Source organism: Paenibacillus sp., assembly GCF_035645195.1.
Classification (GTDB): domain Bacteria; phylum Bacillota; class Bacilli; order Paenibacillales; family YIM-B00363; genus Paenibacillus_AE.
The window spans coordinates 57,672-171,370 of record NZ_DASQNA010000010.1; the positions used below are offsets into that span (position 1 = coordinate 57,672).

Below are 113,699 nucleotides of genomic sequence, written 5' to 3' on the forward strand. Positions count from 1 at the left end.
CATTACCATTCCTCATTTGGAAGATTTTTATTACATTTTCGACAAAAAAAGCGCCTCGTCCTCAAGGGACGAAGCGCGATTTCGGCTATTCTTACGCTGTTTTTTCCGCTATTCCTCGGACGGCTCCGCCGGCTCCCGCACCGCGTCGAGGCGGCGCGCCGGAGCGAATTTAGTGCGTCCGCTTGTAATACGTGATCGCGAGCGCGACCGCGAGCACGGACCCTTTCACGATGTCCATCGCGTAATACGGCACGGACAGCATGATGAGCCCGTTCGACAGGATGCCGATCAGCACCGCGCCGGCGAACGTGCCGAACGCGTTCGGCTTGCCCGCGCCGAGCACGGAGTAGCCGATGAACGCGGCGGCGACGGCGTCCATCAAATACGGCGCCCCCGCGTTGACCTCGGCGTTCATGACGCGCGCTCCGAGCACGATGCCGCCGACGCCGGCGAGCAGCGCGGAGATGACGTACGCGGCCAATCGGTACTTGCTGACGGCGATGCCGGACAGCTTCGCCGCCTCGGGATTGCCGCCGATCATGTACATGTACCGCCCGTGCTTCGTATAGTTGAGGAACAAGTGCACCGCCAGCACGACGATCAACATGACGACGATGATCCAGGGCACCTGCCCGATCGCGCCGAACCCGTCCGGAATGATGCCGGTCGCGAAATCGCCGTTCGGCAAAATCATGTTCTCCGAAATCGTCGCGCCCCGCGTGTACGTAAGCGCGATGCCCTGGAACACGAACATCGTCGCGAGCGTCATCAGCATGTCCTGAATTTTGAAATTGATGACGAGGAACGCGTTGACGAGGCCGACGAGCAGGCAGAACGCCAGCGTCAGCGCGAGGCTGACGCCCGTGCCCTGCCCGTGCCAAACGAAGAACGAAATGACGAGCGCGTTCGCGAGCGACGCCGTCGAGCCGACGGACAGATCGAAACCGCCGACCGCGAGCGAGACGGTGAGTCCGATGGCGATGATCGTCACGATCGAAATCGAGCGCAAAATCGTCACGATGTTGGATCCGCTTAGGAAATGGTCCGTAAGCGTTCCGAACGCCGCGATCAACAGCGCGATCGTGATCAGCGTTCCATACTTGTAGAGAAAGTCGAAAAATTTAGTTCCCGCACCCGCGCTAGTCATCCGTTACCGCCTCCCGTGCTGTACAGCAGCAATTCTTCTTCGTTCGTCGCCTTCGTGTCGAGCTCCTTCGCGACGCGTCCGTCGTACATGACGTACGTTCGGTCGGTCAGCCCGACGATTTCCGACATTTCGCTCGACGCGTACATGACGCATTTGCCCTGCGCCGCGAGCCCCGAAATGAGCGCGTAAATGTCCCGCTTCGCCCCGACGTCGACGCCTTTGGTCGGCTCGTCGAATAGATAAACGTCCGCGTCCGCCAGCAGCCATTTGCCGATCGCGACCTTCTGCTGGTTGCCGCCGGACAAGTTTTTCACTTTGGCGCGCTCATTCGGCGTCTTGATGCCGAGCGAAGCGATCAATCCCGCGGCGGCTTCCTTCACCTTGGCGTCGCTCACCCACGGCCCGAACGACGTGAAGCGCGACAGCGTCGCCGCCGTCACGTTCGCCGCGACGGACTCCTCGACGAGCACGCCTTCGCGGCGCCGTTCCTCGGGCACGAGCGCCAGACCCGCGCGAACCGCCTCATGCGGCGACCGCGGCAGCCGCAGCGCGCGCCCGCGCAGCGCGATCGTCCCGGACGCCGTCTCCGACGCGCCGAACAGCGCCCGGCACAGCTCCGTCTTCCCGGCGCCGACGAGCCCCGCGATGCCGACGATTTCGCCCGCGCGCACCTTCAGGTCGACCCCTTTCACCTTGTCGCCGTCCCGAATTCCTTTCGCCTCGAAGACGACGTCCCCGATTCGCTTCGGCACGTGCGGGAACTGGCCTTCCATTTTCGCGCCTAGCATGTGCTCGACGACCTGCTGCTGCGTCACGTTCGACAGCAGGTCGCGCGCGACGAGCCGGCCGTCCCGCATGATCGTGATATCCTCGCAAATCTCGTACAGCTCCGGCAGCCGGTGAGAGATGAAGATGACCCCCACCCCTTCCGATTTCAGCTGCCGCACGAGACGGAACAGCTCGTCCGTTTCGCTCCGGCTGAGCGGCGCCGTCGGCTCGTCCAAGACGAGAAAGCGGCACGAGCGCGACACCGACCGGGCGATCAGCACCATCTGCTTCTCCGCGAGCGTCAGCTCCTGCGCGAGCTTCCGCGTCGGGATGGCGACGTTCAGCCGCCGCAGCACCGATTCCGCCGCGCGGTGCAGCTCGCCCCAGTCGACGCGGTGCCGCCCGCGGGTATCGTGCACGAGCGCCTCCATCATAATGTTCTCGCCGACGGACAAATACGGCACGAGCGCCGTATCGACCTCTTGGTAGACGATCTGGATGCCGAGCTCCTTCGCGTCCTTCGGCGACCGGATGCGCACGCTCCGGCCGTCGATTTTGATATCCCCCGTATAATGATCATAGGCGCCGGACAACACCTTCATGAGCGTCGATTTGCCCGCCCCGTTCGCGCCGATCAGGGCGTGAGCCCTTCCCGCTTCCGTGCGGAAGTCGACGCTGGAGAGCGCTTGCACGCCCGGGAAGCCGATCGAAATTTGACACATCTCCAAAACGCTAGATTTCAAGTCTCCCAACATGCCCACCTTCCGCTCCGAACAGGATAGAGCGCCCTTATCCGAAGGGACAAGGGCGCCGCAAGTGACACTTCATTATACCACGTAACGATTACTTCGCGTTCGCTTCTTTCAACGCCTTCATCCAGTCTTCTTCGAAGGCGTCCGTCGTGCCCCAGCCCGGGATGATGTCGGCGAGCGTCACCATATTCACCGGCTCCGAGGACTGCTTCAGCGTCGCTTGGTCGATCAAAGCCGCTTCAAGGTTGTACGTCGGCGGCGTTTCTTCGCCGGCGAGCTTCTTCGCGAGCAGGCGGACGTTGACCGCGCCGATCATTTTCGGATCGACGGCCGCCGTAGCGACCCAAGGGCTGTTCTCTTCCTGCATGATCTGCAGGTCGGCGTTCGATACGTCGATGCCGTAAATTTTGATTTCCGTCCGGCCCGCTTCGATCAACGCGCGCGCCGCGCCGATCGCGAAAGCGTCCCACGTCGCGAAGATCGCGTCGATTTCGCCCTTCGGATGCTTCGTCAGCATCGCAGCGACTGCGTTTTGCGTTTCGACCGACGTGTTCGCGTTCGCGACGCCGAACCGTTCGACTTCCTTGATGTTCGGGTACTTCTCGAGCGTCGCTTGGTACACGTTGTTGCGGCGCACCATCGGCGGGAAGCCGTCGACCCACAGGTAGACGATCTTCGCCTCTTCGCCCTGCTCCTTCACGAGCTGGTCGAGCGCGTACTGCGCGAGCGCTTCGTCGTCCTGCGACGTCAGCGTTACGTTCTCGACCGCGGACAATTCGCCGACGGAGTCGAACGCGACGACTTCGATGCCTTTCTCCTTCAGCTTCTTCACCGCGTCGACCGTCGCCGGATCGTCGCCGTGCGAGATGACGACGCCGTCGTAGTCGCCGTTCGCCGCTTGGTCGAGCGCGTCGAGGAATTTCGCCGTGTCGCCGTTCGCCGAGAACGTATCGACCGTAAAGCCGAGCGATTCGCCCTCTTGCTTCGCGCCGGCGAGGAATTGCGCCGTATGATCGTCGCCGCCGATTTTGCGGATGACGTTGATTTTAATGTCGCCCTTCTCCGCGAGCGCCGCAGGCACGTCGACCGCTGCCGCAGGCTGCGCCGCCGGTTCGGCGGAACCGCCGGAAGTTTCGGTTGCCGCTTGTCCGCAGCCCGCCAATGCCAATGCGGCGGCGAGCGTCACGCCGAGCGTCGAGCGAAGCGTATGTTTCAATTTCATTGTCTATCTCTCTCCCCCAAATTTAATTACAAGTAATCCTATCGGATTTATCAAAAAGCGTCAATAGTTTTATAGATTTCCCGGGATGCATAACGCGCGCGCGTTTTTCCAACAATAGCTTTTGTTCCAAAACTCTTGATTCGCGGGGAGGATTCCACCTTGCTCGACCAATTGGAAAGCAATTACGATTGCTCGAACGCCGGCGACGATTTGCCTAAGCTGATGCGGGAGCTCGACATGTGGAAAGCGAAAGCCGGGGACGACGCGTCCAAGGAATGCATCGAAACGATCAACCGGCTGGAAAACCAAATCGCCTTCATTCGCAACAAGTGCGCCATCCCGCATTGACCCGCGAGGGCGTACGAAAAAAAGAGCGCCGAGGAGAACGGCGCTCTTTCCGATGGATCAATAAGCGAGCGCGAACAGTCCGTCGATGTGCGACAAATAGCGGGCGTTGCTCGCTTTCTTCATGAGGGACGCCGGCAGGCCGCGAAGCTCGATGCCGTTCTCGCCGATCATGCCGATGCCGTCTTTGCGGCCGAGGCTCGCGAGCGTGCCGGAGAATACCGGCTGGAACGTCTTCATCGAGCCGCCGCGCAGCGACGCCGCGATGTTCGCGCCGACGAGCTCGCCCATTTGCCAAGCGAGCTGCGCCGTCGGCGGGTACGGACGGCCTTCCGGTCCGAAGACGACCGCGCAGTCGCCCGCGAGGAACACGTCCGGATGGGATACGGATTGCAGGTGCTCGTTGACGGAAGCGCGGCCGCGGTTCACTTCGATGCCGCAGTTCGCCACCAAGCTGTGGCCCTGCACGCCGCCCGTCCATACGAGCGTGTTGGTTTCGATCGTCCGGCCGTCCTTCAGCGTAACGACGTTGCCGTTCACTTCCGTGATCGGCAGGTTCGTGAGGAACTGCACGCCGCGGCTTTCCAAGCTCGTGACCGCGCGCTCAATCAATTCTTTTGAGAACATCGGCAAAATCGTAGGCATCGCCTCGACGAGGTACAGCGACACGTCCGCGAAATCGACGCCCGCTTCGCGGCAGTAGCCCGGAAGCTCGTCCGCCAGCTCGCCTACCAGCTCCGTGCCGGTGAGGCCGCCGCCGCCGATGACGAACGTCGCGTCCGCTTTGTTTTTCGACGCGCGGTACGCCTTGAGGCGCTCCTTCACGTGCGCGAAAATGCGGTTCGCCTCGTCGGCGGATTTCAGGGTGAAGCTGTTTTCTTTGAGGCCCGGGATGCCGAAGAAGTTCGTTTCGCTGCCGAGCGCAAGGACCAGCACGTCGTAAGCGTACGAAGAACCGTCTTCCATAGAAACTTTCTTCGCGGACGGGTCGACCGATTGGACGGCTCCGATTTTCACGTTGATGTCTTTGCCCTTGAACAGCTTGCTCAGGGGCAGCGCAACCGCTTTCTCGGATACGTTGCCTGCGGCCAGCCGGTGGAGCTCGGTGATGATTTGATGCGAGTCGTATTTATTGATGACCGTGATCGACGCTTCCGCCGCGGTCAAATGCTCGCGGGCGGACAGCGCGCTGAGCAGCCCGCCGTAGCCGGCGCCGAGGATGACGATATGTTTGCTCATGGTTCGCTCTCCTTACCCTTGTCGTTTTCTTTCGCCGAGAATGTCGAGGTACGCTTGGCTTATGCGAAGCAGCTTTTGCACTTCCGGATCTTTCAGCATTTTGAGCATGCCGAACAGGCCGATCGTTTCTTGGCTCTTTTCCGCGCGGTCCTGCGCCTCGATAGCGGCGGACGCGTAATATTTCACCGATTCTTCGACCGGCTTCAGCACCTCTTGAATGCCGCCGAGCGTATCTTGAATGAGAACGCGGTCGGTGACGATCTTTTGCGCGAAATCATACGCTTTGGTCAGCTGCGCCGTCATTTCCGCCAGCTTCGGCAAATTGTCGATGAGCGCCGTCAGCGCCTCCTGCACTTCCGGCTTCAGGAGCTGCTCCAGCACCTCCGGCTGAACCGCGGACTTCGCCGCGACTTGCTCTTTGCTTGCTACACTCGCTTCCATCTTGCTTCGCTCCTTCGTTGTTCGGATCCGCGAACGTTCGGCGGGGGATTGTGAAAGGTATCACATAGTAGTGCGTGTATCCGTGGAATCCTTCATTGTGCTTATCATTTATTATATTACATAAAGCGTTAGATTTCATTAGTTATGTGAAATTTGTCACATAAATATTTTTAATCGGGGTGACAACCTCCGAAGAAAACAGCGTTCTCGCGATAACAGCGCCCCGTTCCGCGACGAAACGAGGCGCTGCGCAAAGTTCCGGGTTCAAGCCGGCTCTTCTTCGCCCGGCGGCTCGACGATGACTGCGCGGCCGTCGAACCGGAGTGCGACTTTGTCCGCGACCCGCATCTCCTCCAGCATCGCTCTCGGAATTTGCAGCCGCCCCGCCCGGTCCAGCGCCGCGTAGCGCGCATGCGGCCGCGCTGCCTCCTCCGCGCCGGTCTCCTTGCGCTTCAGCCATTCAGCGCTCGTCATGCCGTCGCGGATTTCCACGATGCGGTCGACGCTCTCCGCCGTCGCTCGGTCGTGCGTGACGATCAGGATCGTGCATCGCGTCTCCCGATGCAGCCGGCGGAACGTCTCGAGCACCCGCTGCGCGTTCGCCGAATCGAGCGCCCCCGTCGGCTCGTCGGCGAGCAGCAGCCGCGGGCGGTTGGCGAGCGCGATCGCGACGGCGACCCGCTGCTGCTCGCCGCCGCTCATCTCCGCGAGCCGATGGTGTCTGCGGTGCGCCATGCCGACGCGGTCCAGCAGCTCGAGCGCGTATGCGCGGTTCGGCCGGCCGACGAGCGCCATCGGCAGCTCGACGTTCTGCAGCGCCGTCAAATACGGCAGCAAGTTCCGCGCGGGCTGCTGCCACACGAAGCCGACCGCGCTGCGCTTATATTCGATGCGCCGCTTGTCGTCCAGCTTCGTCAAATCCCATTCGCCCACGACCGCTTTCCCCGCCGACGGCCGGTCAAGGCCCCCTAAGATGTTGAGCAGCGTCGATTTGCCGCTGCCGCTGCTGCCGACGATCGCCGTCAGCTCGCCCTCGTCGACCGACAGGTCGAGCCCTTGCAGCGCCGCGACCTCGACGTCCTCCGCCTTGTAGATTTTCACCAAGCCTTCGCAGCGGATCATGCGCGTCCTCCCCTCCCGCCGTTCATCGTTCTTCGCCCAGCTTGATCGCTTCGTGCGCCCGCAGCCTCGTCATATACCGAAGCACCAGGAGCAGCCCGGCCGCCAGCATGACGGCCGCGACGACGACGATGCGCAAGCCGTCGGCGCCGTCCGCGACGAATCGGAACGGCGGCGCACCGCCTTGCGCGTCCTCGAGCAGCGGCAGGAACAGCCGCGCGGCCGCGTTCCCGAGCAGCAGCCCGCAGCCGATCGATAAGCCCGCAGTCAGCGCCTGCTCGAGCAGCACCATGCCGATCAACTCTCTCCTGGTGACGCCCGCCGCGCGGAGAGTGCCGAACTGGACCGTCCGCCGCGACAGCAGGAAAAACCAAAACCCGAGGTACCCGGCGAACGTGATCGCGATCGCGAGCAGGAAGCCCATGGTCAAGATGCCCTGCAGGCCGCCGTGATTCGGGTGGTTTTTCCGGTCGACCAGCTCGCCCCTCGCGTCGTCGACGCGCGCGAGCGGGAGCCCGTCCCGGACGAGCTTCTCGACGGCGGGCCGAAGCGGCGCGCCCGGCTCCATCTTGAGCCAAATTTCGTACGGAAATTTCGGCGCTTCCGAAAATACGTATTCGAGGTTCGCGACAACGAACGGCCCCCGCTCCGGATCGAGCGTCGGGAAGTACGGGATGACACCCGCGACGACGAAGGCGACCGGCGTCTGTTCGTAGCCGATTCTCAGCTCGAATTCGTCCCCGGGCCGAAGGCTGAGGCTCGCCGCCATCCGTTCGGAGACGAGCGCCGCCTGCGGATGCGAACCGAGCGCATCCAAGAAGAGGAACGGATGGACCGGGAACAGCCGCTCCGCAAGCCAGGCGGCGTCCGCCGCCTCCGTGTTGACCAGCGCGAGCAGCTGCGCGGTTCCGGCGGGCTTGCCCGCCGCCGACGCCTTCGCCTCCGCGCGGAGCACTCTCGCTTCGGCCGCCACGCCCGGGAGGCCGCGGTACCGGTCGAAGGGCGGCTCGGTATAGTAAATTTTGTGGATGTCGCGCCGATCCCGCTCGCCGTCCCACACTGGGTGCAGCACAGCGTCGGCACCGTACCGGTACAGGATCCGTTCGATCGCGTTCGCCTCGAGCGTGCGCGCCGCGGCGGCATCGAAGACGCCCATGCCGATCGTCATCATGAGCAGCAGCATGACCGGACGGTATTGGCCGGAGTCCCGCGACAGCTGCGCCAGCGTTACGTAGATCGGCGCGGCGAGCCGCCCTTCGCGGATGCGGCGGAGCAGCGCGGCGAGCCGCGGGAACAGCCGCAGGACGAGGAGCGAGCCGCCGAACAGGAACAGCGCCGGCAGCAGCGCGAAGAACGGCGACGCCGCCCCGCCGCCCGCGGCGAGCGGCGCGGCGCCGGAGCGCGCGAGCGCGTACCCGCCCAGCGCGGCCGCCAGCGCGGCGGCGTCGGCGAGCGGCGCGAACCGGGAGGAGGCGTCCGCCGCCGCGTCCCGCTCCCGGGCGAAGTCGACGACGGACGTCTTCGCGTGACGGAGCGCCGGCAGCGTATTGGCGGCGACGGACAAGAGCGCCGTCGCCGCGCCGGCGAGGAAGGCGGCGGGCGGCAAGCCCGCTTCGAATGCGCGGCCGCGGACGAACGACAGGAAGCCCGACGCCGAACCGATGCCCTGCGCGAGCAGCCAGGCGGCCCCGACGGCGGCCGCGAACGCCGTCGCCGCGAGCAGCGCGCTCTCGAACGCGTACGCGGCGACCACTTGGCCGGGACTTGCGCCCCGGCCCGCCAGCACGGCGATGTCCGCGCGCTGCCGTTCGAGCGATTGCCTGGCGTTCGCGGCCGTGTAATACAGAATGAGCGCGAGCGACGGCGCCGCCAGCGCGAACAGCATCGCCAGCAGCGCGCCGTTCTCCCGCCGGATGGCGCGCATCGTGTCCAGGAAGGACAGCTGCACGGCCGTCCCCTCGAGGCGCTGCGCCAGCCGGACATCGGCGCGCTCCAGCTGTTCGATGACGCGCCGAAGCTGGCCCGAACGCAGCTCCGACGCGTCGAACGCGTAATACCAGCTTACCGCGTCGAGCCGCGCCTCGCGCCCTTCGACGAAGCGGCCCACGAACGCCTCCGGCGAGACGAGGAGCAGCGCGTCGGGAGCGTCGCCGAAGGCGTGCCAGCGCGCCTCGCCCGCGTCCTTCGGCCGGAACGCGCCGACGAGGCGCACCCGCACCCGGGCGCGCGCGCCGCCGTAGCCGTCCGTCTCGTAGACGAGCCGTTCGCCGACGCTCCAGCCGTTCCGCGCGAGCGCATCCTCGTGCACTGCCGCCTCGATTTCCCCGCCGCCGCCCTCTCCCGGGCCGCCGCCCGGGTCGCCGCCCGGCTCGGCGCTCGGCGCGGCGCTCATCCAGCGCCCCCGCGTCAGCTCGGCGGCCGCTTCCAAGTCTCCCTGCGCGGCCAGCCGCATCCGGACGAACCGGTTCGGCGCATCCTCCGCGCGGACGTTGGCGGTGCGCAGGCTCCACCGTTCCGCGAACTCGAGGAGCGGCAGCCCGAGCTCCGCCGGCCATTCGCCTCGCAGCCAGGCGGCCGCCGCCGTCACGTCGGCCGCCTCCGCCGGCTCGGTTCCCCGCGGCTGGTATTTGATCAACAGCGACGCGGGCGCAAGGCCCCCTTCCGCCTGCTTCAGGACGTGGGCGGCCACTTGGCGCAGCGCGCCGTCCCCGTACATCGGGATGCTCATCGCGAACGCGATGGCGACGAACAGCCCGAACCAAGCCGCCAGCGCGGACCCGGGCGTTCGGCGCAGCTTGTGCAGCACGAACGGCAGCAGCCGAATCATGGGCCGATCACCTGCTGTCCCTCCTCGAGGCCGGCCACGATCTCCGCCTCCGTCGTCGTGACGAGGCCGACCTCGACGGTCACCTCCCCGACGCTGCCGTCCTCGTGCCGCGCCAGCACGTACCGCCGCTCGTTCTGCTCGCGCAGCGCCGCGGTCGGGATCAAGAGCGCGTCGACGCGCTCCTCCTTGACGGCGCTGACCGTCAGCGGCATCCCTTCGACGAGCCCCTCCGGCGGATTCTCCAGCTCGAGGATGACCTTGCCCGAGGCGGGATCCGCCGGATCGACGGCTTCCCGCGGATCGGGAAGGCGGCGAATCGTCGCCTCGACGGCGCCGTATCGATTGATCCGCACCTCCGCTTTCATGCCCGGCGCCAGCAAATCCCTATCGGCGGCGCCTAACGCAGCCGCGGCGACGAGCCGGCTCGGGTCGGCGATTTCGCCGATCGGCGCGAACGCGGCCGGCGCGTCGCCGACCTCGGCGTCCAGCGACGCGATGACGCCGTCGAACGGGGCGTGCAGCTTCGCGCCCGAGAGCCGGCTCTCGAGCTGCGCGCGCTCCAGCCGCAGCAGCTCCAGCTGCAGCCGCGCCTTCTCGACGGCCTCCGAATCGGCCGACGCTTCCCGCAGCAGCAAGGTCAGCTTCTCCTCGGCCTCGAGCTGCTCGAGCTCTTTGCGCAGCCGCTGCGTCAGCAAATCGGCGACGTCCAGCTCCGCGATCGGCTGTCCGGCCCGCACCGCGTCGCCTTCCCGCACGTACAGCTTCGCGATGCGCCGGCCCTCCTCCGCGAAAAACAGCGGCTCCTTCTTCTCGGCGATCAACGTGCCGCTCGCGGTCGCTTTGACGGCGAGCGTCCCCCGTTTCACCGTATAGACCGGCTTCGGGTCCATCCGGAGCGGCCGCACGTCGGGCAGCGCCTCCCGCCGCGGCTCCTCCGGCAGCAGGGAGCAGCCCGCCAGCGATCCCGCCAGCGAGGCGGACAGCAAGCAGACGCCCAGCGCCGCCGCCAGCCGCCGGTTAGACCAGCCGCCCGTCCTCCAATTCGTAAACAACGTCGGCCACCTCCCATATCGCCGCGTCGTGCGACGTCAAACAAACCGCGATGCCGTCCTCCTTCGCGGCGCTGCGCATCCACTCCATCACGCGGCGGGACGCGGCGGAATCGAGCGCCGACGTCGGCTCGTCGGCGAGCAGCACCGCAGGGCGCACCGCGAGCGACCGCGCGAGCGCCGTCCGCTGCCGCTCCCCGCCGGACAGCTGAGCGGGGCGATGGCCGCGCCGCGCGTACAGTCCGGCGCGCCGCAGCGCGTCCTCCGCGCGCTCCGCCCGCGCCTTCGGCGGCACGCCGGCGAGGCGGAGCGCCAGCTCCACGTTCTCCTGCGCCGTCAGCTGCGGAAGCAGCGCGTACGTCTGGAACACGAGATGAATCTGGTCGCGCCGCAGCAGCGTACGCCGTTGCTCCGGCAGCCGGTACAGCTCCGCGGAGCCGAACCACACCCGTCCCTCCGTCGGCTCGTCGAGCCCGCCCAGCACGTTGAGCAGCGTCGTTTTCCCCGAACCGGAACGCCCTTTCAGCAGCGCGATCTCGCCTCTTCGCAGCGTCAGCGTGATCTGCTTCAGAATGTCCAGCCGCCTCCCCCGGGCGACGACCGTTTTGCCGATCCGCTCCCCCCGCAGGACGATATCCGCATCCACCGCTTATTCTCCGCCCAGCGCTTGTTCGAGCAGCGTCTGCCCTTCCGCCTCCAGCGCCGCGAGCGCTTCGTCCACGCCGATCTCCCCGCGGACGATCCGGCGAATTTCGCGGTCCGCCGCCAGGGCGAACGCCTTGTCGAACGAGGACGGCAGCCGCTGATGCAGCAGCGTCGGGTTCGGCGCCAGCGCGTAGAACGCGTCGAGACGTTTGCCCTCGACCTCCCGCTTGAAGGCCGGGCGCGAGCTGAGCATCGGGCTGTTCGGGGCGTTCATCGAGGCGGCCTCTTCGCCGTTGATATACTTGACCAGCTCCCATGCGGCCGCCGTGTGCTGCGAATTCGCGTTCACGGCAAACACGTTCGGCAGCGTCATGCCGCCGGTCGCGTCCGGCTGCGAAGCGTCGACCGGCACCGTGACGAGGTCCCAATCGAACGCGCCCGGTCTAGTGCCGTCGTTCGACGACACGGCGAATCCTCCGCCCGCGCCCAGCAGCCCCAGCCCCATCGCGCTGTCGAGCGCCATCGCGGAGAGGCCGCTCGCGAAGTTCATCGTCTCCGGCGAGACGACCATCATGTTCGGCGGCGCGGCCGCGCCGTCCGGCTTCGGCTCCGGCGGCATCGACACGGCGCCGGAGCGGTACCGGTCGGCGACGGAGGCGAACACGCTGCGCCACTCCTCGCCGGCGATCGTCATCCGAGCGTTGTCCGCGTCCGCGACGAGCAGCCCTTTCGCCTCCCCGATGGACCGGATCAGGTCGAACGCCGTTCGGCCGGCGCCGCTTTGGAACAAGCCGTAGCTTCGCTCGAACCCTTCCCCGGCGGACGGAAACTGCTCCGCGAGCGCCAGCAGCTCCTCCCACGTCATCCGGTCCGTCGGGTGCGGCACACCGTGCCGGTCGAACAAGTCTTTATTGTAATAAAGCACCATGCTGTTAGACTCCGGCGCAAGACCGTACAAACTTCCGTTGCCCCGGCCCTTCAGCAGCTCGATGACGCCGGGGTGCATGTTGTCCAGGTCGAACCGGTCGCGCTCGATCGCGGGCCCGAGGTCGTACAGCAGCCCCTCGGAAGCGAACGCGCCGTACTGCTCCTCCGACAACAGCAGGACGTCCGGCTGCTCCCTCTCGATCAGCTCCCGCATCGCCTCCACCGGGTCCGGCGCGCCGTACACGCTCGAGAGCGGCACGACCTCGAATTCGACGTTCGGGTATTTCGTTCGGAACAGGTTCCCGTACAGCGTCAGGAACGACTGTTGGTCGAAGTACGCCACTTTCAGCTCGACGTTCTCCTCTTTGTCCATCGGCCGCCACTCCGCATCGCCCCCGGCCTTCCCGCCGCCTGCGGGCATCGTGCACGCCGTCAGCAGCGCCGGCAGCAGCCCCGCCGCCAGCATCGTTCGCAAGTTCAACAATGGTTTCCTCATCGTTCTCCTCAACCTTCCCTTAACCGAAATGATATGTTTCGATTCTCATCATGCCGGGAGAGTCTTAAAGAAAGCTTAAACCGCCGCGAACTACACGATCGTATACCTGCGAATTCAACCTTCGGGTAATACCCGGCTATTAACGGTTCTTGTATTTTATGGATAGAGCTTTTCGAAGCATCAATCTTTCGGGAGGTTAGTTGATCACATGTACCAACGATTCGATCTGTTAGCTCCGGTGCACAAAGGGCTGCGGCACGCGCTCGGCGGACTTGTTTTCCAAGCGGGTTCCCTGAATGTAAACAACGACGGCGAGCTGAGACGGTTCGCGGAGGAATTCGCCGACATCGTCGACATCCTCGAATCCCATTCCCGCGACGAGGACGCGCACGTCCATCACCTGTACGAGCGATTCGCGCCGGAGACGGCCGCCAAGCTCGAAGCGGAGCACGAAACGCTGGAGGCGGAGCTGGGCGAGCTGCAAGGCTTGCTGGACAAAGCGCTGCGCGCCCCCGAAGAGCGGGGCCCGACGTGGTATATCCTGCAGCGCAAGCTGACCCGATTTACGACGGCCTATTTCTCCCACTTGGAACGCGAGGAGGGGGAAGCGGCGGAGGCGTTATGGGCTAATCTGGACGACGCCCAGCTGAAGGAGGTGTCCGTCCGCATCCGCTCGTCGATTCCGCCGGCGACGATGATGATTTTCCTGCGCTATATGCTGCCGGCGCTTACCTTCAACGAACGGTACGACATGCTGAGCGGCATGAAGCGGTTCGCGCCGCCGGAGGCGTACCAAGCGGTGCGCGAGCTGGCGGAGCGGCGGCTTCGTCCGGAGGATTGGGCGGAGCTCGCCGCCGCCTTGGACACGGTCGAGCAAGGGGCGTAACCCCCGCGCCGCCGATCCCGCAAAACGGTAATCGAATACGTCGACACGCGAAAAAAGATCGCTCTCGATTCGGCCTAATGGCCGGATCGGGGGCGATCTTTTTCGTTTGCTCCGCGCCTGCATGATTTCCATACCCGGGGGAACACTCCCTATGTAACTTTTGGATGGAAGGGGGACCCCTATGTTTATCTACGGCGCCGATATTCCGCTGGAGGACGCGAGATTAGAAGAGTCGACGGAACCGACGGCCGCAACGCCCGTCGAACCGATGGAATACCCGTTCGAATACGGGAAGGACATTTTCCCTGCCCCCGAGGCGTAACGACGACTACGAGCGAAAGGAAGATCAACATGGCTAGACTACTGTACATTACAGCGAACCCGAAAGCCGAAGAGCAATCGTACTGTCTGTCCGTCGGAAGAGCGTTCCTCGACGAATACCGGAGCGCGAACCCGGAGGACGACATCGTCGAATTGGACCTGTACCAAACGCACATCCCGCACATCGACACCGACGTGTTCAACGGATGGGGCAAGCTGCAGCAGGGCAAGGCGTTCGACGAGCTGTCGGCGGAGGAAAAAGCGAAGGTGGCGCGCATTAACGAATTGACCGACCAATTCATTGCGGCGGACAGATACGTCTTCGTGACGCCGCTGTGGAACTTCAGCTTCCCGCCGATCGTGAAGGCGTACATCGACACGATCTGCATCGCCGGCAAAACGTTCAAGTATACCGCCGAGGGGCCGGTCGGGCTGCTGCAGGGGAAACGGGCGATCCATATTCAAGCCCGCGGCGGCGTCTACTCCGAAGGCCCGGCGAAGGAAATGGAATTCGGGGATCGTTATCTTCGGACGATTTTCGGCTTTATCGGCATCCAAGACGTCCAGTCCGTCATCGTCGAAGGCATGGCCCAAATGGCCGATCAAGCCCAAGCGATCAAAGAGCGGGCGATCGCGAACGCCAAAGAGGCGGCGCGCAGCTTCGCGGCCGCTCCGGTTCGCGCGTAACGTTCACTCCGGCGAGCAGCGGCGAAGGAACAGCTCGAACAGCTCCTTCGCCCATGCTTCGTCGCCCAGGTCGAAGGCGAGGTCGAGCAGGAACCGTACGCTCTCCGCATACGGCACCACCGAGAAATCGAATTCGCTCTGCAGCGCGACGCGCTCCCCCTCGCAGGAAAACACGAACAACGGGTAAGGCCCCACATATTCCAATCGTTCGAAAACGGCGACGCGCCCCTGATGCGGATGGCCGTCTTTCGCGATCAAACATCTCTCGCCCCCGCGCAGGTTTACATACAAGCGAACGTACATCCGCTGCCGCCTCCTCCTGGCGATGTTTCCGATCTATTCGATTGAAAGCGCCTTAATTCCTGCCGCCGCGCGCCGTCCAAATGTTGGCGGGGCGTTGGTTTCACATGCCTGCGGACGTCCCTCCGTTCGCGGCGGGCACGCCGGCCGCGCCGCGGCGAGGACGGCGCCGGCCTTGCGCGCCGACGAGCAGCCACCCGAACGGCAGCCGCCCGGCGAGCCGCGCGATCAGCAGCGCCCCGGCGGCGACGACCGCGGACGACGCGACGGCGACCGGCAAATGGTAGCCTCCCAGATCCAGCGGCCGCGTCAAGAACGCGACCCCCGTCAGCACGAGCGGATGCGCGAGGAACGCCCCGAAGCTGAGGCGGCCGACGGCGAGCAGCGCGCGCTTCAGCCATCCGCCCCGACGGACGACGAGCACCGTCACGCCGAACCCTGCCGCGAGCTGGGAGAGCGCCAGCAGGAAAATGACCGGGCGCAAATAGGTGGAGGCGCCGAGCTTCATCGTCTCCATCGACGCGTCGAGCAGCGCATAGCCGGCCCAAATGTAACATGCCGCGAACGCGAACAGACTGACCGGCAGCAGGCTCACGGCCGCTTCGCGGAACCGATGCAGCGCCATCGCGCACACCGCCCCGAGCAGAAAATAAAAGAAATAGAACACAAACCACATCGTTCGATGAGCCATCGCCCACTCCCACGCGCCGCCGACCGCGGCGGCGAAGGCGCCGGCATGCCAATACGAATAATACACGAGCGCCAAATAAAGCGCCCCGGCCGCCGTCAGCAGCCACGCCGTCCGAACGGCCTCGCGGCCCGGCCGGCGCGTCGCGAAGCGGCGGAGCGGCTCGGCCGCCTTCCGCAGCAGCGGGAACAGCAAATAAAATTGGAAAATCATCAATATAAACCACAAATGATACCCGTACGTCGGCTCGATCAGCTGCCGGGCGAGGTCGAGCCAGGCCGCGGGCTCCGCGAGCGAACGTCCGGCGTACATCATCGCCGTCGCCCAGTAAATCGCCGTCCAGGCGAGGAACGGCACGAGAATGTCGCCGGCCCGCTTGCTCAAGAACGATCCGTAGGACCGCCCTTCCGAAGCGCGGTAAAACAACAGCGCGCCCGCCATAAAGACGAATGCCGGCGTGCCGAACCGCGTCATGTGGAACAGCATCGCCAGCATCACCGCGTCCGGCTGGTGAATATCCGGCCGGTAAATAAATTCCCCGATGGTGTGCTGCGTCGCGATGGCGAGAAACGCCAAGGCGCGCAGCAATGTAATTTCTTCGATGTTCTCTTTATTCATCCGTTTCTCCCATCAACCTGATCCGATTCGTTGTTGTCGATTCTCTTCTATTACGAACCCCGCCGCTGCAGCGGCAGCAGCACGGTCACGCTCGTGCCCTTCCCCGGCTCGCTGACCACGCGAATATGCCCGTTATGGCTTTCGACGATCCATTGAGCGATCGACAGGCCCAGCCCCGCGCCCGCGTCCTTCCGGCTGCGGCTCGCGTCCGCCCGGTAAAACCGGTCGAAAATGAACGGCAGCTGCTCCTTCGCGATGCCGACGCCGTTGTCGGAGACGACGATGCGCGCCCAGTGCTCCTGCTTCCCGATCGACAGCTCCACGCAGCCTCCCGGCGGGGTGTATTGGATGGCGTTGTCCAGCAGAATCGTCATCAGCTGCACGACGCGGTCCTCGTCCGCCTCGATGACGACCGGCTCCCGGGCTTCGAACCGGAGGGAGACCGGCTTCGCTTCCGCCAGCGCCCTCATGTGCTCCGCGAGCTCAGCCGCCGCCCCGTGCAGCGGCATGCGCCGCCATTCCAGCTGCAGCTGGTTCGAGTCGGCGCGGGCGATCGTCAGCAAATGCTCGAGCAGCCGCTTCATGCGGCGCGCTTCTTTCATCACGTTCGACACGTATTTCGCGTCCTGCTCGATCGTGTGATGCGGGTGCCGCAGCAGCAGCTCCGCGCTCGTCTGGATAATCGTGATCGGCGTGCGCAGCTCGTGGGACGCGTCGGAGACGAACCGCTGCTGCCGCTCCCACGACCGGCTGATCGGCACGAGCGCCCGCCCGGCCAAAAACCAAGCCCCCGCCAAGGACGCGACCGCTCCGGCCAGCGTGCAGCCGATCAGCACGAAGCGGAGCCGGCGAAGCATGTCGACCTCCGCGGACACGCTCGTCACGAGCTGCATATATTCCATCGGCTGGCCGTTCACGCTGATCGCCGCCGGGAAATCGTCGACGACGATCGCGCGGAACGACGCGCCGTCGACGCGAATCGTTTGGTACGTCCGTCCCGGCTCCGGGTAAAACTTCATCGTCTCGCCGGGGAACATCGCCGTAAGCGCCGGCGGGCTCACCCGCCCTCCCCCGAACCAAATGACTTGGAATACCGGCCGGTCCAGCTGCCCCAAATCGTATAAGAACGAGTCGAAATCGGGGTTCGGCTGCGCCGAGAGCTCGTCGGCTTTCAGCCGCAGCGCGCGATCGACCTGCGAGAAGATGGCGTGATGCGCGAAGGCGTACACCGTGGCGTTCACGGCGAGCAAAATGAGCAGCAGCACGGCGGTGTTGACGAGCGTCAGCCGATAGCGGGTCCGGTCAACCATCCGACGGGTCCCACAGCTTGTAGCCTACGCCGCGCACGGTATGGATCACCGCATCGTAATCGTAAGCCGCGAGCTTTTTCCGCAAATGAGAGACATATACTTCCACCACGTTGGGAGCCGACTCCGAATCGTAGCCCCACACGCGGTCGAACATTTGCTCCCGGGTCAAAATGCGCTCCCGATGCAGCAGCAAATATTCGAACAGCACGTACTCTTTCCCCTTGAGCGACAGCGGATGCCCGTCGACGTAGCCTTCCTTCCGCATCGGGCTCGCGGTCAGACGTTTGTACTTCAGCTCCCCCCGATCGGCCGGGTATTTCCGTTTCAGGAGCGCCCGCACGCGGGCGAGCAGCTCTTCGAGCGCGAACGGCTTCGTGACGTAATCGTCGGCTCCCAGGTTGAATCCTTCGATTTTGTCCCGCAGCGCGTCCTTCGCCGTCAAATACAGAACGGGCGTATCCAGCCGCTTCGCGCGAAGCCGTTGCAGCAGCTGCCGGCCGTCCAGCTCCGGAAGCATCACGTCCAAAATGATGACGTCGTAAATATCCTGGCCGGCCATAAACAATCCGTCCGCCCCGTTGTCCGCCGTATCTACCTCGAAATGCTCTTCCCGCATGAAAGCGGCGAGCGTGTCCGCGAGACCCCGGTCGTCCTCGACGATCAACAGCCGCATAGCGCACCTCCCGAACGGAGTCGTTTGCTACAAATTATATCGGAGAAAGCTTAAAGTTGTCTTAAACCGCAGCCGGCCGGCTCGCCGCTATCGCTCGAACCGGTACAGCTTCCCGTGCCGCGGATACCCGATTGCGGGCCCACGGAAGCCTCTCCGGACGAGCTCGGCCCGCATCAGCATCATCAGGGCGCCGTGGCTGACGATGAGGATGCGGCGTTCCGGCCCGGCGAGCAGCTCGTCGAACAGCGCCCGGATGCGCTCCTCCGCGAGCCGTATATCCGCCCGCGCGCCGGCGTCGAGCCGCTGCGACAGCCTCGCGTAGACGGCCCACCACGCGTGCGGCAGTTTGATCCGGCTCCGGGGAATCGGCAGCGGAACTTCGCGCAGCTCCTCCCGCCGCTCGACGGCGCCGGAGAAGATCGCCTCCGCCGTCCCGTACGCCCTCGGCAAGTCGCTGGCGACGCAGCGCTCCCACGCGGCGCCGCCGAGGTCCGCCTCGCCGAGTTCGATCGGCGCCTCGTCGTAATCGGCGTACCATCGCATCGCCTCGTCGGCCGGCACGAAGCGCTTCGACGGCGGCGCGAGCTTCACCCGATAATGCCGCATCAATCCGATCTCCATTAACATCCCCTCGCCTCGTATTGCCCCCGAGTATAATCAAGCTCGCCGTTTCCGTCAAAACGCGCTGCAATCCCCGGCGCCGGCTGGACGGCCAATATGAGGCATACAGAATCAAAGAAAATAGCCCCGGGGGATCGGGGCCTTGTAAAACTATCGAACTTCGTTTACGATGCGCTGCCGTTTAATCAATAGGATTGGTCTTTCGGAGGATTACGTCTCTTTGCCCATCTCGGTTTATAGATGGACAACATGATCGCGATAACCAAAAGTAAGCAAATAAACAGTGATGGATAAGCTGCTAGGAGCGAATCTGTCGATTCCACACCTCTTCTTAACCAAACACTCATCAAAATCATAATTACCATGGAAAGCACGAGCTTTACTGCAATCCACATTTGGAATGCTTTCCTGTAGAACATAATAAACAACACCATGCCCGTCATCATGCTTCCTATGCCGCTTGGAATCATTACGCCATAATACAATGTCCCTGATATTGAAGGCTCTCTTGCCAGAAAATTCATTACGAACAAAACAAAAGCAACTATGGTCCAAATGCTTATGAAAACAATATGTGTGGGAAGCATAATTTTCCTTGCAACAGTTTTTTTCATCCCTTCCGGTACCTCCTCTCCTTCCTGTTCTCTCGTTACATGGTATGAATCACAATTTTGTACTCGTAATATACACTCGTAAGCAGCCCTGAAAACCGCAAATTTTTGCGCTTTGCACGCAAAAATAATTTGGGTGCTCCTAAGTTCGGACGAACGTGCATCTTCTCCGACTGCCTTATTAATTTTGCCTGCTCCTCTCGGCCCGCGCCTGCCGGTAAGCGAATCGGCGGATGACGTCTATTCTTCTTCGGTCGGAACGATCGGACGATAGGACACCGGGGAAGTCAAAATCACGGACGTGTTCACGTAATTACTGTAGTTCATCAGACGATCCACAAGCTCGCGGAGACCGTCCATTCCGTTCACGGCCGCCTTGATGACGTACCCGATGTGTCCCGTGACCCGGTGGCATTCCAGCACGTCCTTCTCCTCCACGATCATTTTCTCCCACTGCTGCGCGGGAATTTTCAAATCGCTGATTTGGATGATGAGCTGCGTATTCCGCCCGATCGCCGCGGGCGATACGCGCGCCGAGAACCCTTCGATAATTCCTTTTTCCTGAAGACGGTGCAGCCGTTCGGCGACGCTCGGCCTGCTCAGCGACAGCTGTTTGGACAGCTCGCTCACCGTCATGCGGGCGTCTTCCTGCAGCAGTTTCAGTAGCGAAATATCGATTTTGTCCATTTTCCCCGACCCCTGATTTTCAATATGCAACAAATACTAGCAAATTCCATTCGAAATCGAAAGGAATTTCGACGTTTTTTAGTCAGATCTGCATGTGATTTTCAAGTTTCCTATTATAACATGGAAACACAAGGCGTCGATTTCGGAGAGGGGATTACAACTATGCATGAACAACGGGGCGTCATGAATCGTCCGTTATGGATCGCTGCGGGTTGTTTGTTGATCAGTTTAGGACTTATCGTGCTCAAGCATTCGGAGGTCGTCACGGGCGGAACGGCGGGGTTGACGCTGTCGCTCTCTTATATGTTCGACGTTCCGTTCGCTTTGCTGTTTTTCGTCATTAACATTCCGTTTTATTTCATCTCGGTCATTCAGATGGGATGGAACTTCACGCTGTCCACGATCGTTTCCGTCGTGTTGGTGACGCTGATGACCGCGGTCGACCGCTGGCTGCCGGATTTCGTTCTGAATATGTATCTCGGTACGTTCGTCGGCAGCGTCCTTTGCGGCATCGGCTTGACGACGCTGTTCGTCAACCGCGCTTCCTTAGGCGGGGTCAACATTATGGCCTTGTATCTGCAAAAGCGGTTCGGAACGAATCCGGGAACTGTCAACTTCGCGTTCGATACGCTCATCGTCATGCTCGGCTTCTATTCCGTCGGAGCGCTGCAAGGGGCGCTGTCGATCGCGTCGGTATTCATCGTTTCGAGCATCATCGGGTTCGCCAAGAAGAAAATATCGGTCGGCAACCGGTTTGCGCCGAGTCCGCCGAGACGGACCGTCGCCGGGTAAAGAGGAACGGCCCTACCAACGAGAACCCCCGTCGCGGACGCGACGGGGGTTCCCGTTTATGTTATGCGCGCTTGCCCTCGCCGAGGCGCTCGAACAGACGGTCCAGCGCCGCTGTCGGGATCGCGCCGTACCGGTCGCCGACGGCGAGCTCGAAGTAGCTGCGGTTCTCGCCGGCTGCCCTGACATAATGCGTCACTCCGACGCCCGTGCCCCGAATGACGTCCGTAAGCCACGACTCGGCCGCCTCCTTCGGCATCGACAGATGCACATGGAACATGTTCGTGACCGGCGTCTCCGGACGCGTGGACATGCCGGGACATCGGTTGAACCGTTCGGCCAGCCGCACCGCTCCTTCGTAATACCGCCCCATCGAATCCTTCCGCCGTTCGAAATAATAATCTGCGCTTAAGACGTATGGATAAAGGCTGATCAGATCGCCGCCGTGCCGCCGCTTCCACACCTTCGCCTCCGCCCCGAACGAGGCGTCCCCCGCGAGCACGGCGCCCGCGATGCCGCCGATGCCCTTGTAGACGGACAAATACACGCTGTCGAACAGGCGGCACGCTTCCTCGGCCGTTCTGCCGTAGTACGGCAGCGACTCCAGCAGCCGGGCGCCGTCCAGATGCAGCTTGATCCCGCGCTCCTTGCAATGCGAGGAGATCGTCTCGAGCTCCTCGTACGAGGGCAGCTGTCCTCCGATTTCGCGCTGGGGCAGTTCGAGCAGAATGGAAGACACCTCTTCCCTCATGTCGAGCACGTCGGCGGCGCCCAAGACGCGATCCCGGTCCGAGAGCAGCACGGCTTCGATGCCGTGCAGCTTTTTCAGCCCGTCTTCTTCGTGGATTTCGAGATGACTAAGCGGATGGTACGCGACGCGCTTCAGTCCCTTGCGGTCGCACCAGATGCGCAAAGCGATCTGCTGCGCCATCGTGCCGCTCGGGAAGAAGACGGCCGCCTCTTTGCCGAGGAACGCGGCCATCTTCGCTTCGAATCGCTCGATCGCCTCCCCGGAGCCGTACATGTCGCTCTCCAGCTCGCCGTCGACGTCGCGGAACGCTTCCTTCAGCACCTGAACGGTTCGTTCGGAGTGGCCGGCCAATCGATATGCGCTTTGCTTGAAGGCTTCTCTCAGCTTCGCTGCGGATTCGCTCATCTGCGCTTCGAACCTCCTCTTTGCCGCGGGCGAGACCCGGTTCGGGACGCTCGCTTGGTTTGTTCATTATATAACCGGAGGGAATCGGCTGCCAAAAAAATTGGGATGATGGTATTGACATTATTTTCATGAGGGTGTAATTTATTGATCAATAAATAACCGAACGAAAGGATGTCTCCTTCCCCATGAGTCCTAAAGAAGACGCCGGCGAGCGCAAACGGCAAATTCTCGCGGCGGCCGCGGCGTTATTCGCGGAATTCGGCTACTACAAGACGACGACCGCGGACGTGGCCCGCGCCGTCGGCGTCACGCAGCCGTACATTTTCCACTTTTTCAAATCGAAGGAGGAGCTGTACTTGGCCGTCCTGAAGCAGGCGAACGAGCGCATTCTGCATGCGTTCGAGGCGGCGGACGCCCCTCCGGAGCTGCTCCCGGAGACGATGGGACGCGCGTTCACGGATCTGCTCGTCGATTACCGCAACGAAATTTTGCTCGTCATGACGGCGTTCACGATCCCGGAGCCGGCGATCCGCGAGTATACGCGGAAGGAATTCGACGCCGTGTACGATCGCATCAAGGAGCGTTTCGAAGCGGCCGGGTTGCCGAACTCGGAATTTCTCGCCAGCAACTTCATCGGCCAAGGGCTGATTTTGACGATGTCCGAAGCGCTTGATCTGCCGCGCATTTGCGCCTGGAACGATAAACATCCCCGCGCGAACTCGTAGCCGGGTCGCGGCGCTGCCGGCAACGCGCGAACCGACTCGCCGGCGGCGCGTCCCGCTTTATTGCGGGCACTTCTTTTTGGCTCAAATTTATTTATCAATAAATAATAATTAGGAGTTGATCATCCCCATGTTTACCCCTGCTCGCATTCGTTTGTTGTCCGTCACCTGCATCGCCTTGTTTATGGCTATGCTCGACAATTTGGTGCTGGGCGTCGCCCTGCCGTCGATCCAACGTTCCTTCTCCGCCGACGTCTCCGATCTGGAATGGTTCATGAACGCGTACACGCTCGCTTTCTCCGTGCTGCTCATTCCGTTCAGCGTGCTCGGCGAACGGTTCGGCCGCAAGCGCGTCTTCCTCGCCGGCGTCGCGATGTTCACGGCCGGCTCCGCTCTCGCGGGGCTTAGCGGCAGCTCGATGGAGCTCATTCTCGCCAGAGCGCTTCAGGGCGTCGGCGGCGCGGCCATCGTCCCGCTCAGCCTGACGCTCGTGAACGCGGCGTTCCCCGCGAACCTGCGGGCCGCGGCGCTCGGCATCTGGTCCGGCATTTCGGGACTCGGCCTGTCGATCGGACCGCTCGTCGGCGGCCTGATCGTCGAAGGCGCTCCGTGGCAGCTCATCTTCTGGGTGAACGTGCCCGTCGGCGCGCTGGCACTCGTGTTCGGCTCGCTGTGGCTTCCGGAATCGCGCGGCGAGCGCAAGCCGATCGATCCGCTGGGCATCGCGCTCATCGGCTCCGGTCTGTTCTGCCTCGTCTACGGTCTCGAGCACGGCAACGCGGACGGCTGGACTTCCGTGAAGGTCGTCGGCCTGCTGACCGGCGGCGCCCTGCTGCTGACGCTCTTCTACTTCTGGGAACGTTCGCGGAAGGAGCCGTTCGTCCGCTTCGAGCTGTTCCGCAGCGGCTCCTACGCCGCGTACATCTTCACCGGCTTTTGGATGAACGCGGGCATCTTCGGCTCCATTTTCCTGCTCACGCTGTTCCTGCAGCAGGCGCAAGGATATTCCGCGCTGGAAGCGGGCGTCCGGACGATGGCGTGGACCGGCTGCACGATGGCGGCGGCGCCTCTCGCCGGGCTCGCGATTTCGAAATTCGGCACGAAGACGGTGCTCGGCGCGGGACTGCTGCTCCAAACGATCGCGCTGGCGGGCTTCGGGCTGCTCATCGCGGCGAACGGCGTCGACTTCCCGTTCTTGGTTCAAGCGCCGCTCATGATGCTCGCCGGCACGGGCATGGGGCTCAGCTTCACCCCGCTCGCCCACGGCGTGCTGTCCTCGGTGCCGGAAGCGTCCGCGGCGGAAGCGAGCGGCATCAGCAACGCGGTCCGCGAGCTCGGCGGCGTGTTCGGCATCGCGATCGGCGCGACGATCTTCCAGTCGGGTTCCGCGATTCAGTCGCCGGCCGACTTCGGCAGTCACGTCGTGCCCGCGCTGTACGCCAGCTCCGCCATGATCGCGGCCGCGTGGATCGCGCTGGCGGCGTTCGCCCGAAGCGGCGCGGCGCGGCGGAACGCCGAAGCCGAAGGCGCGGCGAAGCCGGTCGGCAGCGCCGGCTGACAGCCCTTCCCGCGGCCCTTTCGCGGCCCTTCCGCGGTCCGTTCCGAGCGCGTCCGAGCCGCCGGCGCCGCCGATGTGAAAATGAATCGAAACTGTGCTACAATACTGAAATTACCTTAGCACACACGTTCGGAGGGTATTCGATTCTCATGCTCATCATCGGTATCGCCGGCGGCACCGGATCCGGCAAAACGACGGTAGCCCGCTCCGTCATCGACCGTTTGGGAACGGATAAAGTGACCTTTATCTCCCAAGACAACTACTATAAGGATCACTCGCATCTGGAGTTCTCCGAGCGCGAGACGATCAACTACGACCATCCGTTCGCTTTCGATAACGATCTGCTCGTCGAGCATCTGCTCGCTCTGCAGTCAGGCCGCACCGCCTACGCGCCCGTCTACGACTTCACGAAGCACGCCCGCTTCCCGGATCGAACGGTGGAGCTTGCGCCGAACAACATCGTCATCATCGAAGGGCTGCACGTGCTGTCCGACGAGAAGGTGCGCCAGCTGCTGGATATCAAAGTGTTCGTCGACACCGACCCCGACGTGCGCATTCTGCGCCGCGTGCTGCGGGACATCCAGGAACGCGGACGGACGATCCAGTCCATCCACGACCAGTATTTGAACACGGTCAAGCCGATGCACGAAGCGTTCATCGAGCCGTCCAAAAAATACGCCGACATCATTATCCCCGAAGGCGGGCACAACGAAGTCGGCATTCAGCTGCTGTCTATTTTGACGGAAAAATATTTGTCCGGCGGGCGCTTCGACTGAACGCGCGCGGCGGCGCAACGCGCAAGGCCCGGGATCCGACCGATCCCGGGCCGTTTCTCTATATCCGAAGCATGACTTTCTCGCCGCGCCGGGCGCTCTCGATCGCCCCGAACACCATCGCCATGCTCTTAATGTTGTCGGACGCGTCCGTCTCGGCGGGCCGGTTCTCCTGCAGGGAGGCGAACATTTCGTCGAGACAGCCGGCGTGACCTTCGCGCCCGTCCCAAAGGATCGGAAGCTCCCGCTCCACGGCCGGCTGCAGGAACAGCCCCGGCTGCGCCTCTTCCACGACCTGGCTTCGCGGCGCCTCGCGGCCGTCCCAACGGATCGTCCCGCGGCTTCCCGTCATGCGCCAATCCGCCTCCCACGACGTCGAGAATCCTTCCGCGCACCACGAGCCACGGTAGCTGAACACCGAACCGTCGCTCATTTCGAAGATGCAGATCGCGGACGCATTGCCCCGGTACCAAGACCCCGGGGGATTGTATTCGTGGCAGTATACGGACACGGGATCGGCTCCGCTCATGAAGCGGGCCTGATCGAACGTATGGATCGCCATATCCAATATGAGCGGGCTGTCCATCAGCTCGCGGAAGCCGCCGAAATGCGGCCCGAGGAAAAAGTCGGCGTGCAGCGAGCCAACGGAGCCGATCGCCCCGGCGGCCGCGGCGTCGCGGACGGCGCGAATGTGCGGGTGGTACCGGCGGTTTTGCATAACGGCGTACCGCCGGCCCGTCGTCCGCGTCAGGGCGAGCAGCTCCCGCGCATCGTCCATCGACTCCGCCATCGGCTTCTCGCCGAAGACGTGGCAGCCGGCTTGAAGCGCCGTCGACACGACCCGCTTATGGCTGGACGGCACGGTGACGTCGAAGACGAGATTCGCGTCCGTCTCCGCGATCGCCCGTTCCAAATCGGTAAATGCGGGGACGCGCAATTGATGGCGTTCCGCGGCCGCGAGCGCCGACTCCTCCCGGATGTCGACGAGGCCGACGATGTCGGCGTCGTCCCGCCCCTTCGCGTACTCGATCCACGCGTTCGACATGGCGCCGCACCCTGCGACGACGATTCGATACCTTTGTTCCATGCTTCCCTCTCCACCGCCTGTTCCGCCGACTCTCGTCGGCTCATATTTCGTACCGTCGGCAATTGCGCCGCTAGCATTGCCGGACTGCTGCCGGCTCGAGCTCCGGCTCCTCCTGCGTACCTTACCCTTTATATGGCTGCTTATATGGCTGCTTGAACGGAAGTCCTATTAGCATTGTAGTATTGTTCGATGTCCGTCCACCGCTCCAGCGCGATGCGCACGATGTCGGGATCGAATTGCGTGCCGGCGTTGTTCCGGATCTCCTCGATCACATCGGCCATGTCCAACGCGTTCCGATACGCCCGGTTCGAGCACATCGCGTCGATCGCGTCGGCCACGCCCAGCACGCGGCCGATGAGCGGAATTTGCTCCGCCCGCTGGCCGAGCGGGTAGCCCCTCCCGTCCCAACGCTCGTGGTGGTGGAGCACGCCGACGACGATTTCCTGCGGGATGTTCAGGTTGGAGCACAGCTTGGCGCCGTTCGTCGTATGCTCCTTCATCAGCCGGTATTCCTCGTCCGAGAGGCGTCCCTTCTTCAAGAGTATGCTGTCCGGAATCGAAAGCTTGCCGACGTCGTGAATCAGCCCGCAATTATATACCGTCTGCGGATTCAATCCCGGGATCCGTTCGGAGAGCAAGCTGGCGATATGCGCCACGCGCTCCGAATGCCCTTGGGTGTAGGCGTCTTTCGCCTCCACGCTTTGCGACAACGTCAGGATCGTCTGAAGGTGCCGCGCCTCCGCCATGTATCGCCAGCGGAGCTCTTTCACGACGAAGTAAATGATGAAGACGAGGATGAGAAACACGGTCAGGACGTCCAACAAAATGACCGTCTGCTGCGCCGGCTCGCTCTCGTCGAACAAAAACAGGATCGACAAGACGACGTTGAGCACGAGCGACGCCGCCGACGCGAAAATATAAATGCCTCGCCCTTGGAACAGCAGCGAAAACACGGGGATGAGCACGAACACGCCCGCGAGCGCCCACTCCCGCATGAGGACGAACACGAGCGAGACGATGAGCAGCGCATTCCCGACTAGCACGTACGGCGCGAATCTGTCGGGCAGGAGCTTATGCGCGAGCGAGGGCAAAAACCCGATCCCCAGGATAGCCGCCAGCGTCTCGTAATGGTTCGCGGGGTAAATCCAATAATGCCGCAGGGATAAGATAAGCAGCGCGAAATACGTTGACGCATGTCCGATCGCCATCAATTTGCCGGCCTTCGTGGACGTTAGCCGGCGTAAGCGCGAAACACCTTCCATGCTGCGTCTTCCCTTCATGCTGTGTCGTTGTCTCCATTATATAAAGAATGCCCGTGCTCGTACATGACCTTTCTTATAGGGCGGCGAGCCTTCTTTTATCGAAATAACAGGCAGGATATTGGAACTGATTACCGAATACAATGGCGTATAAAGCAACAATATGGAAAAGGAGACTGCATATGTATTCAAAAGACGAAAGAATGTTCGGCATGCTTTGCCACCTAATTGCTCTGATCGGATTTGTGATCCCGTTAGGATCGATCATCGGCCCGCTTGTAATTTGGTTAATCAAAAGGGACACCTCCTCCTTTATCGATAGCAATGGGAGGGAATCGCTCAACTTCCAAATCAGCGTTGCCATTTACGGGATCGCGTCAGCCATTCTCATTCTCGTAGGGATTGGCATTATTCTTTCGATCGCCGTAGGCATCTTCTGGCTCGTGATGACGATTATCGCTTCCGTTAAGGCGAATGATGGCGTTGCATACCGGTATCCGTTGACGATCCGCTTCCTGTAATTGAATGCAAGAAAGCTCCACAGCTAAAGGACATGAGAGTTATGAACAGGCTGCCTGCATCAACGGCAGCCTGTTGAACTAACTGGGCAGTAGAGTTCAAGCAAAAGGATTGGCTAAAATGAGGGGAAATATAGAGGTGGCTACTTATGCTTCCAATCAAAGTTGACGAAATCCCCAACGAAATAATCGACTGCTTAGATTCAATTAATGACATTAAATTTCCAAGACAAGGTCATACATCTGATGTTGGAATAGTTGAAAGTGCGAAGGGGCGCTTTATTTTAAAACGTACAAAGGGCAAGCAGTATTGTTCTTGGTTAACCAATGAAGTACGCATCCTTAAATATCTAAACAATACACCGTTGCCAATACCCAATGTTTACTTATTTGTGGAGCAAACAAAAGAGAATCAATCATGGGCATTACTACAATATTTCGAAGGGGAAACCTTGAGGCAAGCATTACCTAATGAGAAGAATAAGAATAAAAAGCATGAAATGATATTCGAATTTGGTGCAGTCTTAGCACAAATTCATTCAACTCCATGCCCAAAAGATATAATGTGGGATTCTGATTGGTTGGAAGAAATGTTGCGGCGAGCAGAATTTAATCTTAAAAATGATTCGGTCGATGGAACGCCTGAATTACTGGAGGAATTAAAAACAAACAAACCCGCGCCAGTAAAAAATACCTTAATTCATGGTGATTTTACTATTGATAATGTCATTTTTCATGATGGAAAAGTAACTAGCGTTATTGATTGGAGCGGCGGCGCGTTTGGAGACCCAAGATATGATTTATCATTAGCGATTCGACCGAAGCCCAATGCTATTGAAACTAAATCGGAAATTGATGCTTTCTTTGAAGGATACGGAAAAAAGATATTAGATGAGCGAGAGTACAAATATTTTGAAAACGGACTGTACGCATTTTTCTAACTTACTAATTGCTTCGCACGGCCGCTGAACAATCTTGGCAGTTTTGCGCAACTTGGGAAGTCGTGGAAACGTAAACTTGAAAAGGAGTGTTGGGCCTTTTGTGTTGTGTCATTGTCAGAAGTAAGGAGGAATTTGATTGAGGTGGTCGAGTTACTTTTTCAGGGTGATGTGGTTTTTGGGGTTAATTTTTATGGTTACTATGAGTTACGAGCTTGAAATTATAGTTCAAAGGAACAGTTCGAGCAGTTTTCAGTACCACGCATCCTTTTGGTATTTCTCCGTTGCACCCACTCTCTTCGGTATTTATCTCTCCTTGCTCTTCATAAAAAGATGGTCGGTAAAAATAAACATGCCGTTACTTCTAGGTGTTAGTGTTCCATGTCTTGCATTGACGTTGTATTCTCCTGTCATTTACACGATCGTTACCATGTCGCCTTCCTATTCAACGGTACCGATCCCGTTTTGGCTTATGAAGATATCCCAATCCGGCATGTTTAGCATGATTTCAGCCTTCGGGGGATTTTCCTTGTTCATTGCTTTATTTAGTTCCGACCGTGTAAGGGGTTTACGCTAGCGGGGACGAGACCTCCTTATTCTTCGGCTTCGGGGCAACAAGCGGAGGCGATGGAAATGCGTTGATTGAGAGTAAATACTCTAAAAACTCTGATGAATTATGCTCCCGGGTACGATCGTTAGATGATAGACACAAACCCCACATTGCTGTGGGGTTTGTGTTTGGTCCAAGGCTCAACCGCAGCCGATTATCCGACGTACCGCGTCGCCTCGCTGGGCGGAATGCGCAGCACCTTCCGCGCCGGCAGGCTGGCGAACGCCAGCGCGGCGCCGAGCGTGCCGAAGAAATAAACGGCCAGCGTCCCGAGCGGGAGCGTCAGCGATTGCCCGAGATCGCCCGACATCAGGGTGTCGAAAATGATGTAACTCATGTACGTGCCGATCGTAAACCCGATGACGATGCCGAAGCCGCCGATGAACGCGCCTTCGAGCAGCAGCATCCAGAACGCCTGGCCGGCCGACACGCCGACCGCCCGCAGCATGCCGATCTGCTGCTGCCGCTGCCGCACGAGCCGGTACATGACGACCGTCAGCCCGATCATGCCGATCGCGAGCGCGAACTGGTTAAAGCGCAGAAACATGCGGATTAAATATTCGCCTGCGCGGTAGTACCCTGTCTCGGATTCTACGATGTTGATGACGTCGGCTACGTTCTGCAGCGTGAGCCCTCTTTCGATCGACTTCTCCAGTTCCGGGTCCGGGCGCTCCAGCTTGACGAGCACCGTCGAGTGGAGTTCTTCCGGTTGCTTCGCGAGGTCGGCGAGCGCTTCGCGGTGCATCCATAGACCGAACGACTCCGGGTGATATCCCGTCGTCTCCGCGACGGCGATGATCCGCTTGGCCGCTGACCGGTCGCCGATGCGCACGGGGAATTCGTCGCCGATCTCGAACATCCCGCTCCGCACGTACACCAGCGCATCCTCCGAGACGATGATCGCCTCTTTGTTGCGGGTCAGCTCCAGCCAGGCGTCCCGATCGCTCGCGAACCGTTCGTCGCGCCGCCTCAGCTCGACGTCGTTGATTTCGGCGAAGGCGGCATCCACCCCGTTCGCCTTAAACAAGAACGGCCCCCACTCGCCGACCTCCTTCTTCCACAACAGCTGCGTGACGGCGGCAAGGCGGAACCCGCTCCCGTCGTCGACCTCGCCGGAGGCGAGCAGCCCGCGCTCCATCTCCTCCGTCGACAGCGCCCGCTGATCTCTCGCCAGCAGATCGAAGCCGCCGGCGGCCTCGCGCGGGTCGGATTTCGACAGCATGACCTCCAGCGCCCCGTTGTAGACGAGCGGAAAGCTGACGAAGCAGGAAATGGCGGCAAACATGAGCATCAAGAGCCCGGTACGGAGCGGGTTCGCATTCAAATTCCGGAACGCCGTCCGCAGCAGGAACGTCGGCGCCGGAAGCGACCGGAACGGCAGCAGCAGCGCGTCGCACAGCCAGCGCAGGCACTGCATGAACAACAGCACGAACAGCGGCACGGACAGCAGCGTCGTCAGCATGACGAGCGCCACCGCGTCCTCGTTCACCCATTCCCTGCGTATATCGGGAATGGCCGTGACAATGACGAGCGCCCCCGCAGCGACGCCGGATGCGACGAGCAGCCACAGCTGCGCCAAGGAGCTTCGCCGCCTCTCCCGCTCCGGCGCCGCCGGCGTCTGCAGCGCCTCGACGATCGAGAAGCGGACCGCCTTGCGGGAGATCGCCCACACGCAGCCGAACACGATCGAGAGGCCGATGGCGAAGCCCGCGAGCAGCGCTCCGGGTACGACCGCGAAGCCGAAGCCGTCCGAAGCATTGCCGGAGAACGATTCGACCATCGTCCGGCTGACCGAGACGGTCAGCACGTAGGCGAGCGCCGTACCGGCCGCGACGCCGATGACGCTGGCTGTAAACCCGTAGATCAGCCCCTCCGTCCGCAGCAGCTTCTTCAGCTCTTTCCGCCCGAGGCCGATAGCGCGAAGAATGCCCATCTCCTGCCTTCGTTCCTCCGCGACCATCTTGAAAATGTTCGTGATCAGCACGATGCCGATCAGCACCGCGTTGCTGCTCGTCATGCCGAAGATGACCGTAATGAATTGCGCCGCATCCCGGAACGTGCGCGCCGCGTCCTCGCGGACCGGCGCCGCCTGCCATCCGATCGAGGGCGGTTCCGTCAGCAGCACGTTCGTGTACGCGCCCTCTTCCGCGCCGAGCAGCGCCCGCACGGTGTCCGGATGCAGCAAGACGGTCGCTCTGGCGCCGGCGACGCCGCGGTAGCCGGTGACGCCGCGCTCCGGCACGATGTCGGCAACCGTCAGCGCATGCTCCCGGTTGGACGCGTCCAGCACGTGCACGGTGTCGCCCGCACGCACGTCCAGCGCCTCCGCCGCGCCGACCGACAGCACCGCCTCGCCCGTCCCCGGCGCCGTCTTCCACAGCTCCGCGAGCGACGGGTCGAACCGGACCGCCTCGCCGCGGTCGACGCCGAGCGCGTACAAGTTCGGCACGGCCAGCAGCCGTTCGCCCGCCTCGTTCTTGACGAGCATCGTGAAGACGGCGGCGGCAACGGGCAGCGCGCGCCCCCTCGACCTCTCCGTCGCTAGGCGGATGTCTTCGTCTCGGAAGTAGGAACCCTCCAACAGCCGCTGATCCGTCGACGCCATATCGTACGCGATCGGGCCGAAGTGCCGCTCCATATCTTGTTCAATCGTCCGCTGCAGCGAGGCGCTCGCGGCGAGCGTCATCGTGATCAGCGCGGTGCTGACGGCCAGCCCCAGCGCCGTCAGCAGCGACGTCTGGCGGTGCGACCATACGTTGCGCCACGCCATTCTCCGCACGTGCGGGTAACGCACAAGGCTGTGCGCCAAATACAGCAGCAGCGCCCCGGCGACGGCTGCGGCGACGGCGACGGCTGCGGTTGACATCATGTCCACCCCCACGCCCCGTCGCGACGGTCGTTCCGCTGCTTCGCCCGCTCTTCGATCACCTTGCCGCTGTCCATGAAGAGCGTGCGGTCGGCGTAAACCGCCACGTCGGGGTTATGCGTCACGATGACGAACGTGATTCCCTCCACGCGGTTCAGGTGCTCGATCAAATCCATCACCAGTACGTTCGTCTTGCTGTCGAGCGCGCCGGTCGGTTCGTCCGCCCATACGATGGAAGGCTTGTTGACGATGGCCCGGGCGATCGCGACCCGCTGCTGCTGGCCGCCGGACAGCTCCCCGGGGCGATGGTTCGCCCGCTCCTTGAGCCCGACGCGGGTGAGCGCCTCGACCGCGCGCTCCCGCGCCTCCTTCGGCTTGACGCCGGTGCATAGCAGCGGCATTTCGACGTTCTCGGCCGCCGTCAGCACCGGAATCAAGTTGTACGCTTGAAACACGAAGCCCATCCGGCTCGCTCGGAACGCGTCGCGCTGATGAGGCCGCAGCGCGGCGTAATCGGCGCCCTCGACGCGCACTTCGCCCTTGCTGATGTCGTCGAGTCCCGACAAGCAGTTGAGCAGCGTCGTTTTCCCGCATCCGGACGGCCCCATGATCGAAATAATTTCGCCTCTGGCGATTTCGAGCGACACGCCCTTCAACGCTTCCAGGCTGTTTTCGCCGTGGCCGTACATTTTCCACACATCCCGCGCCTCGATTAAGGCTTGTTCGCCGCTCACATTCGCCCCTCCTTTCCTCCGTTCGACGCCCCGCCGCTACGGCTGCAGCGGAAACACCGGGAGCCTGACGGTAAATTCGGTTCCTTCCCCCACCCGGCTCGCGACCTGAATCGTTCCCCCGTGGGCTTCGATAAATTCCTTGGCGATGGCAAGGCCGAGTCCGGTGCCGCCCGACGCGCGGCTGCGGGACGCCTCTACCCGGTAAAATCGTTTGAAAATATAAGGCACATGCTCCGGAGGAATGCCCGGCCCGTTATCCGCGACGTCGATCCGCAGCGTCCCGTCCTCTTCCGCGTAACGCACCGTGACGGCGCCGCCCTCGGGCGCGTAGCGAATCGCGTTGCCGATCAAATTGACCAGCACTTGTTTGATGCGGGTCCGATCGCAATACACTTCGCCGTCCCACTCGCCTTCCACCCGGATGGTCGCCGCCTTCTCCTCCGCCTCCATCTCCATGATGGAGACGATCTCCTGCAGCGTCGGCGCGATGCCGACCCAGGCGCGGTCGAGCTGCAGCCGGCCCGCCTCGGCCAAATTCAAGTCCCGCATGTCTTGGATGAGGCGCGACATGCGCCGCGTCTCGTCCAGCAGCGGCACGAGATTTTCCGGCTTCAGCTCCTCCGCGCCTTTCAGCATCGTCTCCAGATGACCGCGGATGATCGCGAGCGGCGTCCGCAGCTCATGCGCCACGTCGGCGACGAGCTGGTTGCGCGTCTCCTCGCCTCTCGTCAGCTCGGATTTGAGCGCATTAATCGCGCGGGCGAGCGAGGCGAGCTCGTCGTCCGCTCCGGGCAGCTCGACGGCGTGCAGCGCCGGGTGAAGCCGCACCGCCTCTGCCTGTTCGGCGAGCGAGGCGAGGCGCCGCGAGGCGGTCGCCGCCAGCGCGAACGACAGACCGCCGACGACGAACGCCGCGATCAGGCAGGCGGCCGCCAGCTTGACGCCGCCCGACCGCGCCGGCACGATGCCCGGCGCCGCCAGCACCGCCGCGCCGGCGGTCGCTCCGAAGACGGCCATGCCGTACCCGAACAGAAGCCAGCCGAGCTTCGCCTGCGCCTTCACGCGAAATCTCCCATTTTATACCCGACGCCGTGCACCGTGAGGATCATCTCCGGGTTGGAGAAGTCGATTTCCAGCTTCTTGCGCAGGTTGCGAATATGCGTATCGATCGTCCGCTCGTAGCCGGTATATTCTTCGCCCAGCGCGATTTCGAGCAGGTCGAGGCGGCTGAACACGCGGCCTTGATGCTTCGCGAGCGTGACCAATATTTTGAATTCCGTGGGCGTCAGGGCGACCGGCTGACCTTCCAGGTACACCGTATGTCCCGGCAGGTCGATCGCAAGCCTTCCCCGCCGCCATAGCGGATCGGGCTCCGGTTCCGGCTTCCGCTTATTCGTCCGGCGCAGCACGACCCGAATTCTCGCCTCCAGCTCGCGCATCGAGAACGGCTTCGTGATGAAATCGTCCGCCCCGATTTCGAGTCCGAGCAGCTTGTCGATCTCTTCGGACTTAGCGGTCAGGAAGATGACGGGAATGTCCGAGAACGTCCGCAGCTTGCGGCAGACGTCCAGCCCGTTCATTCCCGGCATCATCCAGTCGAGCAGCACCAGATCGAACGCGCCGCCCGCCTCCAGCAGCCGCAGCGCCTCCGCCCCGCTGTGAGCCTGCCGAACCGCATAGCCTTCGTTGATCAAATACGAAGCGATGAACGACGTCATTTTCTCCTCGTCGTCCACGACCAATATGTTTACGATAGACGCTTGTTCCATGCCGCTGACCTCACCTGTCGAAAGGATTGTTTGTCTTCCTAATAGTTAGGTTACTGTATTCGACGCCGAGCGGCCTCCCCCTCTTTTCCGACGCGCTCTCGAAACGGGGGAAGCGGCAGCGCGGCGGACGCCGCGGCTGCCGCCGGATGCGTTACTCGATATTGCCGCCCGCGATGCGGTCGCCGGCGTTGCCCGCCGGATCGGTCATATGGTCGTCTTCGGCGGCATGGATGATGAACGATTTGCCCCAAATAGAGTTCGGAGCGCCTTTATCCAAGGACAGCCCTTCGGCGACGAACGACGCGCTGCCTTTGCCGTCCGCGCCGACGATCAAGTTGTCGAAATCGCCGACATGATGCCCTTCCGGATTGTGCTGCCCGTGCTTTTTGCCCTCGGGATTGTAGTGGCCGCCCGCCGTTTTGAAGTCGTTGTTCTCGAACGCCTTCTCATGCAGATGGAAACCGTGCGGCCCCGGCGTCAACCCGGACGCTTCGATTTCGACGCGCACGCCGCCTTCCGCCGCGGACAACAGCGCCTTCCCGATCGCCGCTCCCGCAGCGTCCACGATCGGCACCTCGACCTTGCCGATATAGATCGCCTTGTTCGCGCCGTCCCAATGGACCGGCTCGTTCACCAGCTCGCTGACCATACGCACGGGCACGTACGTCGTGCCTTGGTAAATGAACGCTTCGGGCACCTTCGTTCCTTGGTTGTCGAACGTGCCTTCGGCCGAGGACCGGTCTGCTCCCTGAACGAAAAATTTCAAGTTTTCGATCGTCGCGGCGATCGGCTGCTCCTGCGCCATCGCGAGCCCCGAGAAAAACAGCGACCCGCACAGGAACGCGGAAGCGACGTGGGTAACGGTGAATCGTTTTTGCATAATGTAGAAACATCCTCCTTCGATTGACTTTCACACATCGAATCGTACTAGAGCGGTTTGAAGGTTGTATCGGCATTCGCCGAACTTCGTGCGCGCAAATTGCGAAGATTTTGCGAAGCGGCGAGCAGCGCGGCGAACGCGGCGCCGTTCAACGCCCCGACGGCGAGCCCGTCGTAGATGTGATGTTCCCTGAACGTCTCCGCCGGACTGTGCAGCGCCCAGGCGCTTAGCAGCAGCGCCGCGCCCCAGGAGGAGCCGCCGGCGAGCGTCCATAGCCAGCGCATAGCCGGCGCCTCGCGCCTTGCGAGGGCGCACAGCCAGCCGAGGAGCGCCCCTCCGGCGAGGCCGACCCAAATATAGCCGATCTCCTCACCTGACCGCGCATCGAGGAACGCATGCGTCGCCGCGAACGCCGCCATATGCGCCAGCGTCCACCGCCCGCCGCCCGGCAGCCCGAACCCCTTCATCACCGCCCACTGCAGCAAGCCCGCGACGCCTCCGGTGATGAGGCCGAACGCAAGGCCGACGACCGCCGCGATCAGCTTCCAATTTTCGCCTGTATACCCGCCCGGAAAATGCCCGAAATACCCCGCGAACGCGTACCCCGCCGCGGACGCCGCCATCCATGCCGCCCAAAACGCCGCCGTTCTCATATACGCCTCTCCCGCCTTTTTCGTGATGACTGCATTGTACAAAAGAGGTATTAACAATTTGCGGAGATGTTGCGAGGATTTGAAGCGGACCGGTCCGCGACGACAAAATCCCGGCATCGTCTTCGCAAATCCTTCGCATGGGATATTTACAATGGAGAGAAACGAGGGAAAAGGAGAATCGCGATGGACAAGAAGCAAACGATTTCCCCCGGGGCGCTGTTCGCCGCGGCGGGCGCCGGGTTCGCCTTGTACAGTTCGTACGATTGGCATGGGATGGGGCGGTTGATCAATACGGGGGATCCCGACCACCGGCTTGCCGACTACGCCTTGTTTCTCGTTCCGCTGCTGCTGGGGTGCGGAACGGCGCTGCGATACCGCGGCGCGGGAGGCCGGGGGACGCGCGCCGGGGTCGGCCTCGCCTGCGTCGGATTCGCGCTGCTTGCGGCGGCGTATTTTTTTGCGAAGTGGATTTACCATGCGGAGATTCCGATCTTCGTGCTGCTGTTTTATCCGGGCACGCTGATTGTATCGGCCGCCCTGCTCTTGCTGGCGGCAGCCGACCGGAGCAAGGCCGTCCGAACGGCGCTGGCCGCGGCCGCGCTGCTTGCGCTTGCGCACGCCGTCGCCCCGCAGTTTGCCGCCGCGTCCTACGGCAAGCCGATCGGCTCGGAGGTCAAATGCTGGACCGGCATCGCGCTGGGCGCAAGCTGGATGCTGCTCGGCTTGGCGACGCTCCGGCGGCGGGCTGCACCTTCGGCGCCGTCGAGCGGACGAACCCTCGGCGGACGCGGCTAGGCGTAATGCTCGCAACGCCGCGCACGCCGAGCTCTTCCAACAGGAACGCCTTCGCTTCCGCCGGGCCCGTCAGTTCGAGCCGAACGCGCTCGTCTCCCGGCCGGTACGCCGTAAGCCGCATCGTCAGGAACGGGCAGCAGCGATGCTCCAGCGGCATCCATTCGGCCAGCCGGCCGAGCAGCTCCGGTCCCGGCTCCAGCGCGAACGCGTACCCGTCCGGCAGCTCCTCCCATCCCGCCAGCCGGCTTCCGAAAATATCCCTCTTCAGCTCCTCGTACCGGCGTCTTTCCTCCGGAGCGAACGTCAGTCTGGAGCAAGCGATGCCGCAATCCGCACTCATGCCGATTCCTCCCTTTCTTCGAACCATATGATTGTCAAGCGCACCGGAGTTCCGGTATGCTGTCGGATAACAGGTTACGACTTCAAGTCGACTTGAAGTCAAGAGGAGGATGAATCTCCATGATTTCGATCGGACAGGCGGCGGAAGCGGCCGGCCTTCGGCCGTCGGCGCTTCGCTATTACGAACAAGAAGGGCTGCTGCCTCCCGCTTCGCGGCAAGGCGGCAAGCGCATGTACGACCCGTCGATCGTCGGGCGCCTCGAAGTCGTGAAGCTTGCCCAGCGGTGCGGATTCCGATTGCCGGAAATCAAGCGGCTGCTCGACGGCTTCGACGCCAACACCCGGCCGTCCGAACGGTGGAAGCAATTGGCGACGGACAAAGAGCGCGAGCTGACGGAGCACATCCGCCAATTGACGGCGATGCGGAACCTGCTGCGCGAGAGCATGACTTGCGACTGTTTATCGTGGGAAGAGTGCTACGCGATTCTTCGTCCCGCGGCGGACGCGTAAAGGAGGCGGTTCGATGTTGATGGCGATCGCGTTGTTTGTGTTGGCGGGTGCGGCCGAAATCGGCGGGGGATATTTGGTGTGGCTGTGGCTGCGGGAGGCGAAGCCGCTCGGGTACGGCATCGCCGGCGGTTTGATTTTGGTCGCGTACGGCGTCATTCCGACGTTGCAAAGCTTCCCGGCGTTCGGACGTGTCTACGCGGCGTATGGCGGCGTCTTCGTCGTGCTGGCGGTGCTGTGGGGCTGGCTCGTCGACAAGAAACCGCCGGACTTGTACGACTGGATCGGCGCGGCGATTTGCCTCGTCGGCGTGTCGGTCATGCTGTGGGCGCCTCGCCCGTAGCGCAGGCGGACGGCGCCGGAAAATGCGGGCGCAGCGCCCGGCCGATCCGTTCGGACGCGCTGACCAGCGAAATCGCGCGTTTCGCCTCCCGAGCCGCGATCGGAACGCAGACGAGCCCCTGGCTCGTCAGCCGGCCGGCCGCCATGCGGGGAGCGAACGTAATGCCGGCGCCCGCCGCGACGTAGCCGAGGATGAAATCGCCGAACTGCACCTCCGATTTGATGCGCGGCTCGAGCCCTTCCGCCTCGATCAACGTCGAGATCAGCCGCCGCGTCGTGCAGCTCGGCGGATGGACGACGAGCGGCTCGGCGGCGATGTCGCGCATCGTGACGGACGCGCGTCCTTCGAACGGGTGCCCGGCGTACGCGACGACGACGTACGGCTCCTCGAACAACAGAGCGCTCCATTGCGACGCGTGGTGCGGCTGCCGCTCCAGCAGCGCGGCATGCGTTTCTCCGCGGGCGAGCATCCGCTCCAGCTCGTCGGACGTCTCGCGCACCTCCACGCGAACGCGAATGCCCTCGCCCTCCATAGCCAGGACGGCGCCAGGCAAATAATGCGCCGCGAGGCTCGGCAGCGCCCCGATCGTGTAATCGCCCCGGCCCGCGGCTGCGGCCGCGGCCGCTTCGATCGCCTTCAGCTCGGCGTATACGGGTACGAGGCGCTCGTAGACGAGACGGCCGGCTTCGGTCGGCTCCACGCCGCCGGGCGACCGGTGCAGCAGCCTGACGCCGTAATGCGCCTCCAGCGACTGGATTTGCTTGCTGAGCGCCGTATGCGACACGCGCAGCTCGGCGCTTGCCTTCGCCATGCTTTTCAGCCTTACGGCGGCCAAGAACGCCTCGATAAAGTGCAAGTTCACGGTTCCCCGCCCTTTCCCCGTCCGAACGGATCTTTCCTCCCACCTTACCAAAGCGAACCGCGGGATACAACCTTTGGTTGCACCCCCCCGCGAAAGGTGAAATTCCCGCCCTCGCCTCCGCGTACTACAATGAACCCATCTTGCAAAACCAAAGGAGATGACGTCATGAAAGTGAGCGTAATCGGTACGGGAAGAATGGGTTCGCGCCTCGCGAGGGCGCTCTCGCAAAGCAGCGGGAAAGAGGTGCTGTGGGGCTCGAGAGAACCCGAACGCGCCCGGAGGCTGGCGGAGGAGATGGAGCTGAGCGGCGTGCGGGCAGTCGACCCGCGCGAAGCGCTCGAGGCCGACGTCGTCGTGCACGCGCTCTGGTTCCGGGACGTCCTGCCGTGGGCGGAGGCGCATCGGGACGCGCTGGCAGGCAAAATCGTCGTCGACATCGTCAACCCGTTCAACGACGACTTCGACGATTATACGCTGCCCTGGGGCGCGTCGGCGGCGGAGGAGCTGCAGCGCGCACTGCCGCAGTCGCGCGTCGTCGGCGCCTTCAAGAACACGTTCTGGACCGTGTTCGACAAGCCGGTGCACGAGGGGCTGACGAGCGACGTGTACGTCACGTCCGACGACGAGGCGGCGAGGCGGACGGTGCTGGAGCTGCTGCGGGGTCTGCCGTTCCGGGCGCTGGACGCCGGCGCGCTGCGCAACAACCGCACGATCGAGCGGATGACGCTGTTCGAGCGCGAGATGGCGATTCGGCACGGCCATCCGGGCTACGTTTCGTTCCGGCTGTTCGGCGTGCCCGGTTGAGTTCGCCCCTGCCAAGAAGGGACGTTCGCCGGGATAAAGTCCCATGACGGCGGGACGGCCGCGTCTATATAATGCTGCTTGAGACGAAACGGCGGCCGCCCCGCAGGACGAGTTGAATCGCGGCACGTTTCTTGTTACGTTTTTGGTATTGAACATGAACATGAACGAACGACTTGGGTTCGACCGGCTTGGCCGCCGGCGTATCCGAAGGGGGGGCCAGCCATGACGCAGCGCCGCAGCGCCGTCCTCGGCAGAGGACTGGCAGCCGTCGTTTTCGCGCTGACCGCCTTCGTCTATTTCGCGGATCTTCCCTTGTACTACGACAAATTAACGATCGTCGCGGCGGAAGCCGACCATCCGCGTCTAACCCCGGAGTCCGCCGCGCAGCTTCGAACGCTGGGGCTTTCCCCTTTCGCCTTCGCCGGCTATTTCACCGCGTTGTCGATGCTGTTTTACGCGGTGTACGCCGGGGTGGCGGCCGCGCTGCTGCTCCGAAGGCCGAACGAATGGATGGCGGTGCTGCTGGCCGTCTGGATGTTGACGTTCGGCGCCTGGTTTCCGAACGGATTCGAGAGCCTGGCCGCCGCCTCCCCCGCATGGCGCCCGTTGACCGCCTTCATCGGGTTCGTCTCCACCGCGACGCTGTATTACGCGCTGCAATGGTTTCCGAACGGACGCTTCCAGCCGCGGTGGACGATATGGCTTCCGATCGCGGGCATCGCCGCGGATACGCTCGCCCGGTTCGCTCCGTGGCCGGAGCAGCCCCGGACTTGGGCGCTGGAGGCGCTGCTGTTCGCCGGCTGGGCGATTCCGTTCGCCGCCGCGCAGGTCGTCAGGTACCGACGGCATCTGTGCGCGGTCGAGAAGCAGCAGACGAAATGGGCGCTGCTGTCGATCGGCGCCAGCTTGGCGCTGCTCGCGGCGCTGCCGTTCGCCGGCGCCGCGTGGACGGGAATATGGATGGAGCTGTTCGGCAATACGGTCCTGTACGCCGCATTGATGGGCATTCCGGCGGCGGTGCTCGTCGCCATGATGCGCTACCGGCTGTGGGACATCGATCCCATCATCCATCGTACCCTGTTGTACGCCTCGCTCAGCGTCGCGCTGCTGCTCCTGTACATCGTGACGGTGTCCTATTTCGCCTCGCTGTTTCGCACCGAACAAAATCTGGCGATCTCCCTGCTCGCCACCGGCGTCGTGACCGTCGCTTTCCAGCCGCTGCGGCTTCGGCTGCAGCGGATCCTCAACCGGTTCATGTACGGCGACGCCGACGATCCGTATTCGGTGCTGACCCGGCTCAGCGGCCGGCTGGATCAGGCGCTCGCCCCCGGCGCCTCGCTCGCGGTCGTCGTCACGACGGTCCGGGAAGCGCTGAAGCTGCCGTACGCCGCCGTCGCGCTGGACGTCGCCGGGCGGCCGGTCGTCCTGGCCTCCTCGGGAGAGAAGGGACCGGATATCGCGAGCGTGCCGCTGCCGATGCACGGAGAACCCGAGGAGGTCGCCGGGAGGCTGGAGCTCGGCCGGCGGGCGGCCGGGGAGCCGTTCCGGCCGGCGGAGCGCATCGTGCTGGAGCAGATCGCGCGGCAAGCCGGGGCGCTTGCCCAGGCGATGCTTCTGAACGAACGGCTGCACGCTTCGAGAACGAAGCTCGTCAAAGCGCGGGAGACGGAGCGCCGAAGGCTGCGCCGCGAGCTCCACGACGCCATCGGGCCGGCGCTGGCGGCACAGCTGCTGAAAATCGGCGCCGCCCGGCATTACTTGGGGATCGACGAACGGGCGGCGGACCGGCTGCTCGCGCAAATCGAAACCGATATGGAGCGCGCCGTCGACGAAATCCGAAGGATCGTGTACGATCTGAGGCCGCCGACGCTCGACGAGTACGGTTTGCTTGCGGCCGTGCAGGAGCTGGTGCGCCCGTATACGCTGCCCCCCTTGCAGCTCGCCGTCCGGCTTTCGCTGCCGGACCGGCTGCCGCCGCTCGACGCCGCCGTCGAGGTGGCGGTGTATCGCATTTTGCAAGAGGCGCTGCATAACGTCGGCAAACACGCCCGGGCGACGAAGCTTCGCATTCGCCTAGAGCTGAAGGAGCAGCTCGAGCTGGAAATCGAAGACGACGGGGTCGGGGTCGACGCCGGCGGGCGCCGCGGATCGGGGCTCGGCCTCGCCTCGATGCGGGAGCGCGCGGAGGAGCTCGGCGGAACGTTCGACGTCGAGACCGGCGCGCCGGGCACGCGCATTCGCGTGCAGCTGCCTCGTCCGACCGCCGCGCAGGAAAGGAGCGGTATGCCGCATGACGATTAAAATCATTATCGCCGACGATCACCCGGTATTTCGCGAAGGGCTTCGTTCGCTGCTGTCCATCGACGAAGCGCTGGAGATCGCGGCCGAAGCTTCCGACGGAGAAGAAGCCGTCAAACTCGCCATGGAGCTCCGTCCCGACGTCGTGCTGATGGACATTCAGATGCCCGTCATGAACGGCATCGACGCCGCGCAGCGGATCGTCGCGCGGCTGCCGGGCGTCCGCGTCTTGATGCTGACGATGTACGACGACGACGACTCCGTCTTCAAAGCGATGCGAGCCGGCGCCAGAGGATATATTCTTAAAGGGGCTCGGCCCGAAGAGGTTATCCGCGCCGTCCGGGCGACCGCCGACGGGGAAGCCATCTTCAGTCCGTCCATCGCCGTCCGGTTTATCGAATACTTCCAGCTCGTGAAGCCGGCGGCGGCCGAAGCCGCCGCCCTGCTGCCGGAGCTGACGGAACGGGAGCTCGAAATCCTCGGACTCATCGCGAAAGGCATGAAAAACGCGGAGATCGCTTCTTCCCTGTACTTGAGCCCGAAAACCGTCCGCAACCATATCAGCAACATCCTGAGCAAGCTGCAGGTGGCGAACCGGGCGGAAGCGATTCTCCGCGCGAGAGATGCGGGGTTAGGCACGTAAACCGTCACTCCGAAACCCTCCCCAAAAAATAACCGGCAAGAAAGATCGTGACGATAACGACCGCATGGAACGCCGCCCACGCCCACCGCCCGTATTGGAACGCCTTCGCGGCGATGGGTTTCCTATGCTCCGGAGCGACGATGCGGCCGCCGACCCATTCGAACAGGAGCAAATACAGCCACCACCACGTATACGAGTCCCACGTATCCCACTTGAACTGATACCGGATCAGCTTCGTGGCTTGCAGCGCGAACACCTCGGCCAGTACGCCGAGGTGCACGATGCCCCAATAAAACGGAATTTTCCACGGCCAGCGCCGCGGGCTGTATCGAACGCCGAACATCGCCATCGCGGGGAACGCGGCGGTTACGGCGAGGAACGGCATCGGCGACAATTGCGGAAGCTCGCGGACCGGATATGCGTAAAAGCCCAGATTGACGAAAATGTAGCAGAGCGCGTTCGCTGCCGCGGCGCTGAGCAGAAACAGAAGCCCGTACTGCCTCCACTGCTTGCGGATGATCCAAATGCAGAAGCCGGCGCCGACCGCGATGCTCCCATATAAGATGATGTATTCCAACGCCCAGTTGAATTCCATGGCGACCCTTCCCTATTGACGGCAAACTTCTATCCAGTTTCTCCCATACTACCCCCTGCTATACCGTTCGGGAGGGCGGCGCCTCTTTTTTACGCAAACATTTTCCGATACAGCGCCTCCGCCAGTAAAAAGGAAATCGTCGACTCCACGCCTTGATTCAGGTTCGCCCCGTCTTCGGCCAAGCCGTCGCGGCAGCCGCCGTCCCGCTCGTCCGCCATGACCGCTCCGCCGTCGTTGTCGCCGCGAAACCATTCCCGGCACCGCACAGCGACGTCCCGATATTTCGGGCGCTCCGTCAGTTCGTACGCTTTGGCCGCCGCAAGCATCAGCTTCCAGACGTCGATCGGCTGCTGATCCCAATCCGCCCGTCGTCCCGGCACGCACCAGCCCCGGTTGCCGACCGGACGAATGCGGCCGTCGTCCGCGACCGTGAGGCCGATCAAGAAATCCAAGCTGTCCAACGCAGCCGCGAACGCGCTGTCGTTCCGTCGGACGTCGTACGCGCAGAGGAGGCCCCAAGGCATCAGGCCGTTGCTGTACGCGACGATCGGCTCGAACCAGCGCCAATCCGGCATGGCGGAGCCTCGGTACGCCTCGAGGAGCCGCCCCTCCAGCAGGGCGAGCTTCCGCTCCGCGTCCGCCGGATAGCCGCGCTTCGCCAGCAGGGCGGCCGCCGCGGCCGCGTACGCCCACCCCCGCGGGCTGACCATCTCGTCGACGCGCGTCAGCGCGCCCGCTACCAGCCGTTCAGCGGCAATCCGGCGGTCGGGGTCGTGCTCCAGCTTCGCGTACGCGAGCGCGCCCGCCCATAAGCACCGCCCCAAGCAGTCGTCGGACGGCGTCTCCGGCTCCGGCGACCGGTCGTAGGCGATGTTGTTATGGAAATGCCCGTCGTCCCGCTGCACCCAGAGCAGGAACGCCAAATACGTGTCGATTAAATCGTAAAGGAGATTCCGTTCGTCGTCCCCGGCGAGGTCGAGCCATTCCAAGCACGCCCAGAGCGCCCTTGCTTGGTCGTCCGCGCTGTATCCTTCCTTCCGGCGCGGAACGACGCCGAGCGCATGCTCGACGACGCCGACGTCGTCCGTCATTCGACGCAAGTGCCGGAACGGAATCGCACCGGGGAACGCTGCTCCGCTCATCGCCAGTCCCCCCTTCGGTTACGTCGCCTGCGTGACCGACCGCCGCGACGCCGCCATGCCGAACAGCTTCAGGTGCAACTCGCCGACCTTCGGCCAATGCATGCTTTCGCCGATCCGGCCGAGCTCGCGGGCGATCCGCTTGCGCCGTCCTTCGTCGGATAGGAGCGATATGACAGCCTCGGCCCATCGGGAGGCGTCGCCCGGCGGCAGCAGCAGCTCCGGATGGTCCGCGAGGATGTCCTTCGCGTACGCGTAAGGCGTGCTGAGCACCGGACGGCCGAGGCCGACCGCATACGCCAGCGTGCCGCTCGTAATTTGCTGCAGGCCGGGGTACGGCGTCGCGTACAGATCGCACGCGGAGAGCAGTCCGACCAATTCGTCCTCCTCCACGTACCGGTCGATCATGAGCACATGCCTCTCCACGCCGAGGCTCGCGATCAGCGCGCGCAGCTCCTCGCGGTACGCTTCGCCTTCGCGCTTGCGCACCTCTGGATGGGTTTGCCCGACGATCGCGTACAACAAGTTCGGCACGCGCCGGGCGGCTTCGGGCAGCGCGTGGATGACCGTCTCCAGCCCTTTGCCGCGGCTGAGCAGGCCGAACGTCATCATGACGTTCCGGTCCTGCCAGCCCCACTCCGCCCGCACCGCTTTGCGCTTGCCGGGCGCCGGCTCGGGCGTGCCGTGGGGCACGAACCACAGCTTCTCCTTAGGCGTGCCGAACGCTTCATGGAGATATTCCGCCGCCTTCCGATTCATGGCGAGCACGAGGTCGCTGCGGAGGGCGATGCGCTCCTGCACGCTGCGGTACGGTTCCTCGGGCTTCTCGAACACGGTATGGAACGTCGTCACGACGGGCTTCGTCAGCCGCTCCAGCAGCTCTAGGACAAAGTCCCCCGCCTCGCCGTCGAAGATGCCGAATTCGTGCTGCAGCGACACGACGTCGACATCGCTCCGGTTGAGCCGCTCCGCCATCTTCGCGTAGGCGTCGCGGTCGTCTTTCGGCAGCGTCCATACGGCGGGGTCAGAGAGCGGGGAGCGGTCCGCCGAAGGGCGAACCGCCACGACCGGATCGACCCCCTTCCATCCCCGCGCCCCGCGGACGGCTTGCCGCAGATGGTGGGTATATGTAGCGATGCCGCATTTCTGAGGCACGTACGTGCCGATATAAGCGATGCGCGTCATACGGATACCGCCTCTTTCATCCGGTTCACGACGGCCTCGAACAATATATGCTTGGAGCCGATTTCGGCGTCGTACCCGAACACGCATTGGTGAAGGCGCGCCCCCTGCCGGACGAGGCAGCGGTCCCACAAAATCGTCTCCGATACCCGCGCTTCGCCTAAGATGCGGCAATCGTCGCCGATGACGGCGTACGGACCGATGACGGCCCGGTCACCGATGCGCACCCGATCGCCGATAAGGACGGGCGGAATCAATAAGGCGCCGGAGCCGACGGAGCAATCGTTTCCAACCCATATGCCTTTCCCTCTTTCCTCCCCGAACAGCGGAATCGCAAGCTTGCGGTCCAGCATGTCCCAGTGCGCCTGCCGATATCGGTCCCGCGTCCCCATATCGAGCCAATACCCGCGCATCGGCATGCCGTACACGCCCTGGCCGGCTTCGATCAACGCCGGGAACGTCTCTCGCTCGATCGACACTTCCCGCCCCGGCGGAATGAACGAGAGCGCCTGCCGGTTCATCACGTAGATGCCCGCATTGATGAGCCGCGACGGCGCTTCCCCGCGCTTCGGCTTCTCCACGAACCGATGGATGCGCCCCGCGGACGTCCGTTCCACGACGCCGAATTGGGACGGGTCCTCGACCTCCGTGAGCCCGATCGTCACCGCCGCTCGGCGCTCCTTGTGAAACTCCAGCAGCGGCAGCAGTTCAATGCGCTGCACGACGTCGGCGTTCAGCGCAAGGAACGTATCGCCGAGCAGCGGCTCCGCGAGCTTGATCGCCCCGGCCGTGCCCAGCGCTTCCTCCTCCCGCGTATATTCGATGGACACGCCTAACCGGCTGCCGTCCCCGAAATGACGCTCGATATGCTCCGGATAGTGCTTCAAGGCGATGACGAATTCCCGAATTCCTTGCTCCTTCAATTGAAGCACAAGATGCTCGAGCCATGGGCGGTTGCCGACAGGTGCCATCGGCTTCGGCAGCTCCTCCGTCAACGGCCGCAGCCGGGTGCCCAAACCTCCAGCAAGCAGTAACGCCTTCATATCGCTTCTCCTCCTTTTTGCACAAAAAAAAGAAGTCTGTTCATGGCGAACTTTTCATCGGTCATGTGGTACCCATGAACGGCAAAAACTTCAGTCATCAACGACTTCTCTTATGAAAATGTGATTCGGCTCCTCCGCAAGGAGCGCCTCCATTTGCGCTTCAGCCACCGAAAGCTTCGACCGGAGCCGAACCAAAATCCCCTGAGCTCGCGGCGCGAGCCTGGCGAATCGGCGAGCGGAATCGCCGCCAACTTTCGGACTGCCAACGCCATCCCTCCCTAACGGTGTTAGCACTCACTGCCAACGTCTGCTAATAATATTCTAAAACAAACCTCCCTCCCCCGCTCAAGAAGGAAATTCGCCAAAAACCCCACAATTTCCCGGTTTAAGAATAAAATTTCTCCCGATTATGGGCTCTGTTTCAAGATTTCGTCGTTGCGCGCCCATGTCCAGGGGACGAGCGGCGGTCGACGCGCAGCAACAGCCAATATCCGAGCGTAAAAATCAACAAGACGGCGGAATGATTGTCCTCCTGCGCGGCGTTCCAGCGAATGACGGCGAAGACGGCGGCCACGGCAGCAGCAGCCGCCCACAACGGCAGCGATTTCGTTCGGACCGCGGTCGCCAGCAGCCAGATCGAAGCGGCCATCAACAGCGCCATCCCGACTGCCGACGGCACGACTCCTGCCGTATGGAGCGGCGAGTTCGCGATCGGGTCGCCGAACGATTCCACGATTTGGCCTGCGGCCAGCACCCACAGCCCGGCGACGTACAGCAGCCCGCCCATGCCGCCCCGGGGCCAAGCGCGAATCGACGCTCGCAAGCGAAGCCCGTGAACGGCCAGCGGCAGCAGCGGCAAGCCGAGCGTCCAATGCGCCGACGCGTGCGTATGCCGAACGAGTCCCGCGGCGACGAGCGCCGCGTCGACCGCCCACACGAGCGTCACGGCCGCCCATACCCAATTTCCCGTATCCCATCGTTTCACGATCGAGTTCCTCCTTCGTATCCCGGTTTCCGCTCCGTAAAGCGGCCTTCTCAAGTATAAAGGAGCTCCGTCAATATCGACCGCGGGATCCCTCGTGCATTTTGCGAAGATTGAACGAAGAAATTGCGAAGCAAGCATGATTCGCACGCGCCTACTCTTCGAGCGAAAGAAGGAAACCGGCTACGCGCGTTGAACTTTCAGTGTGCACGATAACAAGCAGCTTCGTTAACCGAGCAGTCTATCCCCCTTCTTTTTTGGCAGCGCTTTCCTTCACAGTCCCTATAAGTCTCTTAATTTTGGACATATGCATAGAAACGGCTCCGCCCGAAACGGAAGAAGCAAGCGCTTTCGCATTGCGGCCGAACTCCGAAGCTCGGCGCTTGCGGCAATGTTCAAATGTACAAAATAGGTCAGGTTGATGAAAACTCTCTCTCTCATTGTTAATATTATTTTAATACTTAACATTTTTAACTATTTCGTAACAGAGGATGAGATGTATGGATGAAGCGTTTCGCCTCGATTTACAAAGAGAAGTTGTTTATATAACGTCTAAAGCCGGCCAATTGCTTCATCGGTTTCAAATTCCGATGTGGTCTTGGAATCTTCTGACGGATACGATTATTTACTCGCCCGCCGTCGAGCAAATTTACGGGACCTCGTTTCGCGACTTCTGGGTCAAGAGCAATTATTCGGAGAAAGAGGAGACGCTGGAGTTTTCGCTGACCGGCCCGGACAAGCGCGTCCGCTGGTACCGCCAGCGCGTCATTCCCTTCTACAACGCTGACAACAAACTGGTCCAAATCGACGGTATGCTGACCGACATTACCGAACAACGTTCCGCCGAGGAGGAATTCGACGCGTTCCTCCAAACGCTGGTGAGAATGAACCCGAACCCGGCATACGCGATCGGGTTGGACGGGAAGTTCACGGAGGCGAACCGGGCGGCGGAAGAGTTGACCGGGTATTCCCGGGACGAGCTGCTGCAGATGTCCTGCATCCAGCTGCTGACCGGCGTCAGCGCGGAGGCGGCCGTATCGGAAATCCAGCGGCTGGCGTCGGAAAAGACGACGCTTATCGGCGACATCTCGATCATCCATCGATCGAAGCACGCGTTCTCCGTCAATAACGCGCTCGTTCCTCAGGTGCGCCGGGGACACGTCATCGGAATCGTGGGCTTCGTCCGAGGGGAACCGCTTTCGCCAGGCGTGCGGCATTGGAACGACGACGCCGATCTCGCGGAGGAGCGCAACCCGTATTCCTTCCTCTGGGTCGAAATTACCGATCGGCTCGCGCCGGGGAAAGTGCTGCATTGCGACAAGGCGTTCGCGGCCGCGCTCGGCCTATCGTCCGAGGAGCTGGCGCAGCTGACGTGGAAAGAGCTCGTCGCCGATGGCAGCCTGCCGCTGTTCCGGCAGAAGCTGGGGCGCCTGTTCGACAAAGGGTCGATGTCGTGCCGCCTCGAATACGCCGCGGGCAAAACCGGGACGAAGATCTTGACGAAAAATTACTGCATGCTTTCGTACAGCGGAGGCAAACGCGCCATCTGCATCGTAACGAAAGTCGTCGACGCGGCCGAACGGCCGACGGCGGACCATAAACACGATCCAGGGCGCAAACTGCGGATGATCATGGCGGAGCGAAACATTTCCACTAACGCTTTGTCGGAAATGACAGGTCTGTCCCGCGGCACCATCTCCAACTTGAAAAGCGGGAAAATCGGCAAGCCGCACCGATTCACGCTCCGGGTCATCGCCGACGCGCTGAACATCGACGTAACGGAGCTGCATTGAGCACACGCCGGGCGTAACCCTTAGCCAAAGAAGCTCTCGGAACCGTCCGAGAGCTTCTTTTCGTACTCGACCGCAATTTCTTCAGAACGCCGCTTCGCATTTCTCCGGAAAATATTGTACGAACGCGCTCGCCGGCGCCGGCTTGCCGAAAAAAAATCCCTGCACGTCGAAGCACCCTAGCTCCTTAAGCAATTCCAACTGTTCCTCGGACTCGACGCCTTCCGCGACAACCTTGTACTCCAATATGTTCGACATGGAGATGATCGTGTTCACGATGGCCAAGTCGCTGCGGCTGCGCGTAATGTCTTGGACGAACGTCTTATCGATCTTGAGCGTATCGATCGCGATTTTCTTCAACGAGCTCAACGAAGAATACCCCGTTCCGAAATCGTCGATCGCGATCTGGATGCCGATATGCTTCAAATCCTCGATGCGCCTCATCGTTCGTTCCACCTGGCGGTAAGCGACCGTCTCGGTAATTTCCAGACATAAATATTGCGGGTCGAGTCCCGCCAGCTGCAGCGCCTGGTACACGACGCCGACCAAATTCGCCTGTTCGAACTGCTTCATGGAGAAATTGACGGCGATCGGGATGCTGTCGTAGCCGGCGTCCTGCCACGCTTTGTTTTGCCGGCACGCCGTCCGCAGCACCCAATTCCCGATCGGTACGATCAAGCCGGAATCTTCCGCGACCGGCACGAATTCCGCGGGCGATACGGAGCCGAGCCGAGGGTGATTCCATCGAAGCAGCGCCTCTACGCCGACGATGCGTCCCGTGCTCGCGTTCACCTGGGGCTGATAGTGCAGTTCGAACTGCTGATTGACGAGCGCCTTCCGCAGCTCATGCTCGATATCGACTTTACGCTGCATTTCGATGTTCAGGTTCGAGCTGTAAAACTGGAAGTGATGCTTGCCCCGCTCCTTCGCATGGTTCATTGCGGAATCCGCATGCTTCAACAGCGTATCGAAGTCGATGCCGTCGTTCGGCGACATGCTGATGCCGACGCTGACCGTGACGTACACGTCCTGGCCGTCGACCGCGATCGGATCCGAGAACGCGCCGATGATCCGCCTCGCCACTTCCGCCGCGTCGTCCATGCCGGACGCTTGCTCCAGCAGAACGACGAATTCGTCTCCCCCGTATCGGAAAATATGCCCTTTCTCGGGGACGACGTCTTGGAGCACGCCGGCGATTTCCTTCAGCACGAGATCGCCGAACCGGTGCCCTTTCGTATCATTGATCATCTTGAAACGGTCCACGTCCAAAGACAATACGGCGAACGGCTTGCGCCGCCGCGTCGAACGCTCCAGCATCTCTTCGAAACGAACATTCAACAGGTTTCGGTTCGGCAGCCCTGTCGCAGGGTCGTAATGCGACAGCTGCGCAAGCTCCCTCGCCGTCTGTTCTTTATACCGGTGTAAGCGGGACTCGCTTTCCTTCAGCCGCCGCTCCATCGCCCGCGCTTCCTCCAACAAGGCGCTTTCGCGCCGCAGCCGCCCGGTCAGTAAGCAAATGTAAGCAAAACTTATGCACTGGGCGGCGATCAGCACCGCCTCCGCCCGACCCGCGCCGGGCGCCGACAGTCCCGCTCCGAACCCGAAGCCGACGGCGATGACCAGCGCGATGGCCAGCTCGTTTCTTTTCATGCGTCATTCCCCTTTACTGTCTACGCCTCTAGCCTTGCACCAGCGACGCCGCGTCCAAGATCAAGGCCACTCGGCCGTCGCCCAATATGGTGGCGCCCGCGATCCGTTCGTTCGCCCCGACGTAAGCGCCCAGCGACTTGATGACGACCTCCTGATTTCCGATCAGTTCGTCCACCGCGATCGCCGCCCGCCTGTCCCCATGTTGGACGACGACGATTGGAACGGTAGCTTTCTCGCTTCTCGCTTTCGACAGATGCAGCAGCTGGTGGAGCCGCACGACAGGGATTACGCGGCTGCGAAGAACGATCGTTTCTTCCCCATGCATGCTGTGAATGTCCCCCGGAGACGCTCTCACGATTTCGGAGACGGCTCCCATGGGGATGATGAAGGTCGAACCGCCGGATTTCACCAGCAATCCGGTAATAATGGCCAGCGTGAGCGGCAGCTTGATCCGGAACGTCGTCCCCCGGTCGATGGCCGTATCGATCTCGATGGACCCGTTCAGGGACTGGATCTGGCTCCGTACGATATCCATGCCCACGCCCCGCCCCGACACGTCGCTGACGACCTCCGCGGTCGAAAATCCGGGTTCGAAGATCAGCTTGACGGCGTCCAGGTCGGACAAGCCGTCGGCTTTCGTTTCCGAAATCAAACCCTTGCGAACCGCGGACCGTTTGACTTTCTCCGGATCGATGCCCGCCCCGTCGTCCTCCACCAGCACGTTAACGCTGTTATCTTCGTGGAATGCGCGGATGCGCAGCGTTCCCGCCGGGTCCTTCCCTTTCCGCCGCCGCTCCTCGGGCGTTTCGATGCCGTGATCGAGCGCGTTGCGGATCAAATGGATCAGCGGGTCTCCGATGTCGTCGATGAGCGTGCGATCCAGCTCCGTGTCGCCGCCCTCGATCTGGATGCGCACCTCTTTCCCGAGCGTTACCTCCAAATCGCGAACCATCCGCGGAAATCTATTGAAGACGTGCTCGATCGGAAGCATGCGCAGCTTCATGACGTTCTCTTGCAGATCGCCGATCGCTCTCGTCAAGTGGTCGTTGATTTGACCCAAATCCTCCACGGCGGGCTCCGTCCTGCATATTTGTTTCAATGTCTTGTACGCCCTGCGGATGCGGGTTTGCTCAATGACGAGCTCGCCGACCAAATTCATCAGCTCGTCCAGACGCTCGACGCTGACGCGAACCGTCTGCGTGCGCGCCTTCCCCTTGACGGAGGGCTCCGGTTCTCCGCCCGCCTGCGGCACGTCCGGGGCGGCGCCGGATCGCGCCGGCGGCGCTGCCGCCGCCTCGACCCGGACGGATGAGACATCCGTCAGCGACAGCGCGAACCGCTCCGCCTCTTCCGGCGGCATGTCCGTTTCGATCGTCAGGCGGAGCCGCCCCGGGAACGATTCGTCCAGAGCGTCGAGGGCAGGCGACATCTCGACCACCTTCGCCCATTCGTTCAACTCCCGATGGATAATCATCGCCCGGACGGTTTTCATTTCGCAATCCGCTCGGATGTCGATATGCAGCCGATACTCCCGCGGCGCGCCCGCCTCCTCGGCGGCGGAACGGTCGGGCGCAGGCTCGACGCGCGGCTGTTCCGCGAATCGCCTCAACGCTTCGACGAACGACTCTACGTCGACGCCGCCCGGTTCGACTTCCCCCGCGAATTCGTCCGTCAGCAGCTTCAAGCGGTCCAGCCCGATCAACAGCAGCGTGATCAAATGCTTCGTCACCGGGAGCTCTCCGCTCCGGATTCGATCCATGACGCTCTCCATCTCGTGCGTCAAATCCCGCGTCCGGTTCAGGCCCAGCGCGGCGGAGGAGCCCTTCAGCGTGTGCGCGGCCCGGAACAGCCGCTGAATCGCCTCGTCGTTGGCCCCGCCCGGCGCGAGACGCAAAATTTCCGCTTCCATGACTCGAATTTGATCTTCCGCTTCTTCCAAATACACATCCCTGTACTGCCCTATGTCGAACATTCGGTCCGCTCCTTCCGTCAGCGAACCAACAGCTGGTCCAGCTTCAGAATGCCGACCAAGCCCGCCGGCGTAAACCCGATGCCCGCAAAGAAAGCCCCGTTCAACGTTCCGACCCTGTCCGGAGGCGGCTGAATTTCCGAGAACGTGATGACCTTGTTCACCTGATCGACGATAACGCCGACGGTGTCCTCCCGGTGATTGACGACGACGATGCGGGACGCCTTGGTGCTTTCCTCCTCCGGCAGATGAAACAAGTATCGCAAGCTGACGATGGGGACGATTTTCCCCCTTAAATTTATAACGCCTTTCACGTACGGCTTGGAGTTGGGGATTTCCGTCACCGTCTGCATCTTGATGATCTCGTGAATGTCGCGAATATTTAATGCGTATTTGGCGTTCCCGACGCCCATTTCGACATATTGCTCCCGGGTTGCGGCCGCTTCCATGCTCCCACCAAGCCTTTCCGTGAATTCGTTCGTGCGCACGAGCCCGCGCTTCGCCGCGTCAGTCGACCTTGAAGGCCGCGACCAGCGAATTGAGCTCTTCCGCGAGCTGCGCGAGCGACTGCGAAGAAGAAGCGGTCTCTTCGGCGGCCGCGGCCGCTTGTTCGCTGGCGGCGGCGACGGTCCCGACCGCCGTCAGCACCTCGGCCGACTGAGCGGCCTGTTCCTCGCTCGCGGCGGCGATTTCGACGACCTTCTGCGAAGAGTCGTTGACCATGCGCAGGATGCTCCGGAACGCGTCGCCGGTCTGTTCCGTAAGGACGACGCCCTCCGAGACGGCTTCGAAGCTCTTTTGCGTGTTGCTCTGCATCCCTTTGATGATCGCGGAAATTTGCTTCGTCGCTTCGCCGCTTCGCTCGGCGAGCTTGCGAACCTCGTCCGCGACGACGGCGAAGCCTCGCCCTTGCTCGCCCGCCCGCGCCGCTTCGATCGCCGCGTTCAGCGCGAGCAAATTCGTCTGCTCGGCGATGTCGTCGATCACTTCGATGATGTCGCCGATCGTATTGGAGTCGTTCACGAGCAGCAGCACTTGTTCGTTCACGCGGTTCATGCCTTCGACGGAACGCGTCACGATTTCGCCGCCCTGCTTCGCCGCCGCTTCGGTTTCGTTCGCCAGCTCGGCGGCTTCTTCGGCGCGCTTCGCCACCGCGTGCACGGCGGCGCCCAGCTCCTGCAGCAGCTCGTTCATCGTTTGCACGGAATTCGCTTGATCGCTGCTGGAGCTCGCGACCTCTTCCGTGCCGGCGGAAATTTGCTGCGCCGCCGCGGCGACGTTGTGCGCCGCCCCCGCCACCTGCCAGACCAGCTTTTGGAGGTTCGAGCTCATCTCGTTCACGGCGGCCGCGAGGCGGCCGATTTCGTCCTTCGTATCGATCGCCAGCTCGACTCGCAAGTCGCCGCCGGCCACCTTGCCGACCGCCTCGACGACGAGCCGCAGCGGGCGGGCGATCAGCTGCGCGATGCCGTAGCCGAGAACGGCGCTGACCGCCAAGGCGATCGCGATGACGACGATCATCGTCGTTCGCGTCGACGCATAGATTTCGTTCGACTCCCGGTTCGCCTCTTCGGCGTAGTGCACGTTCGTTTCGATAATGGAAGTCATAATCCCGCGAACTCCGCTCGCGAATGCGTCGAACGTTTCCAATTCGGACGCGAATCGTTCGGCGTCGCCGGAGAGGTTCGTGTCGACAAGCTGCGCGTACCGCTCCTTGTATTCGCCCCACCGCTCGTCGAACGTTGCCAGCAGCTCCTTCTCCTCGTCCGTGATGTTCGCGCCGCGGTAGGCGCTCATCCGCTCCTCAAGAACCGCGATCTCCTTCTCGGCCTCTTGCGCGAGCGCCTCCTTCTCCGACCGAGAATCGGCGATCAGCTCCATGTCTCTTATGTACAGCCTCGTCCGTAGGAAGGACAGCTGCGCTTGCGACATATGATCGACCGCCGCCGTGTCTTCGTACGTGTCGCTAATCATGTTGTTGAAATGGTTTAAATTCAGCAACCCGTAAACGCCTACGAACACCAGAAGAACGGCCACGATCCCGAAAGAGGCGGTCAGCTTCGCCGAAGCGTTCAAATTCAGCACCCATCTTGGCATGGTCTAAAATCCTCCTATTGCATGATGTGTTCCGATTGCTGCCGGTTCGCCGAAGCCTTGCGCGCGAAGGTAAAGATTAGCAAATCCGGCGCGTCTTATGGGCGATTGTAATATATTCCATACAAATTCATGGAACCCGGTTGAATCGCTTACAATAATGGTTTGCTAACGAATCCGCCGGTTGACATCGTTTTCTTTCGCCAAAAAAAAGATTAATGTACATAACAATAATTGTCGTTAATGATCAAGCTCCATAATAGATCCGAACAGTTCGCGTTTCGGGCGGTGCCGGATTCGAGGCGCGGAGACGGAGCTGCAATTTTGCCATTTGATCAATATCCGCGTGAATCGCATGGTCTGAAATCGTTTGCTCGGTTGGCGTTTGTTACTGTTTTGTGTCAACACGGGACGATCCGAAGTCCGGCCGATTTTTAAATATTTTGTAAATCGTTCCTTGATTTTGGGTTTTATCGGCAAATAAAACAGAAAGACCCGAACGCTTCGCGCGTTCGGGCCCTTCGATCGTTACTCTTTCGCTTTGGGTGCGGGCTTCGTCATTTTCTTGTACCCGAATCCCGTATCGGCCAACACCGGGAGACTTTTCATGCTGCGCTCCATCGGAGACTGGCATTGGGAGCATGTCGGCACTTCGTCGAACGAATATTCGTCCCGCATCCATCCGTTGCAGCCGTCGTTCGTGCAAGACCAGATTGCCGTGTCCGCGTAGGGAACTTCCTCGGCCGGCTTCTTCCTAGAATTATACATGGCGAACCTCCGCGCCCGTCTCCATTCAAGACACCCTCCGTCGGGCTGACACCCATATTTTACATGCACATTTGGCCAAATATACCATAGCGCCGCCTTAATCGCAAACCAGCGCCCTCCTCCGCGAACGGACAAGGTCAGGGAGCGAGCCGCCTCCGCACGCGCACCGTCCGCGCCGCGTCGTTCCAATCGGCTGTTCCGTTCAGCTGCTCGGTGACGAAGCGGATCGGCACGAACGTGACGCCGCGGACGATGCGGGGCGGAACGTCGATCCGTCGGGTCTCCCCGTTCACCGCGACGGCCGTGTTGTCCGGTCTGAGCACGATGGAGAGCCCTTCTTCCGAAATCGCGATCGTCCGCGCCTCGCCGTCCCAATCGACCCGCGCGCCCAGATGCTCCCCGATGAACCTGAGGGGCAGCATCGTGCGGCCGCCTTCGATATACGGCGCCTCCAGCATCGAGACGGCCGTACCGTCGACGAGCGCCCTTCTGCTGCCGATCGTCAGCGTAATATCTCTCAGCGGCCGCTCCTCGACGGCAGGCTCGGGCGCGGGCGGTTCCTCCGGGGGCGCCTCGGGCTCCTGAGGGCTAATATTTTCCGGCGGCGGCGCCTCCTGCGCCGCCGTCAGCGCCGTGCCTGGGTAGTAGAAGCTTAATATTTCTTCGAAACCGAAGCCCGCCTCCGCCATTCGCCTCGTCCCTTCTTGGCTCATTCCGACGGCGTGGCCGAAGCCGCGGCCCGACATCGTGAAGGCCGTATCGTCCGAAGCGACCGGGTCGATCAAGTAGCTGCGAATCAGGCTCGCGCCGATCATCGCCCGGATGCGCTGCGCGGTCGCATCTTGGAACCGGACCTCGTGCAGCCGAAGAGCCCCGGTTTCGTCCCTGCTCCCTTTCATGACGAACGTGACGGCGATGCTCCCCCGGATGGCGCGCCCGCCCGACGTGCGAACGTCCGAGACCGACAGCTCCGGCACGGACACGATCTTCACGTCTCCGCTCGCGTAGCCGTTGCGGACGAGCCATGTTTTAAGATTGGCGGCGATCGTCGGATCGGCCTCCTTCGCCTCCGCCCACCAGGCGTCCGGATTGGACAAGTCTCGACCCGTCAAATCGATCTGCGTCTTCCGTATGCGGAAGCTCCACGGCAGCACGGGGTCGTACGGATCCGACTGGATCGGCAAGTACGGAAGCGGATCGCCGCCCCAGACGTTCGCGTTCGATTCCGTCAGGCCGCCGTTGCTGGCCGAATACAGCGTCTCGGCTAGGGCGTCGCGGTACATCAGCAGGCGCCCCCGCGTTTCGTTCACCGCCCGCGTCGCGTTCGGCTGCCAGCGATACCCTGCGTACACTTGGTAATTGATCGAATCGTCGATGACCGATCGGCTGCGGGCCGCGGCATACGTCCGCGCCGCGACCGCCTGCACCTTGAGAGCTTCCAGGGGCCAGAAGTCCGGCATTTCGTACGGAACGACCCCCTTCAGGTAGTCCTCAAGCGGCAGCGTATTGACCGGCCGGACGAAGCCGCCCTCCGCTCTGCATACGACGGTGCCGAGATAGGGGCGCTGATTCAGGACGACGTAATTGCTTGTGCCGTATACGGTCGGCGCGAACGTCACCGACGGCGCCGCCATAACGCGCGCCGCGCCTTCGTACACGGCGATCTCCCCGTTCTCCGCGCGCAGGCGGTACGACGCATTCGCCGGCGCCGCCATGCCGTTCACCGTACACGAACCGACGACGTTCAACTGCAGCTCCGCGACGTTCCCCAAATAATTGATCAGCTTGACGGAAATGTTCGCCGCGGCCGAGTAGGGGCGGTACCGGCGCACCTCCGAATCGTGGCGGACGGCCAAGGAGGCGACGCCGACGGCGAGAATGACGGCCGCCAGCGCCGCAATACGGTATGCGCTTCTGATGTCGATCACCTCACCCCTTACTATTCCTTACTTTCCCGAAAATCCTTCATCGGGCGGCGGAATGTGCGCATGTCCGCGGCCGGGGTAGGTTGGCGCACTTCCCGCGGAACGCTCCGTTGAATAGGATGCTTATAGCTTGTCAGGAAAGGAGGGAATTCTATGACCGTATATCGAGCGCTCCTGCTCGGCCGCAACGAGGTGCCTCCGGTCGCGACGCCGGCCTTTGGCACCGCCGTCTTCCATTACGATGAGGCCAACCGGCGCATTCGCTTCCGTCTCGAAGTGCAGAACATCTCCCGCATGACGCAAGCGCATATCCATCTGGGTCGCCCCGGTCGGAACGGACCGGTCGTCGCCTTCTTGTTCGGCCCGTCCGCGTTCGGCATCTCGACCGGCCGCGGCGTCGTCCGCGGAACGCTGACGGCCCGCAATCTCGTCGGACCGCTGCAAGGACGGACGATCCGCGACCTCGTGCGCGAGCTGAACAACGGCAACGCGTACGTGAACGTGCACACCGTGCAGCGGCCCAACGGCGAAATTCGCGGCCAAATCCGCCGCTCCGTCATCCGCTGACCGAAGGTTCCCCGCGGCGCAGCCAATGAAGGCCGCCTCTCGCTCTCGGCGAAAGGCGGCCTTATCTTCGGCGCGAAGTCACTGTCCGCGCCGCTCCTGCTGCTCCTGATACCTTCCGCGTCATTCCGCCGCGTACCCGAACGCGTTCTTGCCGGTCCCTTTCACCTTGTACATGGCCATGTCCGCTTTGCGCACCAGCTCCGCGGGCTCCCCGCCGTCCCGAGGGTACAAGCTGATGCCGATGCTGACCGAGAGGCGCACGCACGCGCCGTCGACCTCGAATGGCCGTTCCAGCGCCTTCACGAACTTCTGCGCGATGACCGCCGCATCCCGCTCCCCCTTCAGCTGGCTCAGCACAACGATAAACTCGTCTCCGCCCAGCCGGGCGATCGTGTCGCTGCTGCGGATGCACCCCTTGAACCGCTGCGCCGTTTCCCTCAGCACCTTGTCCCCGTACTCGTGTCCGAACGCGTCGTTAATTTCTTTGAATCCGTCCAGGTCGAGGAACATGACCGCCAGTTTGTCCCCGTTCCGCTGCGCGTAGCTGATCGCCCAAGCGAGCCTGTCGTTGAAATACAGCCGGTTCGGCAGCTCCGTCAGCGAGTCGTGAAGAGCGAGATGGCGGTTCACCCGCTCGGCGTTCCGCATTTCGTTGAACTCGACTTCCATCTCCCGGATCAAATTCTTCAGCTTGTACACCCGGTCGTACATGTTCGTCATATCCGTAATTTGAATCAGCGCATAGCTCGCGTCGGCTTCGTACAGCGGTTCGACGTGCATGTTCTGCCTGCTGACGTGGTCGTCCGGCGCGTCCTTCGGCAGGACGAACGCCTTGTGGAGCGTGCCGGAGCAAAAGCGGCTTTGCCCGTGATACAGCGCGTTGACCACGATATCCGCGTACGCTTTCGTTTGGAATTTTGGACATACCGAAGGCAGGCTCAGCCCGACGACTTCGTCCCTTTTCCTCCCCGTATACCGCTCCAGCCATCGATTCCAAACGACGATGTTCATTTCGCGATCTACGATCATAACCCCGACATTCGTTCGGTCCAACGCTTGGGAAACCAAACTATCCACGGTGGTCCTCCAGTACGGCATCGATTTTGCTGAGCAGCGTCGCGATAGAGTTCATGCTCAGCGCGATAATGATAACCCCTTTCACCTTCGTTTCGGCCAGCGAGAACGACGTGTGCAAGATAAGCACATACAGCTCGTTTTGCATAATGGCGCTCTGGTCCGCGGTCGAGACGAAGACGAGCTCGATGTCGGGCAGCGTATATTCCAGCTTCAACCCAAGGAAGTTCCCGAATTCCCCGACGATCGCGTTCAAAATCACGTTGCTGATTTCTTTGAGCACATCCAAATCGGTATCCATCAGACGGATCGATTCCTCGTCCGCTTCTTCCGCCACTTCGCCGAGGCAAACGCTCACGAGCAGCTTCGCCTGATGCGCGGGAAACAGCAGCGAAGCTTTCCCGCTGAACTCGCGGCCGAACTTCAGCGACGAGCTGATGACGTGCCCTTCGCTGAAAAACACCTTAAACCGCTGATCGGAAGGGTTCATGTCCGCGAGCGACAGCAGCTCGACCTCCGGAATGTTCAGCACGATACGCTGCTGGACCATCTCCGACAGCATGTGGGCGGCTTGGCCGACGTAGACGTTCACCAGCTCGGTCAGAACATCCTTCTGCAGCTCATTCAGCATGACGCGCCTCCGCGATGAGCCGAACGAGCAGCTCCGCCTTCTCCCCCGTCACCGGCTTGTTGACGAAGCCTTGGATGCCGAGCTGTTCGATCTCGTCGCGCGTCGCCTTCTGCACGTCGGCCGAGATAACGATCACCTTCGTATCGGCGTCGGTCTCCCGGATTTTCTGCAGCAGCTCTTGTCCGCTCAAGCCGGGCATCAATAAATCCGTCAGAATGAGATCCGGACGATGTTCCTCGTACAGCCGGTAGCCGGTCTCCCCATTGCTCGCGACAATGACCTCTACGTCGGGATAATGATCTGTAACGACCCGGCGCGTCATATTTTGAACGAACATCGAATCTTCCACGATCAGTATTTTCATGAAGTCTTATCCCCTTGGAATTATTGTCCTATCCTTTTTATCGTCACATCTTGGAAAATTAGTAATATAAAATAGCTGGAATTGGATAGAAAATATTTGTTAATTCAGGACTATTTTAATATTTTACATTCGTGATTCATAGGACCTTAGATTTACTTTCCGACATTGTTCGTCTTAACCATCTATTTTACGACATCATTCTGATACTTTACTGAAACCATCGGCCTAACCGGGCCAAAAAAAAAGGATGCCGCGGAAAATTCCGCGGCATCCTGCGCGCCAATCGATGGTTTAAGCTTGCTTATTCGGCCACGTTCCGACGAACTCCGGTTCGTCATAATCGTAGTAGTCTTGCAATATGACATCGCGGTCGTCGAGAAACAGCTGGTCCGCTACGGCGGACACGATGCGCGGGATGCCGAATTTCATGCCCGACAGCGCGGAAGCCGAAACGCCGCAGCTGATCAAGGCGGAGTAACTGAAGGAGAACAGGCCGTGGAGCCGCCGCCGCCCCGGTTCGTCCCGGCTGACGAACGCGAAGCCGGGCGTCAAGTACGGATGCGCGTCGATCGTCGGATTCGCGAGCTCGGCCGGCGCCCGATACACGTCCCTCCATCGGGCGATATGGCTCTCGACCAGGCGCAGCTCGGGCCGGAGCGCGGGGTCGGTGAGGAGCCCTGTGCTGACGATGAGGAAATCGAATTCGTACTCGCCTTGCGGCGTCTCGACTGCGGCGCCCGCGCCCGACGGCTTCACGCGCAGCCACGGCTCCCCCAGGTGGAGGTTGAATCCGGGCTGTGCGGCCGCCCGCTCGAACGTATCGTTCGTCGGCGGCTGATTGTTCGCGAAGAAATGGACCATTACCGCGTATTTATCGGCGTCGGGCAGCGCCGGATACCGCTCGATCATGCCCGAAGCTTCCATCTTGCGGATCGGGTTGACGCGCGGCAGCTCTTTGCGTCGGACGAACACGCGCGCTTCCGCCACGCCTTCCCCGAGCGCAAACTGAGCGTTGTCGAACGCCGAGGCGCCGCCGCCTAAGATGCCGATCCGCTTGCCCTTCAGCTTCTCGAAGTCGATGCGCTCCGACGTGTGCGCGTAGAGGCTGCGCGGCAGATGATCCGCGATCATCGAAGGCACGTGCCATTCCCCGCCGCCTTGAATGCCGGTGGCGAGCACGACCTTGCGCGCCAGCAGCATCGGCGCGGGCGCCCCCGCTCCTTCGAGATGGAGCCGATGGGCGCCGTCCCCCGCGGGCTCGATCAAGGCGAGCTTCGTTTCGTTCGCTACGGGCAGCCGGAGCACCTTCCGGTACCACCGCAAATAGTTCATCCAATCGCCGCGCGGAATTTTCCCGATCCGCTCCCAGCCCTCCGGGCCGTGCTGCGCCTCCCACCACGCGCGGAACGTCAGCGACGGAACGCCGAGGTCGATGGAGGTCAGATGCTTCGGCGTCCGCAGCGTCACCATGCGCGCATACGTTTCCCAAGGCCCCTCCCAGCCTTCGGGGTTTTCGTCGATGACTAGGATGTTCGAGATTCGCTCCCTGAGCAAGCCGAAGGCGATGCCCAAGCCGCTCTGCCCGCCGCCGACGACGACAACGTCGTACACGTGCCCTTCGGGCCGGGTTCGCGGACGAACCCAATTCGCCCCGGCGAAAGCCAAATAGGCCAGATCCGTTCGCACCCGTTCGTTCAAAGCTTCCAACGTCATCGAATCATTCCCTTCGCCGAACTTCCGTTTAACCCCCAATGTATCGCTTCCTCCGCGCCGTGACAATCGGGCGGCGCAAGGTTTGTCATCGCCGCTGAATTTTCGCCCCGTTCCTTGTTCTCCGTCACACATTCGCTTACGCGCCGGGCCGGCTCCGGAGCGACAAGAAAAGCCGCGCCTCGGTCGGAGAAGACCGGTGCGCGGCGGAACGCCGAAACGTACGTTAATCGATTATCCCTGCAGTCCCGTGTTCGCTTTCACCAAAATCTCGTCATACTTCGCATCGTCTCGCTTCGAAGAGAGATACGTTCCGAGGAAGGCTCCGAGGAAGCCGACCGGGATGGAAATAATGCCGGGGTTCGCGAGCGGAATGAGCGGGGTGCCGACGAGAATCGCCTTGCCCGCCACCGGATCCCAGACGTTCGGACTGAGCGCGACGAGCAGCAGCGAGCAGCCGAGGCCCGCCAGCATCCCCGTCACCGCGCCGGCCGTATTGAACCGCCGCCAGAATACCGTAAACACCAGCACCGGCAGGTTCGCGCTCGCCGCGACGGCGAAGGCCAGAGCGACGAGGAAGGCCACGTTCAGCTTCTGGGCGAACAGCGCCAGCACAATGGAGATGACCGCGACGCCGACGGACGCCAGCTTCGCCGCGACGACCTGCTCCTTCTCGGTCGCCGTTCCTCTGCGCACGATGTGGCTGTAGAAATCATGCGCGAACGCGGACGCGGCCGAAAGCACGAGGCCGGCGACGACAGCCAGAATCGTCGCGAACGCGACGGCCGAGACGAACGCGAAGAGGAAGTCGCCGCCGAGCGCTCTGGCAAGCAGCGGGGCCGCCATGTTGCCTGCGGCGTTCGCGCTCACGATCGCTTCCGTGCCGACGAAAGCGGCGGCGCCGAACCCGAGGAAGATCGTCATGACGTAGAACAGTCCGATGATCCAGGTCGCCACCACGACGGACTTGCGCGCGGTCGGCGCGTCCTTGACCGTGAAGAACCGAATCAAAATATGCGGCAGTCCCGCCGTGCCGAGCACAAGCGCCATATTCAGCGAGAGGGTATCCAAGCCGTTCGTGAACTTATTGCCTGGGTTGAGGAACGCCTCCTGCAGCGGGGTAGCCGTCCGCATCTGCTCGAACATCTTCATCACGCTGAAGTCGAATTTCGAGAAGACGATCAGCGAGATAATGAACGTGCCGGCCATCAGCAGAACGCACTTGATGATCTGCACCCAGCTGGTCGCCGTCATGCCGCCGAACACGACGTACACGGTCATTAGCGCGCCTACGATCAACACGGACGTCGTATATTCGAGACCGAGCAGGAGCTTAATCAACGCGCCCGCGCCGACGAGCTGCGCGATCATGTAGAAGATGGAGATCGTGACGGAATTCAGCGCCGCCACGCCCCGCACCTTCTTGTTGTCGAAGCGCGCGGCGATCATGTCCGCCATCGTATATTTGCCGAGATTGCGCAGCGGTTCCGCGATCAAATAGAGCACGACGAGATAAGCGACCAGAAATCCGATGCTGTAGAAAAATCCGTCGAATCCGTACAGCGCCACCATTCCCGCGATGCCGAGGAAGGAAGCCGCCGACATATAGTCGCCGGCGATGGCGAGGCCGTTCTGCCAGCCCGACAATCCGCCGCCCGCGGTATAAAATTCGCTGGCGGTTTTCGTCTTCCGCGCGGCGTAGTACGTGATGACCAGCGTGCCGGCGACGATGACCAGGAAAAGAAGAAACGCCGTATTCATCGCTTACGCCTCCCCTCCGGCTTCCGCCTTGATGTTTTCGGACATTTTATCGAATTGAACGGCCTTCCGCGTGTAGAGGGTGCACAGCGCCCAGGTCATGACGAACTGCCCGAACGCGAACACCCAAGCCCACGTGATCGGCCCGAGCGCGCTGCCGTTCAACACGTCCGTGTAGGACGTCATGACGGGCAGCACGAAGTAGAACGTCAGGAAAAACAGCGACAACGGCAAAATAAACCGCTTCTTCCGGGACATCAACCGACGGAAGCTTTCCGAAGCGGCGATTTTCCGGTAATCGGGCTGCGTCTTCGTTGTCATCGAACATTCCTCCCTGATCCGTGTCTTACTCTTCCAACGTCGACAAATCGCCTGTGGGGAGACCTAGCTCCCGCGCTTTCAATACGCGCCTCATGATTTTGCCGGAGCGCGTCTTGGGCAGCGTCGAGACGACTTCGAATTCCCTCGGCGCCGCATGGGCGGACAACCCCGTCTTCACGAAGATGCGGATGTCCTCGAGCAGCGCCTCCGAAGCCTCGTACCCGTCGCGAAGCGAGATGAACGCCTTAATGATTTCGCCCCGCAGCGGATCGGGCTTCCCGATGACGCCCGCTTCGGCGACGGCCGGATGCTCGACCAGCTTGCTCTCCACTTCGAAGGGCCCTACCCGCTCGCCGGACGTATTGATGACGTCGTCGACTCGGCCTTGGTACCAGAAGTATCCGTCCTCGTCCATATAAGCGGAATCGCCGGAAATATACCAGCCTTCCACGAAATACTCGGCGTATTTGCCGGGGTTGTTCCAAATCTCCCGCATCATCGACGGCCAGCCGACGCGGATCGCCAGGTTGCCCATCGTATACGGCGGAAGCTCGTTCCCCCGGTCGTCCAGAATGGCCGCCCGAATGCCCGGGAAAGGCTTCCCCATCGAGCCCGGCCGAATGTCCATGCAGGGGAGGTTCACGATCATATGCGCTCCCGTTTCCGTCATCCACCAGGTGTCGTGAATGCGTCTCCCATAGACCGACAGCCCCCACCGGATGACCTCCGGATTGAGCGGCTCGCCGACCGACAGCACGTGGCGCAGGCTGGAGAAGTCGTAACGCGCCGCCGTCTCGTCGCCGGCCGACATTAGCATGCGGAACGCCGTCGGCGCGCTGTACCATACGGTCACCCGGTGCTCTTGAATCGTCCGGTACCAGCCTTCCGCGGAGAAGCGGCCGCCGCGGACCAAGTTCGTCGCGCCGTTGAGCCAAGGCGCGAAGATGCCGTACGACGTTCCGGTCACCCATCCCGGGTCGGCGGTGCACCAATAGATGTCGTCGTCCCGCAAATCCAGCACCCATTTGCCCGTAATATATTGCTGCACCATCGCATGCTGCACATGCAGGACGCCTTTCGGTTTCCCGGTCGACCCGGAGGTGTAGTGCAGGATCATCGGATCCTCGAGCGTCCCCCAGGCGATGTCCAGTTCTTCCGACGCGCGGGCCATCGCCTCGTGGAAGTCGATTTCGCCCTCGCCGTACTCCTCCTGTTCGTCGACGATGATGAGATGCCGCAGCTTCGGCAGCTTGTCGCGCGGAACCCGCTCTTTCAAGGCGGACGTCGTGACGAGCGCGACCGCCTCCGCGTCGGCCAAGCGATCCGTGACGGCGCTTTCCATGAACGCTTCGAACAGCGGCCCGACGATCGCTCCGATCTTCAGGGCGCCCACGATGCCGACGTACACTTCCGGCGAGCGAGGCAGGAAGAAGAAGACGCGATCCCCTTTCTCGATCCCGAGATTTCTCAATACATTACCGAACCGGTTGGACAGCCGCCGCATCCGCTCGAACGTGTACGTCTCCGTCCGGTGCTGATCCACGAAGAGGAGGGCGGTCTTCTCCTTGTTCTCTCCCGCGGCGTGGCGGTCGATCAACTCGTACCCCATATTGACCTTCCCTGTTTCGTGCCAGCTGAAAGCGGGATGAACGTCTTCGAACGAAAAATTATTGTATGCGGTTTCATAATCGGTGACGTGATAGGCTCCCGCTTCGGGCGCCAATCGTTCTCGGCTGTGCTGTATCGTTTCCATGCAGACATCGCCTCCGCGTCTTGATTATCGATTGCTGTAAGCGCTTTATCAGCGTATCACAATTGACTGCCGTGCGGAGGCGCAGCGACCCGAAATGCTCGAAAACGCGCGTCAAATACAAAAAATCGAGTTCGAACGGCAACGGCTTCCGCCCACCCCGGTCACAGGCCCTGCAAGCGGTTCATAAACTCCTTGACCGCTCCTCTCGCCAGCGGAATGCGGCTGCGCTTCGCGTCCTTCAGCAAAATATTGTAAGCGCCGTTGAACCACGGCTCCAACTCATCGATGCAGTTCAGGTTGACGAGATTGCTGCGGTGCGTGCGGAAGAACGCCGCGCCGCCCAATTTTTCCTCCAGCTCCTGCAGCGTCAGCTTCGTCGCGTACACCTGCCCGTCCGTCAAGTAGATCCGGGTCCACTTCTCCTCCTTCGCCGCGTAAGCGACGCTCTCCGGGTCCACCACGACCATGCGGCTGCCGTCGTCGATGAGGAGCCGCGGCTTCACGCCTCCCGCCGGGGCTTTCGGCGGCGCGAACGAGGCGGACGCTCCGGAGGGGTGCGCGCGCCGCGCCGCCGAGAGCCGCTGGCGAACCCGCCGAAGCGTCTGCCGAAGCCGCTCCTCGTCGTACGGCTTCAACAAATAATCCACCGCTTCCAGCCGGAACGCGTCCAGCGCGTATTGTTCGTACGCCGTGGCGAACACGATGTAAGGCGGACGCTCGCTCCGGCGCAGCCGTTCAGCCGTCTCGACTCCGTCGAAGCCCGGCATATGAATGTCGAGGAAGACGACATCCGGCTCGTGCGCGGCGGCCAATTCCAGCAGCCGCGGCCCGCTGTCCGCCCACGGCAGCAGCTCGACGTCTTCCTCCTGAGACAACAAGTACAGCAGCTCTTCGCGAGCCAATCGTTCGTCCTCCGCAATCATTACCCTCATGAGCCGTCCCCCTCCCGCTCCCGCGATGCGTCGAATGGAATCGTAAATCGTATAACCGCTCCGCCTTCCGGCGCGTTCGCAAGCCGCAGCCCCGACGCCGGGCCGAACAGATGGATCAACCGCCGGTTCACGTTATATAACCCGATGCCCGTGCTTCCTCCTCCGGCGGCGGGACGGTCGCCGGGCTCGCCCAGCCGCCCGGGTTCGAAGCCGACGCCGTTATCCCGCACCTCCACGGCGATGCCGCCCGCAGCCCGCGCGATCTCGATGCGAACCTCGCCGGGGCTCGTGCGGCCCCGAAATCCGTGCTGGACGCTGTTCTCGACGAGCGGCTGCAGCGTGGAAGGCGGAATGCTCGCCGTCTCGAGCCCGCGCTCACAGGACACCTCGATGGCGAGCCGATCCTCGAAGCGGATGCGCATCAAGCTGATATACGTTCGGAGATGCTCCAGCTCCTGCGCCAGCGGCACGAGCGGAGACTGCGTCATCGTTAAATTCATACGCAGATACGCCCCTAGCTTCACCGTAATTTGCCGGGCCGCGTTCGGGTCGACGCGGATGAGCGTTACAATCGCGTTCAACGTATTAAACAAGAAATGCGGATTGATTTGCGCCTGCAGCGCTTTCAGCTCGGCGTCCTTCATCAGCTCCCGCAGCTGCTCGGCCATGGCGAGATCCAGCTGGATGCCGATCAGCTTGCTAAGGCCTCTAGCGAGCGCCTCCTCTACGGCGCTGATCTGCCGCACGCTCTGGAAATACAGCTTGATCAGCCCCGCCGTCTTCCCCCCGCTGCTGAACGGAATGACGATCTGCGCGGTGATCGACGGATGATGCGGCTGAATTTGACGTTTGTCGGCGGCGACCAGCACCCGCCCCGTAAGCAGCGCCTCGCGCGAGAGCTCGGATTGGATCGGCTCCCCTACCACGAACCGCTCCTTCCCGACGCCGACGAAGGCGAGAATGCGCTCCGTGTCCGTCACCGCGACCGAGTTCGCGCGCAGCTCCCGGTACAGCAGCTCGGCCGTCGCCTCCGCAGTTTCGTACGTCAAGCCGCGTTTCAAATAGGGCAGCACCGATTCGGCGATATACAGCGCTCTCTCGGTCTCCAAGGCCGCAGCCCGCTCTTGTTCGCGCAGCGCCCCGAGCACCATCGCGACGAATATGCCGAGGCCGACGCTGTTCGCCAGCATCGTCGGAATGCCGATCGCATCGACGAGGCGAATCGCGGCGTCCGAGGAGCGGTGGGCCACGAGAATCGCTCCCATCGATACAATCGGGAGAAACACCCCGATGAACAGCGCCTTCATCGGAGCGATGACCCGCTCCTCGTCGAAGAAGCGCCCGATCCAGCCCGACAACAGGCCGATGATCGGCGCCGACACCGCGTCCGGCACGCCCGTCATCCCGCCGATCCACCAAGCGTGCAGACCTGACAGCAGTCCGGCGAACGTCCCCGCGCGAACGCCTCCGAGCAGGCCGGCCGCGATGATGCCGATCGACGCGGAGTCCGCCAGCGCCTGCCCCGGCTCGAGCGGCGCGGTCAAGAAGGTTGTGGCGAACGTCCCTTCGTCCACCGTCACGCCCGCATACGTGCCGGCGATGCTGAACAAGCCGAAGAAGATCGCGTACAGCGCCAATCCCGCCGCGTCCGTGCGCCGATCCGGCAGCGTGCGGAATACCGGAATTCTAATGATCATGAATGCCAGAATGAGCAACAAGCCCATTCGTTCGAACAGCAGCAGCGTCAGCTGCATCATCGCTCCGCCGCACCTCCGATTCCGCGGCCGTCCGCGGGGATCCCCCGCGCATACGGCCCGCCTCCGCCCTCTCGCGGACGGAATTGTGCTCAGATTACACGAACTTCCCGCCGAGGGCAAGACGTTCAGAGCGCCGGCGCGCCATGCGGAAAACTCCGCCTGTCGCTGTTACCGAGCCTAGATCGACAAAGGCCGCCACCCCTCCCGGGATGGCGGCCTTCCGCAATTTAACGAGCTACTTTTTGACGTTCCTTCAGCGCCCGCTGGATGTCGCGCTGCGCGTCCTTCTTCGCCGCCGACTCGCGCTTGTCGTAATTCTTTTTGCCTTTGCCGAGGCCGACAAGCATCTTGGCGAAGCCGTTCTTGATATATACCTTCAAAGGGACGATCGTGTACCCTTCCTGCTTCGACAGCCCCAGCAGTTTCGTTATTTCCTTCTTATGCAGGAGCAGCTTGCGCGCCCTCGTCGGGTCGGACGGGTTGAACCGGTTGCCCTGCTCGAACGGGGAAATATGCATATTGTGGATGAACGCCTCTCCGTTCCGAATCGTCGCGAACGCATCGGAAATATTCGCTTTGCCGGCCCGGATCGACTTGATCTCCGTGCCCGTCAGCACGATGCCCGCTTCGTACGTTTCCTCGATGAAGTAATCGTGGGACGCTTTTCGGTTTTGGGCGAGTTCCTTGCCGTCGTTCTTCTTCGCCATGAAAGGGTCCACCTCCGCATAAGTTCCGGTATCCCATGATACCAACCGCCGCGCGCGAAATCAAGCCGACCGCCGAAACCGCGGGCGGCCGGCAGCGCGTCTTAGGGGGTCAAACGGCGGCGGCGGAACTGTTTCCACTGAAAATACATGAAGCACCCTAGACAAAATCCGCACAACGCGAGCACGACCGCGACGGTCAGCATGGCGAGGCTGACGTAGGCGAGAACCGTCCAGCCGAGCGCCGCGGCAATCAGCGTGACGCACAGGAACAGAATGGCCAGCAAGTTGTTGAATCGAAGCAACTCCCGGCTCTCGCTTTTGAGCGAGGCGGGCAGCAGCGGCGCGAATAAGCGGACGAAGACGTTGTATTTGATGCCTAGCCAACGAGTCATGAGCTGAACGGCCAACGCGACGAGCAGAATCCAAGGCAGCTGGGCGGCGACGGCGGCGATCACGCACAGCAATATGCCGAGCTGATTGGCGCGCACCCAGTGCAGCGGCACCTCGTCGACGCAATCGAAAGACGAATTCGATGCCAACGCTAACTCCTCCTTTAATGAGCGACACGCGCATTTGCCTTCATCATCGATCATCCGGAGCGAGTTGGCAATAGGGGATTCGGGAATTTTCGAAAAAAGGCGCGAGAACGTAAGAAAAACTTTTGTCGAAGCAGATACAATGAGAAGCGGCCGCGGTTATGCGAACGTCAAGTTCGAGGACGATCCGGACAAAATAGCGGAATTCATTGTCCGCTATTTTCAACGAACCCCCGTACAACGGCGAATAACGGAACGGGCGCAAACGAAAAAGCGACGGAGCAAAAGGCTGCCGTCGCTTCATCAACTATACCGCCTTCAACCGGCCGCTCGTCGGGCGTCTTGATCGGCGTATGCAGCGCCAAGAATTGTCCTGACAGCTCAGGCGCCTGCGATCGCTTCCCGCCACCCGCCGCGTTCCGTGACGTCCTCCGCTCCCTGCGCGGCGATCGCTTCGCAGACGAAGCCGGGCACCTCGGTTCCGTCCTGCAGCTCTACTTTCCCGATGCCGAGCGGCGCCGGAATGCTTGCTGCGAAGACGCCGAACGTCTCGAGCGGCATCTCCCACACTTCGAGCCGCAGCGACGCCCCGCCGGCCGCCGTCTTGACCAGCCCCGGCTTCGCCGGCTGCGTCGGGAGCTTATACATGCGGTACGCGGCGGCCGTTCGATCCTCCCGAACGAACCGCGCCCGATGCTCCCGCATCTGCTTCTCGAGCGGCAGCCCGCGCATGTGCAAGCCGCAGACGGCGACGAGCGTCGTCGGCTTCCGCTCGGCCCACAGACGCGCCGCCTCTTCGAGCAGCCCTTCCCGTCCCGCGCAGGCGAAGAACGTGATGCCGAACGGAACGTCCGGCGCGGCTTCGCCGCTCGGAACGGCGACGGCGCATAGATCGAGCAGGTTGCAATGGTTCGTGTACAACCCCATCTGGCTGTTCGTCGCGACCGGATCGCGCCGCACCTGCTCCCGCGTCCACGTGCCGCCGCACGTCGGCATCGCCAGCACGCCGCCGCCGAGCAGCCGCTTCGCTTCGAGCTTCAGCTCCTGCAGGCGATGCATCGCCCGGAAGACGGATGCCGCGTCATGCCGTCCGCCTTCGGCCGAACCCGAACGAAGCACGCGTTCCGTCACCGGGAATGCCGCTCCCGGGTGCGCTTCGACGAACGCCCCGAGACCCGCCCACCGCTCCGCGACCCACGGGCCTTCGTACAGCACCGCGGCCGCTTCCGCGAACAGGCCGGCGTCGATCCGCTCCACCGGCACGCCGAGCGATTCCAGCTTCGCGACGGCGGATTCCCATGCGGCTTCGTACGCCGCGGCGAACGGGCCGTAGAACGCCAGCGGCCCCTCCGGCACGTACAGCTTCGCCGGCCGCTCCGCCGGCGTCCGCGGGACGCTCCGCGACCACGGGTCGCCGGCGTCTTCGCCGCGAACGACCGCATCGACGAGCAGCGCGTCTTCCAGGTCGTGCGCGAACGCCGTGACGCAGTCGAGGCTGGCGCAAGCCGGCACGACGCCCTTCGTCGGCCATGCGCCGACGCTCGGCTTCCAGCCGTACAGCCCGTTCAAGGCGGCCGGCACGCGGCCGGAGCCGGCCGTATCGGTGCCGAGCGAGAACGCCGCATGGCCGAGCGCGACCGCCGCCGCCGAGCCCGAGCTCGAGCCGCCGCTGATCAGCTCCGGGCGGAGCGCGTTGTGCGTCTCTCCGTACGGGCTGCGCACGCCGACGAGACCGGTGGCGAACTGGTCGAGGTTCGCCTTCCCGACCGGAATCGCCCCCGCGGCGACGAGCCGCCGAACGACCGCCGCATCCGCTTCCGGGACATACGCGTATTCGGCGCAGGCCGCCGTCGTCGGCACCCCGGCGACGTCGATATTGTCCTTCACCGCGAACGGCACGCCCCACAGCGGCGCATCCTGCGGATCGATCGCGCGGAGCCGCTCCACATACGGCCGCATCCGCTCCATCGACGGCGGTTCGATCCACACGTTCATCCCCGCGTCCGCTTCCGCGCGGCGCGCGATTTCCTCCGCGACGGCCTCCGGCGTCAGCTCGCGCTGCGCATACATCCGTTTCAACCAAGAAATCGTGAATTGTTTCGGTATCGCGACCGCCATTCGTCCCACCCTTTCTTTTATCCGGAGCGCGTAAGCCCTTTGTCTCCGCCCGGCTCCGCGACCGGTCTCATTTCCAGCAGCTTGACCGCGAGCTGAAGCTGCAGCAGATCGTCACCGTCATCGGCGTCGATGCCGAGCAATTCGAAGACGCGCTCGATCCGGTAGTTGATCGTGTTGTAATGCGTGAACAGCTCCGCGGCCGTCTTCTTGCCGTTGCGGTTGTTCCGGAAATACGCCTTCAGCGTCTCCAGCAGCATCGTGCCGTTTTTCCGGTCGTATTCGAGCAGCGGCAGCATAAACCGATCGCGATATTCCAGCACTTCCTCCGACTCGGGCAGCAAATACAGCAGCTGGAAAGCGCCGAGCCGCCCGTAATCGATGAACGGCTCCCGGAGATCGCAGATCGCGCTGACGTGCAAAATTTTCTTCGCTTGATGATAGCTGAGATGGACTTGATCCGCCCGTTCGACCTTGTTGCCTAAACAGATCGACACTTCGCCCTCCGAGCCGAGCGGCTTCAACTCCGAGCTCAGCGCCTCGATCGCCCGGCGAACGTGCCCTTGCGGCGGGACGGCCGCGACGAACGCGAACCCGCCTTCCAGCAGCGTCGGTTGGATGCCGTATCCGGAGAGCCGCGATCGAATGCGCTTCACCGCTTGCTGCAGCTGCTTCAGCGGCGGCTTGCCGGATACCCAGCGCACCGCCCCCGCATAGAAGCCGACTCCCTCTTCGAGCGGCGAGCCGCACGCTTCCGCGCGCAGCTTGACGTCTTCCATCGCGACGATGCGGCCGGACAGCCAATCTTGCAAAAACTGATCGATATATTTCGCCTCGACCTCTTTGCGCGCGCTCGCGTTCATCATCTCGAGCCCGACGAGAATGCCGACCCTCTCGATCGTCAGCTGATCGACGACGGAATGCTCCTGATTCCATTCCAGCAGCACAATCAAACAATGTCCGTACTTATCGTTCACGGACGAAATATACGCGCGGACCCGGCGGTCGCCGAAGGTGAGGAAGGTGACGCCGAGCGCGCCTTCGTCCTTCAGCCGCGCCCATGCCATCGGCGCGCCTGCGCGGTTCGCCGCTTCTTCGGCTTGGGGCGACAGCAGCACATGATCTTCGTCGTCGATCAGAATGACCGGATTGTTCAGCATGCCGTCGAGCGTCCGCAGCACGTCCTCGATGCTCGCGCCGTGCAGCAGCTGATGCGACAGCTTCTGGAACCGGCTCTGCAGCAAGGACAGCTCGCGCGCCTCCTGCACGAGCACGCGCTCCATAATGTCCCGCACGACGTCCGAGAACACGGTCGAAGCCGGCAGCTCGAAAATCGGAAAATCGAGCGCTTCGGCAGCCTCCAGCGCCCGCTTCGGGATTTCGTCGATGAACCGCTTCGTCTTGATGCCTAGCGCGGCGACGCCGCGCGACGCCAGCGCCGGCACGATGTCCGAAATCGCGTCCGGATCGTCCCGGAACGGAAACCCGCTCGTAATGAGAAACTCTCCGGGCCGCACCCAATCGATGACGTCGGGCACTTCCATGACGTTCACGCGGGTGATCGGGCGGTGCAGCCCGTTCGCCCCCGCCAACACAACCGCTTCCTTGAAATCGGGAATCAGCAGGATGTCCCCGCAAGTGAAGCCAATTTTATTGGGATTCGTCATGGAATCGCCTCCGCCTATTTTTTATGGGAGTATATATCTTCCACTAGCGTCGTATTGAAGAACGAGTTCACCGGCGCCCCGGCGTCGACCGGCACGAAGATGCTGATTTGCTCGCTCGGCGAATCGCCGGCATTCGCGACGGAATGCAGCACGCCGGCCGGCACCTGGAACGTGTCCCCCGCTTTGTACGCCTTCCATTCGCCGTTCGGGAGCAGCAGCTTTACGTTCCCGACCGTAATATGAATAATTTCCACGACGTCGTGGTAATGCGGAAGCACTTGGCCGCCGACGCCGATTTTCTCCCACAATATCGAACTCATCCGAATGCCGAGCCCATCCGATTCCTCGGCGGACAAAATTTCGCGGTGGTACAGCTCGATATGGTTCGGCATCAAGTCCCACTTCATCGCGTCGCCGGTCAGTACCTTCGTTTCGTTCGCTATCGTCGTCATGGTTAGGGTTCCTCCCGGTTCTATGTCGTCTGTCTTATTCCGTTCTTTTGAAAATCGCCGCGACCGAACCGCCGCCCGCAGGACCTTGATGCTCCGCCCCGCCGGAGACGTAAATCATCGGGTCTCCGCTTACGTAAGCGAGAACGCCGCCGACGACCGCGCGAGCGTGGCGCGTATGGTTGATGTCCGAATCGTTCAGCATCGTGTGACGGCGGCCGCGCACGACGCCGTCCGGGTCGGCCTCCGCCTTCGCCAGCACCTGCACGAGCTCGGCGCCGGGATGCGCGTCCAGCAGCCGACGCAAGGCGTCGCCGTCGATCGCATCCTTCATGACGCCGTGATCGATGAAGAACGGCCCTTCCGATTCCGCGGAATTGCCGAACACGATCACTTCGCAGCAGGAGAGCTCGCTGCCCGCCGACGTCGAGGCGACTTCGCTGTACTTCTCCCATGCATGGCACACGTCTTCGTCCGTCAACGCCGCGCCGTCGATCTCGCCGAGCGCCGCCGCCGCGCCGAGCGCGGACGCCCCGCGGGACAGCCCCATAGACTTATACGTATCTTCGGTCGCTACCTGCACGCCCCTCGCTTTCGCCTCGCGAACCGCGTCTGTCGTCAGCAGCGGGCATTTGATTTGCACGAAGTGCACGTCTGCGGCGCTCGCGATGCCCGCCTCCGCGATCGCTTCGCGCACCGCGTCGGCCACCGCTTCGATCTGCGCCGTCCGGCCGATCTCTTCCGGCAGGAAATCCCGCGTATGCCGGACGCCGATCGCCAGCGACTTCGCGCCGGTCGCCGGCGCCCCGGCCGCCGCCCCCGACTTGCGGCTGATGACGGTCAAGTGCGGGCTCAGGACGCCCTCCGTGCCTCCGGACATGACATACGAAATGCGGGAGGCGTCCTCGCCGATGCGCGACGCGAAGAAGTCGCTCAGTACACGAACGGCGTAGCCGCGAGTGAAGTCGTTGACGCAGCCGTTCCCCTCCGTCTTCCCGAGCACGGCGACGACGTCCCGCGGATCGATCGACCCGTCCTCGACGGCCGCCCGCAGCGCCGATACGTCGCCGGGCGAGCCGGTCGGAATGCGTACGACGGAGCACTTCATACTTCATCCACCCTTTGCCAGAAAATGACCTTCTTCTCGAGCCAAGCGATCGACCAGAACAGCAGCAGGCCGCAGGCCGCGGAGGCGATAATCGCCGAAAACATGATCGGCGTGTCCATATGATAGGAAGACACCAGCACGACGTAGCCGAGCCCTTTGTTCGCGCCGACGAATTCGCCCACGATCGCGCCGACGATGGCGAGCGAGCTCGAAATTTTCAAGGCGGACAAGACGTACGGCAAGCTCGTCGGCAGGCGGAGCTTCCAGAAGATGTCCCATTTCGACCCTTGGTACGTCGAAAACAGCTCCCACGCTTCATACTCGATCGCCTTCAGCCCCTTCACGCTGTTGACGAGAATCGGGAAAAAGCAGATCAGCATCGACGCGACGACCTTCGAGGAATAGCCGGTGCCCATCCAGACGACGAGCAGCGGCGCCAGCGCGACGAGCGGCGTCGTCTTCAGCGCGATCGCGAGCGGGAACGCCCCTTTCTCGATCGGCCGCGAATGGACGAAAATGACGGCGGTCAGAAGGCCGAGCACGTTCGCGATCAGAAAGCCGACGAGCGCTTCCGCGAGCGTTACCAGCATGTGCGACCCGAGCGTCGCGTCGAACGTTCCGATAATCGCCGTCGGCGCCGGCAGCAGGTAGACGGGAACGTCGAACCACCGGACGGCCAGCTCCCACAACACCACGAACGCGGCCGCGAAACCGACGGGGTACAATGCATTTTGAAGTCGCTCCTTCATTGATCCTTCACCCGCTTTCGCAGCTCTTTCACCGTTTGATAGAACGCGGGGTGCTCTTCCATGCCGACCTCGCGCGGACGCGGCAGCGGCACCGGAATGATCGCTTCCACGCCGGCCGGCCGCGGTGACATCATGACGACGCGGTCGGACATGATGACGGATTCTTGAATCGAGTGCGTCACCATGACGACGGAGCTGAGGCTCGTCGCCGGATCTTCCCACAGCCGCAGCAGTTCGAAATTGAGCTTCTCCCGCGTCAGCTCGTCGAGCGCGCCGAACGGCTCGTCCATGAGCAGCACTTCCGGATCGGCCGCCAGCGCCCGCGCGATCGCGATCCGCTGCTGCATGCCGCCGCTTAACATGTGCGGGTAATGATTGCGGAAGTCCTGCAATCCGACGAGCTGCAGCGCGTTCTCCGCCTTCTCCCGGCGCTCCCGCTTCGGGATGCTTTTGCCCGCGCCCATCGTCAGCGTCAATTCGACGTTCTGGATCGCCGACAGCCAAGGCATAAGCACCGGCTTCTGAAACACGATGCCGATCGACGGCTTGTTCGCCGCGAACGCCACTTCGCCGCCCGCGTCGGGCTTCAGCAGCTCCAGCATGAGCCGGAGCAGCGTCGACTTCCCGCAGCCGCTCGGGCCGAGGATCGAGACGAATTCGTTCTTATAGATGTCGAGAGAGACGTTGTTCAGCACTTGGACGCTCCCGAACGAGAGAGAGCATTGCTTCAGCGAAATCGCGACGTCCCGGGTCTGCGGCGTTACGGCCGCAGGCGCCTCCGGTCGTCTCGTTTCGTTCTCCTGTAAATCGACCGCCTTCGCCAACATGCGCCTCTCCCCCTATTCCAAAAATTCGTTCGTGAACACTTCCTCCATCGTTTGCGCCTTCTTCAGGAAGCCAAGCCCCATCAAGCTTTCCTGCAGCGTCTCCCACGCCGCGGCGTCCATCTTGCCGAGCGGCAGATTTTCCGGCTGCAGCAGCGGCACGCTCGCCTTCATCATGTTCACTTCATGCTCGAGCTTCAGGTTGTCCGCATACTCGAGGCCGAACTCCGCCGCCTCTTCCGGGTGCTCGAGCGCATACGCCCATCCTTTCATGGATGCCTGCGTAAAGTTCTTCACGAGCTCCGGGTCGCTCTCGATCAACGCTTGCGTCGTAAACAGCGTATCCGCGTAGAAGTTGATGCCGTAGTCGCTCGGCTTAATGACGTTCACTTCGTGGCCCAGCTCCTGCACCGCCAGCACTTCGTTAATGACGTAGCCCGGCCATACTTTCACTTGGCCGCTGAGCAGCGGACTCAAATCGAACTTGATCGGCATTTCTTCGATCGCCTTCGCGTCGACGCCGGCGCTCGACACCATCGCCCGGAACGTCAATTCTTCGTTGCCGCCGAGCTTCACGCCCGCCTTCTGGCCGACCAAATCTTCCACCTTTTCGATGCCGGACTCTTTCAAGCTGAACAGCACGAACGGCGTTTCGCGATAAATCGTAGAAATCGCCGTCACCGGCACGCCTTTCTCCCGAGCGAGCAAAATTTGGTCCGCGCCCGTCACCCCGAACTGTTCGCTGCCGGAGGCGACCATCTGCACGGACGGGAAGTCCGAGCCGCCCGGGCGAATTTCGACGTCCAGTCCCGCTTCCTCGTAAAAGCCCTGCTTCACTGCCGCATAAAAGCCGGCGAACTGAGCTTGGTGAACCCACTTTAATCGAAGGACGACTTTCTTCAGCTCCTTGGCCTCTTCGGCCGGCGCCTCGACGCTCGGTTCCGCCGCCGCGCTCGAGCCGTTCGAGGCGTTCTCGCCGCTGGAGGCCTTCTCGCCGTTCGCGCCGCAAGCGGACAAAATGAGAAGCATGAGCGTCATAGCAATCAAAGCAAACTTGGTAGTCATCGTTGTTTTTCGCATGGGGACCACTCCGATTTCCGTATATTTTTAAAATTGCTCCAATGCCTTCAGTACGTTCGCCGAGCTGCCGACGCTTCCGAACACGCCGCCTTGCATCGTGACCATCTTGAGCGCCGCGAGGTGGTTGCCCTCGTCCGTCGCCCCCGTGCAATCCTCTAAGATCAAACACTCGTAACCGCGGTCATTCGCCTCGCGCATCGTCGTGTGGACGCAAACGTCAGTCGTGATGCCCGTCAAGATCAAATGCGTAATGCCCCGGTTTTTTAAAATGAGGTCGAGATCGGTCGCATAGAAGCTGCCTTTCCCCGGTTTATCGATGATCGGCTCTCCCTCGATCGGAGCCAGCTCCTCGATGATGTTCCAACCCGGCTCCCCTCGAACGAGGATGCGTCCGGCCGGCCCGGGCGAACCGATCTCCGCCCCCGCCTGCTTGCTGCGCCACCGCTTGTTCGCCGGCAGGTCCGACAAGTCCGGCTTATGCCCTTCCCGCGTGTGGATGACCGTAAACCCTTCGATCTGCCGCACTCGCGCCAGCAGCTTCTTGATCGGTTCGATCGCCCTCGCCGTCAGCGACAGGTCGTACCCCATCTGTTCGACGTAGCCGCCTTTGCCGCAAAAATCGATCTGCATATCGATAATGATCAACGCCGTCTTCATGGGATCTAATCTTCCATCATAAGGCCACGCATAAGGCGTCGCTTCTACCACTGCCATCGAAATTCGTCCCCTTCCTGTCGGAACGCGCCGGAAATGGCCATTTTCCCTTGCGTGCCCCCCGCTATGTTGTCATCTTTTGGGCTATTCCTTAAGGTATGTGTCACATTATATTACAAAGACAACGCCATGTCTTTATGTTTTTCACAAAGATTCAGCCGTTTCAATTGTAATTATCAACAAACAAATCCCTTCATGTTATAAATAGTGACAATGCAAGTGTTTTTACACGCGTTCCAACCGTATTGAGTCGGAATGATGGAATAAGTAATGTAAGGTTTATTTCGATTGCTATCCTGTTTGTAGTAAACCCGACCTTAACTGGGAAACCTATACATCGCGTCTTTCGGCATTCGATGCGATCCGCTGTCAAGAAGCCTTGAACAGGCGCCCTTTTACCAAAAAAACAGGTTTGACGGGATTCCGAATCCTTTGTAAAATTTTTAAATAGTTCGTCAGTATTCGACATTTCCTTCACCGTAACGATGCTGCTGATTGATTCGGCATGATGCGGCACGGCGGACCGGTTGCGCCGATTCGCGTCCCCCGACGTTCGGCGGCGAAAACGGGGCTGCATCGTACGGTGATTGTAAAGCGTCTTCAACAGGAGGAAACATAGCATGGTTCAACGTGAACAGTGGGGCAGCAGAGTCGGATTTATCTTGGCCGCCGCCGGCTCTGCGATCGGTCTGGGGAATATTTGGAGATTCCCGTACGTCGTATACGAGAACGGCGGGGGAGCCTTCCTAATTCCTTACTTCTTCGCCTTATTGACGGCGGGGATTCCGATTTTATTGCTGGAGTTCGGCATCGGTCGGACAGGGAAAGGCTCCGCCCCGTTATCTTTAAGCAAGCTGTCGCGCAAATTCGAATGGCTCGGCTGGTGGCAGGTCATGATCTGCTTCGTCATTACGACGTATTATGCAGCTATCCTTTCGTGGTCGATCAACTATTTCTTCTATTCCTTCAACCTCAGTTGGGGAGAGGATACGGAAGCCTTTCTGTTCGGCGATTTCTTAGGCGTTCCCGACGACGTCGTCACCGCGGCGGGCTGGAAACTCGGCGGACTGCAGTGGCACATCCTGCTGCCGCTCGCCGCGGTTTGGGCCGGGGTGTATTACGTGCTCGTTCGCGGCGTGAAGCAGGGCATCGAAAAGATGAGCAAAGTGTTCATGCCGATCCTGTTCGTCGTCATGCTCCTCATCGTCATCCGCGCCGTGACGCTGCCGGGAGCGGCCGTCGGTTTGGATCATCTGTTCGCGCCGAATTTCGGCAAAATCCTGCCGAGCTTCCTCGGCGGCACGAATCCGGCCTGGTACAGCGTCTGGCTGGCCGCTTACGGACAAATTTTCTTCAGCTTGTCGATCGCCTTCGCGATCATGATCACGTACAGCAGCTACCTGGATAAGAAGCAAGAAGTGAACAACAGCGGGTTCATCATGGCGTTCAGCAACAGCGGCTTCGAATTTCTGTCCGCCATCGGCGTCTTCGCGGCGATCGGCTTCATGGCGGTATCGACGAACAGCGACGTGAAGGATGTCGCGGCAGCCGGCGTCGGTCTCGCGTTCGTCGTGTTCCCGAAAATTATTAACGCCTTCCCGGCGCTGAACGGCGCCTTCGGCGCGCTCTTCTTCCTGTCGCTCATCATCGCCGGCTTCACGTCGCTGATTTCGATCGTCGAAGTGCTGATCGCCGCGTTGATGGACAAATTCCGTTTGAGCCGCAAAGCGGCCGTCAACTGGGTCGTCGGCGTCATCGCGGCGCTCAGCCTCGCGTATACGACAGGCGCCGGCATCGTGCTGCTCGATATCGTCGATCACTTCATTAACAATTTCGGCATCGTCATCGCCGGCTTGCTGGAAGTGATCCTGATCGGCTGGTTCGCGAACGCGACCCGCATTCGGGAGGAAAACAATCTCGTGTCCGATTACCGCGTGGGCGCGTGGTGGAACGTCATGATTATGGGCGTGACCCCGCTCGTCTTGACGTTCATGACGTATATGAACTTCCGATTGGAGTTTTCCGAGGCATACGGAGGATATCCGTTCCATGCGCTCATTACGTTCGGTTGGGTAATGGTCGGCATCACCTTGGCGATCGCGTTTACCCTGGCGTACGCCTTCCGTTGGAAGCAGGATTCGGATCGGGAGGTGCGCGGAGCATGAGCGTAGGAGCTATCGGCATGTTTCTGTTCGGGGCCGTCCTGCTGTGGGGCGGACTCGCGCTGACGATCGCGATCGCGATCAAGAAGGGGAAGAAGTCGTAATCGCCTATTAAGATAAGGACGCGTTCCGGAACTTCCGGCGCGTCCTTTTTTTCGCGTTTCCCGTCGTCCTTTAGACGGTTATTTAAACCGCACCATCGTCCTTTCGCGCTGCAGCTCCGCGATCCCTTCGGCGATTTTCCTGACGCCGACGGCGATCGCCTCGTCCTCCACCTGCGACACGCTCAAGCGCACGACGTTGCTTTTGGCAAACCCCGGCAAGTACATCTTTTGAGCGTTGTCCAAGAAAACCTGTTCTCTTTCCATGCGCGCGATCAACTGCTCTGCTTTGAGCGGTCGGGGCAGCTCGATCGTAGAGTAGAACCCGGATTCGGCGCCCGAATACACGGTGTCGGGGGACAGGAAGGTTTGGAACGCCTCCTGCAGAAGCATCCCTTTCCTGCGATACATGTCTCTCATCCTTCGCACATGGGCGCGGTACATACCGCTCTTCAGATAGATTTCCAAAGCTCCTTGCATAAGCACCGGCGTGTGCAAATCCGAGGCGAATTTGGCCCGAAGGAACGAAGCTTTCATCGACTCGGGAATGACGGCCGCGCCCAATCTCAGCCCCGGCAGCATGACTTTGGAGAAGCTTTTCGTGTAAATGACTCTTCCCGACGGATCATACGCAAACATCGGGTCTTGTTTCGAGTCGGCGTCCAAGTCTCCCATGTAGTCGTCCTCGATGACGTACACGTCGTATTTTTGAGCGAGGTCTACGATCTTCCTCCTTTCGGCATTCGTATAGCTGTACCCCGTTGGGTTGTGAAACCTGGTTACGGTGTAGAAAAACTTAATGTCATGGTGCTTGAAAATGAACTCCAGCCGTTCCAAATCGATGCCGTTCTTCGTCATTTCGATCCCGTAAGCGACAGCTCCTTGGACATCGAGGGAGTCGATGAACGCGACATGGGTCGGCTGCTCGACGCAAATATTCCGCTTCCCGTTCGGGAACGGCAGGGAGATCAGCAGATGCAGCGCCTGCTGCGATCCGGATACAACGACGATTCTATCCGGATCGGCGAATACTTGAAGATCCTGCAGATGGCGGGCCAGCTCCGCTCGCAGCGAACGCAGCCCTTGAATTTCGGAATACGTGAACATTTCCTCTTTGTACAAATCGATCGCTTGGTTCATGCAATGCTGAAAATCTCTGTACGGCATCGCCTGCTTATCCGGTCCGGCCGAGTAGAAGTCGATTTTCCGAAGGTCCGGAGCCGGCTTCGCTCGGGACAAGCGGCTGTCCACGACGTAATACCCGCTCTTCGGCACGGAATAAACGGCATGGATGTTTTCCAGTTCGTCATACGCCTTAACGACCGTACTTTTGCTGCACCCGAACTGCTGCGACAACGCCCGAACCGTCGGAAGCTTATCGCCCGGCTTGTAGGTCCCTTCTTCGATGCGTCGTCGGATCGATTCCATGATGACCTCGTACAGCATGCGCGCAGCCTCCTTCCTTTGTACTGGTACAAACCCGGAATATTATGATTTCGGAATGAACCGGGGATACGTATACTCTACCTTACAAAGTGCACTTTGAATATCGATAGGCGTGCGGGCCGGCACCGTTCGCGTGGGAGGACATGAGTCGCTTGACAATGATCGGCAGAAGCTTACTGGCGGGGATCTTCCTTGCGCTTACATGTTTCGGAGGATTGTCGACCTATGCATACGAAGACGGCAAGGCGAAAAACCTTAGGGTCGACGGCATGTTTCAAGAAGTTGAGGGGACCGTAGTCATTAAAAATTTGAAAACCGACCAAGTCTACGCCTATAACTACGATCGGGCCAAGGAACGATTTACGCCCGAGTCCACGTTCAAAATCGCCAACGCGCTCATCGGGCTCGAGGAGAACGCCGTGGCGGACGAGTACGAAGTCAAACGTTGGGACGGAACGGTTCGAGCGTTCGAGGTTTGGAATCGGGACCATACCCTGGCGTCCGCGATGAGACATTCCGCGATTTGGTATTATCAGGAACTAGCGAGGGACATCGGAGAGGAGCGCATGGCGTATCACTTGGGCGAAATCGATTACGGAAATCGGGACATTTCCGGAGGGATCGATACGTTCTGGCTGGACAGCAGCTTGCGGATTTCCGCCGAGGAACAAATCGCTTTTATTGAACGTCTAGTAGAAGAGGATCTGCACTTTCAGGAGCAGACGATGAAGACGGTCAAACGAATGATGATCGACCGCGAAGAGGACGAATACGTCTTGCACGGGAAGACGGGCACCCGATTGTCGGATCTGGGACTCGGCTGGTACGTCGGTTATGTGGAAACGGAGAAGGCTCTCTGGGCGTTCGCGACGAACGTGGACGGAAGCGGTACAACGGCGAAGGGAATTACGATTCAAATCTTGGAGACGATGAATATTATCGACGATTCCGAGGAAAGAGGGGCGTAACGTTGGATAGGCTGCAAATCATCGTGTACCTTCTGTTCGGGGGCGGATTCCTCGCTTACGAGGGATGGGCTTACCGAAGAAATCGATCGACGAAAGCAAAAATTGCGCCGCTCGTCCTCGTACTGGCCTCGATCGTCCTGCTTTTGTTCGCGGCCGGCTCGATGATCGGCGCACTGATTCTCATTTCCATCATGAAACTTTCGCTATATGTATTATTCATCATCGCATTCCTTGAAATGCTGCTATCGTTTTACCGAAAACAGCGTATCAAAGCTTTCCTGCTGCTCCTGCTGGAAATCGCGGCAGGCTTGGTTTATCTCTATGCCAGGAGAGCCTTCGGAATTTGATATGCGAGGCCCACATCCTTCTGCGGATGTGGGCTTCGCTGTGTTCCGACAAGTCCGAATGGCGAACTCTACTTCGCGAAATAGGGAACGTCCCGCCCACACCAATAAGAGCGAGAGTTTATAAACATATAGAGACAATCCTTCTTGATAGATCAAGAGGATGCGGTATTCCACGTCACCCGGAGGAGGACCTGCCATGATGAAACGGGTGGAAACGCAAAAGTCTCTATTCTTCACCATTCTGGCCGCGCTCCTTGTGATTGCTTGCGTTACCTACGCTTCTACTTCGACAACCAAGATCGATGTACACTTCCAGCATCTCACTTATATTTTCAACGGAGTAGAGAAATCGCCGCCAGAGGAACAGAAGGGGTTCATATACAACGGCACGACCTACGTGCCCCTGCGTTTCGTCGCCGAAGCGTTGAACCAGAGGGTGGAATGGGACCAGGATCGGCTGACGATTACCGTGACCCCTAAAACTGGCGCGAACGGCATTCGGCAAGAGGCGAATGACGCCAAGCTTCAAGAGGCTTATCGGAAAATCGCCGAGTTGGAGCGTCAGCTTAAGATCCAAGAGCAGCCAAGCGCCCAAACTGGCGGATGGATCACCTACGAGACCAAGAACCTGATTCTTCATTTCACGCCGGAAGCTTACGAAAAATACGGCTACCTTCACTCGGAGGCCGAGAGCATGTTAACCGCGCACGAGTCCTATTTCGGCGCCAATACGTTGAAACAGAAGGTAGAGCTTTGGATCCACGATCGAAACGGCATCTTCAAAATGAATTCGATCTCGTTTTTCGAACCGAAGCATAACGCTATAAAATTGGCTGCGGACGAAAACTTCGCGGTCGGCGGGGAAGAAAGCGTGCGATTCGTTTATGCGCACGAAATGGCTCATGCGTACCAGCACCAGCTTTGGAACTTGGATAAAATCAGATCCGCCTACAGGGGACGGATGAACTTTCTGCTTGAAGGACAAGCGGATTACGTGGCCAAGAAGGTGCTCGGCTACGCCCAATACGGGAGCATGATCGATCCGACCGGAGACGCCCGGAACCTCTATCGGCGTGGATCCTGCCGCAGCCTTCTCCTACGCCTTCGGCAAACAGGAAGAAACGCTCGTAGGGGAGTATAAGAAGTATTTCGGCATCGCATAAGACGAAGCGGACCGCCCGACTTAGGCGGCCCGCTTTCCTTGCGCGGTCAGCTGAACGCATCGATCATTTGAATGACAACCGGCCCCAGTACAACGATGAACAAGCAAGGGAAAATGAAGAAGATCAGCGGGAACAACATTTTCACCGGCGCTTTCAGCGCGGTTTCTTCCGCCCAACGCTTTCGCTCCTCCCGGACAGTGACGGACTGCACCCGCAGCACCTGAACAAGCCCGACCCCGAGCTTCTCCGCCTGGATTATGCTGTTGATCATGCCGTGTACCGGCTCGGCGGCAAGCCGCTCCTTCACCCCTGTGAGCGCCTCTTTCCTTGAGATTCCTAGCCGTATTTCCTCCAAGCAGCGCCGAAACTCGCTCTGCAGCACCCCGTGTTGCTTGGCTACAATCTTACTGAGCGCGCTATCGAAGCCTAAACCGGCCTCCAAGCTGACCGTTAACAGGTCTAAGAAATTGGGCAGCTCCCGGATCGCTTGAAGCCTCCGCTGATTCGTTTTCGCACGCAAATAATAGATCGGCAACAGCAGTCCGAGCAGAAACCCGACGAACGAGAACATCGCGGTGGTCGTCAGATCCAGCAGCAATACATTGCAATATAAGAAAAATAGGAGGGGGAGACCGACCATCAGGGCTAGGTGGGCGAGGCGGAAATCGATCGCTTTCATTCCGAACGGGGAGCCGGCTTGCTCCAGTTGAACCTGCAGCCTCGCTATGGTTTTCGTCGAAACTTTATGCTTCAGCGCCTCGCGAAACCCGCTCCAGAGGCATTGCGTGAGCCTCTTGCCAAGCGGTTCGGCCTCCGGCTTGTCCTCCGCCTCCGGGCCCATCCTGCGTGACAGAAGCTCCATCCTCTTCTTCATATGCTTCGTTTCTAAATAATTTGTAACCAAAGCATACCCAAGGGCGGTAAAGGTAACGAAACAAAATACATACATGAGGATGACCATTACACTTCAATCCTTGTTATTTTTCGTATGAAGAGGAAGCCCGTCAGCTCCAGAACGATTCCGCCGGCCAGCAGGCATAGACCGAGCGTGCTATGGAACAACGTCGTGATGTAGCTCGGATCGATAAGGTGCAGCAAGCTTCCTACCCCGATCGGCAGCAGCCCGATAATGATGCCCGACAGCCTGCCCTGCGCCGTCAGGGTCACGATTTGCTGCTGAGCGCTCATGCGGTCGCGGACGGTTTGCAGAATAATTTCCAAAATGGCGACGAGATTGCCGCCTACTTGCTTTTGAATGACGACGGCATCGATAATCAGTTCTAAGTCTTTATTCGGCATTCTCTCCAGCAGATCGGCAAGCGCCTCCTCGAGCGAGCTTCCGTATTGCATCTCTTTCAAGACCTGACGAATTTCGTCCTTGAACGGGGAATCCATCTCCTCCTCGGCCGATTTCAGCGCCTGCATAAAGCTGTATCCGGCCTTGAGGGAACCGATCAGAATGACTATAAAGTCGGGGAGTTTGCTGTTAAATTTCCTTATGCGTTTCATCCGCTGCCTGCCCACCCACCATCTGGGGAGACAAACTCCCGCAACGGCCCCCAGCACCAACGCGGGGATATGGTGAAAGACAAGGTAGAGCAGCCCCGCCGTCAGCAGCATGGACAGTACGCGCATGACGATATATTCCTGCGGCCGAATCGGAACCCCCGATGCCTTCAAAAAATGCGCGAGTTTACCGTCCTTCGTTCTGCCCCCGAGCCGGCCGATTCGCCCGTTCGTCCGCTTCATCCATTCCCAAACCGGCTTCGCCGCGACGGGCTTGTTGTGACGCAAATTTTCCGCATGTTCATGAACGGCCATCCCGCGCTTCGCCAGTCCCCACTGCAGGAGCGCAGTGAACGCCAGCGCGAAAGTAAGGAAGCAGCATACGACCAAAATCCACCCCATCTCACTCCCACCCCTTCTCGTCTACGAAGACGGAAGGAGGCACGTGGATGCCCGACATCTCGAGCCGCTCGTAGAACCTTGGGCGAACGCCCGTCGGAACCATCCTCCCGATAATTCGGCCGTTCCCATCGACCCCGGTTTGCTCGAAGGTGAATATATCCTGAAGTACGATAATATCGCCCTCCAAGCCCTGAACCTCGGTAATTTTTACGATTTTCCGGGTTCCGTCCATCAATCGGGACTGTTGAATGATAATATCGATCGCCCCTGCGATTTGATCCCGGATCGCGCGGACGGGCAACTCCATACCCGACATGAGGACCATGGTCTCCAGGCGGGCGATCATATCCCTCGGACTGTTGGAATGTCCCGTCGCCAGCGAACCGTCATGTCCGGTATTCATCGCCTGAAGCATATCGAGCGCTTCGGCCCCTCGAACCTCGCCGATAATAATTCGTTCCGGCCGCATCCGCAGCGCATTGCGAACCAAATCCCGAATCGCGATGCCGCCCTTCCCTTCGATATTGCTCGGCCGCGTCTCCAGCGAGACGACATGATCCTGCCACAGCTGCAGCTCCGCCGCATCTTCGATCGTAATGATCCGTTCTCCGCTTGGAATGAAGGAGGAGAGCACGTTTAACGTCGTGGTCTTCCCGGATCCGGTGCCCCCGCTGACGAAAATATTCAACTTCGCCTTGACGCAGGCTTCCAGGAACACAGCCATCTCCCGGGAGATCGTCCCGAAGCGGATGAGATCCTCGGCCCGCAGCGGGTCCTTCGCAAATTTGCGAATGGTGATTGTCGGACCGTTCAGGGCGATGGGTGGAATGATGGCATTCACCCTCGATCCGTCGGGGAGTCTCGCGTCGACCATCGGATTGCTCTCGTCGATTCTTCGGCCGAGCGGGGAGACGATCTTCTCGATGACGTTCATGACATGCTCGTTGTCTCTGAACTCGATGCCCGTCAGCTCGAGCTTCCCTCTCCTCTCCGCATACACCTTCGCGGGGCCGTTCACCATGATTTCGCTGACGTCCGGATCGAGCAGCAGCGGGTTGATGGGACCGAAGCCGGTTAAATCGTTGGTCAAGTCTTGGATGACCTTCGCGCGATCCACTCTCCCGTACAGCGCCGTATCCTCTTCTAAAATTTCCAACGCCATCGGCTCCAGCTTCGCCACGACCGCGTCGACGGTCTCTTCCTGCAGCTGAGCTAATACCTTCTTCTGCAGCTTATTCTTAAAGTTGCGCTGAATATCGGCCGGACTGAGCACCGGCTCTTGGGAGACGTGGACGCCCCGTTCCAGCCTCGCTTCGTCCCAGCTTTGCTTGGAGCGAATCTTCTCTAGTAAGCTCATACGGTAACCTTCCTATTCCATAGAGATACCATCCTCGCCAGCAAAGAGCCGCGAGCGTCCCGCTCCGACACTCCGGTATGCAGCCCTTCCGCCAAGCGAAGGTATGCTCGTGATAGCTCGGTTCCGGCATATACAGTCGTGAATGGAATCCCCAAGTCGATCGCTTTGGACGCCGTTCCCCATTGGTCGGGGATGGTATAATCGATATTCGCTTGGAGAACGTCCGCCATCTGGGAGGGTTGGAGAACGCTGTCGATCCCGGCGCGGTTCAGCACGACTTTCATCTGCTTCTTCAGCCCTAGCACCTCCAGCGTCTGGGTCATCGCCTTCGTATTGACGAGAGAGTTCAACTCCGGCGTAGTCACCATCAGAATGGAGGCCGCCCGCTCCATAAAAAATAATGTGGTCTCCTGAAATCCCGCCGGCGTGTCGATGATGAGATAATCCAGTTCTTCGGCTAGAAGCCCCATCACTTTATCCAGCAGCGGAAGCGTAATCAATTCGGCATACTCGGGGCGCGGCGGAGCCGCGAGCACCCGAACCCCGCTCTCATGACGAAGCAAATAACGGGAGAGCAGCAGTCGATCTAGATGCTCGTAAGCGTCGACGGCTTCTTTAATCGACAAGGTCGACAGCAAATTCATCGCCATATTTACATTGCCGAACTGAAAGTCGGCATCCCATATGCCGATCTTCAGATCCTTGTGCTGCTTCGCCAGCGTAACGGCTAAATTCACCGCCAGGCTCGTTCGTCCCGCCCCGCCTTTGGCTCCGCATACCGCAATGCACTGACATGGCTTCCGAAGCGGCTCCTTCATGTCTATGGTCCCTCCTTCGTTCCTGCGATTTTGCTGCGAAGAATGAGCTGGAGCTTGCCGGTTTCGGCGGCATCGACCAAGGTCATCGTTTCTTCCGGCTGCAACTCCACCGTAACGGCGGAGTACGCCCCGCCGCTCCCCGCGTCCACGCCGGCGTTATTCGTATGTTCCGAATCCCCCTCCGACGCCTCTTCCGTCAGCGCCTGACCGACCGCCAGGACGCGGACATTTTTCAGCAGCACCTTCGCGGGACCCGGCGTCTTTCCAGGCTCCGCCGGATGTTTGACGTACAAAATATCTACGCGATCTTCCGGTCTTACGAGATTGGATACCGACTGCACGTAATCGACGGCTACGGACACGGCGCGATACCCTTCCGTAATTTTGCGATTCAGCTTTTCGGCCTCCTCCGTTTGACTGCGTACTCTGTGCTGTAAAATTTGCTCCCCCTGCTCCAAATCCGTCGTCGCGAACTTCCCTTCGATGTCCGCCAAATCCGTCACCGCCGAGGGAAGCAGCATGTTTTGAGGCACCGAAATTTTCTCCACCAGATCCGGAGTGATTTTCTGATTTCTCGGAATGGGCGCTTTGGCGGCGAACACCTCGACGTACGGCTCCTCGGCCGCAAGGGCGGTGCTCTTCCCTTCCGTGTACTTATAGAAAGCCAAGGTCGTGAACAAACCCATGACGATCGCGAGCAGCATGATCGTTTTCGTATTCATCCTCATGTTTTCACCTATTCCACCAATCTTATGGTATAAGCTCCGCGATCTAGGGCGCCGTCGACAAAATGGCCGGTCCCTACGCGGTCAATAAATTTCCCCTTCACCGCTGTATCTAGAAGGCCCATGGGTTCTAACAAGTAGAAATAAGCAAAGCCTGTTATTTTCACATTTACGAGTTGACCTTCGCTGATTAGATGGGCGCGGTACAACGGAATCAACATGACTCTCGAGCAATCCCGATGGTATGTTTCCCCCGGCGGATGCGGGCAGCGGCTGATTCGGTCGTTAATGGCGTTCCGCGTATCCGTCGCCAACGCGCTAAGAACATTCCCGAGTTGCACCGACAGGACATCGTTCACGCCCACGGTTCCGCTGAAGCCAGTGCGCAGATCCTGCCCGTACAGATTAGCTCCCGGTCCTAGCAGACGCAGTACCCCGAAGCTCCCTACCCCGTTCAGCGTGGAGGTCAACAAATTCGTCGCACTCGGGATCAGCTGCAAGCTGTATACCGTATCCTTCACGAAGCTGACCGAATCGAGCATCGCGATCGGAACCGCTCCCTTCCCCCTGCCGATCGGAGCCAATACCGCTTGAGCTTCGGCGCTCACCGTCATGGCGTCGAAACCGATCAGCGGCGCAAATACCGTGGATACTTCTTGCTCCAGGCGGAGAGTCAAACTCCGGTTCCTATCCATTTCGACCTTGCTTACCAAGCCTCGGGCTTGCTGCGCCGTTAGTATGTCGTTCAACACGGCGTTCACGTCGGTTTCCGTATGCGTCAGTTCCTGCGCCGCCGAGAGCACCGCCGCATTCGCGATTTGACGCAGCTTTGATTTCGTCATGTAGAGCAGTCCAACGTCAAGCAAGACCGCCGCGAACAGCATACAAATCGAGAGGGTTAACGCTGCGAGAACGAGAATGCCGCCTTCTTGGCGCTTTATAAATCTTCTCATTGGTTTACTCCATACGGATCGTAGATTCCACGCTTACGTCGGACAGCGGGGTTGCGCTTAGAAGAGGGGTGACATAAGACATTGAGTAATTCACGGTTACTTTCATATAATCCCCGGGCTTGCGCGAGGCTTGTCCCGGCGTGATGGCACAGCGTAATCGGGAACGGTCGCCTTGGAAGTTGTCGGACACGTAATCGGCGATTTCCGTATCCGAGCTTCCCGTCCCCCCCAGCCGCACGGCTTCTTGAACGAGGAAGTTCAACTGCATCTGCGTGTAAATCGCCCGGCTGAGGTCGACGACGCCCGTAATCATGAATAAAAAAATAGGAACCACAAGGGCGAATTCGACGATGGATTGCCCTCTTTCGCTTTTGATCAAACGCTTAATGCGAATAGGCATAGGGCCGCACCTCCGGCAATGGCTGGTCCGTAAGGGTAAATGTCGGTTCCAGGGGTCGTCCGAGTCTCTGGAAAGCTTCCTCCGCGCAAGCCTCCGGCGACGGCGAAGATCGCCCGCTTCAGGTGCTCCCGCCCCTTCGGCCGGAGAAGCAGCACGCCCGCAGCCATTATGGCTCCCAAGATCGCCATATACAGCGACGCTTGAAGAACGAACCGAGCTCCTTCCGCGGCTCCGACGAAAGCGAGCAGCTTCACATCTCCGGCCCCGATCCCTCCGAGCAAATAAGGAATCAGCAGTATCGCCAAGCCGGCCAGCAAGCCTAACAGCGCAGCTGCGATCCCGTGCCAGCCGTCTAAGACGGTATGGATGGCGATCGCGGCCAGTATGCCCGGGAACAGCACGTTATTGTAAATCTTCCTTTTTTTCAAATCGGTAATGGTACAAATGATCAACACCATAAGTAGAAGTCCGTGCTGCAGCCAGTACATCATGCACCGCCTTATTTTTAAAATTAGCCCTACGCACTTCAACGTAGGGCTAACTGATAACGATCTGCAGCTTAAGGTACGATGTTCCGCACGGTCGTGCTGAGCTCCGTAAACAACGCCGTAATTTCCGTCCTGAAGGCGATCAACGCCGCAACGCATGCGACGGCGATCAGACCCAGCAGCATACCGTACTCCGTCATCCCTTGACCTTGTTCCTCTTTCACCAATTGCTTCAACTTATTTACCACGACAATCACTCCTCATATGAAATATTATGTAATCCTACGAAAAGAAACTTAGCTTGTGCCCGAGCTCCGTATGGGTCAAGTTGACTGTTCCGGAGGGAAGCTCGACGACCGAAACGGTTCCGGCGAACTTGCGCCCGACTCTCCCCGGCCGCACGTTCTCCTCGATTCCTACGACCTCGCAGCTTTCATTCAAGTGCAGGACATCGATCGCATACTTCATGAACAACGTATGAATTTGGTTGCACGGTTGAATATGAAGAGCTTGTCCGTAATGAAAGTCCCTCGTGAACAGCAGTCCCTTCAACCTCGTCAAAAAACAATGGGCCTTCGCAACATCGTCCGCCAACAGTTTGCCATTCGTTACATTCACTAGCGCCATCATCTGATCCGCCACCAGCCAAGGGTCCAAAATCAATCAATTCCGGATTTGGGGAACCGAACGCGTCGACCTCCTACTTCGGCTGCTCCGCATCCTCGGTAAGTAGGACCTAGTCGGATTGGCCGATACATTTTGTATCTACAAATTACAACATGTTTTTACAAAACGCAAGGATTTTTTTCATACTTTATGTGTTTAACCTTATAAACTTGGGATTTTCGGCTCTTTTAAGCTCGCCATTTTGATACAAAGGGTATCTAGAACAAAGGAGAAAAAGCCCGGCATATCAAGCTTTCCTCATAGGTAGGAAGAGGGATATCGACGTGGATTGTCGGGAGGGAATACCTATCCGCGGAAAATAAAAACGGAAGCCTCCCGGGCGGGATGGCTTCCGTTTGTCGCGCGAACGAATTCTCCGTTTACTGCGCAGGGACATTTCGCTTTTCGTTCATGTTCTTTATTGCCGCCTTAACTCCGTAGCTTGAGTCTACAAGGATCGGAAGGTCTTTCATGCTGCTGATCATCGGCGATTTGCATTGCGGACAAGCGGGGACATCCTCGAATGAATAATTGTTCCGCATCCAGCCATTGCAATCTTCCCTCGTACACGACCAGATCGCGGTCATTTCCGTCGGGAAATCCTCCAACGGTCTCCTCCGAGAAAAATTCATACTTTGACCTCCCCTTCCATGGCCTTTCAAAAGTCGAAACAAAAAAAGACTGCCCCTTACCTTGAATGAAGGAGCAGCCGTATTCATCGATTCCGTTTTACAGTTTTACTACGTTCTCAGCTTGCTGTCCGCGGTTGCCTCTAACGACGTTAAATTCGACGCGTTGTCCTTCGTCCAGCGACTTGTACCCGTCGCCCGTAATGGCGCTGAAATGAACGAATACATCGTCCCCGCCCTCTACCTGGATAAAGCCAAAGCCTTTCTCTGCGTTAAACCATTTCACTGTTCCCTGTTGCATCATTGTACCCCCACATGAGATAAATTTTTCTTACATGGACCCTTACAAAAAAAGTCACGCATCGGTTCAGGCAGCATCGCAACCCTTCCCAATACGTGACTTTGAAGTCTCATATACGATACGTTCATCGTAACACAGTTTCGCGGCAATAGCAAACATCCTTTTTGCATCTTGCCGATCATCCTCTTGCGGATGCTTGCTTTACCGTCCCTTATGCGCTAACAGCCGGACGAATTTCGTCATGACCGGTTCCATAGCTTGCTGCATATTGGCCATGATCGTGGAAAGATGGGCTTTGCCTGCCGACGGATCGGCGGAAAATTCCAATAACTGAGCGACCGCCGCCATCGACACCTCGGTGTTGACGTTGATTTTGCAAATCCCTGCGCGAATCGCTTTCGTGATGACGTCGTCCGGCGTCCCCGACCCGCCATGCAGGACGAGCGGAACATGCACCGCCTCGCGAATCCGATCGAGAAGAGCGAGGTCGATCTTCGGCTCCCCCGTGTACATACCATGTACCGTGCCGATCGCGGCGGCCAAGAAGTCGACGCCGGTTTCGGCGACGAAACGGCGGGCGGACTCCGGATCCGTCAGCGTACCGTCCCCTTCCTCCTCATCGGAGAATGCGCCTCTGGCGACGGAGCCGATCTCCGCTTCGACGGACACGCCCGCCATATGAGCGATTTCGACGATCTCTTTCGTCCGGGCGATGTTCTCTTCCAGCGCGAATTTCGAACCGTCGTACATGACGGACGTGAATCCGCAGCGGATGGCGCGTACGATCGACGATTTCTCATAGGCATGGTCGAGATGAAGCGCCACCGGCACGCGGCTCTTCGCCGCCAACGCGAGCACGAGCGCCGCAAAACCTTCGACGTCGACCGTCGGGAAGTACCGCTCTCCCAACGCGATAATGACCGGCTGCCCTTCCTTCTCCGCGGCGCCGATAGCGGCTTGTACCGTTTCTAAGTTATAGACGTTAAAGGCGGCAACGGCATACTGCCCCCGCTGCGCGTCTTCGAGAATTTGTTTCGTATTCACTAACATCGGATCGGCCCCCACGAAATGTAGATAGGCGCATACGACCGACCGTATGATCGTCGTATACGCCTCTGAATTATGATTTGTTCTCCAGCAGCTCTACCGTTTCCCGCAGCGTCGTTGTCGCGCCGACGTTCCCCGGGAAAATGATATAAGCGATCCCAGGAAACTTACTTTCGTCCCCCGTGATCCAGACCGGAATCCCCGGTTTGATCTGCCCGGCGACGGTCGCGCGCTTCACTTGAAGACCTTTGGTCCCGATGTCGCTCGACGTGATGCCGCCTTTCGCCACAATGTAATTCGGGCGAACCTGCAATCGCTGCACGATGCTTGTCACCGCATCCGCGATCTTCACGGACTGCTTCAGCTCTTCCTCTTGCATGCCTTCCCCGAGGTCGAGTCTCTCCCGTCTCGTGTACACCGTTACCGTTTTCCCTGCGGCTACGAGCTTCTCCACCTCGGCGATGACCCGATCCACCTCGGCCGCGAACTTCTCCGGTTCTACGACCAGATGGCTGTCCAGCTGGATGAACTCGATGAAGTCGCATCGTTTCAACTCTTCCAGCTGCTCCGTCGTCTTCTTGACGTGAGAGCCGACGAGCACGAGGCCGCCGTTCCCGCGATCCTCCCGAATCAGCTCTTCCCGCCGGAGAAGCGGCTTGTCGGCGATGCCGCCGATCACCTTCGTGAACGCGGCCGCGGTGCGGAATAGGAAGTTTTTGCCGGCGTTGATCGCCCGAACGAGCGCGATCGCGAACACTTCCACGTCCGCGTAATCGACGGCGTTGACGATTACTTTATTAAACCCCTTCACTTGAAGCAGCTGTTCGACGATGCGATCGACGTTGACCGTCCGAAGATCCTCGAGAGCGATATAGGTCGCGTTCTCGGCCTTATACCGGCCGCCCGACTTTTCCTCTACCCATTCGCCCAGATGCGAGCTCGCGTAACCGAAGGTCCGATCCTTCGCGAACTCCGTCGCCCCGGCGGGAACCAGCTCATCCCCGTATTGAACGTAGTGAATGTTGTCGACGGTGAAGCGGCCGCCCTCCCGGAAGAAGGGCAGGATCACTTCGCCGTCGAAGCGCAGCTCGGAACGTTCCTCGACCGTGTTCTTCAACGTCTCCGTCTCTAAGGGATAGTGCCCCCTCAGGGTCGAGTCGCCCCGGCTGACGATCAAGAACGGTCGGTCCAGCTTCTTCGATACCTGCGCCACGTTCTCCGCGATTTCCCGATGCGCCGCTTCGCTCTCGCTTGCGATCATCCCCCGGGAATTCGTCAGGATGAAGAACATGGACCGTTCCTCGCGGAAGCCTTGTTCGATGCTTTCAAGCGACCAATCCGTATATACCGACACGCCGTGCACCGTTTGAACGCCCGTCGGATCGTCGTCCAGAACGACGATTTTTCTGTTCAATCCCCGCAGCTCGTTCTCTAATGTTCTTTGTACGAGACCGCGGTCGATTTCAGTATGGTTTTCGAATACTTCTCTCGCCAATCTGTTTCCGATGATGTTTTGCACCTTTAACGCCTACCTTTACCCGTTTAGATACCCGGCAAAATACCGCTGAACAAGCTCAATACAAATACCGTCGCGAGCGCCGTCAAACCTGCGATGAATCCGCCTAACGTCCATGCCTTCAAGGTTTGCGTGACCGTAAGCTTGCCGAATCTGCTGACGACCCAGAAGCCCGAATCGTTCGGGAGCGACAATCCGATGCCGCCGGCGCAAATCGCGAGGCCGAGCAAAATCGGGGAGACGCCCAAATCGCCGATCATCGGTCCCAAAATGCTGGAAGTCGTCACGAGCGCCACTGTCGCGGAGCCGAGGGAAGCCCTCAAAATTTGCGAGAAAATGAACGCGAGCAGCAGGATCGGAATGCTCAGGTCTTGCATCGTGCCGATGAGATAATCGCCGATGCCGCTTTTGTTAATGACCGCGCCGAACGCCCCGCCCGCGCCGGTAATCAAAATGATGATGCCGGCCGAATTGATCGCTTCCGAATACAAATTGTCGTAATCCTCGGCAATGTAAGGACGAAGCACGACGATCGCAACCACCGTACTGATCAGAAGCGCGATGTTTTTGTCCCCGATGAAGCCGAAGATCGAAGAAATCGCCGTATCAGGGAACATGAGCTTCGTAATCGTATTTAACAAAATCAACACGATCGGCAGGCAAAGCATCGCGAACGAAAGGCCCGTGCTGATTTCTTTGCGCGGCTTCGCCTGCTGCTCCGGCGCGCCTTCCACTTGAATTTCGCCCGAATGCTTCAAACGCTTGCCGATATACATGCCGTACAGATACCCGCCTACCAACGTGGCCGGAATCGCGCAAAGAATGCCGTACAAAATGAACAAGCCTAAGTCGGAACCGGTGTTTTCGGCGACCACGAGCGGTCCCGGCGTCGGCGCAACCATGTTGTGCGAAACGATCAAGCCCACGCCGAGGGCAGTGACGAAGCTCATCACGGCGATACCCGTTTTGTTGGCCAAGCTTTTGATCAAACCGCTCAAGATGACGAACGCGGCGTCGAAGAATACAGGGATGGATACGATCGTCCCCGTCAGTCCGAGCCCGGCAGGCGACTTCTTCGCGCCGAACGCCTTGAGAACCGCTTGCGCGATTTTCTCTACAGCGCCGGATGCGGCCAGGAATTGACCGAAAATTACGCCGAGACCGATAAGGATGCCGACGCCCGCCAGCGTATTGCCGAAGCCGGTCGTGACCACCCCGGGGATGTCCTTAATCGGCATGCCGATGACCAGCGCCGTAGCGAAGGCGACGAGAATCAAGGACAAGAAAGGCTCCAGCTTGACCTTCAAGATGAGGAAGAACAATGCGGCTAACGCCAGCAGAAAAATCACGATCAACATTGGACCCGTAACCATGGCTTGTAAATTCTCCTTTTAGGTTACCGTAGTAACCTTATTTTCGTTTTTCGACCGTAACCCCGGCCAGGTTTTCGTAATACTGAACGATCCCGCTATGATCCAAGCCTTGCTTGCCTTCCGACTTCAACGTTGCGAAGATGTTCAGGACGTGGCTTGTCAACGGCAGCGGCACGTTCTCCTGCTCCGCCGTTTCCATCACGTTGGTCAGGTCCTTCATGTTGATATCGACCCGGCCGCCCGGTGTAAAGTTGCGCTCCAATACCATCGGCGCTTTCGCGTCCAGAACGGTGCTGCCGGCCAATCCTCCGCGAATCGCTTGATACATCTTCTCCACGTCGATACCCGTTTTGGCGGCTAAGACGAACGCTTCGGACATCGCGGCGATGTTGACGTTCACGATGATTTGGTTCGCGAGCTTCGCGATGGACCCGCAGCCGTTGGCCCCGACCAATGTAATATCTTTCCCCATTGCGGCCAAGACGGGCTCTGCTTTCTTGAATACTTCCTCATCCCCGCCGACCATGATCGACAGCGTTCCGTCGATCGCTTTCGGCTCGCCCCCGCTGACCGGAGCGTCCAGCAGATGCAGCCCGCGCTCTCGCAGTGCGGCGGCGACCTCTCTCGAAACGATCGGCGACACCGAGCTCATGTCGACGACGATCGTACCGGGCTTCGCGCCTTGAACGATGCCGTTCTCGCCAAGAATGACGTTCTTAACGATCTCGTTGTTCGGCAGCATTGTAATGATGATATCGCTTACACGCGCAACCTCCGCCGGCGTTGCGGCACTCTTGGCGCCTTCCTGAACCAACTCGTCGACCGCCGCTTGATTCACGTCGGTAATCGTCAATTCATAACCATGCTTCAATAAGTTGCGCGACATCGGTTTCCCCATAATGCCGATTCCAATAAAACCAACCTTCATTGAAAATACCTCCTAAAGCGCTTTCATTGTGATATCTATCGTCATTGTACACAACAATTTATTTTTTGTATACATTTTTTTAATTCGTGGATACAATAGTCTTGTTGCCTTACCCCTTTTGGAAGGTCTTACATTCTTTTTCTTTGTCCTTCCAGCGCCTTTTGGTTATTATGAATAAGAAAATAGCGAAATATGCATGAGGAAACGGAACCAGAAAGGGAATTGCGATGAGCAAGCAGCCGTCACAACGGGCCTACTTAAGCTCGTACGAATTTATTCGGGATAAAATTTTAAATGGCGAATATCCTCGGGGCACCAAGCTCGTGGAGGAACGATTGGCGGAGGAACTAGGCGTCAGCCGGACGCCGATTCGCGAATCGATCCGCAAGCTGGAGCAGGAGGGGCTGATTCGGCAAAAACGAGTCGTCAACCCGACGGCCACCGACTTGAGCAACATTTTTCAGGTGCGTATTTTGCTGGAGGGGTACTCGGCTCGCTGCGCGGCCGCGTTTATGGACGAGGCCACGGTGGACAAGCTCCAAGCCAGCATTACCGCTGCCCGCCTGGGCCCTGACGAGGAAACGATGAGGGCGAACGAGGAATTTCATAATTTGATCATACAATCGAGCAAAAACCCTCAAATGATCGATATTATCGATCGGATGCAATCCATTATTTACTTGTTTCGGAAGACTGTCGTTATCTATAAGCGCCCCTTCCTGCTCGATGAACATCAAGAGATCCACGATGCCATCCGCGCGCATGACGGGGATTTGGCGGAACGGCTCATGCAGGACCATCTCCGGGCCGATTTGGAGTTTTCGCTTCATCTGCTGAAACAATAGCACTCGCCTACAGCCCCAATTCCGACGGAATTGGGGCTGTAGGTTCGGCGAAACGCGAAAGCAATATCTATCTGCGTTTCCCGCTAGCCTCGTATCATCACGTAAGCCATATACCCGATATAGGACAAGGTTAGAACCATCCCTTCGATTCTTCCGACCTTGTAGTGGGTTCTGGAAACGACGAACAATAGCGCCGTGAGAACGATCAATATAACGACGTCGGTCACCATAACCCGTTCTACGCCCAAAGGAGAAATGACAGCCGAGACCCCTAGCACAAACAAAATGTTGAAAATGTTGCTCCCCACGACGTTCCCCACGGCGATTTCGTTCTGCTTCTTAAGCGCCGCGGCAACCGAAGTGACCAATTCCGGCAATGAAGTGCCCACCGCCACGATCGTCAGCCCCACTAATGTTTCCGTCATGCCCCACCGCAGCGCGATGATCGTGCTGTGCTGAACGACCAGATGACCTCCGTAAATAATGGCCGCCAGTCCTGCCGCGCCGAAAAATATAGGTTTGCCCAAAGTTGCATTCCCAACCGAAGCGGCTTGCGTGCCGCCTTCCTCCCGGCTATTGCGCGCCGCTTCGAAGATGTAATACATGAAAATGGCAAAAAACAACAGCAGGATGATACCGTCTCCGCGAGTAATGACATTGATAGCGCTCTGCTGCAAACTATAATCGCTAATCAAGACGAGAAGAACGAAACTGGCGAGAAACGTAAAGGGGATTTCCTTTTTGATCGTTTCGCCTTTCACTTGAATGGCCATGATGATCGCCACCACGCCGACTACGAAAGCCGTATTAAAGACGTTGCTGCCGATGACGTTCCCGAGCGAAACCCCCGCGTTCTGATTTAATGCGGCAATAATGCTGACCGTCGCCTCCGGCGAGCCCGTTCCGAAAGCTACGATCGTTAGACCGATGAGAATCGGAGGTACGCGAAAGTAAGCGGCGATCTTCGAAGAACCCTCTACAAAATAATTCGCTCCCAAGATTAGCAGGGCAAAGCCAACCATTAACAAGAGATAACTCAACTTGTTTCCGCCCCTTCTTCTATATTTGACGCAAGGGGGATGTTCCCGCCATTCGCAAGTTTTCCCTATTGCACCCGGTTGATAACCTGAGGAGCGGAAATTTCGGGGCGCAAAAAAACGCCCATTAGCATTTATCGTTATCCGACGAACGCTAAGGGGCGCAGCCTGTCTCGGCATTTCCGTTCTATTGATCCCGCAGAAGCGCGTTGGCGATGAGCATGTCGAACTTTCGAACGTCTACTCCTTTCTGCAATTTCACTTTGATATGCCCCGCCCGCGTCCACAACTCCACCTCCGCATTAAAATCCAGAAACCCGCCGGCATTTTCCGTCGACCACATGTTGATGGAGGAATACGGCAGGGAGTAGATCTCTACCTTCTTCCCGGTAAGACCCTGCGCATCCCTCACAATTAATCTTTTGTTCGTAAACACGGCCGTATCTCGAAAAGTTTTGTATGCCGCGACCGCTTCCTCCCCGGCGACCAACAGCGCATGTACGTCCGACGGTATGGGACATTCCGATACCAAGGTCCACTCCAACATGTTTTTCGTTTCCGACATTTTCCGAGTCCTCCCTAGAGTAATGAATACTCCATAATATGAACGATAACCTCAACTTTCCCGCGATTCTTTCAACAGACGCCTAGCCTCGTTCCGATCCGCCACTTGCAGCTTGTTCAGCATGTTGGAAATGTTGTTGGCCACCGTTTTGACGCTGATAAACAGCCGTGCCGCGATCTGCGCGTTCGTTTGCCCTTCGGCGATCAGCTCCAAAATTTCCATCTCCCGCTTGGACAGCTCGGATAACGCCGGATGGTCCGCTTTGACGGCCGGTTTAGGAGCTGCCGCGAAATAATGAATCATGCGCGCCGCGATGTCCGAGCTGAACACCGCGCCGCCGCCGCCCACCATTCGAATGGATTGCAGCAGCTCGGCCTCGTCGGCATCCTTCAACACGTAGCCCTTGGCTCCGGCCCGCATGGCCGTGAACACGGATTGATCGTCCTGGAACATCGTCAACATCAACACTTCGATGCTCGGGAACCGCTCCTTAATGACGCGGGTCGCCTCGATCCCGTTCAAGCCGGGCATGCGGATATCCATCAAGACGACGTCCGGCTGCAGCGCGCCCGCCAGCTCCACCGCTTCGTCGCCGGACGAAGCTTCTCCCACGACCACCAGATCGTCCGTCGTCTTCAACAAATTTCGAACGCCGCTCCGAAACAACGGATGATCGTCGGCGATGACAATCTTCATGTTCAGCCCCCCTTTGCCACAGTGCTCTCGGACAGCGGCAGCGACGCGTACACCCTCGTGCCGCCGTCCTCCCCTCTCTCGATCGTACAGTGCCCGCCCAATTCGGCGGCCCGTTCCCGAATCGACTGCAGGCCGATGCCGCCTTTCCCTCCGGCGGACGACGCCGTCCGAACGACGCTGCCGGTCCCGTCATCCGTAATTTCCACGACCAGCCGATTCGCGTCGCGAACGTCCAACCGCACCTCGCATACCGTCGCCTGCGCATGCTTGATGACGTTGACGACCGCCTCGACGACGATGCGATACGCCGCGACCTCCACCGCGGCGGGCAGCGCCGGCAGCGGCGCCGGCGCCTGCAGCTCGATGCGCAGCGGCTCTCCCTCCTGCTCCGCGGCCAACAGCCGCGCGGGCTTGGCAAGCTCATGAATCCGCTCCCGGATGGCGCCGAGCAGCCCCAGCTCATCCAGAGCCGGCGGCCTCAGATCGTGGACCATCGTCCGTATTTCGCTAACCGTCGACCGAATGACCTGCCGAAGGTCCGTTAACATCTCGATCGCGGTAGCCGGCTCTTTCTCCACATACTTTTGCGCCGTCGCCGCGTTCAGCGCGAGCGCCGCCAGCCTCGGCGCCAAGTCGTCATGCAGGTTTTTCCGAATGCGGCGGCGCTCCTCCTCGCGGGCCAGCACCAGCTTCTCGCGCGACTCCTGCAAATCGTTCGCCAGCAGCTTCATTCCCAGCGTCATGTTCACGTTCTCGACGATCGGACCCGCCTGTCGCAGCAAGACGTCGAGAAACTTGCCGTCCTCCGGCGTGAAGGCTTCGCCCGGCGAACGGCTGGCGATATATAGCGTCCCTAGCTCTCCTCCTCTGTGGAGAATCGGGAACGAATGCAGTTCGTTCGCCGGCTCCCCGGCTGAGGCGACCATTTTGTCCTGCCCGCCGATGCCGATCGCAATGCCCGCGTACGGAAGACGAAGCGCATCCTTCACCGTCCGCACGACCGCGTCCAGCATCGCTTCCGGCGCCAGCGGCCGGATCAATTGATCGCCCAGCTCCAGCAGCACCGCGTACGGGTCGTCGTGCCGCCCCTTCATGAGGCGGTTAATGTGCCGCTGGAGCCAGTCCTTGAGCGGCGCGAACGCGACGGCAACCGTAACCGTTGCCAGAAGGTTGACGACGAAGCGATCCTCCGCGCGGAACAGCTGTCCCAAGTAAAGCACGGCGAACGCGTACAGCAGGACGACGCAGACGGACAACGCCGCGTAAAGAAGCGTCCGATTCACCAAAGGATCGATGTTCCAAAGCCGCTGCCGCAGCACCGCCATCATCAACGTAATCGGTATGGCCGTTAGCGACGCATTCAGGATCGCGTTCAAAGCGACGTAGGTGGCCGCGGAGCCGTCGTTCAAGCTTGGATCGAACAGGACGCTCATGCCGACGAAGCCGACGAACCCGATCGTTACACCATAGACGACCCACTTCGTTTGCTGCCGCTGTACGGGCCGAGATACCTTGCGGAATCGGTACACCTGCGAATAGATGAGAATCGCGGTGGAGCCGACATACCACAGCAGGCGAACAAATTCCGGAATGCGCAGCGCCCCCCACATCTCGCCGCGGAAAAACCACTGCGCCGCATCGACGAGGACGATGAAGAGGAAGGCGAACCGAGTCCACCGGGGAACGAATCGGCCGTCGGGGAACAGAAAGAAAAATAACGATAGCGATATCCAGCCCGTCATCGAGACGAACATGAACCACTGCTGCGCGAACGCGCTGCCTTCCGAAGCCGTCATGGCGAGCGAAGGGAACGACGTGCCGAAGGATACCATCGCCGCGGCGGCGAGCAGCCCCATCGGTTCCCGGAACCCTTTCCACAGCATGATCGACGACGTCGCATAAAACACAAAGGTGAATCCGCTGTCGATCAGCACGAACAGCAGCGCGTAATGCTCTAAGGATAGTCCCTGCTCCGGGATCGGCATGGAGGGCACGAGCGTTCCGCAGCCCTGGGCGATGCATTTCGTAACCAGAGCGTCGTAGTAGCCCGGTATGCTGACGATGTACGAGCCCATCGCCGCGGCGCAGAACGCCAGGACAAGCAGCTGCATGACCGCCCGCATCGCTTCGTTCGCCTTGCGAATGTCCGGCGCCATCCTTCCCCCGCCTTCCTAAATGGTTGATATTGCTAATTATAGCTTCCGTCCTGCGGCTTGAATATGGCGGAAGCCGATTTCCCGCGCGGCTTCCCGGCGGTTCCCGGGAATCGTCCCGATGTTTCCCGCGAAATCGGGAACGGCCTGCTCTAGCCTCCAGGAATTCCCGCGCCTTACGATAAGGGCATCGCAACGCGAAATCGGTATTGGAGGTTGAAGGAATTGAACGAAAAGCAGTTGATCAAATGGCTGGGCATGATTTGTATTTTGGCGGGCATTGCGCGGATGGGCATGACGCCGACTTCGATCATTTGGGGAACGGACAGTCCGCAAGAGCTGACGTTTGGCTTTATCGCATGCGTACTGATGGCGGTCGGCACGATCGTCACGTATATGGTGCAGTCCCGCGAAACCGGGGTTGCAGGCTTCATAACGACGCTGCTGATTATCGTCGCCAACATCATTACGGGGGCCATGGTTTGGTCGCTATTCGCCGCAGGGCCCGGCGCTCCCATGCCGGAAGGGCCGCTCGTCAACATCTCCCGATTGATCATGATGGCAGGCTTGATGGGCGGGTCGCTCGTGTTCGCGATTCTGACCTTCCGAGCGAAAGTGTTCCCGCGCTGGGTGCCGGCTCTTCTGATTTTGATGCTGGTGAACATCTTCCTCCCTGTCGCCGACAACAAGTTTTTCGCGGCGTTCTGGGGCCTCGCTTACGTCGGCATGGGCTATTGCGTCTGGGCCGGGAAGCTGAACGCAGGCGCGGCGGCGCGGAAAGACGGAACCTTGAGCGCATAGTCGGAGTACCTCAACGCAAAATAGCGAGCCTTAGGCTCGCTATTTTGCTTATGCTTATGCTATGGCGCACGGTATTATTTTAGCTCTGCTGCCGTCGCGGCCTTGTAAATCACCGAATGCACTTCTCCTCCGTCGTTATCGAGCGCCGTCCATACGGTGCCGTCCGGCGTGACGGTCATGCCTTCGATCTTCTCGAACGGCATGAATGCCTCGCGAAGATCGGCGACCTTCTTCTTAACGACCACCGACTTGGACAGGTCGGAATCCTCGGCGACAAGTCCTTCGAACGGTTCGACGCCGTCGAGGGTGAATGTATAGAGAGCTTTCAAGTGAATCGCCCCGCCGACCATTTTGTCGCGCTCGATCACGGCGTACGTATCGCCTCCGAGATTGACGATTTCGGACAGCCCGATCCAGTCGTCTTTCACCGTTGTAGGCTCGAGGGGGTATAAGAAGAACTCCCACGTTCGATTCGTCAAATCGTATCTTGCGATACGCGTATACAACGTGCCGTCCTTCGCTTTCTCCCCGCTGTATTGCCGTTGAATCGCCCCCAGCAAATAGTTGCCGTCCGAAGAAATCGCCACGCCTTCGAACCCGTTGTTGCGAATGACCCCGCCTTCATAGGAGTCGACCTCGGATGGAAGCGACACTTTCTGCAGCACATTGCCGCTGCGATCCACTTGCAGCAGGAGGTTCGGGCTGTACGAGTCCTTGCCGAATTGAGCGTTCCCTTCGCTCGCGATCCAGAAGCCTGCATTCGCAGGCGCCGCCACGGACGTGTCACGCACGATTCCTTCCAGATCCAGATCGATCGGCTGTCCGTTCTCTGTGATTCTCGCCAGCGAGCTGATGCTGCCCATACCGTCTTTCATATCGATCCGATAGATATGGGATTGCAGCGCATTGTCCGGGACCGCGTAGATGACGTCATTCCGCGCGGCATCGGATGCCAAGCCTGAAATCGCCGCCCAATAAACATTCGAAGCATGCAGCGTCGGCTTGTCCGGCGAATTCGCCGCCCCCGCGACGCCTTCGAACACGGTGATCGTTCCGGAATCTTCGTCGGACGTCAGGAACAAATTCCGCTGCGGGATCGCCAACAAGCCTTCCGGCTCCATGCCGGTCGGGAGCAGCTGCACGAACGCCGGCTTTCTGTTGTTCGTAAGATCGTACACGGCGACGAACGAGCCTTTCTCGGAACCGACGAACGCGAATTCCTTCTTGCCGAACACCGCCGTTTCGATCCCTTCCACCTCGATGCCGCCCGCTTCCGAACGCCCTTCCGGGTAGTGACCGTATTCCGCCGCTTTCGGCTCCAGCTCGCCGTTATCCTTCCACACCTGCGAGCCCTGCGTCGTCCATGCGCTCCAGCCGCGTCCGCCCGTCAAGTCCATCTCGCCCTCGTCCGCCGTATACAGAATCGTCCCGCGCGCATTCCATGCGATGCCGTCCGGCATCCGGGCGCCGGCGTAAGACACTTCGGCTTCGAACTTTTCCGGATACGACTCCGCGAAGCGGATCGCGCCGTCTTCGGTCAAGTCATGCTTTTGCCCTTTCGGCTTGCCGAGCGAGAACAGCGTTTTTAGCGCGGCGCTTTTCACGTCGATGACAGCCACGCCGTTATTCTCCTGCAGCGTGACGGCAGCCAGACCGTTTTTGATTTTCACGAATTCAGGCTGCGGGTCTTCCGGGAACAGCAGCCCCTTGTCCGCTAATTGCTGCGCTGCGAAAGAAATCGTCTTGACGACAGACTTGCTCAGGTCGGACCAATTCAGAGCGACGATTTGCACCGTACCCGGTCCGCTTATGTCGCCTTCCAGGCCCGGCTCTTCCGCATCGGTTAAGTTGCCGTCCTTGTCGACGACCACGGGCTCGTTCTCGATGGCGACGACCGCATACGTTTCCTTCCCGATGGTCGTCACGGCCACGGCGTCGGGACCTGCGCCGATCGATACGTCCCCGACGACGGCGTTGGTTTTCAAGTTAATGACCACTAGCTTACCGGGCGTCAGCTGAGGCTTGTCCCCCTCTTCTTTGATCGAGGTGTTCACCACGGCGATCCCATAATTTCCGTCCCCTGTGATCGCCACGCTAGTCGGCTCGCCCGGCATGGCGATTTCGGTTTTGAGCTGCGGCACTTTCGGATCGGCAAAGTCGACGATGCCGACATTTTTGTCGCCCGAATTCGTATACGCCAAAATCTTACCGTCCGGCGTTGCGGCTGTAATTTCCGCCACCCCTCCGTTCGGCACGACGAAGGTTCCGATTTGCCGGAACGAGTCGATTTGGCGTTCAGCCGCTTGCGCGCTCCCCAGCCCTGCGACCGCCGTTGCGACGGCTGCGATCGCGCTTAGAGCGGAAATCAAACGTTTCTTCATAGAAAAACCCTCCCGACGATGGTTGCGAAGCCTATTCCTTCCATCGTAGAGGGTTAATATTCGCGGGGGATTTGCTGGATGTTAAGATATTATAATTTTTATCGGGAATGTTGAGGGGAAATGAGAAACATTTATCGACAACAGTACAAGCTACAAAATCAATCGGGTGCCGCTCGTTTTCTGTTCCAACATCGCCTTCAGCACGGTGCCGATGTGGGCGCCCGCTTCAAGCGGCGGGGTGCCCGCGGCATGAATGTTGGAGATCACGTTCCGATCCGCTTCCAGCATGCCGATGCGGGGCCGGTAACACATGTAGGCGCTCATGGAGCGAGCGGATACAAGGCCCGGCCGCTCGCCGATGAGCAGCACCATGACCTGCGGCTGCAGGATATCCCCGATCTGGTCCATAACCGCGACGCGCCCGTTTTTCACGAAGAAGGTCGTCCCCCACGTCAGTCCCTGCACCCGCAGCGAATCGAGCAGCGCGGGGTACACGTCGCGAACGTTCGCTTCGATCGCGTCGGCGCTCAGTCCGTCCGAAACGACGATTTGCACCTCCGGCTGCTCCGCGCACCGCTCCCTCAGCGCCGCCTTCGCTTCGACGGTCAGCCTGCGTCCCAGATCCGGACGTCTTAAATAGGTCTCCTTGCCGTCCGCCTCGCTCGCGACGGAGAAGAACCCCATTTCCTCCAGCAGGGAAGGCGACACTTCGCCGTACACGGCGTCGACCGCGGCGGCGTGATCGAGCCGAAGCTGCAGCATTGCCTTCGTCGTCGGCCGCGTCCCCGCCCGACCTACGCCGATCCGCGCGGGCGTCGACTGCAGCAACCCCGCCGCCCGATACCGTTCCTGTTCGAATGCGCTCATTTCGTCTCCCCTCCCCATCAGGCGAACAAGCTCAACTCTCCCGCCCGCGCGGTCAATCGGCCGCCTTTCATCAATTCCATTCGCTCCAGCCACTGCTCGAACGCGGGCGCGGGGCGCAGGCGCAGCGTTTCGCGCAGCGTCGCGATGTCATGGAAGCTCGTCGATTGGTAATTCAGCATACAATCGTCGGCCATCGGCACGCCGATCAAGAAGTTGACTCCTGCTGCGGCGAGCAGCACGGCCAAATTCTCCATGTCGTTCTGGTCGGCTTTCATATGATTCGTGTAGCAAACGTCTACGCCCATCGGCAGCCCGTGCAGCTTCCCCATGAAGTGATCTTCGAGCCCGGCTCGAATGACCTGTTTGCTATCGTACAAATATTCGGGTCCGATGAAGCCGACGACCGTGTTGACCATGAACGGCTTGTAATGCCGCGCCAAACCGTAGCAGCGCGCTTCCAGCGTCAATTGGTCGATGCCGTGATGCGCCTCGGACGACAGCTCCGAGCCTTGCCCCGTTTCGAAATACCACCGGTTCGGCCCTTTCGCGCTCCCCTCCCGGCGGATCAGGTCGTCGGCCTCGTCGAGCAGCCTCAAGTCGATCCCGAACGCCTTGTTCCCGAGCGCGGTGCCGGCGAGGCTCTGGAAGGCAAGGTCCGCGGGCGCTCCTTGCTCAATGGCTCGCATTTGCGTCGTAATGTGGGCAAGAACGCAGTTTTGCGTCGGCACGTCCCATTTTTCCATCACTTCTTTGGTCAGCAACAGGATGTTCTTGACGCTCTCCGCCGTGTCGATCACCGGATTAATGCCGATGACCGCGTCCCCGATGCCGTAGGAGAGCGCCTCGTACAGCGAAGCGCGAATGCCGCGCAGATCGTCGGACGGGTGGTTCGGCTGCGCGCGCCCGGCGAGTACGCCTTTGTACCCCATGGACGCGTTGCACGTCGTCACGACCTCGATGTTCGACGCCGCCTGAATCAAATCCAGATTGCTCATGAGCTTCGCGACCGCCGCGATCATTTCGCTCGTCAGCCCTCGCCCGATGCGAAGCATCCCCGCCGAATCGATGTCCGCGGACAGGAGCCGCTCCCGCAGCTCCGCGACCGTCCAAGCCTTGATCTCGGCGTACACCGCTTCGTCGAGGTCCGCCTCGATCAGGCGCGACACTTCGTCCGTTTCGGGCGGCAGCAGCGGGTGCTCCCGGATGTCGGACAGCGTCAGCTCCGACAGCGTCCATTTCGCGGCCATCCGCTCCGTTGCGTCTTCCGCCGCGATGCCGGCAAGCTCATCGCCCGCCTTTGCTTCGTTCGCTTTGGCCATTAGCTCCTTCACATCCCGAAACCGGTACTCCCGGCCTCTCAACGTCGTCGCCAGCTTCATGCCCGCTCCGCTCCTTTCGCCCCCTCCGGTTCCGCCTCCGCGCGAACCGGGAACGCCAACGTTTTGACCACCACGGGAACGGCCGCGCCCGCGACCGGTTCGCCGATGTCGATGTAGTCGCCATGCTCCGCCGCCACCTGATCGATGCAGACGATGCCGCGGCCGGAGCCGAGCCGGATCGCCAGCGATTGGCCGAGCGCCTTCGCCATGTCGCTGCGGCAAACGACGGCAAGCACGTCGTGAGGCGCGGCGCCTGCAAGAAACTCGCCGGCGACGGCATCGGCCAGCCGCTGCAGCAGCGCGTACGTGCACGGCTCGATCGGGGGAACCGCCAGCGCGAACGTCGGCCCCGAACCGCCGGCCGCGCCATACAGCCGCCGCCCGGCCTCGAACGCCTCGGCGACGTCCGACGGCGCGGCGCCCCCGAGCTTCACCACGGGCACATTGCGCACCGGCAGCGCGCCGGGACTGACGTGCACCGTCGCCCCCGAAATATCGGCCGCCTGCATCCCGGCGCCGATGACCGTCGCGCGCACCGTCTGCCGCGCCTCCACCCAGCGGTACGGGTACCGCGACGCCGCCCGCTTCACTGCATGCGCGAGCGCCGGACCGATGTCCCCGTGCACGGCCGTCTCCGCCACGGAAGCGGGTTCCGGCGAACGCATCAGCTCCGCGACGCCGCCGGAGACGAGCAACTCCCCCGCCTCCGGCAGCGAACCGCCGCCCTCGCCGACGACGAGCAGCCGGGTCCGCTCATCGCGGTTCGTTCCGGCGAGATACGAAAGCAGCGTCTCCGCCATCCGGTCCGCGAGCTCGCGAATGGACGGCAGGTCGAGCCGCCGCCCCGGCGACAGGTCGTACCCGTGCGCCCGGAGCCAAGGCTGGAATGACTGCGCCGCGGCGAGCACGGTCCCGTCGGCGTCGATCCGGACGAGCCGGCCGCCGATGCGCAGCGTCGCCGTGGCGAGGCTAACGCCGCCCCGGAAGAACGCCGCGTTGGCGGTGCCGCCGCCGATGTCGACGCTCGCGACCGTCTCGCCGCTCTCGAGCGAGCGCGTCTCCGCGCCGGCCCCCTTCGCGGCAAGCAGACCTTCGAGGTCGGCGCCCGCCGCGGCGACCACGAAATCGCCCGCGCGCGCGGCTAGCGCATGCGCGATGCGTTCCGCGTTGCGCTTGTTCGCCGTCTCGCCCGTAATGATGACCGCCCCCGTACGGATGTCCTCGGGCCGTACGCCCGCCCGGGCATACTCTGCCGCCAAAATATCCGCGACGCGCGCCTCGTCCACTTCGTCCTCGGAGCGCAGCGGCGTCGTATATACATCGCTGCAGTACGTCAATTCCCGCTCCGCGATGACGAATGCGGGCAGCGCGAACGCCCCCGACGTCCGCCGGATGCGCAGCCGGCTCAGAATCATTTTCGTCGTGCTCGTCCCGAGGTCGATGCCGACGCTCGCGATCCACTCCTCGTCGCGCGCCTCCGCTGCCGTCATTCGAACGCCTCCTTACCTTACGTCGTTACTCCGCCGCTCCCGCCGCGGCCTTGTCGACGATCGCCGTGCAATCCGCATGGCGCTGCAGGATGCTCGCCGGCAGCGCGTTCGTGACCTCGCCGTGCAGCATGCCGCGCACCGCCGCCGCCTTGTTCTCGCCGCTCGCGACGAGCAGCACCGTCCGCGACTCCATCACCTGCGCGATGCCGAGCGTCACCCCGCCGGTGAGCTCCCGGCTCTCCTTGAAGTATTTCTGCCCGACCGTCACGGTCGTCTCGCTGAGCGCCGTGACGTGCGAGCGCGACGCGAAATCGACGCCCGGCTCGTTCAGCCCGAGATGCCCGTTGACGCCGATCCCGAGCAGCATCAGATCGATCGGCCCGTTCGCCTCGATATACGCGTCGATGCGGCGGCACTCCGCCTCCAGATCGTCGGACGCCGCATCGAAGTACACGATCTGCTCCGGGCGTATGCCGAGCGGGTCGAAGAAGTCCCGGTACATCATTTCCTGCGCGCTGCCGTCCGAATGACGGTCCATGCCCGCCCACTCGTCAAGCCCGACGAACGTGCAGCGCGAGAAATCGACCTTCTTCTCCTGCGCCATCTCCCGCAAAATTCGGTACGCGCCGAGCGGCGTGTTGCCGGCGGCGAGACAAAGCAAGCTGTCGGGCTTTGCCGCGACGTACGCCGCAATGCGCTGCGCCGTCTCCTGCGATACTTCCTCATAGTTTTGTTTTATTTCCACATTCATTCCTTTACGCCTCCCGCAGTCATGCCCTGCACCAAAAATTTTTGAAACGCGTATGCGATAATCACCGGCGGCAGACACGCGAGCACGCCCCCGGCCGAAATCATGCCGTAATCGACGGCGTTCTTCCCGCTGAACTCCGCGATCGCCACGGAGATCGTCTTGGCGTCGAGCGACGAAGTGAAGAGCAGGGAGAAGAAAAATTCGTCCCACGCGAGCAGAAACGTAAAAATACAAGTCGCGATAATGCCGGGGCGCACGAGCGGCACGACGATCATCAGCAGCGTCTGTAATCGGCCGCACCCGTCGATGCTCGCGGCCTCATAGAACTCCTTGGACAACTGGCGGAAATAGCTCTGCATAATCCAAATGACGAACGGGATCGCAAACGTTAAATCTAGAAGGATGAGCGTCACCTTGGAATCGAGCGCGCCCGCACCGCTGAGCATCAAATACAGCGGGATGACGATGACAACCGACGGAATCATGTACGTAAACAAGAATAAGTAAATAAGCTTCTGGCGAAAACGGAACCGGTACCGGGCGAACGCATGAGCCGCCAGCCCTCCCACCAGCACCGCCGCGATCGTCACGCAAGCCGCCACAGTGAAACTGTTAAACATGGAAATGCGGAACGAGTACGCCAGATCGTTATTCGGGTTCGAGAAAATGTCGATGTAGCGCTGGAACGTCACGTTCTCCGGAATCCATCGCAGCGGGACGGTCGTCAAATCCTTTTGGTACGAAACGCTGGAGATGACGAGCCACAGAAAAGGAGATAACGTGCAAACGGCGACCGATGCGGCGAAAATATACTGGATGACAGAAAACGCTGCACTGTGTCTCATCTACCCTTCCTCCTCCATCTTCAGCGTTTTGACGTACACGAACGTCATGATGACGATCAAGAGCGCGATCACGTACGAGATGGCCGCCCCTTGCGAATATTGCAAATTGGAGAACGCTTTGATGTACGCTTGATACGTGAGCACCATCGTGCCGTTGGCGGGGCCGCCCTGCGTCAGCGCGTAGATCAAATCGAACACCTTGAACGATTCCATCGTCCGCATCACGAGCAGCACAAGCAGCGTCGGTTTCAGGTACGGCAGCGTCAGCATGAAGAATCGGCGGACGAGTCCCGCGCCGTCCATGCTCGCAGCCTCGTAAACCCCTTTGTTCGTCATCTGCAGCGACGCGAGGATGAAGATGACGACGAACGGCGTCATTTTCCATACGTCCGCGACGATGACCATGTGCATGGCGAGCCACGGCGAGCTGAGCCAAGAGCGGTACGCGTCCATGATGTGCAGTTGCGTCAGCAGCGCGTTCAACGCGCCGTACTCAGGATGGTAAATCCATTTCCACATCGCGGCGTTGACGATCGTCGGCACCGCCCACGGCAAAATGATAATCGTGCGCAGAAACGTTTTCCCAACCAAGTTTTCATTAAGCAGAAGCGCGATCAACAAGCCTAGGATCAGTTCGAGCGAAATGGATACGGCGGCAAAGTAAAAGGTGCGTCCGAACGAGTCCCAAAAGCCCGGGTCGGACAGCAAGCTCGCGTAATTTTCGAATCCGACGAACTTCCCTTTATCCTTGGAAATCAGTTCCATATTCTGTAAGCTGTAAATAAAGGTCTGGATCAAGGGATATACAACGATCCCGAAGACCAAGAGAATGGCGGGGGCGATGCTGAACCAAGCGAACGTCTTGTCATTCATTCTCTTCAAGGCGGTCTTCAACTCCTTCGAAGCAAAATAGGAGGCGGGGGTGAGCCCCCCGCCGAAGGTCGTTACTCAACCATTTCAATCGCTTTCGCCTGCAAATCGTTCAGCGCCTGCTCCGGCGTTACGTTCCCGAGAAGCGCTTTGCTCACGGCGACTTGAAGCTCCGTCGACAGCTCGCCGTACCACGGCACTTGCGGACGGTTGATAAGGTACTTATATTGCTCTTTCGACACATTGACCAAATCGGGATTCGTCGCGATCACCGCTTCGTCTTCGAACAGCGATTTCCATATCGGCATCGCGTCTTTCGCGTGCGCCTTCTGAAAGTCCTTCGACGCCAGGAACTGAATGAACTGCCAAGCCTCGTCCGGGTGGCCGCTGCCCGCCGGAATCGCAAGGCCCATGCCGCCGTTGGTCGACGCGCTGACGATACCGTCGGTTCCCGGATCGATCGCGATCCCCACCTTGCCGGCTACGGA

110 protein-coding genes and 1 pseudogene (1 of these 111 only partly in view) are annotated in these 113,699 nt (G+C 60.6%); 25 read left to right on the top strand and 86 right to left on the bottom strand.

Annotation, left to right across the window (positions count from 1 at the left end; genetic code table 11):
- Nucleotides 1-169: 169 nt before the first annotated feature.
- The 3 genes from VE009_RS04590 to VE009_RS04600 form a co-directional block, all read right to left on the bottom strand.
- Complete coding sequence (locus tag VE009_RS04590) at nt 170-1,147, bottom strand: ABC transporter permease (protein WP_325006228.1); 978 nt, start codon at nt 1,145-1,147, stop codon at nt 170-172.
- A complete protein-coding gene (locus tag VE009_RS04595) occupies nt 1,144-2,670 on the bottom strand; it encodes a sugar ABC transporter ATP-binding protein (RefSeq protein WP_325006229.1) in 1,527 nt (508 codons plus the stop codon). The genes VE009_RS04590 and VE009_RS04595 overlap by 4 nt, the downstream gene beginning before the upstream one ends.
- Nucleotides 2,671-2,758: 88 nt before the next feature.
- A complete protein-coding gene (locus VE009_RS04600; RefSeq protein WP_325006230.1) occupies nt 2,759-3,889 on the bottom strand; it encodes a sugar ABC transporter substrate-binding protein in 1,131 nt (376 codons plus the stop codon).
- A 159-nt stretch (nt 3,890-4,048) separates the two neighbouring features.
- Here VE009_RS04600 and VE009_RS04605 point away from each other — a divergent pair, with 159 nt between their 5' ends.
- Nucleotides 4,049-4,237, top strand: coding sequence for a DUF2524 domain-containing protein (locus VE009_RS04605; RefSeq protein ID WP_325006231.1), 189 nt, complete (start codon nt 4,049-4,051; stop codon nt 4,235-4,237).
- A 57-nt stretch (nt 4,238-4,294) separates the two neighbouring features.
- On the opposite strand, the gene VE009_RS04610 is transcribed toward VE009_RS04605, so the two are convergent.
- The 7 genes from VE009_RS04610 to VE009_RS04640 form a co-directional block, all read right to left on the bottom strand.
- Nucleotides 4,295-5,473, bottom strand: a complete 1,179-nt coding sequence (locus tag VE009_RS04610; RefSeq protein ID WP_325006233.1) for an NAD(P)/FAD-dependent oxidoreductase — start codon at nt 5,471-5,473, stop codon at nt 4,295-4,297.
- 12 nt (nt 5,474-5,485) lie between these two features.
- Nucleotides 5,486-5,914 (bottom strand): DUF1641 domain-containing protein, encoded by a 429-nt coding sequence (locus VE009_RS04615; RefSeq protein WP_325006234.1) that lies wholly within the window; start codon nt 5,912-5,914, stop codon nt 5,486-5,488.
- A 264-nt stretch (nt 5,915-6,178) separates the two neighbouring features.
- A complete protein-coding gene (locus VE009_RS04620) occupies nt 6,179-7,036 on the bottom strand; it encodes an ABC transporter ATP-binding protein (RefSeq protein WP_325006235.1) in 858 nt (285 codons plus the stop codon).
- A 22-nt stretch (nt 7,037-7,058) separates the two neighbouring features.
- Nucleotides 7,059-9,860, bottom strand: coding sequence for an ABC transporter permease (locus tag VE009_RS04625; RefSeq protein WP_325006236.1), 2,802 nt, complete (start codon nt 9,858-9,860; stop codon nt 7,059-7,061).
- Nucleotides 9,857-10,912: an efflux RND transporter periplasmic adaptor subunit gene (locus tag VE009_RS04630; protein ID WP_325006237.1), complete on the bottom strand. Its 1,056-nt coding sequence runs from the start codon at nt 10,910-10,912 to the stop codon at nt 9,857-9,859. Before VE009_RS04630 ends, VE009_RS04625 begins: the two co-directional genes overlap by 4 nt.
- On the bottom strand, nt 10,878-11,555 hold the full coding sequence (locus tag VE009_RS04635) for an ABC transporter ATP-binding protein (protein WP_325006238.1): 678 nt from the start codon (nt 11,553-11,555) through the stop codon (nt 10,878-10,880). Before VE009_RS04635 ends, VE009_RS04630 begins: the two co-directional genes overlap by 35 nt.
- Nucleotides 11,556-11,558: 3 nt before the next feature.
- Complete coding sequence (locus VE009_RS04640; protein ID WP_325006239.1) at nt 11,559-12,977, bottom strand: ABC transporter substrate-binding protein; 1,419 nt, start codon at nt 12,975-12,977, stop codon at nt 11,559-11,561.
- A gap of 208 nt (nt 12,978-13,185) precedes the next feature.
- Here VE009_RS04640 and VE009_RS04645 point away from each other — a divergent pair, with 208 nt between their 5' ends.
- The 3 genes from VE009_RS04645 to VE009_RS04655 all read left to right on the top strand — a co-directional run bounded on the left by VE009_RS04645 (nt 13,186) and on the right by VE009_RS04655 (nt 14,871).
- Complete coding sequence (locus VE009_RS04645; protein WP_325006240.1) at nt 13,186-13,863, top strand: hemerythrin domain-containing protein; 678 nt, start codon at nt 13,186-13,188, stop codon at nt 13,861-13,863.
- Nucleotides 13,864-14,044: 181 nt separating this feature from the next.
- Nucleotides 14,045-14,185, top strand: coding sequence for a hypothetical protein (locus VE009_RS04650; protein WP_325006241.1), 141 nt, complete (start codon nt 14,045-14,047; stop codon nt 14,183-14,185).
- Between the two features lie 29 nt (nt 14,186-14,214).
- Nucleotides 14,215-14,871, top strand: a complete 657-nt coding sequence (locus VE009_RS04655; RefSeq protein WP_325006242.1) for an FMN-dependent NADH-azoreductase — start codon at nt 14,215-14,217, stop codon at nt 14,869-14,871.
- Nucleotides 14,872-14,874: 3 nt separating this feature from the next.
- Here the strand turns inward: VE009_RS04655 and VE009_RS04660 are convergent, their stop codons facing one another.
- The 7 genes from VE009_RS04660 to VE009_RS04690 form a co-directional block, all read right to left on the bottom strand.
- Nucleotides 14,875-15,174, bottom strand: a complete 300-nt coding sequence (locus VE009_RS04660) for a hypothetical protein (protein WP_325006243.1) — start codon at nt 15,172-15,174, stop codon at nt 14,875-14,877.
- Between the two features lie 100 nt (nt 15,175-15,274).
- A complete protein-coding gene (locus VE009_RS04665; protein ID WP_325006244.1) occupies nt 15,275-16,477 on the bottom strand; it encodes an acyltransferase in 1,203 nt (400 codons plus the stop codon).
- 50 nt (nt 16,478-16,527) lie between these two features.
- Entirely contained in the window at nt 16,528-17,787 is a 1,260-nt protein-coding gene (locus VE009_RS04670) for a HAMP domain-containing sensor histidine kinase (protein WP_325006245.1), read from the bottom strand.
- Complete coding sequence (locus VE009_RS04675) at nt 17,780-18,460, bottom strand: response regulator transcription factor (protein WP_325006246.1); 681 nt, start codon at nt 18,458-18,460, stop codon at nt 17,780-17,782. The genes VE009_RS04670 and VE009_RS04675 overlap by 8 nt, the downstream gene beginning before the upstream one ends.
- 87 nt (nt 18,461-18,547) lie before the next feature.
- Complete coding sequence (locus VE009_RS04680) at nt 18,548-19,087, bottom strand: histidine phosphatase family protein (RefSeq protein ID WP_325006247.1); 540 nt, start codon at nt 19,085-19,087, stop codon at nt 18,548-18,550.
- Between the two features lie 179 nt (nt 19,088-19,266).
- Nucleotides 19,267-19,695, bottom strand: a complete 429-nt coding sequence (locus VE009_RS04685) for a hypothetical protein (RefSeq protein ID WP_325006248.1) — start codon at nt 19,693-19,695, stop codon at nt 19,267-19,269.
- A gap of 237 nt (nt 19,696-19,932) precedes the next feature.
- The gene (locus tag VE009_RS04690; protein ID WP_325006249.1) at nt 19,933-20,379 is read right to left on the bottom strand and encodes an Lrp/AsnC family transcriptional regulator; all 447 of its coding nucleotides are present in this window, start codon (nt 20,377-20,379) and stop codon (nt 19,933-19,935) included.
- A 162-nt stretch (nt 20,380-20,541) separates the two neighbouring features.
- Here VE009_RS04690 and VE009_RS04695 point away from each other — a divergent pair, with 162 nt between their 5' ends.
- Nucleotides 20,542-21,171, top strand: a complete 630-nt coding sequence (locus VE009_RS04695; RefSeq protein ID WP_325006250.1) for a YitT family protein — start codon at nt 20,542-20,544, stop codon at nt 21,169-21,171.
- Nucleotides 21,172-21,232: 61 nt separating this feature from the next.
- On the opposite strand, the gene VE009_RS04700 is transcribed toward VE009_RS04695, so the two are convergent.
- Nucleotides 21,233-22,324 carry a threonine aldolase family protein gene (locus VE009_RS04700; RefSeq protein ID WP_325006251.1) on the bottom strand — a complete coding sequence of 364 codons (1,092 nt, stop codon included), beginning with the start codon at nt 22,322-22,324 and terminating at the stop codon, nt 21,233-21,235.
- Between the two features lie 185 nt (nt 22,325-22,509).
- On the opposite strand from VE009_RS04700, the gene VE009_RS04705 reads away from it, so the two are divergent.
- The 3 genes from VE009_RS04705 to udk all read left to right on the top strand — a co-directional run bounded on the left by VE009_RS04705 (nt 22,510) and on the right by udk (nt 25,380).
- A complete protein-coding gene (locus VE009_RS04705) occupies nt 22,510-23,049 on the top strand; it encodes a TetR/AcrR family transcriptional regulator (protein ID WP_325006252.1) in 540 nt (179 codons plus the stop codon).
- A gap of 127 nt (nt 23,050-23,176) precedes the next feature.
- Nucleotides 23,177-24,604: an MFS transporter gene (locus VE009_RS04710; RefSeq protein ID WP_325006253.1), complete on the top strand. Its 1,428-nt coding sequence runs from the start codon at nt 23,177-23,179 to the stop codon at nt 24,602-24,604.
- Between the two features lie 149 nt (nt 24,605-24,753).
- A complete protein-coding gene (udk, locus tag VE009_RS04715; protein ID WP_325006254.1) occupies nt 24,754-25,380 on the top strand; it encodes a uridine kinase in 627 nt (208 codons plus the stop codon).
- Between the two features lie 58 nt (nt 25,381-25,438).
- Here udk and VE009_RS04720 read toward each other — a convergent pair whose 3' ends face one another.
- Nucleotides 25,439-26,464 (bottom strand): Gfo/Idh/MocA family oxidoreductase, encoded by a 1,026-nt coding sequence (locus VE009_RS04720; protein ID WP_325006255.1) that lies wholly within the window; start codon nt 26,462-26,464, stop codon nt 25,439-25,441.
- A gap of 140 nt (nt 26,465-26,604) precedes the next feature.
- On the bottom strand, nt 26,605-27,726 hold the full coding sequence (locus VE009_RS04725; protein ID WP_325006256.1) for an HD-GYP domain-containing protein: 1,122 nt from the start codon (nt 27,724-27,726) through the stop codon (nt 26,605-26,607).
- A gap of 179 nt (nt 27,727-27,905) precedes the next feature.
- Here VE009_RS04725 and VE009_RS04730 point away from each other — a divergent pair, with 179 nt between their 5' ends.
- Together VE009_RS04730 and VE009_RS04735 are read left to right on the top strand one after the other, a co-directional pair.
- Nucleotides 27,906-28,244, top strand: a complete 339-nt coding sequence (locus VE009_RS04730) for a DUF4870 domain-containing protein (protein WP_325006257.1) — start codon at nt 27,906-27,908, stop codon at nt 28,242-28,244.
- A 146-nt stretch (nt 28,245-28,390) separates the two neighbouring features.
- On the top strand, nt 28,391-29,182 hold the full coding sequence (locus VE009_RS04735) for an aminoglycoside phosphotransferase family protein (RefSeq protein ID WP_325006258.1): 792 nt from the start codon (nt 28,391-28,393) through the stop codon (nt 29,180-29,182).
- A gap of 761 nt (nt 29,183-29,943) precedes the next feature.
- Here VE009_RS04735 and VE009_RS04740 read toward each other — a convergent pair.
- The 6 genes from VE009_RS04740 to VE009_RS04765 all read right to left on the bottom strand — a co-directional run bounded on the left by VE009_RS04740 (nt 29,944) and on the right by VE009_RS04765 (nt 36,691).
- Complete coding sequence (locus VE009_RS04740) at nt 29,944-32,658, bottom strand: FtsX-like permease family protein (RefSeq protein WP_325006259.1); 2,715 nt, start codon at nt 32,656-32,658, stop codon at nt 29,944-29,946.
- A complete protein-coding gene (locus tag VE009_RS04745) occupies nt 32,655-33,389 on the bottom strand; it encodes an ABC transporter ATP-binding protein (protein ID WP_325006260.1) in 735 nt (244 codons plus the stop codon). Before VE009_RS04745 ends, VE009_RS04740 begins: the two co-directional genes overlap by 4 nt.
- Before the next feature lie 36 nt (nt 33,390-33,425).
- Nucleotides 33,426-34,451, bottom strand: a complete 1,026-nt coding sequence (locus VE009_RS04750; protein ID WP_325006261.1) for a sensor histidine kinase — start codon at nt 34,449-34,451, stop codon at nt 33,426-33,428.
- Entirely contained in the window at nt 34,448-35,158 is a 711-nt protein-coding gene (locus tag VE009_RS04755) for a response regulator transcription factor (protein WP_325006262.1), read from the bottom strand. Before VE009_RS04755 ends, VE009_RS04750 begins: the two co-directional genes overlap by 4 nt.
- Nucleotides 35,159-35,309: 151 nt before the next feature.
- On the bottom strand, nt 35,310-36,038 hold the full coding sequence (locus VE009_RS04760; protein ID WP_325006263.1) for a superoxide dismutase family protein: 729 nt from the start codon (nt 36,036-36,038) through the stop codon (nt 35,310-35,312).
- A gap of 47 nt (nt 36,039-36,085) precedes the next feature.
- On the bottom strand, nt 36,086-36,691 hold the full coding sequence (locus VE009_RS04765) for a hypothetical protein (protein WP_325006264.1): 606 nt from the start codon (nt 36,689-36,691) through the stop codon (nt 36,086-36,088).
- A 183-nt stretch (nt 36,692-36,874) separates the two neighbouring features.
- On the opposite strand from VE009_RS04765, the gene VE009_RS04770 reads away from it, so the two are divergent.
- The 3 genes from VE009_RS04770 to VE009_RS04780 all read left to right on the top strand — a co-directional run bounded on the left by VE009_RS04770 (nt 36,875) and on the right by VE009_RS04780 (nt 38,675).
- The gene (locus VE009_RS04770; protein WP_325006265.1) at nt 36,875-37,486 is read left to right on the top strand and encodes a hypothetical protein; all 612 of its coding nucleotides are present in this window, start codon (nt 36,875-36,877) and stop codon (nt 37,484-37,486) included.
- Between the two features lie 459 nt (nt 37,487-37,945).
- Nucleotides 37,946-38,335: a MerR family transcriptional regulator gene (locus VE009_RS04775; RefSeq protein WP_325006266.1), complete on the top strand. Its 390-nt coding sequence runs from the start codon at nt 37,946-37,948 to the stop codon at nt 38,333-38,335.
- A gap of 13 nt (nt 38,336-38,348) precedes the next feature.
- Entirely contained in the window at nt 38,349-38,675 is a 327-nt protein-coding gene (locus VE009_RS04780) for a YnfA family protein (RefSeq protein ID WP_325006267.1), read from the top strand.
- On the opposite strand, the gene VE009_RS04785 is transcribed toward VE009_RS04780, so the two are convergent.
- Nucleotides 38,650-39,537, bottom strand: a complete 888-nt coding sequence (locus VE009_RS04785) for a LysR family transcriptional regulator (protein WP_325006268.1) — start codon at nt 39,535-39,537, stop codon at nt 38,650-38,652. The genes VE009_RS04780 and VE009_RS04785 overlap by 26 nt on opposite strands.
- 165 nt (nt 39,538-39,702) lie before the next feature.
- Here VE009_RS04785 and VE009_RS04790 point away from each other — a divergent pair, with 165 nt between their 5' ends.
- From VE009_RS04790 to VE009_RS04800, 3 genes are all read left to right on the top strand, one after another.
- Nucleotides 39,703-40,341, top strand: a complete 639-nt coding sequence (locus VE009_RS04790) for an NADPH-dependent F420 reductase (RefSeq protein WP_325006269.1) — start codon at nt 39,703-39,705, stop codon at nt 40,339-40,341.
- 222 nt (nt 40,342-40,563) lie between these two features.
- Complete coding sequence (locus tag VE009_RS04795; RefSeq protein WP_325006270.1) at nt 40,564-42,642, top strand: sensor histidine kinase; 2,079 nt, start codon at nt 40,564-40,566, stop codon at nt 42,640-42,642.
- Nucleotides 42,632-43,282, top strand: a complete 651-nt coding sequence (locus VE009_RS04800; RefSeq protein WP_325006271.1) for a response regulator transcription factor — start codon at nt 42,632-42,634, stop codon at nt 43,280-43,282. The genes VE009_RS04795 and VE009_RS04800 overlap by 11 nt, the downstream gene beginning before the upstream one ends.
- A 4-nt stretch (nt 43,283-43,286) precedes the next feature.
- On the opposite strand, the gene VE009_RS04805 is transcribed toward VE009_RS04800, so the two are convergent.
- The 5 genes from VE009_RS04805 to VE009_RS04825 all read right to left on the bottom strand — a co-directional run bounded on the left by VE009_RS04805 (nt 43,287) and on the right by VE009_RS04825 (nt 48,226).
- Entirely contained in the window at nt 43,287-43,877 is a 591-nt protein-coding gene (locus VE009_RS04805; RefSeq protein ID WP_325006272.1) for a CBO0543 family protein, read from the bottom strand.
- Nucleotides 43,878-43,966: 89 nt separating this feature from the next.
- Nucleotides 43,967-45,019, bottom strand: a complete 1,053-nt coding sequence (locus VE009_RS04810) for a glycosyl transferase (RefSeq protein WP_325006273.1) — start codon at nt 45,017-45,019, stop codon at nt 43,967-43,969.
- 18 nt (nt 45,020-45,037) lie between these two features.
- Nucleotides 45,038-46,201, bottom strand: coding sequence for a glycosyltransferase family 4 protein (locus VE009_RS04815; protein ID WP_325006274.1), 1,164 nt, complete (start codon nt 46,199-46,201; stop codon nt 45,038-45,040).
- On the bottom strand, nt 46,198-47,241 hold the full coding sequence (locus VE009_RS04820; protein WP_325006275.1) for an NDP-sugar synthase: 1,044 nt from the start codon (nt 47,239-47,241) through the stop codon (nt 46,198-46,200). Before VE009_RS04820 ends, VE009_RS04815 begins: the two co-directional genes overlap by 4 nt.
- Nucleotides 47,242-47,662: 421 nt before the next feature.
- Nucleotides 47,663-48,226 carry a hypothetical protein gene (locus VE009_RS04825; protein WP_325006276.1) on the bottom strand — a complete coding sequence of 188 codons (564 nt, stop codon included), beginning with the start codon at nt 48,224-48,226 and terminating at the stop codon, nt 47,663-47,665.
- A gap of 497 nt (nt 48,227-48,723) precedes the next feature.
- Here VE009_RS04825 and VE009_RS04830 point away from each other — a divergent pair, with 497 nt between their 5' ends.
- Nucleotides 48,724-50,016, top strand: a complete 1,293-nt coding sequence (locus VE009_RS04830; RefSeq protein WP_325006277.1) for a PAS domain S-box protein — start codon at nt 48,724-48,726, stop codon at nt 50,014-50,016.
- Nucleotides 50,017-50,097: 81 nt separating this feature from the next.
- On the opposite strand, the gene VE009_RS04835 is transcribed toward VE009_RS04830, so the two are convergent.
- From VE009_RS04835 to VE009_RS04860, 6 genes are all read right to left on the bottom strand, one after another.
- Complete coding sequence (locus tag VE009_RS04835) at nt 50,098-51,663, bottom strand: putative bifunctional diguanylate cyclase/phosphodiesterase (RefSeq protein ID WP_325006278.1); 1,566 nt, start codon at nt 51,661-51,663, stop codon at nt 50,098-50,100.
- Nucleotides 51,664-51,691: 28 nt separating this feature from the next.
- Nucleotides 51,692-53,635 (bottom strand): chemotaxis protein CheA, encoded by a 1,944-nt coding sequence (locus VE009_RS04840; protein ID WP_325006279.1) that lies wholly within the window; start codon nt 53,633-53,635, stop codon nt 51,692-51,694.
- 17 nt (nt 53,636-53,652) lie between these two features.
- Nucleotides 53,653-54,081 carry a chemotaxis protein CheW gene (locus VE009_RS04845; RefSeq protein WP_325006280.1) on the bottom strand — a complete coding sequence of 143 codons (429 nt, stop codon included), beginning with the start codon at nt 54,079-54,081 and terminating at the stop codon, nt 53,653-53,655.
- 58 nt (nt 54,082-54,139) lie between these two features.
- Nucleotides 54,140-55,729 carry a methyl-accepting chemotaxis protein gene (locus VE009_RS04850; protein WP_325006281.1) on the bottom strand — a complete coding sequence of 530 codons (1,590 nt, stop codon included), beginning with the start codon at nt 55,727-55,729 and terminating at the stop codon, nt 54,140-54,142.
- 525 nt (nt 55,730-56,254) lie between these two features.
- Nucleotides 56,255-56,494, bottom strand: a complete 240-nt coding sequence (locus tag VE009_RS04855) for a cold-shock protein (protein WP_325006282.1) — start codon at nt 56,492-56,494, stop codon at nt 56,255-56,257.
- Between the two features lie 137 nt (nt 56,495-56,631).
- The gene (locus VE009_RS04860) at nt 56,632-58,422 is read right to left on the bottom strand and encodes a SpoIID/LytB domain-containing protein (RefSeq protein WP_325006283.1); all 1,791 of its coding nucleotides are present in this window, start codon (nt 58,420-58,422) and stop codon (nt 56,632-56,634) included.
- A 150-nt stretch (nt 58,423-58,572) separates the two neighbouring features.
- Here VE009_RS04860 and VE009_RS04865 point away from each other — a divergent pair, with 150 nt between their 5' ends.
- A complete protein-coding gene (locus VE009_RS04865; protein WP_325006284.1) occupies nt 58,573-58,986 on the top strand; it encodes a CHRD domain-containing protein in 414 nt (137 codons plus the stop codon).
- A gap of 120 nt (nt 58,987-59,106) precedes the next feature.
- Here VE009_RS04865 and VE009_RS04870 read toward each other — a convergent pair whose 3' ends face one another.
- From VE009_RS04870 to VE009_RS04960, 19 genes are all read right to left on the bottom strand, one after another.
- A complete protein-coding gene (locus VE009_RS04870) occupies nt 59,107-60,063 on the bottom strand; it encodes a sensor domain-containing diguanylate cyclase (RefSeq protein WP_325006285.1) in 957 nt (318 codons plus the stop codon).
- The gene (locus tag VE009_RS04875) at nt 60,056-60,691 is read right to left on the bottom strand and encodes a chemotaxis protein CheC (RefSeq protein ID WP_325006286.1); all 636 of its coding nucleotides are present in this window, start codon (nt 60,689-60,691) and stop codon (nt 60,056-60,058) included. Before VE009_RS04875 ends, VE009_RS04870 begins: the two co-directional genes overlap by 8 nt.
- A complete protein-coding gene (locus VE009_RS04880) occupies nt 60,681-61,055 on the bottom strand; it encodes a response regulator (RefSeq protein WP_325006287.1) in 375 nt (124 codons plus the stop codon). The genes VE009_RS04875 and VE009_RS04880 overlap by 11 nt, the downstream gene beginning before the upstream one ends.
- Nucleotides 61,056-61,346: 291 nt before the next feature.
- Nucleotides 61,347-62,768 (bottom strand): FAD-dependent oxidoreductase, encoded by a 1,422-nt coding sequence (locus tag VE009_RS04885; RefSeq protein WP_325006356.1) that lies wholly within the window; start codon nt 62,766-62,768, stop codon nt 61,347-61,349.
- 231 nt (nt 62,769-62,999) lie between these two features.
- The gene (locus tag VE009_RS04890) at nt 63,000-64,526 is read right to left on the bottom strand and encodes a cation acetate symporter (protein ID WP_325006288.1); all 1,527 of its coding nucleotides are present in this window, start codon (nt 64,524-64,526) and stop codon (nt 63,000-63,002) included.
- Between the two features lie 3 nt (nt 64,527-64,529).
- A complete protein-coding gene (locus tag VE009_RS04895; RefSeq protein ID WP_325006289.1) occupies nt 64,530-64,844 on the bottom strand; it encodes a DUF485 domain-containing protein in 315 nt (104 codons plus the stop codon).
- A 25-nt stretch (nt 64,845-64,869) separates the two neighbouring features.
- Nucleotides 64,870-66,597, bottom strand: a complete 1,728-nt coding sequence (gene acsA, locus VE009_RS04900; protein ID WP_325006290.1) for an acetate--CoA ligase — start codon at nt 66,595-66,597, stop codon at nt 64,870-64,872.
- Nucleotides 66,598-66,758: 161 nt separating this feature from the next.
- Entirely contained in the window at nt 66,759-67,529 is a 771-nt protein-coding gene (locus tag VE009_RS04905; protein ID WP_325006291.1) for a LytTR family DNA-binding domain-containing protein, read from the bottom strand.
- Nucleotides 67,526-69,286, bottom strand: a complete 1,761-nt coding sequence (locus VE009_RS04910; protein ID WP_325006292.1) for a LytS/YhcK type 5TM receptor domain-containing protein — start codon at nt 69,284-69,286, stop codon at nt 67,526-67,528. The genes VE009_RS04905 and VE009_RS04910 overlap by 4 nt, the downstream gene beginning before the upstream one ends.
- 227 nt (nt 69,287-69,513) lie before the next feature.
- Complete coding sequence (gene smpB, locus VE009_RS04915) at nt 69,514-69,993, bottom strand: SsrA-binding protein SmpB (protein ID WP_325006293.1); 480 nt, start codon at nt 69,991-69,993, stop codon at nt 69,514-69,516.
- Between the two features lie 101 nt (nt 69,994-70,094).
- The gene (locus tag VE009_RS04920) at nt 70,095-70,532 is read right to left on the bottom strand and encodes a DUF4395 domain-containing protein (RefSeq protein WP_325006294.1); all 438 of its coding nucleotides are present in this window, start codon (nt 70,530-70,532) and stop codon (nt 70,095-70,097) included.
- Between the two features lie 378 nt (nt 70,533-70,910).
- On the bottom strand, nt 70,911-72,647 hold the full coding sequence (locus VE009_RS04925; protein WP_325006295.1) for an allophanate hydrolase: 1,737 nt from the start codon (nt 72,645-72,647) through the stop codon (nt 70,911-70,913).
- Between the two features lie 17 nt (nt 72,648-72,664).
- Nucleotides 72,665-74,311 (bottom strand): PucR family transcriptional regulator, encoded by a 1,647-nt coding sequence (locus VE009_RS04930; protein WP_325006296.1) that lies wholly within the window; start codon nt 74,309-74,311, stop codon nt 72,665-72,667.
- A gap of 14 nt (nt 74,312-74,325) precedes the next feature.
- The gene (locus VE009_RS04935; protein WP_325006297.1) at nt 74,326-74,763 is read right to left on the bottom strand and encodes a cupin domain-containing protein; all 438 of its coding nucleotides are present in this window, start codon (nt 74,761-74,763) and stop codon (nt 74,326-74,328) included.
- 34 nt (nt 74,764-74,797) lie between these two features.
- Nucleotides 74,798-75,868: a ring-opening amidohydrolase gene (locus VE009_RS04940; RefSeq protein ID WP_325006298.1), complete on the bottom strand. Its 1,071-nt coding sequence runs from the start codon at nt 75,866-75,868 to the stop codon at nt 74,798-74,800.
- Nucleotides 75,865-76,617, bottom strand: a complete 753-nt coding sequence (locus tag VE009_RS04945) for an ABC transporter permease (protein WP_325006299.1) — start codon at nt 76,615-76,617, stop codon at nt 75,865-75,867. Before VE009_RS04945 ends, VE009_RS04940 begins: the two co-directional genes overlap by 4 nt.
- The gene (locus tag VE009_RS04950) at nt 76,614-77,444 is read right to left on the bottom strand and encodes an ABC transporter ATP-binding protein (RefSeq protein ID WP_325006300.1); all 831 of its coding nucleotides are present in this window, start codon (nt 77,442-77,444) and stop codon (nt 76,614-76,616) included. Before VE009_RS04950 ends, VE009_RS04945 begins: the two co-directional genes overlap by 4 nt.
- A 12-nt stretch (nt 77,445-77,456) precedes the next feature.
- Entirely contained in the window at nt 77,457-78,521 is a 1,065-nt protein-coding gene (locus VE009_RS04955; RefSeq protein ID WP_325006301.1) for an ABC transporter substrate-binding protein, read from the bottom strand.
- 27 nt (nt 78,522-78,548) lie between these two features.
- Complete coding sequence (locus VE009_RS04960; protein WP_325006302.1) at nt 78,549-79,235, bottom strand: isochorismatase family cysteine hydrolase; 687 nt, start codon at nt 79,233-79,235, stop codon at nt 78,549-78,551.
- A 620-nt stretch (nt 79,236-79,855) separates the two neighbouring features.
- On the opposite strand from VE009_RS04960, the gene VE009_RS04965 reads away from it, so the two are divergent.
- Together VE009_RS04965 and VE009_RS04970 are read left to right on the top strand one after the other, a co-directional pair.
- On the top strand, nt 79,856-81,400 hold the full coding sequence (locus VE009_RS04965) for a sodium-dependent transporter (protein WP_325006303.1): 1,545 nt from the start codon (nt 79,856-79,858) through the stop codon (nt 81,398-81,400).
- Nucleotides 81,397-81,501, top strand: coding sequence for a MetS family NSS transporter small subunit (locus VE009_RS04970; RefSeq protein WP_325006304.1), 105 nt, complete (start codon nt 81,397-81,399; stop codon nt 81,499-81,501). Before VE009_RS04965 ends, VE009_RS04970 begins: the two co-directional genes overlap by 4 nt.
- A gap of 78 nt (nt 81,502-81,579) precedes the next feature.
- On the opposite strand, the gene VE009_RS04975 is transcribed toward VE009_RS04970, so the two are convergent.
- Nucleotides 81,580-82,944, bottom strand: a complete 1,365-nt coding sequence (locus VE009_RS04975) for a PLP-dependent aminotransferase family protein (RefSeq protein WP_325006305.1) — start codon at nt 82,942-82,944, stop codon at nt 81,580-81,582.
- A gap of 143 nt (nt 82,945-83,087) precedes the next feature.
- On the opposite strand from VE009_RS04975, the gene blaOXA reads away from it, so the two are divergent.
- The 3 genes from blaOXA to VE009_RS04990 all read left to right on the top strand — a co-directional run bounded on the left by blaOXA (nt 83,088) and on the right by VE009_RS04990 (nt 85,400).
- Complete coding sequence (gene blaOXA, locus VE009_RS04980) at nt 83,088-83,912, top strand: class D beta-lactamase (RefSeq protein WP_325006306.1); 825 nt, start codon at nt 83,088-83,090, stop codon at nt 83,910-83,912.
- Between the two features lie 2 nt (nt 83,913-83,914).
- Nucleotides 83,915-84,259 carry a hypothetical protein gene (locus VE009_RS04985; RefSeq protein ID WP_325006307.1) on the top strand — a complete coding sequence of 115 codons (345 nt, stop codon included), beginning with the start codon at nt 83,915-83,917 and terminating at the stop codon, nt 84,257-84,259.
- Between the two features lie 196 nt (nt 84,260-84,455).
- A complete protein-coding gene (locus tag VE009_RS04990) occupies nt 84,456-85,400 on the top strand; it encodes a copper amine oxidase N-terminal domain-containing protein (protein ID WP_325006308.1) in 945 nt (314 codons plus the stop codon).
- A 68-nt stretch (nt 85,401-85,468) separates the two neighbouring features.
- Here VE009_RS04990 and VE009_RS04995 read toward each other — a convergent pair whose 3' ends face one another.
- The 16 genes from VE009_RS04995 to garR form a co-directional block, all read right to left on the bottom strand.
- A complete protein-coding gene (locus VE009_RS04995; protein WP_325006309.1) occupies nt 85,469-86,284 on the bottom strand; it encodes a type II secretion system F family protein in 816 nt (271 codons plus the stop codon).
- A 98-nt stretch (nt 86,285-86,382) separates the two neighbouring features.
- Nucleotides 86,383-87,330 (bottom strand): type II secretion system F family protein, encoded by a 948-nt coding sequence (locus tag VE009_RS05000; RefSeq protein WP_325006310.1) that lies wholly within the window; start codon nt 87,328-87,330, stop codon nt 86,383-86,385.
- Nucleotide 87,331: 1 nt separating this feature from the next.
- Nucleotides 87,332-88,687, bottom strand: a complete 1,356-nt coding sequence (locus tag VE009_RS05005) for a CpaF family protein (protein ID WP_325006311.1) — start codon at nt 88,685-88,687, stop codon at nt 87,332-87,334.
- Nucleotides 88,684-89,505 carry an AAA family ATPase gene (locus VE009_RS05010; protein ID WP_325006312.1) on the bottom strand — a complete coding sequence of 274 codons (822 nt, stop codon included), beginning with the start codon at nt 89,503-89,505 and terminating at the stop codon, nt 88,684-88,686. Before VE009_RS05010 ends, VE009_RS05005 begins: the two co-directional genes overlap by 4 nt.
- 2 nt (nt 89,506-89,507) lie before the next feature.
- The gene (gene cpaB, locus VE009_RS05015) at nt 89,508-90,227 is read right to left on the bottom strand and encodes a Flp pilus assembly protein CpaB (RefSeq protein ID WP_325006313.1); all 720 of its coding nucleotides are present in this window, start codon (nt 90,225-90,227) and stop codon (nt 89,508-89,510) included.
- 14 nt (nt 90,228-90,241) lie between these two features.
- Entirely contained in the window at nt 90,242-91,183 is a 942-nt protein-coding gene (locus tag VE009_RS05020; protein ID WP_325006314.1) for a pilus assembly protein TadG-related protein, read from the bottom strand.
- Between the two features lie 4 nt (nt 91,184-91,187).
- Nucleotides 91,188-91,583 carry a TadE family protein gene (locus VE009_RS05025; protein ID WP_325006315.1) on the bottom strand — a complete coding sequence of 132 codons (396 nt, stop codon included), beginning with the start codon at nt 91,581-91,583 and terminating at the stop codon, nt 91,188-91,190.
- Nucleotides 91,559-92,074: an A24 family peptidase gene (locus VE009_RS05030; RefSeq protein ID WP_325006316.1), complete on the bottom strand. Its 516-nt coding sequence runs from the start codon at nt 92,072-92,074 to the stop codon at nt 91,559-91,561. Before VE009_RS05030 ends, VE009_RS05025 begins: the two co-directional genes overlap by 25 nt.
- Before the next feature lie 68 nt (nt 92,075-92,142).
- Entirely contained in the window at nt 92,143-92,319 is a 177-nt protein-coding gene (locus tag VE009_RS05035; RefSeq protein ID WP_325006317.1) for a Flp family type IVb pilin, read from the bottom strand.
- A 34-nt stretch (nt 92,320-92,353) separates the two neighbouring features.
- Nucleotides 92,354-92,701, bottom strand: a complete 348-nt coding sequence (locus VE009_RS05040; RefSeq protein WP_325006357.1) for a DUF192 domain-containing protein — start codon at nt 92,699-92,701, stop codon at nt 92,354-92,356.
- 416 nt (nt 92,702-93,117) lie between these two features.
- Nucleotides 93,118-93,456: a cold-shock protein gene (locus VE009_RS05045; RefSeq protein ID WP_325006318.1), complete on the bottom strand. Its 339-nt coding sequence runs from the start codon at nt 93,454-93,456 to the stop codon at nt 93,118-93,120.
- Nucleotides 93,457-93,466: 10 nt separating this feature from the next.
- Nucleotides 93,467-93,667 (bottom strand): cold-shock protein, encoded by a 201-nt coding sequence (locus tag VE009_RS05050; protein ID WP_325006319.1) that lies wholly within the window; start codon nt 93,665-93,667, stop codon nt 93,467-93,469.
- Between the two features lie 201 nt (nt 93,668-93,868).
- A complete protein-coding gene (locus tag VE009_RS05055) occupies nt 93,869-94,717 on the bottom strand; it encodes a class II fructose-bisphosphate aldolase (protein ID WP_325006320.1) in 849 nt (282 codons plus the stop codon).
- 70 nt (nt 94,718-94,787) lie between these two features.
- Nucleotides 94,788-96,224 (bottom strand): four-carbon acid sugar kinase family protein, encoded by a 1,437-nt coding sequence (locus tag VE009_RS05060; protein WP_414694781.1) that lies wholly within the window; start codon nt 96,222-96,224, stop codon nt 94,788-94,790.
- A 32-nt stretch (nt 96,225-96,256) separates the two neighbouring features.
- The gene (locus VE009_RS05065) at nt 96,257-97,603 is read right to left on the bottom strand and encodes a GntP family permease (protein ID WP_325006321.1); all 1,347 of its coding nucleotides are present in this window, start codon (nt 97,601-97,603) and stop codon (nt 96,257-96,259) included.
- Between the two features lie 37 nt (nt 97,604-97,640).
- Nucleotides 97,641-98,531 (bottom strand): 2-hydroxy-3-oxopropionate reductase, encoded by an 891-nt coding sequence (gene garR, locus VE009_RS05070; protein WP_325006322.1) that lies wholly within the window; start codon nt 98,529-98,531, stop codon nt 97,641-97,643.
- Between the two features lie 227 nt (nt 98,532-98,758).
- Between garR and VE009_RS05075 the strand changes: the two genes are divergently transcribed.
- Nucleotides 98,759-99,376, top strand: a complete 618-nt coding sequence (locus VE009_RS05075) for a GntR family transcriptional regulator (protein ID WP_325006323.1) — start codon at nt 98,759-98,761, stop codon at nt 99,374-99,376.
- A gap of 83 nt (nt 99,377-99,459) precedes the next feature.
- Here the strand turns inward: VE009_RS05075 and VE009_RS05080 are convergent, their stop codons facing one another.
- The 4 genes from VE009_RS05080 to VE009_RS05095 form a co-directional block, all read right to left on the bottom strand.
- The gene (locus VE009_RS05080) at nt 99,460-100,416 is read right to left on the bottom strand and encodes a calcium/sodium antiporter (protein ID WP_325006324.1); all 957 of its coding nucleotides are present in this window, start codon (nt 100,414-100,416) and stop codon (nt 99,460-99,462) included.
- Between the two features lie 184 nt (nt 100,417-100,600).
- On the bottom strand, nt 100,601-100,978 hold the full coding sequence (locus VE009_RS05085; RefSeq protein WP_325006325.1) for a PH domain-containing protein: 378 nt from the start codon (nt 100,976-100,978) through the stop codon (nt 100,601-100,603).
- A gap of 51 nt (nt 100,979-101,029) precedes the next feature.
- Complete coding sequence (locus tag VE009_RS05090) at nt 101,030-101,674, bottom strand: response regulator transcription factor (RefSeq protein WP_325006326.1); 645 nt, start codon at nt 101,672-101,674, stop codon at nt 101,030-101,032.
- A gap of 2 nt (nt 101,675-101,676) precedes the next feature.
- The gene (locus tag VE009_RS05095) at nt 101,677-103,830 is read right to left on the bottom strand and encodes a sensor histidine kinase (protein WP_325006327.1); all 2,154 of its coding nucleotides are present in this window, start codon (nt 103,828-103,830) and stop codon (nt 101,677-101,679) included.
- 222 nt (nt 103,831-104,052) lie between these two features.
- Between VE009_RS05095 and VE009_RS05100 the strand changes: the two genes are divergently transcribed.
- A complete protein-coding gene (locus VE009_RS05100; protein ID WP_325006328.1) occupies nt 104,053-104,628 on the top strand; it encodes a hypothetical protein in 576 nt (191 codons plus the stop codon).
- Nucleotides 104,629-104,702: 74 nt separating this feature from the next.
- On the opposite strand, the gene VE009_RS05105 is transcribed toward VE009_RS05100, so the two are convergent.
- The 8 genes and pseudogenes from VE009_RS05105 to VE009_RS05140 form a co-directional block, all read right to left on the bottom strand.
- The gene (locus VE009_RS05105; RefSeq protein WP_325006329.1) at nt 104,703-107,009 is read right to left on the bottom strand and encodes an esterase-like activity of phytase family protein; all 2,307 of its coding nucleotides are present in this window, start codon (nt 107,007-107,009) and stop codon (nt 104,703-104,705) included.
- 150 nt (nt 107,010-107,159) lie between these two features.
- Nucleotides 107,160-107,894, bottom strand: coding sequence for an ethanolamine ammonia-lyase subunit EutC (eutC, locus tag VE009_RS05110; protein WP_325006330.1), 735 nt, complete (start codon nt 107,892-107,894; stop codon nt 107,160-107,162).
- Complete coding sequence (locus VE009_RS05115; RefSeq protein WP_325006331.1) at nt 107,894-109,255, bottom strand: ethanolamine ammonia-lyase subunit EutB; 1,362 nt, start codon at nt 109,253-109,255, stop codon at nt 107,894-107,896. The genes eutC and VE009_RS05115 overlap by 1 nt, the downstream gene beginning before the upstream one ends.
- A 110-nt stretch (nt 109,256-109,365) precedes the next feature.
- Nucleotides 109,366-110,745 (bottom strand): annotated as a pseudogene (locus tag VE009_RS05120) (ethanolamine ammonia-lyase reactivating factor EutA); the annotation flags it as partial.
- Between the two features lie 25 nt (nt 110,746-110,770).
- The gene (locus VE009_RS05125) at nt 110,771-111,496 is read right to left on the bottom strand and encodes a glucosamine-6-phosphate deaminase (RefSeq protein ID WP_325006333.1); all 726 of its coding nucleotides are present in this window, start codon (nt 111,494-111,496) and stop codon (nt 110,771-110,773) included.
- Nucleotides 111,493-112,341: a carbohydrate ABC transporter permease gene (locus VE009_RS05130; protein WP_325006334.1), complete on the bottom strand. Its 849-nt coding sequence runs from the start codon at nt 112,339-112,341 to the stop codon at nt 111,493-111,495. Before VE009_RS05130 ends, VE009_RS05125 begins: the two co-directional genes overlap by 4 nt.
- Nucleotides 112,342-113,214, bottom strand: a complete 873-nt coding sequence (locus VE009_RS05135) for a sugar ABC transporter permease (protein ID WP_325006359.1) — start codon at nt 113,212-113,214, stop codon at nt 112,342-112,344.
- Nucleotides 113,215-113,285: 71 nt separating this feature from the next.
- Nucleotides 113,286-113,699 carry the 3' end of an ABC transporter substrate-binding protein gene (locus VE009_RS05140; protein ID WP_325006335.1) on the bottom strand. It continues 861 nt past the right edge of the window, so 414 of the gene's 1,275 nt are visible here — the last part of the coding sequence; its start codon lies beyond the right edge, outside the window; the stop codon is at nt 113,286-113,288.

Bases quoted from the DNA above. Each gene is read 5' to 3' on its own strand.
- VE009_RS04855 (WP_325006282.1), bottom strand. From the start codon at position 56,494: ATGTATAATTCTAGGAAGAAGCCGGCCGAGGAAGTTCCCTACGCGGAC.
- VE009_RS04875 (WP_325006286.1), bottom strand. From the start codon at position 60,691: ATGCTGAATGAGCTGCAGAAGGATGTTCTGACCGAGCTGGTGAACGTC.
- VE009_RS04840 (WP_325006279.1), bottom strand. From the start codon at position 53,635: ATGTTCGACATAGGGCAGTACAGGGATGTGTATTTGGAAGAAGCGGAA.
- VE009_RS04810 (WP_325006273.1), bottom strand. From the start codon at position 45,019: ATGAGCGGAGCAGCGTTCCCCGGTGCGATTCCGTTCCGGCACTTGCGT.
- VE009_RS04735 (WP_325006258.1), top strand. From the start codon at position 28,391: ATGCTTCCAATCAAAGTTGACGAAATCCCCAACGAAATAATCGACTGC.
- VE009_RS05005 (WP_325006311.1), bottom strand. From the start codon at position 88,687: ATGAGCTTACTAGAGAAGATTCGCTCCAAGCAAAGCTGGGACGAAGCG.
- VE009_RS05095 (WP_325006327.1), bottom strand. From the start codon at position 103,830: ATGGCGCCGGACATTCGCAAGGCGAACGAAGCGATGCGGGCGGTCATG.
- VE009_RS04940 (WP_325006298.1), bottom strand. From the start codon at position 75,868: ATGAAGTGCTCCGTCGTACGCATTCCGACCGGCTCGCCCGGCGACGTA.
- VE009_RS04995 (WP_325006309.1), bottom strand. From the start codon at position 86,284: ATGGAGCTTCTGTCACGCAGGATGGGCCCGGAGGCGGAGGACAAGCCG.
- VE009_RS04820 (WP_325006275.1), bottom strand. From the start codon at position 47,241: ATGAAGGCGTTACTGCTTGCTGGAGGTTTGGGCACCCGGCTGCGGCCG.
- VE009_RS04965 (WP_325006303.1), top strand. From the start codon at position 79,856: ATGGTTCAACGTGAACAGTGGGGCAGCAGAGTCGGATTTATCTTGGCC.
- VE009_RS05025 (WP_325006315.1), bottom strand. From the start codon at position 91,583: ATGCCTATTCGCATTAAGCGTTTGATCAAAAGCGAAAGAGGGCAATCC.
- VE009_RS04970 (WP_325006304.1), top strand. From the start codon at position 81,397: ATGAGCGTAGGAGCTATCGGCATGTTTCTGTTCGGGGCCGTCCTGCTG.
- VE009_RS04595 (WP_325006229.1), bottom strand. From the start codon at position 2,670: ATGTTGGGAGACTTGAAATCTAGCGTTTTGGAGATGTGTCAAATTTCG.
- VE009_RS04685 (WP_325006248.1), bottom strand. From the start codon at position 19,695: ATGAAAAAAACTGTTGCAAGGAAAATTATGCTTCCCACACATATTGTT.
- VE009_RS05050 (WP_325006319.1), bottom strand. From the start codon at position 93,667: ATGCAACAGGGAACAGTGAAATGGTTTAACGCAGAGAAAGGCTTTGGC.
- VE009_RS05010 (WP_325006312.1), bottom strand. From the start codon at position 89,505: ATGAAGGAGCCGCTTCGGAAGCCATGTCAGTGCATTGCGGTATGCGGA.
- eutC (WP_325006330.1), bottom strand. From the start codon at position 107,894: ATGGGGAGGGGAGACGAAATGAGCGCATTCGAACAGGAACGGTATCGG.
- VE009_RS04670 (WP_325006245.1), bottom strand. From the start codon at position 17,787: ATGGTTGACCGGACCCGCTATCGGCTGACGCTCGTCAACACCGCCGTG.
- VE009_RS04830 (WP_325006277.1), top strand. From the start codon at position 48,724: ATGGATGAAGCGTTTCGCCTCGATTTACAAAGAGAAGTTGTTTATATA.
- VE009_RS04725 (WP_325006256.1), bottom strand. From the start codon at position 27,726: ATGGAAGGTGTTTCGCGCTTACGCCGGCTAACGTCCACGAAGGCCGGC.
- VE009_RS04620 (WP_325006235.1), bottom strand. From the start codon at position 7,036: ATGATCCGCTGCGAAGGCTTGGTGAAAATCTACAAGGCGGAGGACGTC.
- VE009_RS04615 (WP_325006234.1), bottom strand. From the start codon at position 5,914: ATGGAAGCGAGTGTAGCAAGCAAAGAGCAAGTCGCGGCGAAGTCCGCG.
- VE009_RS05130 (WP_325006334.1), bottom strand. From the start codon at position 112,341: ATGAGACACAGTGCAGCGTTTTCTGTCATCCAGTATATTTTCGCCGCA.
- VE009_RS04790 (WP_325006269.1), top strand. From the start codon at position 39,703: ATGAAAGTGAGCGTAATCGGTACGGGAAGAATGGGTTCGCGCCTCGCG.
- VE009_RS04950 (WP_325006300.1), bottom strand. From the start codon at position 77,444: ATGTTGGCGAAGGCGGTCGATTTACAGGAGAACGAAACGAGACGACCG.
- VE009_RS04910 (WP_325006292.1), bottom strand. From the start codon at position 69,286: ATGATGCAGCTGACGCTGCTGCTGTTCGAACGAATGGGCTTGTTGCTC.
- blaOXA (WP_325006306.1), top strand. From the start codon at position 83,088: ATGAGTCGCTTGACAATGATCGGCAGAAGCTTACTGGCGGGGATCTTC.
- VE009_RS04880 (WP_325006287.1), bottom strand. From the start codon at position 61,055: ATGAAAATACTGATCGTGGAAGATTCGATGTTCGTTCAAAATATGACG.
- VE009_RS04755 (WP_325006262.1), bottom strand. From the start codon at position 35,158: ATGGAACAAGCGTCTATCGTAAACATATTGGTCGTGGACGACGAGGAG.
- VE009_RS04655 (WP_325006242.1), top strand. From the start codon at position 14,215: ATGGCTAGACTACTGTACATTACAGCGAACCCGAAAGCCGAAGAGCAA.
- VE009_RS04600 (WP_325006230.1), bottom strand. From the start codon at position 3,889: ATGAAATTGAAACATACGCTTCGCTCGACGCTCGGCGTGACGCTCGCC.
- VE009_RS05085 (WP_325006325.1), bottom strand. From the start codon at position 100,978: ATGTCGGAAACGAAAAACATGTTGGAGTGGACCTTGGTATCGGAATGT.
- VE009_RS04780 (WP_325006267.1), top strand. From the start codon at position 38,349: ATGTTGATGGCGATCGCGTTGTTTGTGTTGGCGGGTGCGGCCGAAATC.
- VE009_RS04990 (WP_325006308.1), top strand. From the start codon at position 84,456: ATGATGAAACGGGTGGAAACGCAAAAGTCTCTATTCTTCACCATTCTG.
- VE009_RS04690 (WP_325006249.1), bottom strand. From the start codon at position 20,379: ATGGACAAAATCGATATTTCGCTACTGAAACTGCTGCAGGAAGACGCC.
- VE009_RS04625 (WP_325006236.1), bottom strand. From the start codon at position 9,860: ATGATTCGGCTGCTGCCGTTCGTGCTGCACAAGCTGCGCCGAACGCCC.
- VE009_RS04680 (WP_325006247.1), bottom strand. From the start codon at position 19,087: ATGTTAATGGAGATCGGATTGATGCGGCATTATCGGGTGAAGCTCGCG.
- VE009_RS05040 (WP_325006357.1), bottom strand. From the start codon at position 92,701: ATGATGGCGCTAGTGAATGTAACGAATGGCAAACTGTTGGCGGACGAT.
- VE009_RS04845 (WP_325006280.1), bottom strand. From the start codon at position 54,081: ATGGAAGCGGCCGCAACCCGGGAGCAATATGTCGAAATGGGCGTCGGG.
- cpaB (WP_325006313.1), bottom strand. From the start codon at position 90,227: ATGAATACGAAAACGATCATGCTGCTCGCGATCGTCATGGGTTTGTTC.
- VE009_RS04890 (WP_325006288.1), bottom strand. From the start codon at position 64,526: ATGAATACGGCGTTTCTTCTTTTCCTGGTCATCGTCGCCGGCACGCTG.
- udk (WP_325006254.1), top strand. From the start codon at position 24,754: ATGCTCATCATCGGTATCGCCGGCGGCACCGGATCCGGCAAAACGACG.
- VE009_RS04770 (WP_325006265.1), top strand. From the start codon at position 36,875: ATGGACAAGAAGCAAACGATTTCCCCCGGGGCGCTGTTCGCCGCGGCG.
- VE009_RS04885 (WP_325006356.1), bottom strand. From the start codon at position 62,768: ATGACGTTGGAAGCTTTGAACGAACGGGTGCGAACGGATCTGGCCTAT.
- VE009_RS04955 (WP_325006301.1), bottom strand. From the start codon at position 78,521: ATGCGAAAAACAACGATGACTACCAAGTTTGCTTTGATTGCTATGACG.
- VE009_RS04960 (WP_325006302.1), bottom strand. From the start codon at position 79,235: ATGGCAGTGGTAGAAGCGACGCCTTATGCGTGGCCTTATGATGGAAGA.
- VE009_RS05075 (WP_325006323.1), top strand. From the start codon at position 98,759: ATGAGCAAGCAGCCGTCACAACGGGCCTACTTAAGCTCGTACGAATTT.
- VE009_RS05030 (WP_325006316.1), bottom strand. From the start codon at position 92,074: ATGATGTACTGGCTGCAGCACGGACTTCTACTTATGGTGTTGATCATT.
- VE009_RS04975 (WP_325006305.1), bottom strand. From the start codon at position 82,944: ATGCTGTACGAGGTCATCATGGAATCGATCCGACGACGCATCGAAGAA.
- VE009_RS04730 (WP_325006257.1), top strand. From the start codon at position 27,906: ATGTATTCAAAAGACGAAAGAATGTTCGGCATGCTTTGCCACCTAATT.
- VE009_RS04665 (WP_325006244.1), bottom strand. From the start codon at position 16,477: ATGAATAAAGAGAACATCGAAGAAATTACATTGCTGCGCGCCTTGGCG.
- VE009_RS04705 (WP_325006252.1), top strand. From the start codon at position 22,510: ATGAGTCCTAAAGAAGACGCCGGCGAGCGCAAACGGCAAATTCTCGCG.
- garR (WP_325006322.1), bottom strand. From the start codon at position 98,531: ATGAAGGTTGGTTTTATTGGAATCGGCATTATGGGGAAACCGATGTCG.
- VE009_RS04800 (WP_325006271.1), top strand. From the start codon at position 42,632: ATGACGATTAAAATCATTATCGCCGACGATCACCCGGTATTTCGCGAA.
- VE009_RS05045 (WP_325006318.1), bottom strand. From the start codon at position 93,456: ATGAATACGGCTGCTCCTTCATTCAAGGTAAGGGGCAGTCTTTTTTTG.
- VE009_RS05090 (WP_325006326.1), bottom strand. From the start codon at position 101,674: ATGAAGATTGTCATCGCCGACGATCATCCGTTGTTTCGGAGCGGCGTT.
- smpB (WP_325006293.1), bottom strand. From the start codon at position 69,993: ATGGCGAAGAAGAACGACGGCAAGGAACTCGCCCAAAACCGAAAAGCG.
- VE009_RS04760 (WP_325006263.1), bottom strand. From the start codon at position 36,038: ATGCAAAAACGATTCACCGTTACCCACGTCGCTTCCGCGTTCCTGTGC.
- VE009_RS04775 (WP_325006266.1), top strand. From the start codon at position 37,946: ATGATTTCGATCGGACAGGCGGCGGAAGCGGCCGGCCTTCGGCCGTCG.
- VE009_RS04945 (WP_325006299.1), bottom strand. From the start codon at position 76,617: ATGAAGGAGCGACTTCAAAATGCATTGTACCCCGTCGGTTTCGCGGCC.
- VE009_RS05055 (WP_325006320.1), bottom strand. From the start codon at position 94,717: ATGTTAGTGAATACGAAACAAATTCTCGAAGACGCGCAGCGGGGGCAG.
- VE009_RS04895 (WP_325006289.1), bottom strand. From the start codon at position 64,844: ATGACAACGAAGACGCAGCCCGATTACCGGAAAATCGCCGCTTCGGAA.
- acsA (WP_325006290.1), bottom strand. From the start codon at position 66,597: ATGGAAACGATACAGCACAGCCGAGAACGATTGGCGCCCGAAGCGGGA.
- VE009_RS04815 (WP_325006274.1), bottom strand. From the start codon at position 46,201: ATGACGCGCATCGCTTATATCGGCACGTACGTGCCTCAGAAATGCGGC.
- VE009_RS05105 (WP_325006329.1), bottom strand. From the start codon at position 107,009: ATGAAGAAACGTTTGATTTCCGCTCTAAGCGCGATCGCAGCCGTCGCA.
- VE009_RS04660 (WP_325006243.1), bottom strand. From the start codon at position 15,174: ATGTACGTTCGCTTGTATGTAAACCTGCGCGGGGGCGAGAGATGTTTG.
- VE009_RS04695 (WP_325006250.1), top strand. From the start codon at position 20,542: ATGCATGAACAACGGGGCGTCATGAATCGTCCGTTATGGATCGCTGCG.
- VE009_RS04590 (WP_325006228.1), bottom strand. From the start codon at position 1,147: ATGACTAGCGCGGGTGCGGGAACTAAATTTTTCGACTTTCTCTACAAG.
- VE009_RS04905 (WP_325006291.1), bottom strand. From the start codon at position 67,529: ATGAGGGTAATGATTGCGGAGGACGAACGATTGGCTCGCGAAGAGCTG.
- VE009_RS04795 (WP_325006270.1), top strand. From the start codon at position 40,564: ATGACGCAGCGCCGCAGCGCCGTCCTCGGCAGAGGACTGGCAGCCGTC.
- VE009_RS04650 (WP_325006241.1), top strand. From the start codon at position 14,045: ATGTTTATCTACGGCGCCGATATTCCGCTGGAGGACGCGAGATTAGAA.
- VE009_RS04740 (WP_325006259.1), bottom strand. From the start codon at position 32,658: ATGATGTCAACCGCAGCCGTCGCCGTCGCCGCAGCCGTCGCCGGGGCG.
- VE009_RS04700 (WP_325006251.1), bottom strand. From the start codon at position 22,324: ATGAGCGAATCCGCAGCGAAGCTGAGAGAAGCCTTCAAGCAAAGCGCA.
- VE009_RS05020 (WP_325006314.1), bottom strand. From the start codon at position 91,183: ATGAGAAGATTTATAAAGCGCCAAGAAGGCGGCATTCTCGTTCTCGCA.
- VE009_RS04610 (WP_325006233.1), bottom strand. From the start codon at position 5,473: ATGAGCAAACATATCGTCATCCTCGGCGCCGGCTACGGCGGGCTGCTC.
- VE009_RS05000 (WP_325006310.1), bottom strand. From the start codon at position 87,330: ATGGGGTGGATTTTGGTCGTATGCTGCTTCCTTACTTTCGCGCTGGCG.
- VE009_RS05125 (WP_325006333.1), bottom strand. From the start codon at position 111,496: ATGAATGTGGAAATAAAACAAAACTATGAGGAAGTATCGCAGGAGACG.
- VE009_RS04805 (WP_325006272.1), bottom strand. From the start codon at position 43,877: ATGGAATTCAACTGGGCGTTGGAATACATCATCTTATATGGGAGCATC.
- VE009_RS04865 (WP_325006284.1), top strand. From the start codon at position 58,573: ATGACCGTATATCGAGCGCTCCTGCTCGGCCGCAACGAGGTGCCTCCG.
- VE009_RS04710 (WP_325006253.1), top strand. From the start codon at position 23,177: ATGTTTACCCCTGCTCGCATTCGTTTGTTGTCCGTCACCTGCATCGCC.
- VE009_RS04675 (WP_325006246.1), bottom strand. From the start codon at position 18,460: ATGCGGCTGTTGATCGTCGAGGACGACCGGGGTCTCGCGGACACGCTC.
- VE009_RS04850 (WP_325006281.1), bottom strand. From the start codon at position 55,729: ATGCCAAGATGGGTGCTGAATTTGAACGCTTCGGCGAAGCTGACCGCC.
- VE009_RS04765 (WP_325006264.1), bottom strand. From the start codon at position 36,691: ATGAGAACGGCGGCGTTTTGGGCGGCATGGATGGCGGCGTCCGCGGCG.
- VE009_RS05135 (WP_325006359.1), bottom strand. From the start codon at position 113,214: ATGAATGACAAGACGTTCGCTTGGTTCAGCATCGCCCCCGCCATTCTC.
- VE009_RS04935 (WP_325006297.1), bottom strand. From the start codon at position 74,763: ATGACGACGATAGCGAACGAAACGAAGGTACTGACCGGCGACGCGATG.
- VE009_RS04835 (WP_325006278.1), bottom strand. From the start codon at position 51,663: ATGAAAAGAAACGAGCTGGCCATCGCGCTGGTCATCGCCGTCGGCTTC.
- VE009_RS05115 (WP_325006331.1), bottom strand. From the start codon at position 109,255: ATGAAGCTGGCGACGACGTTGAGAGGCCGGGAGTACCGGTTTCGGGAT.
- VE009_RS05065 (WP_325006321.1), bottom strand. From the start codon at position 97,603: ATGGTTACGGGTCCAATGTTGATCGTGATTTTTCTGCTGGCGTTAGCC.
- VE009_RS04930 (WP_325006296.1), bottom strand. From the start codon at position 74,311: ATGACGAATCCCAATAAAATTGGCTTCACTTGCGGGGACATCCTGCTG.
- VE009_RS04645 (WP_325006240.1), top strand. From the start codon at position 13,186: ATGTACCAACGATTCGATCTGTTAGCTCCGGTGCACAAAGGGCTGCGG.
- VE009_RS04720 (WP_325006255.1), bottom strand. From the start codon at position 26,464: ATGGAACAAAGGTATCGAATCGTCGTCGCAGGGTGCGGCGCCATGTCG.
- VE009_RS04925 (WP_325006295.1), bottom strand. From the start codon at position 72,647: ATGGCGGTCGCGATACCGAAACAATTCACGATTTCTTGGTTGAAACGG.
- VE009_RS04640 (WP_325006239.1), bottom strand. From the start codon at position 12,977: ATGAGGAAACCATTGTTGAACTTGCGAACGATGCTGGCGGCGGGGCTG.